The sequence below is a fragment of the Seminibacterium arietis genome (genome assembly GCF_042675725.1).
Classification (GTDB): domain Bacteria; phylum Pseudomonadota; class Gammaproteobacteria; order Enterobacterales; family Pasteurellaceae; genus Seminibacterium; species Seminibacterium arietis.
This window is the reverse complement of sequence record NZ_JBHTJN010000001.1, coordinates 1-114,263: the sequence shown is the minus strand read 5'-3', so window position 1 is coordinate 114,263 and position 114,263 is coordinate 1. Positions and strand designations below refer to the sequence as shown.

127 protein-coding genes and 4 pseudogenes (1 of these 131 running past the window's edge) are annotated in these 114,263 nt (G+C 36.0%); 86 read left to right on the top strand and 45 right to left on the bottom strand.

Annotated elements, in window-relative coordinates:
• From ACFQ02_RS00655 to folK, 11 genes are all read left to right on the top strand, one after another.
• Positions 1–1,836: the 3' end of a YadA-like family protein gene (locus ACFQ02_RS00655; protein WP_380817979.1), read on the top strand. Its footprint begins 3,702 nt before the window's first position; 1,836 of the gene's 5,538 nt are visible here — the last part of the coding sequence; the start codon falls outside the window, past its left edge; its stop codon occupies positions 1,834–1,836.
• A 208-nt stretch (positions 1,837–2,044) separates the two neighbouring features.
• Positions 2,045–3,766 (top strand): protein-disulfide reductase DsbD, encoded by a 1,722-nt coding sequence (locus tag ACFQ02_RS00650; RefSeq protein ID WP_380817976.1) that lies wholly within the window; start codon positions 2,045–2,047, stop codon positions 3,764–3,766.
• 129 nt (positions 3,767–3,895) lie between these two features.
• Complete coding sequence (purH, locus tag ACFQ02_RS00645; RefSeq protein WP_380817973.1) at positions 3,896–5,497, top strand: bifunctional phosphoribosylaminoimidazolecarboxamide formyltransferase/IMP cyclohydrolase; 1,602 nt, start codon at positions 3,896–3,898, stop codon at positions 5,495–5,497.
• 18 nt (positions 5,498–5,515) lie between these two features.
• Positions 5,516–6,802: a phosphoribosylamine--glycine ligase gene (purD, locus tag ACFQ02_RS00640; protein WP_380817970.1), complete on the top strand. Its 1,287-nt coding sequence runs from the start codon at positions 5,516–5,518 to the stop codon at positions 6,800–6,802.
• 142 nt (positions 6,803–6,944) lie between these two features.
• Entirely contained in the window at positions 6,945–8,207 is a 1,263-nt protein-coding gene (gene glyA / locus ACFQ02_RS00635) for a serine hydroxymethyltransferase (protein ID WP_380817967.1), read from the top strand.
• 163 nt (positions 8,208–8,370) lie between these two features.
• Positions 8,371–10,407 (top strand): oligopeptidase A, encoded by a 2,037-nt coding sequence (gene prlC, locus ACFQ02_RS00630; RefSeq protein WP_380817964.1) that lies wholly within the window; start codon positions 8,371–8,373, stop codon positions 10,405–10,407.
• Positions 10,408–10,710: 303 nt separating this feature from the next.
• Positions 10,711–13,350 (top strand): phosphoenolpyruvate carboxylase, encoded by a 2,640-nt coding sequence (gene ppc, locus ACFQ02_RS00625; protein WP_380817961.1) that lies wholly within the window; start codon positions 10,711–10,713, stop codon positions 13,348–13,350.
• Between the two features lie 92 nt (positions 13,351–13,442).
• Entirely contained in the window at positions 13,443–13,769 is a 327-nt protein-coding gene (locus ACFQ02_RS00620) for an HI1450 family dsDNA-mimic protein (protein ID WP_380818194.1), read from the top strand.
• Positions 13,770–13,955: 186 nt separating this feature from the next.
• Entirely contained in the window at positions 13,956–14,393 is a 438-nt protein-coding gene (gene dksA, locus ACFQ02_RS00615) for an RNA polymerase-binding protein DksA (RefSeq protein WP_380817958.1), read from the top strand.
• A 200-nt stretch (positions 14,394–14,593) separates the two neighbouring features.
• Complete coding sequence (gene pcnB / locus ACFQ02_RS00610) at positions 14,594–15,964, top strand: polynucleotide adenylyltransferase PcnB (RefSeq protein ID WP_380818191.1); 1,371 nt, start codon at positions 14,594–14,596, stop codon at positions 15,962–15,964.
• Positions 15,961–16,437, top strand: a complete 477-nt coding sequence (folK, locus tag ACFQ02_RS00605) for a 2-amino-4-hydroxy-6-hydroxymethyldihydropteridine diphosphokinase (RefSeq protein WP_380817955.1) — start codon at positions 15,961–15,963, stop codon at positions 16,435–16,437. The genes pcnB and folK overlap by 4 nt, the downstream gene beginning before the upstream one ends.
• Here the strand turns inward: folK and metX are convergent.
• A complete protein-coding gene (gene metX, locus ACFQ02_RS00600) occupies positions 16,434–17,525 on the bottom strand; it encodes a homoserine O-acetyltransferase MetX (RefSeq protein WP_380818188.1) in 1,092 nt (363 codons plus the stop codon). The two genes, folK and metX, sit on opposite strands and share 4 nt — an antisense overlap.
• A gap of 151 nt (positions 17,526–17,676) precedes the next feature.
• On the opposite strand from metX, the gene ACFQ02_RS00595 reads away from it, so the two are divergent.
• Positions 17,677–18,402 carry a SanA/YdcF family protein gene (locus ACFQ02_RS00595; protein ID WP_380817952.1) on the top strand — a complete coding sequence of 242 codons (726 nt, stop codon included), beginning with the start codon at positions 17,677–17,679 and terminating at the stop codon, positions 18,400–18,402.
• A 45-nt stretch (positions 18,403–18,447) separates the two neighbouring features.
• On the opposite strand, the gene rsmC is transcribed toward ACFQ02_RS00595, so the two are convergent.
• Positions 18,448–19,440, bottom strand: coding sequence for a 16S rRNA (guanine(1207)-N(2))-methyltransferase RsmC (gene rsmC / locus ACFQ02_RS00590; RefSeq protein ID WP_380817949.1), 993 nt, complete (start codon positions 19,438–19,440; stop codon positions 18,448–18,450).
• 129 nt (positions 19,441–19,569) lie between these two features.
• Between rsmC and ACFQ02_RS00585 the strand changes: the two genes are divergently transcribed.
• The 5 genes from ACFQ02_RS00585 to ACFQ02_RS00565 all read left to right on the top strand — a co-directional run bounded on the left by ACFQ02_RS00585 (position 19,570) and on the right by ACFQ02_RS00565 (position 23,281).
• Complete coding sequence (locus ACFQ02_RS00585) at positions 19,570–19,992, top strand: DNA polymerase III subunit psi (protein ID WP_380817946.1); 423 nt, start codon at positions 19,570–19,572, stop codon at positions 19,990–19,992.
• Between the two features lie 2 nt (positions 19,993–19,994).
• On the top strand, positions 19,995–20,441 hold the full coding sequence (gene rimI, locus ACFQ02_RS00580) for a ribosomal protein S18-alanine N-acetyltransferase (RefSeq protein WP_380817943.1): 447 nt from the start codon (positions 19,995–19,997) through the stop codon (positions 20,439–20,441).
• 207 nt (positions 20,442–20,648) lie between these two features.
• Positions 20,649–21,146, top strand: coding sequence for a CvpA family protein (locus tag ACFQ02_RS00575; RefSeq protein ID WP_380817940.1), 498 nt, complete (start codon positions 20,649–20,651; stop codon positions 21,144–21,146).
• Between the two features lie 16 nt (positions 21,147–21,162).
• On the top strand, positions 21,163–22,677 hold the full coding sequence (purF, locus tag ACFQ02_RS00570) for an amidophosphoribosyltransferase (protein ID WP_380817937.1): 1,515 nt from the start codon (positions 21,163–21,165) through the stop codon (positions 22,675–22,677).
• Complete coding sequence (locus ACFQ02_RS00565) at positions 22,667–23,281, top strand: UbiX family flavin prenyltransferase (protein ID WP_380817934.1); 615 nt, start codon at positions 22,667–22,669, stop codon at positions 23,279–23,281. Before purF ends, ACFQ02_RS00565 begins: the two co-directional genes overlap by 11 nt.
• Positions 23,282–23,458: 177 nt before the next feature.
• On the opposite strand, the gene ACFQ02_RS00560 is transcribed toward ACFQ02_RS00565, so the two are convergent.
• The 6 genes from ACFQ02_RS00560 to gyrA all read right to left on the bottom strand — a co-directional run bounded on the left by ACFQ02_RS00560 (position 23,459) and on the right by gyrA (position 31,647).
• Complete coding sequence (locus ACFQ02_RS00560; protein ID WP_380818186.1) at positions 23,459–24,184, bottom strand: GmrSD restriction endonuclease domain-containing protein; 726 nt, start codon at positions 24,182–24,184, stop codon at positions 23,459–23,461.
• A gap of 11 nt (positions 24,185–24,195) precedes the next feature.
• The gene (locus ACFQ02_RS00555) at positions 24,196–25,545 is read right to left on the bottom strand and encodes a DUF262 domain-containing protein (protein WP_380817931.1); all 1,350 of its coding nucleotides are present in this window, start codon (positions 25,543–25,545) and stop codon (positions 24,196–24,198) included.
• A gap of 41 nt (positions 25,546–25,586) precedes the next feature.
• Positions 25,587–26,897 carry a tRNA lysidine(34) synthetase TilS gene (gene tilS, locus ACFQ02_RS00550; RefSeq protein ID WP_380817928.1) on the bottom strand — a complete coding sequence of 437 codons (1,311 nt, stop codon included), beginning with the start codon at positions 26,895–26,897 and terminating at the stop codon, positions 25,587–25,589.
• A gap of 32 nt (positions 26,898–26,929) precedes the next feature.
• Entirely contained in the window at positions 26,930–27,790 is an 861-nt protein-coding gene (pdxY, locus tag ACFQ02_RS00545) for a pyridoxal kinase PdxY (protein ID WP_380817925.1), read from the bottom strand.
• Positions 27,791–27,873: 83 nt separating this feature from the next.
• On the bottom strand, positions 27,874–28,827 hold the full coding sequence (gene accA, locus ACFQ02_RS00540; protein WP_380817922.1) for an acetyl-CoA carboxylase carboxyl transferase subunit alpha: 954 nt from the start codon (positions 28,825–28,827) through the stop codon (positions 27,874–27,876).
• 189 nt (positions 28,828–29,016) lie between these two features.
• Positions 29,017–31,647 carry a DNA topoisomerase (ATP-hydrolyzing) subunit A gene (gene gyrA / locus ACFQ02_RS00535; protein WP_380817919.1) on the bottom strand — a complete coding sequence of 877 codons (2,631 nt, stop codon included), beginning with the start codon at positions 31,645–31,647 and terminating at the stop codon, positions 29,017–29,019.
• A 152-nt stretch (positions 31,648–31,799) separates the two neighbouring features.
• Between gyrA and ubiG the strand changes: the two genes are divergently transcribed.
• Positions 31,800–32,522: a bifunctional 2-polyprenyl-6-hydroxyphenol methylase/3-demethylubiquinol 3-O-methyltransferase UbiG gene (ubiG, locus tag ACFQ02_RS00530; protein ID WP_380818185.1), complete on the top strand. Its 723-nt coding sequence runs from the start codon at positions 31,800–31,802 to the stop codon at positions 32,520–32,522.
• 50 nt (positions 32,523–32,572) lie between these two features.
• Here ubiG and fur read toward each other — a convergent pair whose 3' ends face one another.
• From fur to ACFQ02_RS00510, 4 genes are all read right to left on the bottom strand, one after another.
• Positions 32,573–33,019, bottom strand: coding sequence for a ferric iron uptake transcriptional regulator (gene fur, locus ACFQ02_RS00525; RefSeq protein WP_380817916.1), 447 nt, complete (start codon positions 33,017–33,019; stop codon positions 32,573–32,575).
• Between the two features lie 28 nt (positions 33,020–33,047).
• A complete protein-coding gene (fldA, locus tag ACFQ02_RS00520; RefSeq protein WP_380817913.1) occupies positions 33,048–33,575 on the bottom strand; it encodes a flavodoxin FldA in 528 nt (175 codons plus the stop codon).
• Between the two features lie 9 nt (positions 33,576–33,584).
• Complete coding sequence (gene ybfE / locus ACFQ02_RS00515; protein ID WP_380817910.1) at positions 33,585–33,866, bottom strand: LexA regulated protein; 282 nt, start codon at positions 33,864–33,866, stop codon at positions 33,585–33,587.
• 110 nt (positions 33,867–33,976) lie between these two features.
• Positions 33,977–34,768 carry an alpha/beta fold hydrolase gene (locus ACFQ02_RS00510; RefSeq protein WP_380817907.1) on the bottom strand — a complete coding sequence of 264 codons (792 nt, stop codon included), beginning with the start codon at positions 34,766–34,768 and terminating at the stop codon, positions 33,977–33,979.
• Positions 34,769–34,862: 94 nt separating this feature from the next.
• Between ACFQ02_RS00510 and ACFQ02_RS00505 the strand changes: the two are divergent.
• The 12 genes and pseudogenes from ACFQ02_RS00505 to ACFQ02_RS00450 all read left to right on the top strand — a co-directional run.
• A pseudogene (locus ACFQ02_RS00505) lies at positions 34,863–34,919 on the top strand (hypothetical protein); the annotation flags it as partial.
• Positions 34,920–34,922: 3 nt separating this feature from the next.
• Positions 34,923–35,480, top strand: a complete 558-nt coding sequence (seqA, locus tag ACFQ02_RS00500) for a replication initiation negative regulator SeqA (protein ID WP_380818182.1) — start codon at positions 34,923–34,925, stop codon at positions 35,478–35,480.
• Positions 35,481–35,492: 12 nt separating this feature from the next.
• Entirely contained in the window at positions 35,493–36,893 is a 1,401-nt protein-coding gene (menE, locus tag ACFQ02_RS00495) for an o-succinylbenzoate--CoA ligase (RefSeq protein WP_380817905.1), read from the top strand.
• A 1-nt stretch (position 36,894) separates the two neighbouring features.
• Complete coding sequence (mscK, locus tag ACFQ02_RS00490) at positions 36,895–40,182, top strand: mechanosensitive channel MscK (protein ID WP_380817903.1); 3,288 nt, start codon at positions 36,895–36,897, stop codon at positions 40,180–40,182.
• 58 nt (positions 40,183–40,240) lie between these two features.
• Entirely contained in the window at positions 40,241–41,323 is a 1,083-nt protein-coding gene (gene aroC, locus ACFQ02_RS00485) for a chorismate synthase (protein ID WP_380817901.1), read from the top strand.
• An 11-nt stretch (positions 41,324–41,334) separates the two neighbouring features.
• A complete protein-coding gene (mepA, locus tag ACFQ02_RS00480) occupies positions 41,335–42,192 on the top strand; it encodes a penicillin-insensitive murein endopeptidase (RefSeq protein WP_380817900.1) in 858 nt (285 codons plus the stop codon).
• Positions 42,192–42,956, top strand: coding sequence for a TSUP family transporter (locus ACFQ02_RS00475; protein ID WP_380817897.1), 765 nt, complete (start codon positions 42,192–42,194; stop codon positions 42,954–42,956). Before mepA ends, ACFQ02_RS00475 begins: the two co-directional genes overlap by 1 nt.
• Positions 42,956–43,906, top strand: coding sequence for a lauroyl-Kdo(2)-lipid IV(A) myristoyltransferase (gene lpxM / locus ACFQ02_RS00470; RefSeq protein WP_380817894.1), 951 nt, complete (start codon positions 42,956–42,958; stop codon positions 43,904–43,906). Before ACFQ02_RS00475 ends, lpxM begins: the two co-directional genes overlap by 1 nt.
• Positions 43,907–43,991: 85 nt before the next feature.
• A complete protein-coding gene (gene apt, locus ACFQ02_RS00465) occupies positions 43,992–44,531 on the top strand; it encodes an adenine phosphoribosyltransferase (protein ID WP_380817891.1) in 540 nt (179 codons plus the stop codon).
• Positions 44,532–44,556: 25 nt separating this feature from the next.
• The gene (dnaX, locus tag ACFQ02_RS00460) at positions 44,557–46,620 is read left to right on the top strand and encodes a DNA polymerase III subunit gamma/tau (RefSeq protein WP_380817888.1); all 2,064 of its coding nucleotides are present in this window, start codon (positions 44,557–44,559) and stop codon (positions 46,618–46,620) included.
• A gap of 75 nt (positions 46,621–46,695) precedes the next feature.
• Complete coding sequence (locus ACFQ02_RS00455) at positions 46,696–47,388, top strand: aspartate/glutamate racemase family protein (protein ID WP_380817886.1); 693 nt, start codon at positions 46,696–46,698, stop codon at positions 47,386–47,388.
• Between the two features lie 35 nt (positions 47,389–47,423).
• Complete coding sequence (locus tag ACFQ02_RS00450; protein ID WP_380817884.1) at positions 47,424–48,704, top strand: dicarboxylate/amino acid:cation symporter; 1,281 nt, start codon at positions 47,424–47,426, stop codon at positions 48,702–48,704.
• 83 nt (positions 48,705–48,787) lie between these two features.
• Here ACFQ02_RS00450 and cmoA read toward each other — a convergent pair whose 3' ends face one another.
• Complete coding sequence (gene cmoA, locus ACFQ02_RS00445; RefSeq protein ID WP_380817882.1) at positions 48,788–49,513, bottom strand: carboxy-S-adenosyl-L-methionine synthase CmoA; 726 nt, start codon at positions 49,511–49,513, stop codon at positions 48,788–48,790.
• Between the two features lie 265 nt (positions 49,514–49,778).
• Between cmoA and aspS the strand changes: the two genes are divergently transcribed.
• Positions 49,779–51,551: an aspartate--tRNA ligase gene (gene aspS, locus ACFQ02_RS00440; protein WP_380817880.1), complete on the top strand. Its 1,773-nt coding sequence runs from the start codon at positions 49,779–49,781 to the stop codon at positions 51,549–51,551.
• Between the two features lie 241 nt (positions 51,552–51,792).
• Here the strand turns inward: aspS and ACFQ02_RS00435 are convergent.
• A pseudogene (locus ACFQ02_RS00435) lies at positions 51,793–52,005 on the bottom strand (type II toxin-antitoxin system RelB/DinJ family antitoxin); the annotation flags it as partial.
• A gap of 157 nt (positions 52,006–52,162) precedes the next feature.
• Between ACFQ02_RS00435 and ACFQ02_RS00430 the strand changes: the two are divergent.
• Positions 52,163–52,300 carry a hypothetical protein gene (locus ACFQ02_RS00430; RefSeq protein WP_380817878.1) on the top strand — a complete coding sequence of 46 codons (138 nt, stop codon included), beginning with the start codon at positions 52,163–52,165 and terminating at the stop codon, positions 52,298–52,300.
• Positions 52,301–52,304: 4 nt separating this feature from the next.
• On the opposite strand, the gene dxs is transcribed toward ACFQ02_RS00430, so the two are convergent.
• The 3 genes from dxs to xseB all read right to left on the bottom strand — a co-directional run bounded on the left by dxs (position 52,305) and on the right by xseB (position 55,391).
• Entirely contained in the window at positions 52,305–54,167 is a 1,863-nt protein-coding gene (dxs, locus tag ACFQ02_RS00425) for a 1-deoxy-D-xylulose-5-phosphate synthase (RefSeq protein WP_380817876.1), read from the bottom strand.
• A gap of 75 nt (positions 54,168–54,242) precedes the next feature.
• Positions 54,243–55,133 (bottom strand): (2E,6E)-farnesyl diphosphate synthase, encoded by an 891-nt coding sequence (ispA, locus tag ACFQ02_RS00420; protein WP_380817874.1) that lies wholly within the window; start codon positions 55,131–55,133, stop codon positions 54,243–54,245.
• A 12-nt stretch (positions 55,134–55,145) separates the two neighbouring features.
• Positions 55,146–55,391 carry an exodeoxyribonuclease VII small subunit gene (gene xseB / locus ACFQ02_RS00415; protein ID WP_380817872.1) on the bottom strand — a complete coding sequence of 82 codons (246 nt, stop codon included), beginning with the start codon at positions 55,389–55,391 and terminating at the stop codon, positions 55,146–55,148.
• Between the two features lie 235 nt (positions 55,392–55,626).
• Between xseB and thiI the strand changes: the two genes are divergently transcribed.
• Positions 55,627–57,093 (top strand): tRNA uracil 4-sulfurtransferase ThiI, encoded by a 1,467-nt coding sequence (thiI, locus tag ACFQ02_RS00410; protein WP_380817870.1) that lies wholly within the window; start codon positions 55,627–55,629, stop codon positions 57,091–57,093.
• Between the two features lie 81 nt (positions 57,094–57,174).
• On the opposite strand, the gene ACFQ02_RS00405 is transcribed toward thiI, so the two are convergent.
• Complete coding sequence (locus ACFQ02_RS00405) at positions 57,175–58,569, bottom strand: MATE family efflux transporter (RefSeq protein ID WP_380817868.1); 1,395 nt, start codon at positions 58,567–58,569, stop codon at positions 57,175–57,177.
• 45 nt (positions 58,570–58,614) lie between these two features.
• Between ACFQ02_RS00405 and ACFQ02_RS00400 the strand changes: the two genes are divergently transcribed.
• From ACFQ02_RS00400 to ACFQ02_RS00390, 3 genes are read left to right on the top strand one after another with little or no spacing between them, the layout of a single operon-like run.
• Entirely contained in the window at positions 58,615–59,226 is a 612-nt protein-coding gene (locus ACFQ02_RS00400; RefSeq protein ID WP_380817866.1) for a riboflavin synthase subunit alpha, read from the top strand.
• Between the two features lie 32 nt (positions 59,227–59,258).
• Positions 59,259–60,218 carry an AEC family transporter gene (locus ACFQ02_RS00395; RefSeq protein ID WP_380817864.1) on the top strand — a complete coding sequence of 320 codons (960 nt, stop codon included), beginning with the start codon at positions 59,259–59,261 and terminating at the stop codon, positions 60,216–60,218.
• A 6-nt stretch (positions 60,219–60,224) separates the two neighbouring features.
• Positions 60,225–62,147: an ATP-dependent DNA helicase gene (locus ACFQ02_RS00390; protein ID WP_380817862.1), complete on the top strand. Its 1,923-nt coding sequence runs from the start codon at positions 60,225–60,227 to the stop codon at positions 62,145–62,147.
• A gap of 51 nt (positions 62,148–62,198) precedes the next feature.
• On the opposite strand, the gene hemH is transcribed toward ACFQ02_RS00390, so the two are convergent.
• From hemH to ydiJ, 3 genes are read right to left on the bottom strand one after another with little or no spacing between them, the layout of a single operon-like run.
• Positions 62,199–63,167, bottom strand: coding sequence for a ferrochelatase (gene hemH, locus ACFQ02_RS00385; RefSeq protein ID WP_380817860.1), 969 nt, complete (start codon positions 63,165–63,167; stop codon positions 62,199–62,201).
• A gap of 18 nt (positions 63,168–63,185) precedes the next feature.
• Positions 63,186–63,605, bottom strand: coding sequence for a hotdog fold thioesterase (locus tag ACFQ02_RS00380; RefSeq protein WP_380817858.1), 420 nt, complete (start codon positions 63,603–63,605; stop codon positions 63,186–63,188).
• Between the two features lie 13 nt (positions 63,606–63,618).
• On the bottom strand, positions 63,619–66,726 hold the full coding sequence (ydiJ, locus tag ACFQ02_RS00375) for a D-2-hydroxyglutarate dehydrogenase YdiJ (protein ID WP_380817857.1): 3,108 nt from the start codon (positions 66,724–66,726) through the stop codon (positions 63,619–63,621).
• A gap of 428 nt (positions 66,727–67,154) precedes the next feature.
• On the opposite strand from ydiJ, the gene ompA reads away from it, so the two are divergent.
• Positions 67,155–68,177, top strand: coding sequence for a porin OmpA (gene ompA / locus ACFQ02_RS00370; protein WP_380817855.1), 1,023 nt, complete (start codon positions 67,155–67,157; stop codon positions 68,175–68,177).
• Positions 68,178–68,443: 266 nt separating this feature from the next.
• Here the strand turns inward: ompA and ACFQ02_RS00365 are convergent, their stop codons facing one another.
• From ACFQ02_RS00365 to ACFQ02_RS00340, 6 genes are all read right to left on the bottom strand, one after another.
• The gene (locus ACFQ02_RS00365; protein ID WP_380817854.1) at positions 68,444–69,478 is read right to left on the bottom strand and encodes a tyrosine-type recombinase/integrase; all 1,035 of its coding nucleotides are present in this window, start codon (positions 69,476–69,478) and stop codon (positions 68,444–68,446) included.
• Positions 69,479–69,489: 11 nt separating this feature from the next.
• Entirely contained in the window at positions 69,490–69,714 is a 225-nt protein-coding gene (locus ACFQ02_RS00360) for a DUF4224 domain-containing protein (RefSeq protein WP_380817852.1), read from the bottom strand.
• Between the two features lie 75 nt (positions 69,715–69,789).
• Positions 69,790–70,560, bottom strand: a complete 771-nt coding sequence (locus ACFQ02_RS00355) for a ribonuclease H-like domain-containing protein (RefSeq protein ID WP_380817850.1) — start codon at positions 70,558–70,560, stop codon at positions 69,790–69,792.
• Between the two features lie 41 nt (positions 70,561–70,601).
• Entirely contained in the window at positions 70,602–71,201 is a 600-nt protein-coding gene (locus ACFQ02_RS00350) for a hypothetical protein (RefSeq protein ID WP_380817848.1), read from the bottom strand.
• Positions 71,201–71,452, bottom strand: a complete 252-nt coding sequence (locus ACFQ02_RS00345) for a hypothetical protein (RefSeq protein ID WP_380817846.1) — start codon at positions 71,450–71,452, stop codon at positions 71,201–71,203. The genes ACFQ02_RS00350 and ACFQ02_RS00345 overlap by 1 nt, the downstream gene beginning before the upstream one ends.
• A gap of 75 nt (positions 71,453–71,527) precedes the next feature.
• A complete protein-coding gene (locus ACFQ02_RS00340) occupies positions 71,528–72,424 on the bottom strand; it encodes a phage antirepressor N-terminal domain-containing protein (protein ID WP_380817844.1) in 897 nt (298 codons plus the stop codon).
• 556 nt (positions 72,425–72,980) lie between these two features.
• On the opposite strand from ACFQ02_RS00340, the gene ACFQ02_RS00335 reads away from it, so the two are divergent.
• Complete coding sequence (locus ACFQ02_RS00335; protein WP_041605051.1) at positions 72,981–73,169, top strand: hypothetical protein; 189 nt, start codon at positions 72,981–72,983, stop codon at positions 73,167–73,169.
• Positions 73,170–73,238: 69 nt separating this feature from the next.
• On the opposite strand, the gene ACFQ02_RS00330 is transcribed toward ACFQ02_RS00335, so the two are convergent.
• The 6 genes from ACFQ02_RS00330 to ACFQ02_RS00305 all read right to left on the bottom strand — a co-directional run bounded on the left by ACFQ02_RS00330 (position 73,239) and on the right by ACFQ02_RS00305 (position 75,754).
• Complete coding sequence (locus tag ACFQ02_RS00330; protein WP_380817843.1) at positions 73,239–74,036, bottom strand: hypothetical protein; 798 nt, start codon at positions 74,034–74,036, stop codon at positions 73,239–73,241.
• Between the two features lie 123 nt (positions 74,037–74,159).
• Complete coding sequence (locus ACFQ02_RS00325) at positions 74,160–74,630, bottom strand: DUF2335 domain-containing protein (RefSeq protein WP_380817841.1); 471 nt, start codon at positions 74,628–74,630, stop codon at positions 74,160–74,162.
• A complete protein-coding gene (locus ACFQ02_RS00320; protein WP_380817839.1) occupies positions 74,599–74,811 on the bottom strand; it encodes a hypothetical protein in 213 nt (70 codons plus the stop codon). Before ACFQ02_RS00320 ends, ACFQ02_RS00325 begins: the two co-directional genes overlap by 32 nt.
• A 13-nt stretch (positions 74,812–74,824) precedes the next feature.
• Positions 74,825–75,010, bottom strand: a complete 186-nt coding sequence (locus tag ACFQ02_RS00315; RefSeq protein ID WP_380817837.1) for a hypothetical protein — start codon at positions 75,008–75,010, stop codon at positions 74,825–74,827.
• 224 nt (positions 75,011–75,234) lie between these two features.
• On the bottom strand, positions 75,235–75,450 hold the full coding sequence (locus tag ACFQ02_RS00310) for a hypothetical protein (RefSeq protein ID WP_380817833.1): 216 nt from the start codon (positions 75,448–75,450) through the stop codon (positions 75,235–75,237).
• Entirely contained in the window at positions 75,425–75,754 is a 330-nt protein-coding gene (locus ACFQ02_RS00305; protein WP_380817831.1) for a KilA-N domain-containing protein, read from the bottom strand. Before ACFQ02_RS00305 ends, ACFQ02_RS00310 begins: the two co-directional genes overlap by 26 nt.
• Before the next feature lie 410 nt (positions 75,755–76,164).
• Between ACFQ02_RS00305 and ACFQ02_RS00300 the strand changes: the two genes are divergently transcribed.
• Positions 76,165–76,350 (top strand): ribbon-helix-helix protein, CopG family, encoded by a 186-nt coding sequence (locus ACFQ02_RS00300; RefSeq protein WP_380817829.1) that lies wholly within the window; start codon positions 76,165–76,167, stop codon positions 76,348–76,350.
• Between the two features lie 178 nt (positions 76,351–76,528).
• Positions 76,529–76,894 (top strand): hypothetical protein, encoded by a 366-nt coding sequence (locus ACFQ02_RS00295; protein ID WP_380817827.1) that lies wholly within the window; start codon positions 76,529–76,531, stop codon positions 76,892–76,894.
• Between the two features lie 101 nt (positions 76,895–76,995).
• Here the strand turns inward: ACFQ02_RS00295 and ACFQ02_RS00290 are convergent, their stop codons facing one another.
• From ACFQ02_RS00290 to ACFQ02_RS00250, 9 genes and pseudogenes are all read right to left on the bottom strand, one after another.
• Positions 76,996–77,625 carry a hypothetical protein gene (locus ACFQ02_RS00290; protein WP_380817824.1) on the bottom strand — a complete coding sequence of 210 codons (630 nt, stop codon included), beginning with the start codon at positions 77,623–77,625 and terminating at the stop codon, positions 76,996–76,998.
• Positions 77,622–78,284, bottom strand: a complete 663-nt coding sequence (locus tag ACFQ02_RS00285; protein ID WP_380817823.1) for an ATP-binding protein — start codon at positions 78,282–78,284, stop codon at positions 77,622–77,624. Before ACFQ02_RS00285 ends, ACFQ02_RS00290 begins: the two co-directional genes overlap by 4 nt.
• A 285-nt stretch (positions 78,285–78,569) precedes the next feature.
• Complete coding sequence (locus tag ACFQ02_RS00280) at positions 78,570–78,932, bottom strand: type II toxin-antitoxin system death-on-curing family toxin (RefSeq protein WP_380817821.1); 363 nt, start codon at positions 78,930–78,932, stop codon at positions 78,570–78,572.
• Complete coding sequence (locus ACFQ02_RS00275) at positions 78,929–79,057, bottom strand: hypothetical protein (RefSeq protein WP_380817819.1); 129 nt, start codon at positions 79,055–79,057, stop codon at positions 78,929–78,931. Before ACFQ02_RS00275 ends, ACFQ02_RS00280 begins: the two co-directional genes overlap by 4 nt.
• Before the next feature lies 1 nt (position 79,058).
• Positions 79,059–79,253 carry a hypothetical protein gene (locus tag ACFQ02_RS00270; RefSeq protein WP_380817817.1) on the bottom strand — a complete coding sequence of 65 codons (195 nt, stop codon included), beginning with the start codon at positions 79,251–79,253 and terminating at the stop codon, positions 79,059–79,061.
• 75 nt (positions 79,254–79,328) lie between these two features.
• A pseudogene (locus tag ACFQ02_RS00265) lies at positions 79,329–79,982 on the bottom strand (KilA-N domain-containing protein); the annotation flags it as partial.
• 282 nt (positions 79,983–80,264) lie between these two features.
• Positions 80,265–80,630: pseudogene (locus ACFQ02_RS00260) on the bottom strand (BRO-N domain-containing protein); the annotation flags it as partial.
• Positions 80,631–80,983: 353 nt separating this feature from the next.
• Entirely contained in the window at positions 80,984–81,586 is a 603-nt protein-coding gene (locus ACFQ02_RS00255; RefSeq protein ID WP_380817815.1) for a hypothetical protein, read from the bottom strand.
• Between the two features lie 81 nt (positions 81,587–81,667).
• On the bottom strand, positions 81,668–81,868 hold the full coding sequence (locus ACFQ02_RS00250) for a hypothetical protein (RefSeq protein WP_380817813.1): 201 nt from the start codon (positions 81,866–81,868) through the stop codon (positions 81,668–81,670).
• A gap of 470 nt (positions 81,869–82,338) precedes the next feature.
• On the opposite strand from ACFQ02_RS00250, the gene ACFQ02_RS00245 reads away from it, so the two are divergent.
• Both ACFQ02_RS00245 and ACFQ02_RS00240 read left to right on the top strand, forming a co-directional pair.
• Complete coding sequence (locus ACFQ02_RS00245; protein ID WP_380817811.1) at positions 82,339–82,644, top strand: type II toxin-antitoxin system RelE/ParE family toxin; 306 nt, start codon at positions 82,339–82,341, stop codon at positions 82,642–82,644.
• A 4-nt stretch (positions 82,645–82,648) separates the two neighbouring features.
• Positions 82,649–82,939 carry an addiction module antidote protein gene (locus ACFQ02_RS00240; protein WP_380817809.1) on the top strand — a complete coding sequence of 97 codons (291 nt, stop codon included), beginning with the start codon at positions 82,649–82,651 and terminating at the stop codon, positions 82,937–82,939.
• A gap of 26 nt (positions 82,940–82,965) precedes the next feature.
• On the opposite strand, the gene ACFQ02_RS00235 is transcribed toward ACFQ02_RS00240, so the two are convergent.
• Both ACFQ02_RS00235 and ACFQ02_RS00230 read right to left on the bottom strand, forming a co-directional pair.
• Complete coding sequence (locus ACFQ02_RS00235) at positions 82,966–83,805, bottom strand: BRO family protein (protein ID WP_380817807.1); 840 nt, start codon at positions 83,803–83,805, stop codon at positions 82,966–82,968.
• Between the two features lie 113 nt (positions 83,806–83,918).
• Positions 83,919–84,554 (bottom strand): LexA family transcriptional regulator, encoded by a 636-nt coding sequence (locus ACFQ02_RS00230; RefSeq protein ID WP_380817805.1) that lies wholly within the window; start codon positions 84,552–84,554, stop codon positions 83,919–83,921.
• A 138-nt stretch (positions 84,555–84,692) separates the two neighbouring features.
• Between ACFQ02_RS00230 and ACFQ02_RS00225 the strand changes: the two genes are divergently transcribed.
• From ACFQ02_RS00225 to ACFQ02_RS00215, 3 genes are read left to right on the top strand one after another with little or no spacing between them, the layout of a single operon-like run.
• Positions 84,693–84,899, top strand: coding sequence for a helix-turn-helix transcriptional regulator (locus ACFQ02_RS00225; RefSeq protein WP_011609559.1), 207 nt, complete (start codon positions 84,693–84,695; stop codon positions 84,897–84,899).
• A gap of 44 nt (positions 84,900–84,943) precedes the next feature.
• Positions 84,944–85,396, top strand: coding sequence for a phage regulatory CII family protein (locus ACFQ02_RS00220; RefSeq protein ID WP_380817802.1), 453 nt, complete (start codon positions 84,944–84,946; stop codon positions 85,394–85,396).
• Positions 85,397–85,438: 42 nt separating this feature from the next.
• Positions 85,439–85,717, top strand: a complete 279-nt coding sequence (locus ACFQ02_RS00215; protein WP_380817800.1) for a helix-turn-helix domain-containing protein — start codon at positions 85,439–85,441, stop codon at positions 85,715–85,717.
• Between the two features lie 23 nt (positions 85,718–85,740).
• On the opposite strand, the gene ACFQ02_RS00210 is transcribed toward ACFQ02_RS00215, so the two are convergent.
• Positions 85,741–86,148: a hypothetical protein gene (locus ACFQ02_RS00210; protein WP_078218118.1), complete on the bottom strand. Its 408-nt coding sequence runs from the start codon at positions 86,146–86,148 to the stop codon at positions 85,741–85,743.
• Here ACFQ02_RS00210 and ACFQ02_RS00205 point away from each other — a divergent pair.
• From ACFQ02_RS00205 to ACFQ02_RS00005, 41 genes are all read left to right on the top strand, one after another.
• On the top strand, positions 86,132–86,476 hold the full coding sequence (locus ACFQ02_RS00205; RefSeq protein WP_380817797.1) for a helix-turn-helix domain-containing protein: 345 nt from the start codon (positions 86,132–86,134) through the stop codon (positions 86,474–86,476). The genes ACFQ02_RS00210 and ACFQ02_RS00205 overlap by 17 nt on opposite strands.
• Positions 86,466–87,428, top strand: a complete 963-nt coding sequence (locus tag ACFQ02_RS00200) for a DNA replication protein (protein WP_380817795.1) — start codon at positions 86,466–86,468, stop codon at positions 87,426–87,428. The genes ACFQ02_RS00205 and ACFQ02_RS00200 overlap by 11 nt, the downstream gene beginning before the upstream one ends.
• A complete protein-coding gene (locus ACFQ02_RS00195; RefSeq protein ID WP_380817793.1) occupies positions 87,428–88,816 on the top strand; it encodes a replicative DNA helicase in 1,389 nt (462 codons plus the stop codon). Before ACFQ02_RS00200 ends, ACFQ02_RS00195 begins: the two co-directional genes overlap by 1 nt.
• A complete protein-coding gene (locus ACFQ02_RS00190) occupies positions 88,816–89,379 on the top strand; it encodes a DNA N-6-adenine-methyltransferase (RefSeq protein ID WP_380817791.1) in 564 nt (187 codons plus the stop codon). The genes ACFQ02_RS00195 and ACFQ02_RS00190 overlap by 1 nt, the downstream gene beginning before the upstream one ends.
• Positions 89,367–89,831 (top strand): DUF1367 family protein, encoded by a 465-nt coding sequence (locus ACFQ02_RS00185; RefSeq protein WP_380817789.1) that lies wholly within the window; start codon positions 89,367–89,369, stop codon positions 89,829–89,831. The genes ACFQ02_RS00190 and ACFQ02_RS00185 overlap by 13 nt, the downstream gene beginning before the upstream one ends.
• Positions 89,832–89,836: 5 nt before the next feature.
• Positions 89,837–90,451, top strand: coding sequence for a recombination protein NinG (locus tag ACFQ02_RS00180; protein WP_380818180.1), 615 nt, complete (start codon positions 89,837–89,839; stop codon positions 90,449–90,451).
• Positions 90,441–90,800 carry an antiterminator Q family protein gene (locus ACFQ02_RS00175; RefSeq protein ID WP_380817786.1) on the top strand — a complete coding sequence of 120 codons (360 nt, stop codon included), beginning with the start codon at positions 90,441–90,443 and terminating at the stop codon, positions 90,798–90,800. The genes ACFQ02_RS00180 and ACFQ02_RS00175 overlap by 11 nt, the downstream gene beginning before the upstream one ends.
• Before the next feature lie 156 nt (positions 90,801–90,956).
• The gene (locus ACFQ02_RS00170; RefSeq protein ID WP_380817785.1) at positions 90,957–91,136 is read left to right on the top strand and encodes a hypothetical protein; all 180 of its coding nucleotides are present in this window, start codon (positions 90,957–90,959) and stop codon (positions 91,134–91,136) included.
• Between the two features lie 57 nt (positions 91,137–91,193).
• Entirely contained in the window at positions 91,194–91,463 is a 270-nt protein-coding gene (locus tag ACFQ02_RS00165; RefSeq protein WP_380817784.1) for a phage holin, read from the top strand.
• Positions 91,450–91,971, top strand: coding sequence for a lysozyme (locus ACFQ02_RS00160; protein ID WP_380817783.1), 522 nt, complete (start codon positions 91,450–91,452; stop codon positions 91,969–91,971). Before ACFQ02_RS00165 ends, ACFQ02_RS00160 begins: the two co-directional genes overlap by 14 nt.
• Entirely contained in the window at positions 91,956–92,279 is a 324-nt protein-coding gene (locus tag ACFQ02_RS00155; RefSeq protein WP_380817781.1) for a DUF2570 family protein, read from the top strand. Before ACFQ02_RS00160 ends, ACFQ02_RS00155 begins: the two co-directional genes overlap by 16 nt.
• Positions 92,257–92,469, top strand: a complete 213-nt coding sequence (gene lysC, locus ACFQ02_RS00150; protein ID WP_380817780.1) for an Rz1-like lysis system protein LysC — start codon at positions 92,257–92,259, stop codon at positions 92,467–92,469. The genes ACFQ02_RS00155 and lysC overlap by 23 nt, the downstream gene beginning before the upstream one ends.
• Before the next feature lie 231 nt (positions 92,470–92,700).
• Positions 92,701–92,838, top strand: a complete 138-nt coding sequence (locus tag ACFQ02_RS00145; protein WP_380817779.1) for a hypothetical protein — start codon at positions 92,701–92,703, stop codon at positions 92,836–92,838.
• Positions 92,822–93,229 (top strand): helix-turn-helix domain-containing protein, encoded by a 408-nt coding sequence (locus tag ACFQ02_RS00140; RefSeq protein WP_380817777.1) that lies wholly within the window; start codon positions 92,822–92,824, stop codon positions 93,227–93,229. The genes ACFQ02_RS00145 and ACFQ02_RS00140 overlap by 17 nt, the downstream gene beginning before the upstream one ends.
• A complete protein-coding gene (terL, locus tag ACFQ02_RS00135) occupies positions 93,183–94,640 on the top strand; it encodes a phage terminase large subunit (RefSeq protein ID WP_380817776.1) in 1,458 nt (485 codons plus the stop codon). Before ACFQ02_RS00140 ends, terL begins: the two co-directional genes overlap by 47 nt.
• A gap of 5 nt (positions 94,641–94,645) precedes the next feature.
• The gene (locus ACFQ02_RS00130; protein ID WP_380818178.1) at positions 94,646–95,926 is read left to right on the top strand and encodes an anti-CBASS protein Acb1 family protein; all 1,281 of its coding nucleotides are present in this window, start codon (positions 94,646–94,648) and stop codon (positions 95,924–95,926) included.
• Complete coding sequence (locus ACFQ02_RS00125; RefSeq protein WP_380817774.1) at positions 95,883–97,115, top strand: phage head morphogenesis protein; 1,233 nt, start codon at positions 95,883–95,885, stop codon at positions 97,113–97,115. Before ACFQ02_RS00130 ends, ACFQ02_RS00125 begins: the two co-directional genes overlap by 44 nt.
• Positions 97,115–97,375, top strand: a complete 261-nt coding sequence (locus tag ACFQ02_RS00120; protein ID WP_249961097.1) for a colicin immunity domain-containing protein — start codon at positions 97,115–97,117, stop codon at positions 97,373–97,375. The genes ACFQ02_RS00125 and ACFQ02_RS00120 overlap by 1 nt, the downstream gene beginning before the upstream one ends.
• 291 nt (positions 97,376–97,666) lie before the next feature.
• Entirely contained in the window at positions 97,667–97,951 is a 285-nt protein-coding gene (locus ACFQ02_RS00115; protein WP_380817771.1) for a hypothetical protein, read from the top strand.
• Between the two features lie 150 nt (positions 97,952–98,101).
• Positions 98,102–98,347, top strand: a complete 246-nt coding sequence (locus ACFQ02_RS00110) for a hypothetical protein (RefSeq protein ID WP_380817768.1) — start codon at positions 98,102–98,104, stop codon at positions 98,345–98,347.
• Positions 98,329–98,679, top strand: a complete 351-nt coding sequence (locus ACFQ02_RS00105; RefSeq protein WP_380817765.1) for a hypothetical protein — start codon at positions 98,329–98,331, stop codon at positions 98,677–98,679. The genes ACFQ02_RS00110 and ACFQ02_RS00105 overlap by 19 nt, the downstream gene beginning before the upstream one ends.
• 179 nt (positions 98,680–98,858) lie before the next feature.
• Positions 98,859–99,089, top strand: a complete 231-nt coding sequence (locus ACFQ02_RS00100) for a hypothetical protein (protein ID WP_380817763.1) — start codon at positions 98,859–98,861, stop codon at positions 99,087–99,089.
• A 528-nt stretch (positions 99,090–99,617) separates the two neighbouring features.
• Positions 99,618–100,706, top strand: coding sequence for a DUF2213 domain-containing protein (locus tag ACFQ02_RS00095; protein WP_380817761.1), 1,089 nt, complete (start codon positions 99,618–99,620; stop codon positions 100,704–100,706).
• A complete protein-coding gene (locus tag ACFQ02_RS00090; protein WP_380817760.1) occupies positions 100,706–101,158 on the top strand; it encodes a structural cement protein Gp24 in 453 nt (150 codons plus the stop codon). Before ACFQ02_RS00095 ends, ACFQ02_RS00090 begins: the two co-directional genes overlap by 1 nt.
• A gap of 20 nt (positions 101,159–101,178) precedes the next feature.
• The gene (locus tag ACFQ02_RS00085) at positions 101,179–102,084 is read left to right on the top strand and encodes a major capsid family protein (protein ID WP_380817758.1); all 906 of its coding nucleotides are present in this window, start codon (positions 101,179–101,181) and stop codon (positions 102,082–102,084) included.
• Between the two features lie 16 nt (positions 102,085–102,100).
• Positions 102,101–102,457 (top strand): DUF4054 domain-containing protein, encoded by a 357-nt coding sequence (locus ACFQ02_RS00080; protein WP_380817757.1) that lies wholly within the window; start codon positions 102,101–102,103, stop codon positions 102,455–102,457.
• Positions 102,454–102,900 carry a hypothetical protein gene (locus ACFQ02_RS00075; protein ID WP_380817755.1) on the top strand — a complete coding sequence of 149 codons (447 nt, stop codon included), beginning with the start codon at positions 102,454–102,456 and terminating at the stop codon, positions 102,898–102,900. Before ACFQ02_RS00080 ends, ACFQ02_RS00075 begins: the two co-directional genes overlap by 4 nt.
• Complete coding sequence (locus tag ACFQ02_RS00070; RefSeq protein ID WP_380817753.1) at positions 102,897–103,271, top strand: hypothetical protein; 375 nt, start codon at positions 102,897–102,899, stop codon at positions 103,269–103,271. Before ACFQ02_RS00075 ends, ACFQ02_RS00070 begins: the two co-directional genes overlap by 4 nt.
• Positions 103,252–103,707: a phage neck terminator protein gene (locus ACFQ02_RS00065; RefSeq protein WP_380817751.1), complete on the top strand. Its 456-nt coding sequence runs from the start codon at positions 103,252–103,254 to the stop codon at positions 103,705–103,707. Before ACFQ02_RS00070 ends, ACFQ02_RS00065 begins: the two co-directional genes overlap by 20 nt.
• Positions 103,707–105,215, top strand: coding sequence for a DUF3383 domain-containing protein (locus tag ACFQ02_RS00060; protein ID WP_380817750.1), 1,509 nt, complete (start codon positions 103,707–103,709; stop codon positions 105,213–105,215). Before ACFQ02_RS00065 ends, ACFQ02_RS00060 begins: the two co-directional genes overlap by 1 nt.
• Positions 105,216–105,225: 10 nt before the next feature.
• On the top strand, positions 105,226–105,654 hold the full coding sequence (locus ACFQ02_RS00055; RefSeq protein ID WP_380817748.1) for a phage structural protein: 429 nt from the start codon (positions 105,226–105,228) through the stop codon (positions 105,652–105,654).
• A 3-nt stretch (positions 105,655–105,657) separates the two neighbouring features.
• Complete coding sequence (locus tag ACFQ02_RS00050; protein WP_380817746.1) at positions 105,658–106,074, top strand: phage tail assembly chaperone; 417 nt, start codon at positions 105,658–105,660, stop codon at positions 106,072–106,074.
• Positions 106,075–106,218: 144 nt separating this feature from the next.
• Positions 106,219–107,844 (top strand): tail length tape measure protein, encoded by a 1,626-nt coding sequence (locus tag ACFQ02_RS00045; RefSeq protein ID WP_380817744.1) that lies wholly within the window; start codon positions 106,219–106,221, stop codon positions 107,842–107,844.
• Positions 107,845–107,853: 9 nt separating this feature from the next.
• Entirely contained in the window at positions 107,854–108,621 is a 768-nt protein-coding gene (locus ACFQ02_RS00040; protein ID WP_380817742.1) for a phage baseplate protein, read from the top strand.
• 14 nt (positions 108,622–108,635) lie between these two features.
• Positions 108,636–108,968: a phage baseplate plug family protein gene (locus tag ACFQ02_RS00035; protein ID WP_380817740.1), complete on the top strand. Its 333-nt coding sequence runs from the start codon at positions 108,636–108,638 to the stop codon at positions 108,966–108,968.
• Positions 108,937–109,776 carry a phage protein gene (locus ACFQ02_RS00030; protein WP_380817738.1) on the top strand — a complete coding sequence of 280 codons (840 nt, stop codon included), beginning with the start codon at positions 108,937–108,939 and terminating at the stop codon, positions 109,774–109,776. The genes ACFQ02_RS00035 and ACFQ02_RS00030 overlap by 32 nt, the downstream gene beginning before the upstream one ends.
• 86 nt (positions 109,777–109,862) lie before the next feature.
• Positions 109,863–110,516, top strand: coding sequence for a Gp138 family membrane-puncturing spike protein (locus ACFQ02_RS00025; protein WP_380817736.1), 654 nt, complete (start codon positions 109,863–109,865; stop codon positions 110,514–110,516).
• Positions 110,513–110,866, top strand: a complete 354-nt coding sequence (locus ACFQ02_RS00020) for a hypothetical protein (protein WP_380817734.1) — start codon at positions 110,513–110,515, stop codon at positions 110,864–110,866. The genes ACFQ02_RS00025 and ACFQ02_RS00020 overlap by 4 nt, the downstream gene beginning before the upstream one ends.
• Before the next feature lie 10 nt (positions 110,867–110,876).
• The gene (locus ACFQ02_RS00015; protein WP_380817732.1) at positions 110,877–112,016 is read left to right on the top strand and encodes a baseplate J/gp47 family protein; all 1,140 of its coding nucleotides are present in this window, start codon (positions 110,877–110,879) and stop codon (positions 112,014–112,016) included.
• Positions 112,016–112,594 carry a DUF2612 domain-containing protein gene (locus tag ACFQ02_RS00010; RefSeq protein ID WP_380817731.1) on the top strand — a complete coding sequence of 193 codons (579 nt, stop codon included), beginning with the start codon at positions 112,016–112,018 and terminating at the stop codon, positions 112,592–112,594. Before ACFQ02_RS00015 ends, ACFQ02_RS00010 begins: the two co-directional genes overlap by 1 nt.
• Positions 112,595–112,606: 12 nt before the next feature.
• Positions 112,607–114,263, top strand: a 1,657-nt coding sequence (locus ACFQ02_RS00005) for a tail fiber protein (protein ID WP_380817729.1), incomplete at its 3' end; no start/stop codon positions are given.

Below are 114,263 nucleotides of genomic sequence, written 5' to 3'. Positions count from 1 at the left end.
GGTAAATTCTATAAAGAAGAAAACGGTCAAAAACGAGAACTAACAGTAGAAGAAACAGCAAAAGTTGTTATTAAAGCCGAACCGACAACCACACCAATGGTTGTGACCAATATTAAAGATGGCAATTTGTCTCCAACGTCAAAAGATGCAGTTAATGGCTCTCAACTTCATCATGCGACAGGGGCAATGGAGAGAGACGGCAAAATGACGTTTGCGGATGGACGTGATAGAAAACCAGGCAGTGATACCGATGCAGCCGCTAACAAAGGTTTAACCGCACAAGATGGCTTAAATGGTAAAAATGCTAACGATAAAGCCAACGCATTACGCAATGGTGAAGCTGGAACAGTAGTTTATACGGACGATATTGGTAACCGTTTAGTGAAAGCCAATGACGGTAAATACTATAAAACAGAAGATGTTGACGAAAACGGTTTCGCAAAAGCAGATAAAAGTGCGGTCGAAAATCCACAACTTTCTTTTGTCAATGCTAAAGGTGAAACCAATGCTCCAACGGTAGTTGGTAACGCAGCAAGCGGATTAGGTATTGAGACGCCAACAGATGAACAAAAAACTAAGTTGGGTGAACTTGCCAAAGCTGTGGACGATAAAGTAGTAGATGTCGCTAAAAAAGCAAAAACGCTTTCTGCACAAGCGAGAGCATTTTCTGATTTAACGTTAGCTGTAAGTAGTCTAGAACAAGTCATTGATGCAATGCCTGAGGGAGAAGAAAAAGCCCAAGCATTGGCTACTTTAAAAGAGAATAAAGAAGAATTAGCTCGAGTTGAAGCTGGTTTGAAAACTGCTAGAGATGCATTGCAAACTGCAAAAACAGAATTAACAGAAGCAAATAAAGCCTATGATGAAAATTATAATAATATCACTAAAGCAACGGATAAAATCGCTGATTTAGTGAAAGCTGATAGCAAAGCAAAAGTGACTAACGTAGCAACGGTTGGTGATTTACAAGCAGTAGCAAAAGCGGGCTTGAACTTTACTGGTAATGATGATGTGAAAGTGCATAAAAATATCGGTGAAAACTTATCGATTAAAGGTGAGGGCAAGTTTAATAGTGAAACAACCGCAGAAGGTAATATCAAAGTGGAAATTTCACAAGATGGACAAGGTTTAGAGGTCAAATTGTCTGATCGCTTGCAAAATATGACGTCCTTTGAAACTCGTGAAATCAACGGTAAAAAATCTGCTTTAGATGCGAATGGCTTAAAAATTGTTGGTCCAAATGGCGAAACGACAGTTTCACAATTAGGAACTCATATTATTGGCAAGGGAGATAATGCTGGTAAATCAGCTAGTTACATGCTTGATGGCGTAAAAATGCAAGATAAAGATGGCAATACGGCTGAATTTTCAGCAGAAAAAGGATTGAAATTAGCTGGTAAAACAGGTAAACCATCATTTGCTGTAGATAAAAATGGGTTAACACTGAAAGGTCGTAACGGTGATACTATTATAATGAATGGTGATCGTGGAGAAATTACGCTACCCGATGTAAAACCTGATGCGAGTGGAAATGTTGCGGTGAATAAAAATTATGTAGATCGTCGTACCGATGAACTCACAAATCGTTTTAACTCTGCTAATAAAGAAATGCGAGCTGGGGTTGCTGGATCTAATGCTGCCGCATCACTACCGCAAGTTTATATGGCTGGAAAATCGTTAGTTGCTGTGTCAGCAGGAACATTTAAAGGTGAAAGTGCATTTGCAGTGGGCTACTCTCGAGTTAGCGACAGTGGAAAAGTACTATTAAAACTACAAGGTAATAGTAATTCTGCTGGAGATCTTGGCGGTGGAGTTGGTGTAGGCTACTTGTGGTAACTATAATTTTAAATTTATTTTTAGTGCCAGTATGTAGGTTATTTTTCCTTAATTCGCTCTAGTTTAAAAGCTCCTAGCAATTCAATGTTTAGGGGCTTTTTAATTATGCAGTGAATTTGTTTTTTTAAACTTAGTTTGATTAGTGGAAATATTGCATTTGTGACTATTTAATTTAGAATAGAAAATAAAATTATCATGTTATACATTTATGAAAAAAATTATTTTAATTCTATTGTTATTTTTTACCGCACTTTCAAGTTATGCGGGATTTTTTGATAAAAAGCCACATTTTTTAAGTGCTGATGAGGCATTTCAATTTTCAATAGATCAGCAAGATAATAAACTTGTATTACAATGGGATATTGCAGAAAATTACTATTTATATAAAAAAGAAATTTCCCTCACTAATAGTAAAGGGGAATATTTAATATTGGATTATCCTCCTGCAGAAAAATATCAAGACGAATTTTTTGGTGAAACTGAAATTTATCGCAACAAATTGTCATTGTTACTTCCTTTTGAACAACTTAAAGAAAATAAATTGTTGTTAACTTATCAAGGTTGCACGAAAGGATTTTGTTATCCACCAGAAAAACGAGATATTAGTTTAGAAGGTCTCGAATTTTTACAGCCAGAGTCAGAAAATATCGTTACATCAGAAAATGATACACCACTTATAACAAATAATCAGAGTGAACTAGTGCAAAGTTTGTTGAGTAGCAAATGGGCAGTTTTTAGTTTCTTTTTATTAGGTCTAGGATTAGCTTTTACACCTTGCGTATTACCAATGTTTCCTCTTCTATCTGCTATTGTGATAGGGACGCAACAACGTTCTAATACAATTCGATCACTTGCGTTAAGTGTTACTTACGTACAAGGAATGGCATTGACTTATACATTATTGGGCTTAGCTGTTGTTTCTATCGGTCATTCTCTTCAAACTATTTTACAAAGTCCTAGTGTACTTATTGGGTTGTCAGTTCTTTTTGTTTTACTTGCGTTGTCTATGTTTGGTTTATATAGTTTACAGCTACCTTCGTCTTTACAAACGAAATTAACCTTGTTAAGTCAAAAACAAAAGAGCGGTGCATTTGGTGGCGTTTTTGTGATGGGCGTTATCGCGGGTTTGGTCGCCTCACCTTGTACATCAGCACCATTATCAGGGGCATTATTATATGTTGCACAAACAGGAGATTTGTTTTTTGGGGCAATTACATTATATTTATTAGCATTAGGAATGGGACTCCCTTTAATTTTGATCACTGTTTTTGGTAACAGTATTTTGCCCAAATCTGGAATTTGGCTTGATAAAGTCAAAACGAGTTTTGGTTTTGTAATGCTTACGTTACCTATTTTTCTACTTTCTCGTATATTGCCCGAAATTTGGGAAAATTTATTATGGGCCACATTAGGAGCGAGTTTTTTCCTGTGGCTAAGTTTTCAAATGAACAAAAAAGGTTTTAGTTTACTATTGCGTATATTGTTTATTATTGTAGCTATAATTATAGTAAAACCGTTACAAGATTGGGCTTGGCAAACTCAAGGTGAAATGAAAGAATTATCTCAGTTTAATCAATTTCAGCGAGTTAATAGCTACGCTGAACTACAGGAATTGTTACAAAAAGAAAAGAGAATAGTAATGTTAGATTTATATGCAGACTGGTGTGTTGCATGTAAAGAATTTGAAAAATACACTTTCACTGATCCTCAAGTGCGGTTGAAATTCAAAGATATTCTTTTATTACAAATGGATATGACGAGAAATACTCCAGAAAATATAGAATTGATAGAAAAATTACAAATTATTGGGTTACCAACAATCTTGTTTTTTGATGCGAAAGGAAAAGAAATTCCTCATTCTCGTATTAGTGGGTTTATGCCCGCAAGTGAATTTTCCGATTGGTTAACAAAAAAAATCGTTAATAAATAATACTAAATTTCCCCTTTGTTATTAAGTTAAATTGATTTTTTGCATAAAAAATCAATTTAGACTATATAAAAGCAAACGTTTTCGTTATAATGCTGACGATACATTTTTTTATCATAAAAGGAACATTTAATGCAATCTTATCGCCCTATTCATCGAGCTTTATTGAGTGTGTCAGATAAATCTGGCATTGTGGATTTTGCACAAGGTTTAGTTAAACGTGGTGTACAGTTAATTTCTACAGGAGGTACAGCAAAATTACTCGCAGAGAATGGATTACCTGTAACTGAAATCTCTGATTATACAGGGTTTCCTGAAATGATGGACGGTCGAGTGAAAACGTTACATCCAAAAGTTCATGGCGGTATTTTAGGTCGTCGAGATATGGATTCTGCAGTAATGGCGGAACACAGTATTGAACCTATTGATATGGTAGTAGTAAATTTATATCCATTTGCCCAAACGATTGCTAAAAAAAATTGTACGTTAGAAGATGCTGTAGAAAATATTGATATTGGCGGTCCTACTATGGTGCGTTCTGCAGCAAAAAATCACAAAGACGTTGCAGTTGTAGTTAATAATGCCGATTTTGATGCTACTCTTGCAGAAATGGATAATTTACAAAATTCGTTAAGTTTTGAAACACGATTTGATCTTGCAATCAAAGCTTTTGAACATACCGCACAGTATGATGCAATGATCGCTAACTATTTTGGTAAAATGGTGCAACCGTATTTTGCCTCCGATGAGGAAGAAAAAAATAGTAAGTGCGGTGATTTTCCGCGAACATTACATTTGAATTTTATCCGCAAACAGATTATGCGTTATGGTGAAAATTCTCATCAAAAAGCAGCTTTTTATATCGAAAACGATATTAAAGAAGCAAGTGTTGCAACGGCAGTACAGTTACAAGGCAAATCTCTTTCTTATAATAATATTGCGGATACTGATGCTGCTTTGGAATGTGTAAAATCATTTACAGAACCAGCTTGTGTGATTGTAAAACATGCAAATCCTTGTGGCGTTGCATTAGGTGAAAATATTTTGCAAGCTTATCAACGAGCTTATCAAACTGATCCTACTTCAGCATTTGGTGGAATTATTGCTTTTAATCGTACTTTAGATGAAAAAACAGCAAGTGCAATTATTGAACAACAATTTGTCGAGGTTATTATTGCACCTAAAGTGGAAGATCAAGCAAGAGAACGCTTGAAATCGAAAAAAAATGTTCGAGTATTAGAATGTGGTGAATGGGATAAATCACAACAACACCTTGATTTTAAACGAGTAAATGGCGGTTTGTTAGTTCAAGAAGCTGATTTAGGTATGGTAGAGTTAGAAGACTTAGAGGTTGTTAGTAAGCGTAAACCGACAGAAAAAGAGCTAGAAGATTTGTTGTTTTGTTGGAAAGTGGCAAAATTTGTTAAGTCTAACGCTATCGTATATGCAAAAAATGCTCAAACAATTGGTATTGGAGCTGGGCAAATGAGTCGAGTTTATTCAGCTAAAATTGCAGGGATTAAAGCTCAGGATGAAGGATTACAGGTGGCTGGCTGTGTGATGGCTTCAGACGCATTTTTTCCATTTCGTGATGGTATTGATGCTGCTGCAAAAGTTGGTATTGAATGTGTTATTCATCCAGGTGGGTCAATGAGGGATCAAGAAGTGATTGATGCTGCTGATGAACATAATATGGTGATGGTTTTAACTAAAATGCGTCATTTTCGTCATTGATTTTAAAGGATTTTTAAAATGAATATTTTGATTATTGGTAGCGGTGGGCGTGAACACGCATTAGCTTGGAAAGTCGCTCAATCTTCCCTAGCTGATAAAATTTTTGTTGCTCCTGGTAATGCAGGAACCGCACAAGAAAGTGCGGTGCAAAATGTACCAATTTCTGCAACTGATGTGCCAGCTTTAGTTAAATTTGCTCAGCAGAATGATATTGGACTGACAATAGTGGGACCAGAGGCTCCACTTGTACTTGGCGTAGTAGATGCATTTGAACAAGCAGGGTTAAAAATTTTTGGACCTCGTCAATCTGCAGCTCAATTAGAGGGGTCAAAAGCGTTTACTAAAGATTTTTTAACTCGTCATAAAATTCCTACAGCGGAATATCGGGCTTTCACTGAAATTGAACCAGCGTTGAACTATCTTCGTGAAAAAAATGCTCCTATTGTCATCAAGGCTGATGGTTTAGCTGCTGGCAAAGGAGTTATTGTGGCGATGACCTTGCAAGAAGCAGAAAATGCAGTAAAAGATATGCTTGCAGGTAATGCTTTTGGTGATGCAGGACATCGGGTAGTAATTGAAGAGTTTTTAGAAGGGGAAGAAGCAAGCTTTATTGTGATGGTTGACGGAAAAAATGTGGAGCCTATGGCAACAAGTCAGGATCACAAACGTGTTGGCGAAATGGATCAAGGTTTAAATACGGGAGGCATGGGAGCGTATAGCCCTGCACCAGTAGTTACCCCAGAGATTCACCAAAGAATAATGGAGCAAATTATTTATCCTACAGTGCATGGCATGGCATCAGAAAACAATGTTTATAAAGGATTTTTATACGCAGGCCTAATGATCGATAAACAAGGACAGCCTAAAGTGATTGAATTTAATTGCCGTTTTGGTGATCCTGAAACTCAGCCTATTATGATGAGAATGGAATCTGATTTAGTTGAACTGTGTTTGAAAGCCTGTGATGGCGAGCTGGATCAAATTAAGTCTTTGTGGTCAGAACAAGTAGCATTAGGAATAGTATTAGCAGCGGAAGGTTATCCAAACGATTATCGAAAAGGCGATGAAATTAATGGGTTACCGACAGAAACAAAAATGGATGAAAAAGTGTTTTTAGCGGGTGTTAATGAACAAAATGGAAAGTTATTCACAGCTGGTGGAAGAGTGCTTTGTGTAACTAGTTTAAGTAATAGTGTTTTTGAAGCCCAACAAAAAGCACTAAAATTAGCAGAAAAAATACAATGGCAGGGGCGTTTCTATCGCCGAGATATTGGCTATAGGGCAGTGGCAAGAGAAAAACGTTAGAAAAAGACCGCACTTTTTAGAGTGCGGTTAATTATGAAAAATTTTCATCATAGAAATGAAAAATTAACAATAAGATTTTCGTTAAATTTTTACAAATTACAGGTTAAACTAACATTATAAATTGAACAACGAGGATAAGTGCATGTTAAGAAAAAGTATGAATATTGCTGATTACGATCCAGTATTATGGCAAGCTATTCAAGATGAAAACCGCCGTCAAGAAGAACACATTGAATTGATTGCATCAGAGAACTATGCTAGCCCACGTGTGATGGAAGCACAGGGTTCCCAGTTTACTAATAAATATGCTGAAGGTTATCCAGCTAAACGTTATTACGGTGGTTGTGAATATGCAGATATTGTCGAGCAACTAGCTATTGATCGTGCTAAAGAATTATTTGCAGCAGATTATGTCAATGTACAACCTCATTCTGGTTCGCAAGCTAATGCAGCGGTGTATATGGCATTATTACAGCCAGGTGACACTATTTTAGGAATGAGTTTAGCCCATGGCGGACATTTAACTCATGGGGCTTCGGTCAGTTTTTCTGGAAAAATTTATCATGCAGAACAATATGGTATTACAGATGAGGGTGTAATTGATTATGAGGCTCTTCGCCAGCAAGCGATAGCAGTAAAACCAAAAGTGCTAGTAGGCGGTTTTTCGGCTTATTCACAGGTCGTAGATTGGGCAAAAATGCGAGAAATTGCAGATGAAGTAGGAGCATATTTATTTGTAGATATGGCTCATGTAGCTGGCTTGATTGCAGCTGGAGTTTATCCAAGTCCATTGCCACATGCTAATGTAGTGACCACCACAACGCATAAAACCCTTGGAGGACCACGAGGTGGCTTGATCTTGTCAAATGCTAGAGACGAAAATTTATATAAAAGATTGCAAAGTGCGGTATTCCCTGCTGGGCAAGGTGGACCTCTAGTTCATGTGATTGCAGCAAAAGCGGTATGCTTCAAAGAAGCTTTAGAACCTGAGTATAAAATTTATCAGCAACAAGTAGTGAAAAATGCTAAGGCGATGGTAGAAGTTTTCAAACAACGTGGTTATAACGTAGTGTCGAATGGCACTGAAAATCATTTATTCCTTGTTAATTTGGTTAGTCATGGTTTGACTGGTAAGGCTGCAGATGCTGCTTTGGGTAAAGCGAATATTACTGTCAATAAAAATGCAGTTCCAAATGATCCGCAGAAACCGTTTGTTACGTCGGGTATTCGTGTAGGAACACCATCAGTCACTCGTCGTGGTTTTAAAGAAACTGAAGTTACTGAATTAGCTGGTTGGATGTGTGATGTTTTAGATAGCATTGGAAAAGAAAATGAAGCACATGTGATCGAAACAACTAAGCAAAAAGTATTAGAAATTTGCAAACGCTTGCCAGTTTATCCTTAGAATAAAAGATTTAGCTGTTTTAAGTGCGGTGATTTTTTTAAAAGTTTTGAAAAAATTACCGCACTTTTTAATAATAATAAATCTTCAGCCTTGATATTGCAAAATTTTCCCCCATCATCTATCTTGCGAATATAAATTATTTAATGATCTATAAGGAACTATTATGTCTAATCCTTTATTGCAATCTAGTGGGTTGCCACAATTTTCCAAAATTAAACCTGAACATATTCAACCTGCAGTTGAACAATTAATTAAAGAATGTCGAGAGACAGTTGAAGATGTGTTAAAACAACCGCACTTTACATGGCAAAATTTTATTCGACCACTTACAGAAAGTGATGAACGTTTAAGTCGTGCATGGTCTCCAGTAAGTCATTTAAATTCAGTAAAAAATAGTGCAGAATTGCGAGAAACCTATCAAGCCTGCTTACCAATGTTGTCTGAGTATAGTACTTGGGTTGGGCAGCATAAAGGCTTGTATGAAGCTTATTTGCGGTTAAAAAACAGTGCAGAATTTGCTAGTTACAGTCAAGCACAGAAAAAAACAATTGAAAATGCATTGCAACGTTTTGAGTTATCAGGCATTTCTCTTAGTCCAGAAAAACAAAAACGTTATGCAGAAATTGTTGCTCGCTTATCACAACTTACTTCCGATTTTAGTAATAATGTACTTGATGCAACTATGGGGTGGGATAAAGTAGTTGAAGATGAAAATGAACTAAAAGGATTACCTGAAAGTGCATTGCAGGCTGCAAGAGCTTCAGCAGAAGCGAAAGGACAAAAAGGTTATCGCTTTACTCTTGAAATTCCAAGTTATTTACCCGTGATGATGTACTGTGAAAATCGAGCTTTGCGTGAAGAGATGTATCGTGCCTTTGTAACGCGTGCATCAGATCAAGGACCGAATGCGGGTAAATGGGACAATAGTGCAATTATGGAAGAAATTCTCCGTTTGCGAGTAGAAATTGCGAATTTACTTGGATTTAACACTTATACAGAGCGTTCTCTCGCTACTAAAATGGCAGAAACACCAAAGCAAGTATTTGATTTTCTTGAAGATCTTGCTAAACGCTCAAAACCGCAAGGGGAGCGAGAACTGGCTGAATTAAAGTTATTTTGTGAAAAAGAATTTAACTTTACTGAGCTTGAATCTTGGGATATTAGCTTTTATAGCGAAAAACAAAAGCAAAAATTGTATGCTATTAGTGATGAAGAGCTTAGACCTTATTTCCCTGAGAATAGAGTAATTAAGGGCTTGTTTGAAGTATTAAAACGCGTATTTAATATCCAAACAGTAGAACGTTTTGACGTGGATACATGGCATAAAGATGTACGATTTTTTGATCTAATTGATGCTAATGGGAAATTAAGAGGGAGCTTCTACTTAGATTTGTATGCTCGTGAGCATAAACGTGGTGGAGCATGGATGGACGATTGTATTGGACGTGATTGTAAAACCGATGGTTCAATTCAAACCCCAGTAGCATATTTAACTTGTAATTTTAATGCACCAGTAGGAGGAAAACCTGCATTATTTACTCATGATGAAGTAACAACACTATTCCACGAATTTGGGCATGGTATTCATCATATGCTTACTCTTGTTGATATACCCGAAGTGGCGGGAATTAATGGCGTTCCTTGGGATGCGGTTGAATTACCAAGTCAATTTCTAGAAAATTGGTGCTGGGAAGAAGAGGCTTTAGCTTTCATTTCAGGACACTATGAAACAGGTGAACCATTGCCAAAAGAAAAATTAGATCGTTTATTAAAAGCCAAAAATTATCAAGCTGCAATGTTTGTGTTACGACAATTAGAATTTGGGTTGTTTGATTTCCGTTTACATCATGAATTTGATCCGAATAGAAATAATCAAATTTTAGATATATTAAATCAAGTAAAATCTGAAGTCGCAGTGCTAAAAGGTGTTGAATGGGCGAGAACGCCACATAGTTTTAGCCATATTTTTGCTGGTGGTTATGCTGCTGGATATTACAGCTATTTATGGGCAGAAGTACTGTCTGCAGATGCTTTTTCTCGTTTTGAAGAAGAGGGTATTTTTAATCAAAATACTGGTCAATCTTTCTTAGACGAAATTTTAACTCGAGGGGGTTCAGAAGAACCAATGGAATTGTTTAAACGCTTCCGTGGACGTGAACCAAAACTTGATGCTTTGCTAAGACATAAAGGCATTGAATAATTTAGGCTCTCTAAATAGATAAGTAAATACTTATCTGTTTTCGCTGATTGAATAAAAAGGGTATGCTAGAAATCATACCCTTTTTACATGTCAAAATTACTACTTTTACAATTAATTTAAAAATTTATTCGTTAACAAAATTGCAATTATTATTAAATAATATCTAACAAAAAAATATAAATTTTATATTTTTTATTGATTTATATGAAAAGATAATGATATTTTGTTTGTTTTTATGACTATTTTGGGTTATATCTATAGTAGCAACACAACAATTATTATTTTTTATTGATAGAGGTTATTATGATTCAACCGTATGCAAATATGCGTAGTAATATCAGCATGTTAGGTCATTTTCTTGGAGAGACACTAACTGATGCACAGGGAAAAGATATTTATGATCTAGTTGAGAATATTCGAGTATTGTCTCGCAATTCAAGAGCTGGAGATGAAGACGCTCGCAATAAATTATTAGAGACTTTATCAACAATTTCTAATGATAATATTATTCCTGTAGCACGTGCATTCAGTCATTTTTTGAATTTAACAAACATTGCAGAACAATATCAGACAATTTCTCGTCGGCATGTAGATCAAGTATCTTCTGATCGTTCTTTAGAGGCTTTATTTCGTCGTTTAAAATCACAAAATCTACCTAAAGAAAAAGTTATTGATACGGTTGAAAAATTAGTAATTGAATTAGTACTCACAGCTCATCCAACAGAAGTTACTCGTCGTTCATTAGTGAATAAGCATGCAGAAATTAATCGTTGCTTAAGTTTGTTAGAACATAATGATTTAACAGAGTCTGAAATTCATAAATTAAAACGCCGTTTAATGCAATTAATTTCATTAGCTTGGCATACTAATGAAATTCGTACACAACGCCCAACTCCTGTTGACGAAGCAAAAGCTGGTATTGCAGTTATTGAAAATAGTTTATGGAAAGCAGTGCCTGAATTTTGTCGTCGAATTAATTTACATTTAGAACAAAGTTTTGGTATTCAACATGATGTAGAGTTATCTCCTATTCGTTTTTCGTCTTGGATTGGCGGAGATCGTGATGGTAATCCATTTGTTACTGCTCAAACAACTAAGCAAGTTTTAGTTCTACATCGATGGAAAGCTGCTGAATTATTTTTAGAGGATATAAAAAATTTAACTGATGAACTCTCGGTTGTTCATTGTACGGCGGAATTTAGAGCAAAATATGGAGACCATTTAGAACCTTATCGCTTTGTTATCAAAGAGCTAAGAGAAAAATTAAAGAAAACGGTTAGTTACTATGGCGAAATTCTTGCTGATAAAATAGTTACTATCAGTACAAATGAAATTTTAACGGAAGATAAGCAATTATGGGAGCCTCTTTATGATTGCTATCGTTCTTTACATCAATGTGGTATGCGTATCATCGCCAATGGTGCCTTATTAGATTGCTTACGTCGTGTGCGTTGTTTTGGCTTAACGTTAGCTCGTTTAGATATTCGTCAAGAAAGTACTCGTCACTGTAAAGCGATAGCAGAGATTACTCGTTATATCGGTTTAGGTGACTATTCACAGTGGAGTGAAGATGATAAACAGGCTTTTTTGATTCGTGAACTAAGCTCACGCCGTCCATTGTTGCCGAAAAATTGGGAGCCTTCATTAGAAACTCAAGAGGTCTTAGATACGTGTAAAATTATTGCTGAACAATCTGAAGGGAGTATTTCTTGCTATATTATCTCGATGGCTCGAACAGCCTCTGATGTACTAGCCGTACATTTATTATTAAAAGAAGCTGGTGTTACTTATCATTTACCTGTCGTACCACTTTTTGAAACCCTCGATGATTTAGATGCTTGTGAACAGGTTATGAATCAATTATTTAATATTGGTTGGTATCGTGGCGTAATTAACAATAAACAGATGGTGATGATTGGTTATTCTGACAGTGCTAAAGATGCAGGTATGATGGCGGCATCTTGGGCACAATATCGGGCTCAGGAGAAACTTGTTAATTTAAGTGAAAAACTTGGTATTGAATTAACATTATTTCATGGCAGAGGAGGAACCATTGGACGTGGTGGTGCACCTGCTCATGCTGCATTGTTATCACAACCTCCTCGTTCATTAAAAAATGGCTTGCGAGTCACAGAACAAGGGGAGATGATTCGGTTTAAGCTAGGTTTACCAGAAGTTGCGGTAGCGAGTTTTGATCTTTATGCAAGTGCGGTATTAGAAGCCAATTTATTACCACCACCTGAGCCAAAAAATAGTTGGCGTGCAGTAATGGATGAGTTATCTGATTTATCTTGTGATATTTATCGTAATATTGTAAGAGGCGACAAGGATTTTGTTCCTTATTTTCGTTCTGCTACACCTGAACAAGAATTAGCTAAATTACCTTTGGGATCGAGACCATCAAAGCGAAATCCAAATGGGGGAGTAGAAAGTTTACGTGCAATACCTTGGATATTTGCATGGATGCAAAATCGCTTAATGCTTCCTGCGTGGCTTGGTGCTGGTGCTTCAATTCGTCAAGTTATTGAGCAAGGGAAGTTACAAATTATAGAGGAAATGTGTAAAACTTGGCCTTTCTTTTCGACTCGAATTGGCATGCTAGAAATGGTGTTTAGCAAGGCAGATTGCTGGTTATCAGAACACTATGATCGTCATTTAGTTAAATCTGAACTTTGGTATTTAGGACAGTCTTTACGTGAGCAATTACAGCAAGATATTAAAACTGTATTATCGCTTTCTCACGAAGATCAACTGATGTCAGATTTACCTTGGGTTGCGGAATCTATCGCACTACGCAATGTTTATACAGATCCTCTCAATTTGTTACAAGTTGAATTACTACGCCGTTTCCGTCAAAATCAGGAAAGTCCGAATCCTGATGTTGAGCAAGCACTGATGATTACTATAACTGGGATTGCTGCAGGAATGCGAAATACTGGTTAAATTATAAACTACAGATAAAATTAAAGTGCGGTGTTTTTAACCGCACTTTATGTTAATATGCACAGATTTTAATGAGGTATAGGTAGAAAATGATGGCAGATCACCAAGTAACTAAACTTGATCCTGATACAGCAATTGATATTGCTTATGATATTTTTCTAGAGATGGCTGGAGAGAATTTAGAACCAGCAGATATTGTGTTGTTTAATTTAGAATTTGAGCAACGAGGAGCTGTAGAATTTGTTGAAACAGCAGAAGATTGGGAACAAGAAATTGGTGTATTAGTTGATCCAAATGAATACGCAGAAGTATGGATTGGATTAGTTAACGAGCAAGATGAAATGGATACAATATTTGCGAAATTTTTAATTTCACATCAAGAAAGTGACCGAGAATATCATGTGGTTTGGGCAAAATAGCAAATCTGTATGTTTTTTGTGCAAACTAACTTGTGATTAGCTCTTTTTATGAGAAACTGTTTGCTAATTCATTTAAGTTTTGCTATTTATACCGCTTTTAAAAAAACAACCGCTGCTTAAAAAATTTGCTGGTTAATAGTCAAAAACAGCTAAATAAACGGATAAATTACTAACGAGGAGAACCAAATGAGCAACGCTTCTTTAAGTCTATTGACATCAGCGGGTGTCGAGCCTTACCAAGCCAAAGAAGACGAAGAGTACATGAATGAAGATCAACTTCTTCATTTTAAAAAGATTTTACAAGCATGGTATGAGCAAATTCGTGAGGAAACCTCGCGTACAGTAGCTCACATGCAAGATGAGGCTGCAAATTTTCCTGATCCAGCAGATCGAGCGACTCAAGAAGAGGAGTTCAGCTTAGAATTACGTACTCGTGATCGTGAGCGTAAATTAATGAAAAAAATTGAACATACCTTAAAAAAATTAGATACGGGTGATTTTGGTTATTGTGAGTCTTGTGGCGTCGAAATTGGTATTCGTCGTTTGGAAGCTCGTCCTACAGCTGATCTTTGTATTGATTGTAAAACCTTAGCAGAAATTCGAGAAAAACAAATGATCGGCTAATTGCGTTTAGCATTGAAAAGTGCGGTAATTTTTACCGCACTTTTAACTTATACACTTTATCTTCTAAGGGGTTAATTATTTTAACACTAATTAAAAACCTGTTTAAAAGGCATAAATCTCAGCTTATTGCTGAGCCAGAATCACAACAGGCGGTGGACAGGAAGAAAAAAACACCGAAAAAGACTGTTCAGCAAAATGAAATTTCCGTTACGTCTAGTGCACTTAGCAAATCTAAAAATGGTGATTATCGTTATGGTAAAAATCATATAAAGGCTTCTCAATACGGTATTCATCCACGTATGATTAGCCGAAATGCCCTTATCGTTATAGAAAAATTACAGCGTCAAGGTTATCAAGCTTATGTTGTTGGTGGCTGTATTCGAGATTTGTTATTGGGTAAGCAACCGAAAGATTTTGATGTGGCAACTAATGCTCGTCCTGAGCAAGTACAACAAATTTTTCAACGTCAATGTCGCTTAGTTGGACGACGTTTTCGCTTAGCTCATATTATGTTTGGACGAGAAATTATTGAAGTGGCGACTTTTCGAGGTAATCACCAACAGCACCATAATGAGCGTCAATCAAAGCAAAGTGATGAAGGCATGATTTTGCGTGATAACGTGTATGGTACGTTAGAACAAGATGCAGAAAGACGAGATTTTACTGTTAATGCACTATATTATAATCCACAAAATAATACGATTATTGACTATTTTAATGGCTTACAAGATCTAAAAGATGGTAAGTTAAAGATTATTGGTGAAGCAAAAGTACGCTATCAAGAAGATCCTGTACGTATGTTACGTTCTATTCGTTTTATGGCGAAGTTGGACATGTTTTTGCAAAAAGCTAGTGATTTACCTATTTTTCAGCTCGCTCCTTTATTGAAAAATATTCCGCCTGCACGTTTATTTGATGAAAGTTTGAAATTATTACAAAATGGCTATGGAGTAAAAACTTACCAATTGTTGCGTCAATATCATTTGTTTGAACAACTCTTTCCATCTCTTATCCCTTATTTTACTGAAAAAAGCGATAGTTTTGCCGAGCGTTTGATCTTAGCTTCACTGACATCTACTGATGAACGTATTGCGGATAATTTACGTATTAACCCTGCTTTTCTATTTGCGGCATTTTATTGGTATCCACTAAGAGAAAAAGTCGAAATTTTAAAGAATGAAGGAGGATTGCATAATCACGATGCTTATGCGTTAGCTGCTAATGATATTTTAGATAGCGTTTGTCGTACTTTGGCGATACCACGTCGCTATACGGCAGTAATTCGAGAGATTTGGTCTTTACAGCTACAATTATTAAAACGCAATTCAAGATCTGCTGAAAGAGTAATGTCTTCCCCAAAATTTAGAGCAGCTTTTGATTTACTAGTAATGCGTTCACAAATTGAAGGTGGAGATATTGTAGAGTTAGCTGCTTGGTGGCATGAGTATCAATTTAGCAATGAAGAACAACGACAAAAGCTATTGCAAGAACAACATCGTAAAAATCCACCAATAAAGAAAAAGCACTACCGTTATCGTCATAATAAAAAGACAAAGGTGCGAACATCATGAGTGTTGTTTATATCGCACTAGGAAGTAATTTGAATTGTCCCGCTGAGCAACTTCGTATGGCGATTTCAGCATTGCGACAGTTGCCTTTGTCAAAAGTAGTTGCAGTAAGTTCTTTTTATGGTAGTAAACCACTTGGACCACAAGATCAGCCTGATTATGTGAATGCAGTGTTGTGCTTACAGACTGAATTAGCACCTCTCGCTTTACTTGACGAATTACAACGCATTGAAAATCAGCAAAAGCGTGTAAGATTACGTCGCTGGGGAGAACGTACGTTGGATTTAGATATTTTACTGTATGATAATTTGATACAACAAACTGAGCGTCTTAAATTGCCCCATTACGATATGCAAAATCGAGAATTTGTGATTATCCCTTTATTGGAGATAGCACCCAGCTTGGTATTGCCTTGTGGTACAAACCTAGTTGAATTAGCAAGAAAATTTTCTGACCATAAAATGGAAAAATTTTAGTCTTCTTCTAATCCCGCTCTAATTCTCGGTTCAAAAAAATCGTAGTCCACTAAGAATGCATCATGTCCATAGTCAGAGTGAAATTCGTGGTAATGAAGATCTACACCATTTTCGATTAAAAGTTGCTTGCTTTTGTGTAGATCAGCTAATTTAAATAACTGATCACTAGTAACAGCTACTAGAGTATAACGGGCTTTTATTCGAGAAAGTGCGGTATCAATATTTGCATAATTTATAGCGGGATCATACAAATCTAAAGCACGTAATAGGTGTAAATAGCTATTGGCATCAAAGCGTTCTAAAAATTTTCTTCCTTGATAACTCAAATAAGATTCTACTTGAAAATAGTCTCCTAAAAAGTGGTTATCTGTTTTTATTGCTCTACCAAAAGCTTTTGTTAGTTGTTTATCTGTACGATAAGTTAGCATTCCTAGCATGCGAGCAATAGCTAATCCTTGTAGCGGAGGAGTTTTATCGTAGTAATCTCCGCCGTGGAAATTTGGATCTGAAATAATTGCTTGTCGCATAACATGATTGAATCCTATAGCTTCTGCACTAAATTGTAGTGATGAACACAAATTTACTACTCTATTGACAAAGTCAGGGTAGTCGATTGCCCATTGAGTTGCTTGCATACCACCAAATGAGCCTCCGATTACAGCGTATAAATGGGGAATTTGTAGATAATCTAGTAGTGCTTTTTGCACTTTGATCATATCTTGTATGATTACATTAGGAAATTGACTGCCATAAACACGGGAAGTATTGGGGTTGATTGAAGCAGGGCCTGTAGTTCCTTTACAACCTCCAAGTACATTAGAACAAATAAAAAAATAGCGAGAAGTATCTAGTGCTAGACCAGTCCCCATAAAATTTTGCCACCAGCCTGATTGTTCAGAAGCGATAAAATAAGGTTCAGCATCTCCAGTTAAAGCATGGCAAATTAAGATAGCATTTGTTTTTTCAGCATTTAATTTCCCATATGTTTGATATGCGACTTCAATTGATGATAATTGTCCGCCTAAAATAAGTTCTAATGGTTTTTCCGTAAATAATGTGACTTTTTTTACAGCCATTTTTTCTTCCATCAATGTATTTTCCAAAATTAATTCATATAAACTACCTTTAGCCTTTATTGTTGTCAAGAAATTTTAGACATCTAAACATCTAGACGTTTTTACGGTTCTAAAAATCGATAAATTTATTGAGATTAGTATAAACTTTGTCTAAACTTAAGTAATGAAAAAAAGATTAGAATTAATTTTTGTCAGTAGAGAGAAAAATAACAAGTTGAAATGGCGTAGTAAGTTAGTAAAAAAAATTGCTAAATATTTGACCGCACTTTTAGCTTTTTTTGTTTTTATATTGATTTTAACGGATCTAGCAATTGGATTTTATGTGCGACAAGGGATTTATTCAGAATTAGATAAGATTCCTCACCGACCTTATGGCTTATTATTAGGTACAGCAAAATATTTTTCTCGCAATACACCAAATTTATTTTATCAACGTCGTTTATTAGCAGCTGAGGAGCTGTTTAAAGCTCAAAAAGTAGATTATTTATTACTCAGTGGTGATAACCGTACTGAATCTTATAATGAACCTCGTACGATGTATAAAGATTTACGTAAAATGGGTATACCTGAAATTTTCATGTACATGGATTTTGCAGGGTTTCGTACTTTAGATTCAATAATTCGAGCAGATCAAGTATTTAAAGCCCATTCTATTACGATTATTACGCAAAAATTCCACTGTGAGCGAGCATTATTTATTGCTAAATACCATAATATTGATGCAATTTGTTATGCTGCAGGTTATCCAGAAGGGTATCATTTCGTGCGATTTCGTGAATTTTTTGCTCGTATCCAAGCTTTGTGGGATTTATTAATTGAAAAACAGCCCCATTTTCTTGGTGATCCTGAGCCACTACCACCACCTATCGCAGTACCCACTAACTACTAGAGCAAATTAACTGATTTAAAATGCGGCTTTAATAACCGCACTTTTTTAATAATGCACAGAATAGACTTTAAATTTAGTTGTGTTATCTAAAATACGATAAGAGCCAAAATGTTGCGTTAACATTTCACCATATGGAAGAAAACTGTTAGCGACTATTCGTAATTCTCCACCAGGATTTAAATGCCATTTTGCTTGAGAAATTAATTCATAAGTCGCACGGTAGGCAGTATCTGTTCCGCTATGAAAAGGAGGATTGGAAACGATTAAATCAAATTTGTCTTGAATATGAGAAAAGACATCACTTGCAATAACTTTTCCAGTTAGTTGGTTTTCTTTGAGAGTTCGTTCAGCGGATGCTAAAGCAACAGCATGAATATCTGTTAAAGTCACTTCAGCTTGTGGATTACATTTTTTAATATAACAGCCAATAGCTCCAGTTCCACACCCCATATCTAAAACTTTACCACTGATAGGTTGATTTAAAGTAGAAAGTAATAGCGTTGTACCAGCATCAATTTCTCCGTCATTAAATACACTAGGTAAGCTGAAAAGAGAAAGAGATTCTGCTTGTGGTAGTTGCTTGATTTTCCAAAACTTATTTAAGTTAAAGTGCGGTGGATTTTGTAACGAAAAGTGATATAAACCACAACGTCTAGCACTGTCAATTTTAGCAATATTACCATGAGGTGAAAGCAATTTTTCTACTGAACGTACACCACAGCGATTCTCACCAACAATCAAAAATTCTTGACCTAACTTTACCTGAGACAAAAGTTGCATTAATTGAAAGTTTGCTTCTTGTTTGTTTTTTATCCAGTAATAAATAATCAATTCTTGCTGTGGTTTATATTCCAGATTGAAATTCACTGCATCTTTATCTTTAGCATAATCGAAATACCAAGACCAAATTTTAATTTCTTTAGCAATATTTTGAATTTGTTGTGGAAAATTATCACGTATACCGCCACAAAAAAGGATAGTTTTGTGACTAAATAAATTTAAATGACGCTCTAAAACTTGACTTTCAAGGGAAATCACTATTTTTATCCTATAATTAAACTGTATTTTTAAACAGCTGAACAAAATCGCATTCTACTTAGATTAACTGCAAAAAGCAAACTGAAATTTGCTCCTTTAGCTGTTAGCAGGTAGAATGAGGCGAGATTTTTGCAGGTAGATAAAATGGATAGACGAGATTTACTTTTACAACAAATGGGGATTACTCAGTGGCAATTATACCGCCCAAATGTATTTAAGGGAGCTATTAATATCCCTGTGAAAGATCATATTCGTTTGATTATTATTTCAGAACAAGTAATTGACAAAAATAACGGATTATTAAGGGATATTTTACAAGCCGCAAATGTTTCCCTTAAAGATTGCTTATGTATTGATTTTAATTCTGTGGTGTATTTAAACATTCAGCACAAAGTTGGTTATTGGTTATTAACAGAAAATGAAGAAAAATATGATCGCACTTTACCTTATTGCGTACATAAAACTACTTTTTGGCATTCAGAAGATTGGGAAAAATTAAGAGTAAATCCTAAAATCAAATGTCAATTATGGCAACAAATACAGGAATGTTAACAATGGCAATTGTGTCTTTGATTACAGAACAAGATTTTGAAGTTTTATATCAAATTGAGCAACTAGCTCATCAAGTGCCTTGGTCAAAAGGAATACTGAAGAATAATCAAGGGAAAAACTACTGTAATCTCAAGCTTGAAGTTAGTGAAAAGAAAATTATTGGTTTTGCAATTTGTCATTGTGTCTTAGATGAAGCGACACTATTTAATATTGCAATTGCCCCTAATTTCCAAGGACAAGGATTTGGAAAATTCTTGCTAAATGCATTGATTGAAAAATTACGTCAGCAAAATATTGTTACACTTTGGCTTGAAGTCCGTCAGTCTAATCATACAGCATTGAAACTCTATCAACAATTTGGATTTAATCAAGTAGATATACGAAAAAATTATTATCCTACTTCTGATGGAAAACGAGAAAATGCAATTATAATGGCGTTATCACTTTAAAAATATTTGTGTGATGTGATTATAAGTATAACAAGTTAACTATCAACATTAATTTATTTTTTCTATAGTTAATTAATGGAATAGTATGCTTTTTAGTGTTTTTAGAGAGATTGATGAAAAAACTTTAATTAATCTACGCAAACGTTTTCATTTTTTTGTTAGAATAGTGCGGTTGTTAATCGCTTTATTTTTTAGAGAGTATTCATCGTGAGCAATTATATAGATTTACTTATTATTGGAATTATTGTTTTTTCCGTAATTGTTAGCCTGTTACGAGGTTTTGTTCGTGAAGTGATGTCTCTTGCTACATGGATTGTTGCCTTTTTAGTAGCAAGTAAATTTTATCCTTATCTTACCCCTTACTTAACTCAAATTGATCCTCTTTATTTACGAAATGGTACTGCAATTGGTGTTTTATTTATTCTAACATTGATTGTTGGTGCAACCATTAACTATATTTTAGGTCAGTTAGTAGATAAAACAGGATTGTCTGGTACAGATCGAATTTTAGGCGCCTGTTTTGGATTGTTACGTGGAGTGCTAGTTGTAGCAGCATTGTTATTTTTTGTAGATACTTTTACTAATTTTAATCAAAATGAATGGTGGAAATCATCAAAGCTAATACCGCACTTTGGTTTTATTGTGGAGTGGTTTTTTCAACAGTTACAAGCTAATTCGACTTTTTTAAATCAAAAATTATCTTAATTGAGGTGAATATTTTATGTGTGGAATTGTGGGTATAGTCAGTCAAAGTGCGGTAAATCAACCTATTTACAATGCACTGACATTGTTGCAACATCGAGGGCAAGATGCTGCAGGGATTATTACTATTGATGATGAAAACCGATTTCGTTTACGCAAATCAAATGGATTAGTTAATGATGTTTTTAGACAAGAACATATGTTGAGATTGCAAGGCAATGCAGGGGTTGGTCATGTGCGGTATCCTACCGCGGGTAGTTCTAGTGTTTCTGAAGCTCAGCCGTTCTACGTTAATTCACCTTATGGGCTAACTTTAGTGCATAATGGAAATTTAACTAATTCAGAAGAGTTAAAAGAAAAACTATTTAATCTTGCACGTCGTCATGTGAATACTAATTCTGATTCCGAGATTCTACTTAATATTTTAGCTTATCATTTAGATAAAACAGAGCACCCGCATCTATCCGCAAAAGATATTTTTGATGCAATTAAAGCCACACATAGAGATATTGAGGGGGGATATGCTTGTATTGCAATGATTATTGGACAAGGTATGGTTGCATTTCGAGATCCTCATGGTATTCGACCTCTAGTTCTAGGTAAACGTGTTGATGAAAATGGCTTTACGGAATATATGTTTGCTTCAGAGAGTGTTGCTTTAGATATTGTTGGGTTTGAGATGGTGAGAGATGTTTTGCCAGGTGAAGCTATTTATGTAACTTTTGATGGTCAGTTATTTGCACAGCAATGTGCAAATAATCCTATACTTTCACCTTGCATTTTCGAATATGTCTATTTTGCTCGACCAGATTCTTACATTGATGGTGTATCTGTTTATGCTGCTCGTGTTCACATGGGAGAACGATTGGGTGAGAAGATTGCTCGTGAATGGCAAGATTTAGACATTGATGTCGTTATTCCTATCCCTGAGACTTCTAATGATATTGCTTTGCGAATTGCTCATTGTTTAAATAAACCTTATCGTCAAGGTTTTGTCAAAAACCGTTATGTAGGTCGAACCTTTATTATGCCAGGACAAACACAACGCGTTAGTGCAGTACGTCATAAATTAAACACTATTTCATCAGAATTTAAAGATAAAAATGTATTATTAGTAGATGACTCTATTGTGCGAGGTACAACATCTAAACAAATTGTTGATATGGCAAGAGCAGCGGGGGCGAAGAAAATTTATTTTGCTTCAGCGGCCCCTGAGATTCGTTATCCAAATGTCTATGGGATTGATATGCCAACAAAGAATGAACTGATTGCTCATGGACGTACAGTAGAAGAAATTGCAGAGCTTATTGGTGTTGATAAGCTAATTTTCCAAGATCTTGAAGCATTGACTAGTGCGATACAACAGGAAAATCAGGCAATTAAATTTTTTGACTGTTCAGTGTTTACTGGCGAATATGTGACAGGTACAGTGTCTGAATCCTATCTAAATAATATAGCGTTACAACGCAGCGATGCAGCCAAACGAAAACGCGAGAAAGACGCTACTAATCTTGAGATTCATAATGAACGCTAATTTTAATCATCTAAATTCGAAAAAGTTAATTATAGCTCTAACGGGTGCTTCGGGGGCAATTTATGGTATTCGTTTATTAGAAGTATTACAATCAATTAAACAAATTGAAACACATTTAATTATTAGTAATGCAGCGAAGCAAACTATTGTCGCTGAAACGGACTATAACATACAGCAAGTGCGGTCATTAGCAGATGTCGTTTATGATAATCGAGATATTGGTGCAGCAATTTCATCGGGATCTTACCGCACTTTAGGAATGATTATTTTACCTTGTTCAATTAAAACACTATCGGCAATTACACATAGTTACAGCGATGATTTAATTACTCGAGCCGCTGATGTATGTTTAAAAGAAGGTAATCCTTTAATTTTATGTGTAAGAGAAACACCATTGCATTTAGGTCATTTGCGTTTAATGACTCAAGTAACAGAAATTGGAGCAAGAATTGTCCCATTAGTTCCTGCTTTTTATCATAGACCGCAAAGTATTGATGATATTATCAATCAAAGTATTAATCGGTTGTGTGATCAATTTGGAATTCAACTAGAAAAAGAATTGTTTCAACGTTGGAATGGAATTAAAAAAGACGAGATAATTTAGTTATTTTTTCGTAATAAAAAACCAAATAAATGACCGCACTTTTTAGTCAAAGTGCGGTCTTTTTTTGATTTGAATTTATAAATAGAATAACAAGAAGATATTATAAAATTAATTTATGATCTTCATACTTTTATGTATAAATAGTATTATCAATATTACTTATACTTATTGCTTCTATCAAGTAAAATTATTTTGACTTAACTTTAAAGGTATGTGTGTTAGATAAATATTGAAGTCACTTATTTCAAATTTCATACTTACAATAAGTTCTTTAATAAACGAAACTATATTGTTAGCCGATAAATTAACTTCATAAAAAATACCTGTTTTTTCAATCTCTTTAGCATTTCTTAATTTTTCTTTATCATTAGTCAAGTATATTTTTTTGGCTTTTCCTGGAGTATAATTTTTATTGGCTAAATTTATTAAAAGAGAATCATTTAAACCATACATTAATAACATAAACTTACTTAATAAATCTGCCCAACTATTTACTCTTATAAATTCACTATCAAAATCAAATCCGCTAGGTTTATTTCCTGTAAAATTATGATATTCAGTAATACTAAAACAAACTTCATTATTTTTTTGTTTAGATAGCATTTCATTCTTATAAGCAAATTTATTAATAAGAATATTTGCTAGATTTGTTGCTCTATTTAAAATAGAATTTTCGTCCCATTTTTTAGCACTTAAAACATCTTTATTTAAAATATTTGCTTTAGAATTTTCTTTAATAATTTTTTTCTTTTGTTTAAATGGTCTTGTTCCCAATTCGCTATTGTATCCTGTAAATGTTAAATTACCCAGTGTGTGAAGATAATTATCATATATTTTTTTATATTCTTCTTCATTACTAATTTCTTGCTTCCATATTGTAGCATTTTCTTTTTGAGGGAATATATGTTCAATAGTTAAATAGTTAAATTACTAGTATCTATTTTCTCTTTTGATGAGTTTTCTATTGATGATAAAATAAATCGACAGATTGTTTTTTTATAAAGCGGTTTATATAATAAAGCTTCTTTAAATTCTTTATCGCTAGGCATTCTATCATTTGCTTTTAGATTATTTAAGAATGCAATGAAACGAATAGAGTAATTATTAAATTCACTATTTATTGCTCTAATATAGAGAGATTTCATAAACTTAGCTAAATTATTTGATCTTTCACAAGATATTATACGAATAAGATAGGTTAATAAATATTCTAAAACATTACAAAGATCATTTTTTGATATATGTTTATTTTCAAAATCATTAAATATTCTAAATATAAACGGTAACACGGTTGTTTGTTTGATTGTAGCAAATGCTTTAAGATATTTTGCAATTTCATTTTCATAAGGATTTATCGTTCCTATGAATGCACCATAATATTTTGATATTTGCTTTAATATGCTTAAAATTTCTTTATGATTAGATTCTTTTTCTTCACAATATTCTTGAAATAGTCTATATGCATTCTTAACGTTTACTGTTTTATTAATTTGTGAATTTAAAAAATTTATAAAGAAGTTCTCTAAGTTTTCATATTCAACATTTTTTTCTATTTCTAACCAGTATTCATTATATAATTCATCTTGATTTTCATCATCCATTAATAGATAATTCCTAATAAGATCTGCCAAACTTAATTCTAATCCTGTTGAATTAATAGATTCAAATATCTTCTGTGGTTTATCTTTTTGGGATTTGTCTAAAATAATTTCCACTATTTCTAACTGTTTTATTCCTTCTAAAATATCTTCAAATTTATTTCCTTCTTTCAATGTATCATCTATTAATTTTTTAAACGTAATATAATTTTTATATACATTTGAATTTCTATCCATATCATCAATTTTACCACTAATTAAAAGTAGTAGTTGTTGGTTATCAGATTTTACTGGTTTAAGCTTAACTTTATATTCCTCTTTACAATTCCTATTAAACATCACATCATGAATTTCGTTCCTAATTCTAGCCGAAATATTTTTTGTCGCATCATATAATGCTTGTAGCAAAATATATACAGTTGTTATTCTTTGTTGCCCATCAATTATGAGTACTTCATTTAATCTACTTCCTACAGTATCCTCTATATAAACAACAGTTCCAGTAAAATGTTGAATATCAAGCTCACTTGCTTTCATTATATCTTTATATAATTTTTGACACTGTATACTAGTCCAGTTGTAATTTCTCTGATATACAGGAACTTTAAAAACCCTTCTATTTTTTTCTAATAGATCAGAAAACAACCATACCTTATTAGCTTTCATTTATATTTTTACCATTTTATATTAATTTAAGTGATTATGATTTAAATTGTAATATATTGTTCAAATAAACCCAATGCTGCGATGAAAGTATTTCCATAGAAAACTAGGGGAGTTCGTTGACGTTGCCATGGGGGAATTTTATGTTGTTGCCAACATTTTTTTATATCTTGATTTATTCCTGTTTTTGAGCGAACTTTTCCTGCATAAGTAAAACGAATTTCAATAGGCTGATTAGTAATAGGTAACTTATGTTCTATTTGCTGATGATTTACTTGAGTCCAAGAAGCAATAAAGTGCGGTTCGCTTTTTCGCAATTTTATATAACCGAGTTGATCGGGTAGCGTGATCCTTTGGTCTAGTTTTATTTCTAATCGTATTTGGCGTAAATCAGCGAATGGTTTAGTAAGATATAAAGTTTGTTGATAACGTCGAATTGTATAAGGTGCTAAGTAATAAGTTGGGTTTCGATCTGAGTCTGCAAAAATCACATCACGATTGATATGTTCTAATTGAATAACAGAAGGCATAGTGAGATTAAATTGAGCAATCCATTGACGCAATAAGAAATTTTGTTTCGTTTTTGCTTGCGGAGTAAATCCGTTTACATCAAAAGTGCGGTCATTTTTATTGAAACGTTGTTGAAATTCAGTTGCTAGTAATTCGTTGATCAATTGTTGTTGTTCAATGCAATGTTGTGCTGAACGCTGTACTGATTGATCAAAATGCGACCATCGCTGACGTAGAAGAGGTAGTATTTCGTTACGTAAAAAATTACGATCATAATAGTTATTTTGATTACTTTCGTCTTCAATCCAAGTTAAGTTGCATTTATTTGCGTATTCTAACAGTTGTTGGCGACTGAAAGGCAATAGCGGACGAAAAACAGGTACGTTAAAAACAGTACTTTGTGGTTGCATTGCTCCTAAACCCTGTAGACCACTCCCTCGTTTGAGCGCAAGAAAAAAAGTTTCTGTTTGGTCTTGTAAATGATGAGCAGTCACAAAAATTGCTGTTGGCGGTAAATGTTCTTTTATTGCTTGATAACGGGCTTCTCTTGCTCCTGCTTCAAGTCCTGCTTTACTATTTACTTGCACTCGTTGTACTTCAAAAGGTAAGCCTAAGTTGTGACAAACTTGTTGACAATGAAAAGCCCAATTGTCAGCATTGGGGCTTAATCCATGATGAATGTGTATCACTTTAATTTGGATGTGTGGTCGAATTTTTTGTAACTCAGAAAACAGAGATACTAATACGGTAGAATCTAGCCCACCACTAAATCCAATAAAAAAACGGATTTGTTTTGAGTAATATAAATCAACTTGTTGTACAAAGTGATTAAAAAGTGTCATCATAAATACTTTATAAGCCCCACATAACTTTTAAATCAGCCTATTTTCACTGCATTAAATGAACTTTTAGGATTAACGATAAGTTCTCTTGCGGCGATGATCTGTAATTCGTAGCTGTTTGCTTGTTGAGTGATATTCATTACATCATTAACTGCATTAGCAGTATGTTCAAAGGCTTCTAGATCAGATTTACCATTTAATAAATTGGCAATAAATAATCCCGCTGTTAGATCGCCCACGCCAACAGGTTCTTTAGCAAAATGGTGTAGTGGGCGAGTGATATGCCAAATACCGTGTTGATTTGCTAGTAACATTTCAAATTGATCTGCATTTTTACCTACTTTACTTAGGTGTTTAACAAGCACTTTTTTAGGACCTTTAGTTAATATTGTCTTGACTGCATTAATCGCCTGATCGAAGTTTTCTACAGCTAGCCCGCTAAGTTCACGTAATTCAACTAAGTTTGGGGTCATAATATCTGCATGGGGCATTGCAATTTCAATTAATCCCTCTTTAACACCATCAGCAACAATACAGCCTTTATCAGGATGTCCCATCACAGGATCACATAAATAAATAGCATTAGGATTACATTGTTTAATATAACGAACAGCATTCACAATTTCATCTACTTGGTCTGCTGCACCAATATAGCCAGAAACAATAGCATTGCAATTTTTTAGTTGTCCGATATTGTCAATTCCTCGCACGATTTTGCCAATTTGTTCTTTAGGGATAACCATGCCTGTCCATTTAGTATATTGAGTATGATTAGAAAATTGTACTGTATTTAATGCCCACACATCTATGCCGAGTAATTGCATTGGAAAAGTAGCTGATTTATTTCCTGCATAGCCATAAACTACATGTGATTGAATAGAAAGAATATTTTTCATTTAATTGCCTCTAATAAATTTTAATTAATATAGGGATGCTACATAAAAAAAAGCGATTATAAACCGCTCTTTTTTTATATGGTTTAACAATAACCATAATTCATTAATCGTTTATAACGTCGATCTAATAAATGCTCTTGATCTAACAGAGATAATTCAGCTAAATCTTCCAAGAGTCTGTGTTTTAAATTATTTGCCATTTCTCTGTAGTTGCGATGAGCACCACCTAAAGGCTCAGGAACAATATTATCGATCAGTTTTAATTTTTTTAAGCGATCTGCTGTTAAGCCCATGACTTCAGCAGCAGTAGATGCTTTTTCTGCACTTTTCCATAAAATTGAAGCACAACCTTCGGGAGAAATGACAGAATAAGTACTATATTGCAACATATTAACTTTGTCTCCGACACCAATAGCTAATGCACCACCTGAACCGCCTTCACCAATGACAGTACAAATCACAGGCACAGTTAAAGTTGACATTTCACGTAAATTACGAGCAATAGCTTCTGATTGTCCTCTTTCTTCTGCTCCAACACCAGGGTAGGCTCCAGGCGTATCAATAAAAGTAATAATCGGTAGATTAAATCGTTGAGCCATTTCCATTAGACGTAGAGCTTTGCGATAACCTTCAGGGGCAGGCATGCCAAAATTTCGCATAACTTTTTCTTTTACATTACGTCCCTTTTGATGACCAATAACCATTACTGGCTTACCATCTAAACGAGCTAAACCGCCAATGATTGCTTTGTCATCAGCAAAACTACGATCACCACAAAGTTCCTGAAATTCAGTGAAAATATATTCAATGTAATCCAGTGTATAAGGGCGATTTGGGTGACGAGCCATACGTGCAACTTGCCACGCATCTAAATTAGCAAAAGTCTTTTGAGTTAATTCAGCTGCTTTTTTCTGCAATCGAGTAATTTCATCATCAAGATTGATTTTTTCATCTTGTTCAGCTACAGAACGTAAGGATTCAATTTTTGCTTCAAGTTCCGCAATTGGTAATTCGAAATCTAAGTATTCTTGGTTCATCTGTTTTTCCTTAACATTGGACTCAAAATCAGACCGCACTTTAGCAAGATTTTGTCAGACTGTAAACACACTTATTGTATGCTGTTTTAAGCCAACATACTGAGTGGTCGTAGTAACCCGTACTTACATCATTGCGGATCTAATTTTTTATTTTTAGATTAGTAGATTATCTAATAATCCACTGAATCATTATTCAGTATCAGTTTGCGTTCCTTCATCAGCATCACAGATTCGCTCAATGCTGACTACTTGCTCATTTTCGGCTGTTCGAATCAAACGTACACCTTGAGTATTACGTCCTACAACGCTAATTTCATTCACTCGTGTTCTTACCAAAGTGCCAGCATCAGTAATCAGCATGATTTGATCTGCCTCTGTTACTTGAACAGCCGCAACAACTTTACCGTTTCGTTCACTAACTTTAATCGAAATAACGCCCTTAGTGTTACGAGATTTGGTAGGATACTCAGTGAGTTGCGTACACTTGCCATAACCATTTTGAGTCACTGTTAATATTGTGCCTTGTTCTTTTGGTATAACTAGTGAAACAATCTTATCAATAGTTAAATCAACAGTAGAGTGTTCATTTTCATCAGATATATCTTCTATCTCGGTTTCATCATCAGATACTTCAGAAGTTAAGGCAAGTTTCATACCTCGTACTCCAGTAGCATTACGTCCCATTGCTCTTACTGCAGTTTCATTGAAGCGAACAACTCTACCTTGAGAGGAGAATAGCATTATTTCATCATCACCATTAGTAATATCGACACCGATGAGTTCATCCTCATCTCGTAAATTTACTGCGATGATACCATTTGCACGAGGGCGACTAAATTCCGTAAGTGCAGTTTTCTTCACAATACCACCAGCAGTCGCCATAAGGATATATTTATTTTCTTCATAAGCAGTAACAGGTAGAATCGCCGTGATACGTTCATTTTCTTCTAGTGGTAAAATATTGACAATAGGTCGTCCCCTTGCATTGCGACTAGCTTGCGGTAACTGATAGACTTTTAACCAATATAATCTACCTCGGCTAGAAAAACACAGAATAGTATCGTGAGTATTAGCAACTAATAGACGTTCGATAAAATCTTCTTCTTTCATTTTAGTTGCTGATTTACCTTTTCCACCACGACGTTGAGCTTCATAATCAGTAAGCGGTTGATATTTTACATACCCTTCATGAGACAGCGTCACAACAACGTCTTCTTGTGCGATGAGATCTTCTAAATTAATATCACTGGAATCAATAGTAATCTCAGTACGACGAGCATCATTAAATTCTGTTTTAACTCGCTCTAGCTCTTCTCGCATAACCTCTCTTAGACGTTCACTATTATTTAAAATGTTTAAAAGTGCGGAGATTTCTACTAAAATTTCTTGATATTCATTTACAATCTTCTCATGCTCTAAACCAGTCAGACGTTGTAAGCGTAAATCTAAAATAGCATTTGCTTGTTGTTCAGAAAGATAATATTGTTCTTCTTGTAATCCAAGATGGTCTGGTAAATCATCAGGACGAGAACTCTCTATACCTGAAGCTTCTAACATAGCTTGAACATTACCTAATTTCCAACCACGAGAGAGCAATTCTTGTCTTGCTTCATCAGCAGTTTTAGAGGTTCTAATTAATTCTATTACAGGATCAATATTGGCTAGAGCAATAGCTAAACCTTCTAAAATGTGGGCTCTTTCGCGAGCTTTACGTAATTCAAAAATAGTGCGACGAGTTACTACTTCACGGCGATGCTTGATAAAAGCTTCGATAATTTGTTTAAGTGTAAACAGTCTTGGTTGACCTTTATCTAAGGCAACCATGTTAATCCCAAAAGTGATTTGCATTTGAGTTAAAGCATATAAATTATTTAATACTACTTCACCTACAGCATCTCGTTTTATTTCGATTTCAATCCGAAGTCCTTCTTTACTAGATACATCAAGTACGCTACTGATTCCTTCAATTTTTTTCTCACGAGCTAGCTCACCAATTTTTTCTACTAATTTAGCCTTATTTACTTGGTAGGGAATTTCTGTGACAACGATAGTTTCACGACCTTTGTCATTAGTCTCAACCTCTGCTTTAGCTCGTAAATAAATTTTACCTCGTCCTGTACGATAAGCATCTTCAATACCTTTACGACCATTAATTAATGCGGCAGTTGGAAAATCAGGACCTGGAATATATTGCATTAATTCTTCGATAGTGATCTGTTCATTATCAATATATGCTAAACAGCCATTTAATACTTCACCTAAATTATGAGGAGGAATGTTAGTTGCCATACCTACGGCAATTCCTGATGAACCGTTTACTAAAAGAGCAGGAATTTTTGTTGGTAGAACATCAGGAATCATCTCTTTACCATCATAGTTTGGAGAATAATCCACAGTTTCTTTATCAAGGTCAGTTAATAATTCTTGTGTGATTTTTTCCATGCGTACTTCAGTATAACGCATTGCAGCAGCAGAATCGCCATCAATAGAACCAAAGTTACCTTGTCCATCTACTAAAGTATAACGCATTGAAAAAGGCTGTGCCATGCGGACGATAGTTTCATATACTGCACTATCACCATGAGGATGATATTTACCAATAACATCGCCTACTACACGGGCTGATTTTACATGAGATTTATTATAAACAATATTGCTGCGATCCATGGAAAAAAGAACTCGACGGTGTACAGGTTTTAAGCCGTCTCGTACGTCTGGCAAAGCACGACCAACAATTACGGACATTGCATAATCAAGGTAAGAGGATTTTAATTCTTCTTCAATACTGACAGGGGTAACATTTGAGACTAAATTAGTCATTTATAATTTCCTAAGTACATACAAAAACTGCACAGATTATAGCATAATTTCCTATATAGCTCTAATTTTATAGTGAATTTTTGCTGTAATTAGGGAATAATAGGAGTTAATTTATGTTAGGTTTAACAACTTGTTGTAGGGTAGAAATAAAAATGCAAAATTTTGATCAAAATGAATTAAATAAGTTTGAAAAAATGGCAATAACTTGGTGGGATCCTAACGGTGATTTTAAGCCTATTCATCAACTTAATCCCTTGAGATTACAATATATTCTTGATCAGTCTAATGGATTATTCGCTAAAAATGTACTTGATGTCGGCTGTGGTGGCGGTATTTTATCTGAAAGCATGGCAAAACAAGGAGCAAAAGTAACGGGAATTGATATGTCAATTGCTCCTCTTGAAGTAGCCAAAATGCATGCTAAAGAAAGTAGTTTAGCTATTGATTATCAACAGAGTACAATTGAAGATTTTTTGCAAAAACATACCGCACTTGTAGAAGCGAAGAAAGCAGAAAAATTTGATGTAATCACTTGTATGGAAATGCTTGAGCATGTACCTGATCCAGTTTCAATTATAACAAGCTGTCAAGCTTTGTTAAAAACTGATGGCGTGTTGTTTTTTTCTACAATAAATCGCACTTTTAAAGCATGGGCATTAGTAGTATTAGGAGCTGAATATATTTTAAAACTATTGCCAAAGGGGACGCACGATTATGATAAATTCATCAGACCTTCAGAATTATTACGGTGGAGCGATGAAGCGGGATTACATTGTCAGGACATGTGCGGTTATCATTATAATCCTTTTTTAGGTCGCTTTTGGTTTAATGATGATGTAAGTGCTAACTATATTGCAACTTTTAAGAAAAGCTAAGTCTATTAAAAATAAAAAACACCACATAAAAAGTGCGGTGTTTTTTAATATTATTTCTTATTATTTGAATTTTCATCACAGTCATGAATGTTACTACATTTTCCGTATAAATATAAGCTGTGAGTTTTTAATTGAATACCATGTTCCTCACTAATTTCTCGTTGTCGTTTTTCGATAATTTTGTCATTAAATTCGAAAACTTTACCGCAATCAACACAAATAATATGATCATGATGTTCAGCAGGGGCTAATTCAAATACAGATTTATTTCCTTCAAAATTATGACGAATCAATATATTAGCTTCATCAAATTGATTTAGTACACGATAAACTGTAGCTAATCCAATATCAGAACCACGCTCAAGTAACAACTTATACACATCCTCGGCAGAAAAGTGAGAGATCTTGTTTTCTTGCATTAACGCTAAAATTGTCAAGCGAGGTTCAGTAATTTTCAGCCCAGCTTTTTTTAGTATTTTGATGTTTTCTTCAGACATATGGATTCCCCATTTGGATATTTGACTGTTATTCAATTACTTGTGCTAGGCACATTTCATCGTAAACTTGTTTAAGCCATTTTTCTATACGCATTGCGGTTAATTCAGGTTGGCGATCTTCATCAATACAAAGACCAACAAAAGTATTATCGTCAACTAACGCTTGCGAAGACTCAAAATGATAACCCTCAGTTGACCAATGCCCAACAATAATCGCCCCTTTTGGTTCAACAATATCACGAATATTACCCATAGCGTCACAAAAATATTCAGCATAATCTTCTTGGTCTCCGCAACCAAAAATAGCAACCAATTTATCAGTAAAATCGATTTCTTCTAACGTTGGAAAAAAATCATCCCAATCGCATTGTGCTTCGCCATAATACCAAGTAGGAATACCAAATATTAGAAAATCATAAGATTCAATATCTTCTTTTGTACTTTTTGCAATGTCGCGTATATCTACAATATCCGCACCTAATTGTTTTTGAATAATTTTGGCAACGTTTTCTGTATTGCCTGTATCACTACCATAAAATAAACCGACAACAGCCATTTTATTCCCTTATATTTCCTTTATATTAAAATAATCTTGTAAAATCGTTTCAATTAACTCTGAACGTCTGACACATCGAATTGCCGCTAAATGTTCTATTTGTTGAACTAAATCCGTATGTAATTTTAACTCTATCCGTTTTAAACCACTAGATTTATCTCGCTTGAGTTGATTGCGTTTATTTATCCGAATTTGCTGATCTCGGGGCAACGGATTCGTTTTGGGACGTCCCACTTTTTTTGTGTCAGCGAACAGATCCAACGTTATACAGTCAGCATCTTGTTTCGCCATGTTTTATATCACTGATATCTGTCTTATAATACTCTAATTGAGAATGATAAGCTACAACTAAAATCTGAAGCACTATATCATAATTTAATACTGAATAAAACTTATCTTTCTTAAAATAAAAACCGTTCTATAGCTCGAGTGACTAAGGAACATTTTTCTGCATGTACCCAATGACCGCTTCCATTTATAGTAAAAGATTGAGCTTGAGGAAATTGAGTTAGGATAGTGTCGGTATATTCTGGCAAAATATAATTAGATAACCCACCTTTAATAAATAAAGTAGGATTAGCAAAAAAACAATCTTGCCAATTCATCAAATTTCCATAATTATCATAAAGAGCAGATAAATTAAAACAAAAACGTTCTGGCGATTGAGGATTGAAAGACTTTAACATAAATTGGATTATGCTCTCTTCGAGAATATATTGTTCTAAAATCTGTTTTGCATCTTGGCGGGAAGTGACCGCACTTTGTTTAACTGCAAATAATCCAGCAAAAACATCATCATGAGTGCAATGATTATATTTTACAGGAGCAATATCAATTACTACTATTTTTTGTACAATTTCTGGGTAAAGTGAAGCGGTTTTCATTGCAATTTTTCCTCCCATAGAATGTCCAATTAAAATGACTGATTTTAGCCCTAAATAATTAATTAAATTGATTAAATCATGTGCTAGTAAATCGTAGTTCATTTCTTTTGAGTGAAAGCTATGTCCATGATTCCGTACATCTAGTTGTAGCGTGCGGTAGTTGTTAGAAAAAGTTTTTGCAATAGTACGAAGATTATTCATATCGCCAAATAAACCATGAATAAAAATTAATACAGGCTTATTTTTAATTTTTTGTTGTTCTGCTTCAATTGAAATATTAAATTGGAAGTTGAGTAAATTATTTTCCATTGTCATTTTTGCATAGAGTATTTGCGAATAAACCGTTATAATGTTGTAAAATTTTACAGAGATCAAGCTGTTGCAATAAAAATGGAGATAAAAAATGAAAATCATAGAAGTAGATGAAGAATTATACCAATACATCGCCTCGCAAACACAATCCATAGGCGAAAGTGCATCTGAGATTTTACGCCGTTTATTGCATTTTCAAACATCCAAAACTGTAACAAATAATGAACTAACACTGATTAGAACAGAAAATTCAGTCGTAGCTGAAAATATACCTAATCAACAGCGTGGTATAAAATTAGAACAAGAACGGATTAAAACTCCAACAAGAAAACAGTCAAATCTTAATATTCAACAAATAGTAAACAAAGTGCGGTCATTATTAGCGTCAGAATCTTTCCAGCAAGAAACCAAAGCGGTTGTGAGATTTTTAGCTATTCTGAGAGTGTTGTATCGCACTGATCCTGAAAGCTTTGCATTAGCAACAGAATCGCTACAAGGACGTACAAGAGTATATTTTGCTCGCGATGAAGGCACGTTGCTCATTGCAGGGAATCACACCAAGCCAAAACAAATTCCTGACACACCTTATTGGGTGATAACTAACACTAATAGTGCTCGTAAAATGCTCATGTTAGAGGGAGCAATGGAATCGATGCATTTACCACAGTCTTTGATTGATGAAGTAAGAGTTTATTTTATTGCTAATTAAAAAGGATTTTTAATGTTTCTTTGGCAGAAATATGCATCTTCTATTGAAATGCAATCGCAAATTGCGATTCAGATCAGTCATGATAAAAGTTTAACTTGGCAAGCTGTGGGACAGCGTATTAATGAATATGCTTTTGAGCTTTTTCAACAAGGAGTTGAACAGGACACAGGGGTTGCGTTGATTAGTAAAAATAGCCTTGAATTATTGCTACTTTATTTAGCCGTGATTCAACTTGGTGGGCGGGTACTGCTAATCAATCCAAATACACCACTAGAAAAAATAGATGATCTTTGTTTAGATAATCAGATCGAATTTTACTATTCGCCCGTTGAAAAAAAATTAATTAATGCTACCGCACTTTATTTTGTTGAACGATCAGAAAAAACATTACAAAGTGCGGTAACAATTGAATGTGATTTGTTACGCCCAGCTACTATGACCTTGACATCAGGTTCAACAGGCAAACCAAAAGCTGTAGTACATAATTTGAAGGCTCATTTAGATAATGCCAAAGGAGTGTGTACTCTAATGCATTTTTCTAAACAAAATAGCTGGTTACTTTCTTTGCCGATGTTTCATGTATCGGGACAAGGAATAATTTGGCGATGGCTCTATAAAGCAGCTCAATTACATTTACCTACAGAAGATTTTTATTTTTCTGTTATGCAATCTTCTCATGTTTCTCTTGTCCCAACACAATTACAACGATTATTAAGTTATCTACAACAGCATCGCAATAATACTTTTAATACTAAAGGCGTTTTATTAGGAGGAATGCAAATTTCTGTAGAACTCACTGAGGCTGCTCGAAAATTAAATATCGAAACTTATTCAGGCTATGGTATGACAGAAATGGCATCAACAATTTTTGCTAAAAAAAGTGATGATAAGTGTGGTGTTGGACAGCCTTTATTAGGGCGTGAGTTTCGTCTTGAGGGAAATGAAATTTGGGTGCGTGGAGCGGGGCTTGCTATGGGGTATTGGCAAAATAGTGAAATAGTCCCTTTGACCAATCAACAAGGTTGGTTACAAACTAAAGACTTGGGTATTTGGCAAAATAATGAATTGATTGTACAGGGTCGACTGGATAATATGTTTATTTCGGGAGGCGAAAATATTCAACCAGAACAAATTGAAAAAGTCTTAAAGCAGTCTGATGATGTAGTTGACGCATTTGTATTACCTATTGATGATAAAGAATTTGGTCAGCGACCTGTTGCTATGGTGAAATTCAAAGATAACTTTAGTCAAAGTGCGGTTGAAAATTTACAAGATTTTTTGCAAAATCGTATAGAGCGATTTAAACAACCTGTAGCTTATTTTCCATTAGATACAGAAAAATGTCAGCAAGATAATGTGAAAATTTCAAGAGCCTTTTTAAAGAAAGAGTTAAAGTTTTTATTGGGGAAATAATATGAAAAAGAACAGAGTTTTTTCTGATTTATTGCTAGTTTTTTGTTTGTTGATTGCGTTTATGCCATCTGCAATAGCACAATTGCCAACACAAGAAGATGTACAAGCTAGTTTAACTGTAGCGAAAGAAAGTAAAACGAATGTTGCTAATCAAATATTAGTGCAGAATTTAGAGGATACTTTAGATTTATTGCAAAAAATTGAACAACAAAAAGAAAATAATAAAAATTTAACAGAAACTTTAAAAAATACTTCAAAAACAGCAGAGTCAGTACAAAGTGCGGTTGAAAATTTAAAAAATTTATCTCAGCCAGTACTAAAATTTGATAATTTATCTATTGATGAATTGCAAACTAAATTAATTGAAACAGAAGAAAAACTAAATCAGATTCAAATGGATTTGGCTGTAATTAATGACAAATTAGCGAGTCAACGAAGTGCATCTGATAAAGCCCAGAATGTATTAAAATCTAATATTGAACGAGCTAAACAGATTGAAAAATTACTAGCTCAATCGGAACAAGTTGAAGAAAAAAATAAACTTAAGGCAGAATTAGTATTACTTAATCTACAAAATGTATATAACCAAACTTTACTTAAAGGTAATAATAGTTTGATTTCTTTATATGCATTGCAATCCGAAGAAAAATCTCTAATATCCGAACAATTAGAAAAAGTGCAAATTGCTTTACAAACGGCAATTAATGAGAAAAATTTACAAGGAAGTTACGAACAAGAGGGACAAATTCGCTTATCTCAAAATAAAGGAAATCCAATTATTGCAGAGCAACGAAAGCTGAATTTAAAAGCTAGCCAAGCCTTAGTTAAATATACTGCTCATTTAAATAAATTGACTCAGGACAACACTCGCATTAAAAATGTATTAGATAATTTACAACGTACTGACCGTAACATTAGTGATCAAATCAGTAATTTGCAGGGAACGTTAGTATTATCACGTATTATCACTAAGCAAAAGCAATCTTTACCACAGAATCAAATGGTGCGTGGATTGGCAAAGCAAATCGCAGATTTGAGAGTAAAAATTTTCGATCTTACAGAACGTCGTGATCGCTTGTATGATATTAAAGCCGTTATAGCAGAATGTGAAAGAAAAAGTAATCAAACGTTAACAGCAGAAAAACGTTCTGAATTGACGACAGTTCTGCAAGAACGCCGTAAATTACTGTCTGACGGCATTGCAATTTTAAACAATCAACTTAATTTAGCAATTAATATTGAATTAAATCAACAACAAGTTGCTGCAATTAGTGATACGTTACAGCAAAAATTACAGCAACAAAGTTTTTGGGTGAGAAGTAATCCACCCATTGACTTAGATTGGTTTTCTGAATTTTTACCGAACATGGATACTCAGTTAACTAATATTAAAAATGAAATTAATTTTTCCAATTGGAAGGATAACATTGTTTCAGCAACATCAGTATTAGCCGCCTTGCTAGTTATTATTTTACTTGTGCTATGGCAGAAAGAGAAAATTAAACGCCGATTAAGTATTATTAATAGTCGTATTTATACTGTACAAGATCGGCACCTTTATACCCCAGAAGCAGTGTTTTGGACAATTATTTTATGCTTACCAAGTACACTTTTGTTCCTATCTGTATTGATTTTAGTTACTTTTGTTTGTTTTCAGTCTCCAACACAGTTTTGGTGGTGGTCAATTAGTATGGCAGGATATTGGTGGTTTTTTGCTTTTATTTTAGCGATGCTTCGACCTAATGGATTAGCGTATCGACATTTCAAAATGTCTCAAGAGAGTGTAAAGATGTTCCAATCGGTATTTAAACGCTCTGTATGGATATGCGCTTTATGGTTAAATGCCTCAATATTTACTCATCTTGATAGTGGAATTAGTAATGATGTCGTAGGAGAAATATTAACTACATTTATTTTAATTATTTCATTATTTATTATTGCTCCTAGAATTAGAAGTGCGGTGCAAATTTATAAAAAATCACAACTTCAATCCGCAGTGAAAATTCGTTTACTTAATATTACTCGAGTCTTATTAATATTGATTCCGATACTACTAATTGTGTTGATTATAATGGGATATTATTATACAACATTGAATTTGATGGCTCACTTAATGTCATCTTATTTTGTGATAACCTCTTGGATGATCGTAAAAGAGATTATTTATCGAAGTTCTGCTGTATCTTCTCGTCATTTATCAGAAAATCGTATTCAAGCTTGCCAACAAGAATCGCAAACGATTGAAGGTGTAGAAGATGATATTGTAGAACTAGTACCAGAAGAGCATATTGAATTATCTAAAGCAAAAAACCAAGTGAAACGTGTAGTTGATTCTATTTTATGGTTTGCTTTGGCAGCTTTGCTTTACTGGGTATGGTCAGATTTAGTAGGGGTTGTTTATTATTTGCAGAGTGTAACATTATGGACACAAAGTACTATTACTGATTCAGGTGTCATTACAGAGTCTATCACTTTACTTAATTTACTATTAGCTATAGCAATTTTAGTTGTAACTTATTTTGTTGTTCGTAATATAGCAGGGGTATTGGAAGTCTTGCTTTTCTCTCGAATTACTCTTTCACAAGGAACACCTTATACAATTACAACATTAGTTACTTATATTATTATTGCCATAGGTGCAGGTATTGCTTTTTCAACATTGGGAATGTCGTGGTCGAAATTACAATGGTTATTTGCAGCACTTTCCGTTGGTCTAGGATTTGGTTTACAAGAAATTTTTGCAAACTTTATTTCAGGTATTATTATTCTATTTGAGCGTCCAATTCGAGTAGGAGATGTAGTAACTATTGATAATTATACAGGTACAGTGACTAAGATCCGTATTCGTTCTACAACCATTATTGATGGCGATAAAAAAGAAATTATTATTCCAAATAAGGCTTTTGTTACAGGACGTATTATTAACTGGGTATTAACAGATCAAATGACTAGAATTGTGATTAAAATTGGTGTTGCTTATGGCTCTAATTTAGAATTAGTTCGTCAATTATTACTTCAAGCGGCTACAGATTGTGAACTAGTAATGAGAGATCCCGCACCTTCAACTTATTTTTTAGGTTTTGGAGCAAGTACATTGGATCATGATTTGCGTGTGTTTGTACCAAAATTAGGGGATCGTATGAAAGCAACAGATTTCTTAAATAGACGTATTAATCAATTATTTGCAGAAAATAATATTGAGATTGCGTTTAATCAGCTAGATGTATTTATTAAGAATCAAGTAACTAGCGAAGAAGTAAAATTAACTTCAGAAAAAAGTTGTGCATAATCTAAATTTATGTTGGTAGGAAAGGGCAATACAATAATAAACTGGACAAGGAATAAAAATGGCAGGAAATAGCATAGGTCAAATTTTTCGAGTTACTACTTTTGGTGAGTCACATGGTATTGCATTAGGATGTATTGTGGATGGTATTCCACCTGGTATGAGTCTTTGTGAACAGGATATTCAGTCTGAGCTAGATCGTCGTAAACCTGGAACTTCACGTTATACCACGCCTCGCCAAGAAGAAGATAAAATACAAATTTTATCAGGTGTATTTGAGGGAAAAACAACGGGGACTAGCATTGGTATGCTAATCAAAAATTCTGATCAACGTTCTCAAGACTATAGCGATATAAAAGATAAATTTCGTCCTGGTCATGCAGATTATACTTACCAGCAGAAATATGGACTACGTGACTATCGAGGAGGAGGGCGTTCTTCTGCTCGTGAAACAGCAATGCGAGTGGCTGCTGGAGCAATAGCTAAAAAATATTTGCGTGAGCAATTTGGTATTGAAGTGAGAGGATTTTTATTGCAAATTGGAGCCGTTAAAATAAATCCGCAAACTATTGCCGATGTTGCTCAAATCAATTGGCATCAAGTTAACACGAATCCATTTTTTTGCCCAGATCAAAGTGCGGTAGAAAAATTTGATGAATTAGTTCGTGAATTGAAAAAGACGGGTAATTCGGTAGGAGCAAAGCTTACTGTAATTGCTGAAAATGTACCAGTAGGATTAGGGGAGCCTGTATTTGATCGACTAGATGCTGATCTTGCTCATGCTTTAATGAGTATCAATGCAGTAAAAGCAGTAGAAATTGGAGATGGATTTGCTGTCGTAGAGCAATTAGGTACAGAGCATCGCGATGAAATGACTCCTCATGGATTTTGTTCTAATCATGCAGGAGGTATTTTAGGAGGGATTAGCTCAAGTCAACCAATTATAGCAACTATTGCTCTAAAACCGACTTCTAGCATTACAATTTCAGGTCGTTCAGTCGATTTAAATAATCACCCTGTAAACGTAGTAACTAAAGGGCGTCATGATCCTTGTGTTGGTATTCGAGCTGTCCCTATTGCTGAGGCAATGGTTGCTATTGTGTTATTAGACCATTTATTGCGTTTTAAAGCACAATGTCGATGAAGGGAACGGTGATGAAAAAGAAAATATTAGCGGTAAGTGCGGTAGTTTTCATTACACAATTATGGACACAGTCTACTTTAGCTATACCTCAAGACTGGCAAAAAATTAAACGTCCAATTAGTGGTGAGCCTATGCCCATTGGAACATATAATAATGGCTGTATTATTGGTGCAGTGCCATTACCTTTTAATGGGGAAGGGTATCAAGTTATTCGTACTAGTAAAAATCGCTATTATGGACATCCTGATATGATCGCTTATTTGCAACGATTAGGTAAAAAAGTGAAAAAAGAAGGGATGAGAGATATGCTGGTCGGCGATATTGCAATGCCAGGAGGTGGACGTTTTCTGACGGGACATGCTAGTCATCAAATGGGATTAGATGCGGATATTTGGCTGAGGATGGGGCGATTGTCAACAAGAGATGCGGAAGATCCAGCAGGAATGGGGTTGTTAGTTGTAGATCGTAAAACTCAAAAAGTCGATGATAGAATATGGAAAGATGAACATACAAAATTAATTCATCTTGCGGCTCAAGATAAACAAGTAAGCCGTATTTTTGTCAATCCAGCAATTAAAGTAAAATTATGTGAAACTGTAACAGGAGATCGCAGTTGGTTACGGAAGATTAGACCTTGGTTTGGTCATGACTCTCATTTTCACGTACGGTTAAGTTGTCCTCATGGAGCAAATTATTGTCAAAATCAAGATCCGACACCTGCTGGAGATGGTTGTGGTGAAGAACTTTATTCATGGTTTAAACCTACTAAACCAAAAATAAAGTCAAGCAAACTTAATGTATTGCCTCCAGAGCCTTTTTTGTGTCAACAAGTAATCAACGCCCCTAATCGTAAAGAGTGGTTAGAATAATGGAATTAAGTATTGAAATTATATTATTATTGTTTGCTGTAGCTTGTTTAGCTGGGTTTATTGATGCTATCGCTGGTGGCGGAGGATTGATTATTATCCCTGCTTTATTAATGACAGGCATGTCTCCAACAATGGCATTTGGTACTAATAAACTGCAAGGCTGTGGTGGTTCGTTTTCTGCTAGTTTGTATTTCTGGCGAAAGAAAGCGGTAAATCTAAAAGAAATTTGGTTGCTAATTGTCCTGACTTTTTTAGGTGCGACGGTTGGTTCAGTGTTAATTCAATTTATTGATACTTCCGTCATTAAGAAAGCATTACCATTTTTAGTTGGGATTATTGGTTTGTACTTTTTGTTTACTCCCAAACTAGGCGATGAAGATCGTTTGAAACGTATCTCGTATTTTGCTTTTGCTTTGACTGCGGCATGCTTTATTGGTTTTTACGATGGTTTTTTTGGACCAGGTACGGGATCCATGTTTAGCTTGGCATTTGTATTATTGCTTGGATTTAATTTTGTCAAAGCTACCGCTCATGCCAAAGTATTAAATTTTACTTCAAATGTTGCCGCACTTTTAGTATTCATACTTGGTGGAAAAGTAGTTTGGTCGATTGGTTTAGTTATGCTAGTTGGGCAATTTTTAGGTGCTAATTTAGGAGCAAAAATGGTATTAACAAAAGGAAAAGCCCTGATTCGTCCGATGGTTGTAATCGTTTCATTTGCAATGACTATAAAAATGGCATTTGAACAAGGATGGTTCGGTTAATGACAAAGCAAAATTTACGGGAAACAGCTCGCATAGGATATCAACCTCATTGGTCTTGGCGTTATTTATTACCGCAGTTTTGGATGATATGGTTAAGTATGCTAGGTTTGTTAGTTCTAGCATTTATTCCTTTTCGTTGGCGTGATAAATTAGCAGAAAAAATTGGTAAGCTTGTTGCTTATAAAGCCAAAAAACAACGGCATCGAGCAAGAGTTAATCTACAACGTTGTTTTCCTCAATGGTCTAATGCAAAGCGAGAAGAAATTATTGATAAAATGTTTGTCACTGTTGCTCAAGTTATGCTCGGTATAGGTGAGATAGCTGTAAGATCGAAACAACATCTACAAAAGCGTAGTGAATTTATTGGTATTGAATATATTCAGCAAGCTAAGCAAAAAGGGAAAAATGTCATCTTACTTGTACCGCATGCTTGGGCAATTGATGCTTCAGGTATTATTTTACACACTAGAGGGATACCGATGACATCGATGTTTAATCCACATCGTAATCCACTAGTGGATTGGTTATGGACTATTACACGGCAACGGTTTGGTGGCAAGATGCATGCTCGACAAAACGGCATAAAACCTTTTTTAAATGCTGTACGAAGTGGGGAAATGGGGTATTATTTGCCCGATGAAGATTATGGCTCAGAGCTTAGCGAGTATGTGGATTTTTTTGCAACTTATAAAGCAACATTACCTAGCTTAAATAAATTAGCAAAGTTGGCAAAAGCAGTCATTATTCCAATGTTTCCGCGTTATAACGCGGAAAAAGGCAAGTATGAAATAGAAATTTTACCTGAAATACAATTGAATGATAATCCAAAACAATCAGCACGAGCTATGAATCAAATTATTGAATATTTTGTTACGCCAACTCCTGAGCAATATGTATGGATTTTACGTTTATTAAAAACGAGAAAAGACAACGAAGATATTTATCGTTAACATAAATTTGTGTTAATATCTGAACTCAGTTTTGAATGAAAAAGGTCGATAATTTGACCGCACTTTTATTTATTTAGGTATAACAATGAATCTGTTAGAGTTGATTAAATCATCTATTAAATCTATTCCTGATTATCCGAAGAAAGGTATCATTTTTCGTGATATTACTTCTTTAACTGAAGTGCCAGAGGCATTTCAAGCCTGTATTAATTTAATTATTGCAGAATATAAAAATAAAGGTATTACTAAAGTGATTGGCACAGAAAGTCGAGGTTTTATTTTTGGTGCACCAGTTGCGTTAGGTTTAAATGTTCCTTTTGTTTTAGTGCGTAAACCAAATAAATTACCTCGTGAAACTATTGCACAATCTTACCAACTAGAATATGGTGAAGATGTTCTCGAAATGCATGTAGACTCTATTAAAGAAGGAGATAATGTCTTAATAATTGATGATTTATTAGCCACGGGCGGTACAGTAGAAGCTACAGCGAAATTAGTAGAGCGTTTAAAAGGTCAAGTCAAACATGCGGCTTTTGTAATTAATTTACCCGATTTAGGAGGAGAAAGACGTTTGTGCAAACTAGGTATTGAACCTTTCTGTTTAGTGGATTTTGAAGGGCATTAATTGTCAAAAATAAAAAGGATAGGTGATGAGTTATCAAGTTTTAGCAAGAAAATGGCGACCGAGAAATTTTACAGAAGTTGTCGGACAAACGCATATTTTGACCGCACTTTCTAATGGATTAAAAGGAAATCGCCTTCACCATGCCTATCTTTTTTCGGGTACTAGAGGGGTGGGAAAAACTTCGATTGCTCGACTATTTGCAAAGGGACTAAACTGTATTAATGGTATTACAGCAGAACCCTGTGGACTATGCGAGCATTGCAAAGCTATTGAGCAAGGACATTTTGTTGATCTCATTGAAATTGATGCCGCCTCTCGCACTAAAGTAGAAGACACTCGAGAGTTACTTGATAATGTACAATATAAGCCAACACAAGGTCGTTACAAAGTTTATTTAATTGATGAAGTACACATGCTTTCTCGTCATTCTTTTAATGCTTTGCTAAAAACGTTAGAAGAACCGCCCGAGTACGTAAAATTTTTACTAGCAACCACAGATCCCCAAAAGTTACCGATCACTATTTTATCTCGCTGTTTACAATTTCACCTAAAAGCTTTAGAAACACCACAGATTGCACAGCATTTAGAACGAATTTTGAATGCAGAAAAAATTCCTTTCGAAAGCACTGCACTTGATTGCATTGCGAAAGTTGCACAAGGTAGCATTAGAGATAGTTTAAGTTTGACAGATCAAGCCATAGCAATGGGGAATGGTGTAGTCAATCTTGATATAGTTAATACTATGCTTGGATTGCTTGATGAAGATCATTCTGTAAAAATTTTATATGCATTACAGCAGGGCAACGGTGAAGCTTTAATTAAGGCAGTTGAAGCAGTAGCTGAGCAAGGAGGAGATTGGGATCAATTACTTAATTCAATTGCTGAGTTATTGCATAAAATTGCTTTACAACAATTATTGTCACAGGGGGAGATTGATGATAGAATCCCCTTAAGCTTTTTAGCAAAGCATATTGCACCTGAGGATGTGCAGTTTTTTTATCAAATCGTTGTTAGTGGTCGTAAGGAGCTAGAACGATCACCAAACCGTAGAATTGGTGTAGAAATGGTGTTATTGCGAGCGTTAGCATTTCATCCTAAATTGATTGCACAACCACAAATAGTAGAACGTATTAAAACGGTGGGGGATGAAAGTGCGGAGCAAGAACAACTGAACTCAATAGAGTTACCTACCCTGTCACAGAACAGTCAAGTAAGATTAACAAGATCTCAAACTCAGCAACTCAAATCTGATCAACAACCAATATCAATAAGTAATATAACAGCAGATGCTTTAGATGCTTTAGAACAGCTATCTAGACCAATCACTGCTGTGAAAGAAAGTGCGGTAGAAAAAAAAAATATTTACCTAAGTCCAATTGAATCTTCTGAAAATATAGTTTTACCTGTAGCAGACAAAAAAAGTAAGTTTTCTTCTAAGCATAAGCAGGTTATTGTAGAGCCTTCACCTAAGCAGTTAAATACGATTGCTACAGATAATGATTTTATTTCTTCATCTGATGACAATTCAGATGAAGAACAATTGCAAATAAACGGAAATGAAGCGAATCTAGCAGAAAGTTACCGTTGGACATGGAGTGATCCTAATAAAGCAAAAGAACCAAAAACTATTCGGCCATCAGATATTAAACAAGCGATTTTACAGAATACGACAAAAGAGCTAGAAAATCGTATTTTGACTGTTGCTCGTCAACGAGATCAGTGGACAGATCTCATTGAAAAAACAAGTATTTCAGGTTTGATTAAAGAAATGGCAATAAATTCTGTTTTATTGGAATTACAAGATCAAAAACTTACTTTGGGATTGCGTTCTCCTAGCTTGCACTTGAAAGATGAAAAATCAGTTAATTTGTTAGCTCAAGCTATTACTCAAGTGTATGGTAAATCCATTAATTTACAAATAGACGAGTATAATGAACTTGATCGTTTAACTCCAGCAGAACTTCGCAAACAAATTTATCAAGAGTTCACAGAACAGGCAAAACGAGATTTACAGCAAGATTCTAAAATTAAATTATTACAAAAAAACTTTGGAGCCACTTTAGATTTAGAGAGTATCCGCCCAGTTTAGCGGTAAAAAATAGATGTATAAAAATTTTAATAACCATAATTAATAGTAACTTTATATTAAGTAAAGGAGCAAAAAGTGAAACATATAATTGGTATTTTAGGGGGAATGGGACCAGCTGCAACAGCAGATATGTTCCAAAAATTTATTCAGTTAATCCCCGCAAGCTGTGATCAAAATCATATTCCTCTGTTGATTTCCTCTATTCCAGATATTCCTGATAGGTCGGCGTGTATATTAAATCATCAACAAGATCCTGAACAACATTTATTGACTTACTTACATAATTTAGAAAAAGCAGGAGCAACTTGTATTGTGATCGCATGCAATACTGCTCATTTTTGGTTTGATCGTTTGCAAGCTAAATCGAATGTAAAAATGCTTAGTATGATTGATAGTACTGTGAATTGTGCAGTAAAAATGGGGGTAAAAAAAATAGGTTTATTGGCAACTAATGCAACGGTAGCTACGAAGTTGTATCAAAATGCGTTAGAAAAACAAGGTATTGATGTTGTTTTGCCTACGACAGAAGGGCAAGATCAAGTAATGGAAAGTATCTATTTATATAAAGCAGGGAAGATCGAACAATCTGTTAGTTTGATGGAAATTGAACAACAGGCTCTTTTGGAACAAGGAGCAGAATGTATCATATTAGGATGTACGGAAGTGCCACTTATTTTATCAGAAGCAATGAAAAAACAACCGCACTTTTATATTGATTCAACATTAGAGTTGGTAAAAACAGCTATTGACTGGTATTATCAACAGTAATTAACTTTAATTAAACCTATGTTTTAGGAGGATATATGCCAAATATTTTTTCTTTTTATTTTAAATCTAATTTATTGTGGCGAATTTTAATTGGTCTAATTGCGGGTGCGATATTAGGTATAATTTTTCAGAATGTGACAGGAATGATTAATTTTTTGTCACCTTTTGGTGATTTGTTTATTCGCTTATTGAAAATGATAGTTGTACCTGTGATTGCTTCAACCTTAATTGTTGGTGCAAGTAGTATTCCGCCAACGGATTTAGGACGAGTTGGTATTAAAACATTCATTTACTATATTTTGACAGCTATTTTTGCGATTGGAATTGGTCTTGGTGTAGCTTCATTGATCCAACCAGGCTTGGGGATTGAATTATCTACAGAAAAAGTCATAGCGGGGAAAGAAGCAGTATCACCTACAATTGTACAAATTTTATTAGGACTTGTGCCTACTAATCCATTTGGTGCAATTGCAGAAGGTAAAATTTTACCAATGATCGTTTTCTGTCTTTTCTTTGGTATTGCACTTTCTTTTGGTCGTGATAGTAAAGATGAGACGATTAAAAAGCATTCTGATTTAGTTTTTGGCTTTATTGATGGTGTAAGCCAAGCAATGTTTAAAATTGTTGGCTGGGTGATGCAATACGCTCCAATAGGAGTTTTTGCATTGATTTTTACTGTGTTTTCAAAAAATGGTGCAGAAGCATTAGGTCCATTAGCAAGTGTAACACTTAGTGTTTATGCTGGATTAATTTTACAAGTTGTAATTGTGTACTGCGGATTATTCCTAATGATGAGACTAAATCCATTGATTTTCTTGAAAAAAGTACAGCCGCCGATGGTTACTGCTTTTGTGACTCGTTCTTCAGGAGCAACATTACCAGTTTCTATTGAAGCAGCAGTTAATATGGGCGTACCGAAAAATATCTATAGTTTCGCTTTGCCAGTAGGTTCAACAGTCAATATGAATGGAACTACTGTTTATCTTGGTGTATGTGCGATTTTCATTGCTAATGCTGTTGGTATGCCACTTACTTTTTCACAAATGATTACTGTGATGCTTACTGCAAGCTTAGGTGCAGTGGGTACTGCAGGCGTACCTGGTGCAGGTGCTATTATGCTTTTGATGGTACTTGAGTCAATAGGCTTAAGAGTAGAAGGTGGTTCAGCTGTGGCTATTGCGTACGGTATGATTCTAGGTATTGATGCGATCTTAGATATGGGACGTACATCTATGAACGTTGTTGGTGATGTTGCTGGTGCAGTAGCTGTTGCCAAACATGAAAAAACTTTAGATGAAGAACAGTGGCGACGTTAATTTTATCTAGATAGAAGTTAAAACTATTGACTTTGAGTGAATAATTTAAGGACTGCATTAAAGCAGTCCTTTCTAATTTAAATTTACTTTATTGCTACTAAAGAACCAAAATTAAAACATTGAAACCACAACTCTATATGAGAAAATCCAATTGAGTTTAATCGATTTTTATGAGTTTGTAGAGAGTCAGTTCTCATCACGTTTTCAAGTGCAGTACGTTTTTGGCTCACTTCGAGTTCACTATAACCATTTGCTCGTTTAAATTGATGGTGTAAATCAATTAAAAGTTGATTGATTTTTTGATCGTCAAAAGAGAATTTTTCTGAAAGGAGAAGGAGCCCATTAGGTCTTAATCCTTGGTAAATTTTTTCTAAAAGACTTGTACGATCTTCTGGTGGCAAAAATTGTAAAGTGAAATTTAAAATAACCATTGATGCGTTTTCTATCTTAACATTACGAATATCATCACAAATCACTTCTACAGGAATGTTACTTTGGTAAGCATTAATATGATGACGGTAACGAGTTATCATTGGCTCAGAATTGTCTACGCCAATTATTTTAACATTTTTGTGTTGAATATTACGACGAGCAGATAAAGTAGCAGCTCCTCGAGAACAGCCAAGATCATAAACGTGGGAACTTTCAGTAACAAACTGTTTTGCTAGCATACCTATAGCAGTGATGATATTTGAATAGCCAGGTACTGATCGTTGAATCATGTCAGGAAAAACTTCAGCGACGTTTTCATCGAAAGTAAAATCCCCTAATTTCTCAATTGGAGTAGCAAAAAGAGTATCTTTATTCATAAGTTGCGTTAGAGATTGTGAAAAGTGCGGTAAAAAATTTCATTATTGTGTTGAGAGCTAAATACTATCAATTTATTTATATGATTGTAAAGTGAGATTTTTATATCGATAAAGAAGTAATGTACATTAAGAATGGATGTGAGTTGTTATTTCGTTGTTCATAGTAATTAAAATATAGTGTAACTATAAATAAATTATTTTAACCCAAAGGGATTTTAGCTATAATCACCAAATTATACTAATTATTTGGCAAGGAAATTTTAATATGATGCGAACTCATTATTGTGGCGACTTAAATAGCAACAATGTCGGTGAAAAAGTGGTGTTAAGTGGCTGGGTGCATAAACGTCGTGATTTAGGCGGTTTGATTTTTATCGATATGCGAGATCGTGAGGGAATTGTACAAGTGTGTTTTGATCCAAAATTTCAAACTGCACTTGATAATGCCTCATGTTTACGAAATGAGTTTTGTATTCAAATTAAAGGTCAAGTAGTCCCTCGTCCTGATAAACAAGTTAATAAAAATATGGCAACTGGTGAAATTGAAGTGTTAGCAGAAGAAGTGCAGATTTATAATACTTCTGAGCCTCTGCCATTAGATTTCAATCAAAATAATACAGAAGAACAACGATTAAAATACCGTTATTTAGATTTACGCCGTCCTGAAATGGCTCAACGCTTAAAAACCCGTGCAAAAATTACAGCATTTGTTCGACGTTTTATGGACGATAACGGCTTTTTGGATATTGAAACACCAATGCTAACTAAAGCAACTCCAGAAGGGGCTAGAGATTATCTTGTACCAAGTCGAGTGCATAAAGGAAAATTTTATGCTTTACCACAATCTCCACAGTTATTTAAACAACTGCTGATGATGTCAGGATTTGATCGTTATTATCAGATAGTGAAATGTTTTCGTGATGAAGATCTACGAGCTGATCGTCAACCCGAATTTACACAAATTGATGTGGAAACTTCATTTCTGACAGCCTCTGAAGTTCGTGAAATTATGGAAAAAATGGTTCGTGGATTGTGGCAAAATATTTTAAAAGTTAACTTAGGTCAGTTTCCAACTATGACTTGGCATGAGGCTATGCAACGCTTTGGTTCAGATAAACCTGATTTACGTAATCCTTTAGAAATAATTGATATATCTGATTTGATGAAAGAGGTGGAGTTTAAAGTTTTTCACCAACCAGCAAATGATCCAAAAGGACGTGTCGCAGTAATTCGTGTTCCAAATGGTTCAGCTATAACTCGTAAACAAATTGATGAATATACTCAATTTGTAAGTATTTACGGAGCAAAAGGTTTGCTATGGTTAAAAGTTAATGATATTAACGGTGGTTTGGATGGAGTACAAAGTCCAATAACTAAGTTCTTATCTGATACTGTGTTAAAAGCCTTATTACAACGAGTGAAAGCAGAAAATGGTGATATTTTATTTTTTGGTGCAGATAAATGGCAAGTTGTAACTGATGCTCTGGGGGCTTTACGCCTGAAATTAGGACGTGATCTAGATTTAACACGTTTAGATGAATGGAAACCTCTATGGGTGATTGATTTCCCAATGTTTGAACGAGATGATGAAGGTCATTTGGCTGCAATGCATCATCCATTTACATCGCCTCGTGATTTCACTCCACAGCAGTTAATATCAGATCCAACGAGTGCGGTTGCAAATGCTTATGATATGGTGATCAATGGTTATGAAGTTGGCGGTGGTTCTGTGAGAATTTTTGAACCCCAAATGCAACAAACAGTTTTTCACATTCTTGGTATTAATGAAGAAGAGCAAGCAGAAAAATTTGGTTTCTTGCTTGATGCATTGAAGTTTGGAACTCCTCCACATGCGGGTCTAGCCTTTGGATTGGATCGTTTAGTCATGTTGTTGACTGGTACAGATAATATTCGTGATGTGATCGCATTTCCAAAAACGACGGCAGCAGCTTGCCTAATGACCGATGCTCCAAGCTTAGCTAACCCAGAAGCACTTTCTGAGCTTGCTATACAAGTAGCAAAAATAGAAAACTCCTAACTTTGATAGGCAAAACAAGAGTTGACACTATCCTCTACGCGGTAAAGTTGGGGATAGTGTTGACGAGTAAAAATAATTAAAATTTTAACCGCACTTTGAAACTAATATATAATCAATATTGTTATATTTATTTAACGCAAACTGTAATATAACGCTTTGTCATTGCTTGAGTCGTACTAAATTTAACGCTCATCTTTTATTAACTGTTTTGAATAACTCATTTTTAATGGCTTTGCTGACATTATTGACCACTATTAAGAATGCGTTTTGTAAATTCTTCAGCTGAGTAATTTTCACTAGCTTCAATAAAAAAGCTCTCTGCGTTACCACTATCTAATTCATCAATAGCTGCTAGAGTTTCTTTATTTGGGCGAAGATAATTCAAATCAACAGGGATAGTGCGAGTCTTTATAATTTGAACCAAAAACATATTGAATACTTGTGATAGCGTAAGTGCCATAATTTTTCTCTATAGTATTACATTAAAACGCTATTATAATGAAAATGAAGTACAAAACCTATAATTTCTCATTTTTAAAATGTTAAAACTATCTGATGATAGTTAGCAAGAGAAAACAGTGGACCTCCTACTTAAAATCTAGGGGAAGTCAATGAAACCAAAAGAAAAAACCGCCAAACAATACCGAATGGCGGCGGAGGTCTTAAATAAGAAATTTTTGAAAAAGACAACTGCATTTTGCATTGCACTAGCATTATCTAAGACTAAAAAAATAGAAAATAGTTCGTGAAAGACTAAAAAATTTTATTTTTTTGTAAGAATCCCTTGATTTGAGATTCTATTCCTGTTGAATCAAGTCCTAAATCTGCCAGTATTTCTTGTTGTGAGCCTTGAGGAATAAAATAATCGGGAAGCCCTAATTGTAATAATTTAGTAGTACTTCCTGCAAAATTAAGCACTTCTGCTACCGCACTTCCTGCACCACCTAGCACTGCATTTTCTTCTAGGCTAACTAATAAGTCATGATTTTTTGATACTGTCAAAATGCGTTCCTGGTCCAATGGTTTGACAAAACGCATATCTATTACGGTGGCATTTAGATTTTCGGCTGCTTTTAGTGCGGCAGGTAGAAGAGTACCGAAATTTAAAATAGCGATTTTTTCACCTTGTCTAACTAAATTAGATTGACCAAGTGGAATTTCTTTTAATGGTTTAAGTTCAACGCCGATAGCATTACCTCGTGGATAACGAACGGCAGCAGGTTGATTGCACTTATAACCAGTATAGAGCATTTGTCGGCATTCATTTTCATCACTAGGTGTCATAATAATTAAGTTTGGGATACAACGCATAAAACTAATATCAAATGCACCTTGATGTGTTTGCCCATCTTGTCCTACAACTCCAGCACGATCAATTGCAAATAACACAGGTAAATTTTGAATAGCTACATCATGAATTACTTGATCATACGCTCGTTGTAAAAATGAAGAATAAATGGCTACTACGGGTTTATAACCTGCAATAGCTAAACCAGCAGCAAATGTGACAGCATGCTGTTCTGCAATAGCAACATCAAAGAATTGTTGGGGAAAGCGAGTTGAAAATTCAACCATACCCGAACCTTCTCGCATTGCGGGTGTGATTCCAATAATTTTTTCGTCTTGTTGTGCCATCTCACATAGCCAGTTCCCAAAAATTTGGGAATAAGTTTGAGTTGCATTTGATTTAGGTAATTTTCCACTAAGATGATCAAATTTTGGCACACCATGAAAACCAATAGGATCTTCTTCGGCTGGTGGGTAACCTTTTCCTTTTTTTGTTTTTATGTGCAGAAATTGAGGACCACTAAGTGATCGCATATTTTTTAACGTGGTTAGTAACTCTTCGATATTATGACCGTCAATTGGACCTATGTAGTTGAAACCCAATTCTTCAAACATTGTTCCCATTTCAGATACAAAACCTTTCATGTGTTCTTCTGTTTTTTTCACAAATTCTTTAATCGGAGGAATCCCCGAGAGAATTTTCTTGCCACTTTCTCGAATAGTGGAATAGAAAGAACCAGAAAGTAGGCGAGCAAGATGGTTATTTAATGCTCCAACATTCTCTGAAATTGACATTTCATTGTCGTTTAAAATAACTAACATATCAGTATGGAGTGAACCTGCATGATTTAATGCTTCAAATGCCATACCAGCAGTAATTGCCCCATCGCCAATAACACAAATGACTTTGCGTCCTGCATCTTCATGTTGGGCAGCAATTGCAATACCTAATCCTGCACTAATAGAGGTTGAAGAATGACCAACACTCAATACATCAAACTCACTTTCTTCTCGCCAAGGAAAAGGGTGTAGTCCATTTTTTTGACGTATTGTCGGCATTTGATCTCGGCGTCCCGTTAAAATTTTGTGAGGATAGGCTTGATGTCCAACATCCCAAATCAATTGATCAAAAGGTGTTTTAAAAACATAGTGTAAAGCAACGGTTAATTCTACCGTTCCTAATCCAGATGCCAAATGCCCACTACTTTGGCTAACGCTTTCTAACAAATAACTACGTAATTCAGTACATAATTGGGGAAGCTGATCTTTACTTAACAGACGAAGATCATCTGGTGAATTAATTTGTGATAAAAGAGGATAATTTTGCATCGTCCCAATTCCAAAATTTATTGTAATTTTACCCGCACTTTTAGTTTGATTTTATCATCATATTTCAGTACGGTACTAACTTCTTCTATTTATAATGAATGCTGCCAATTCTTGCAGTGGTGTTGTATCGAAAGGTAAACTTTCTAATTCTCTGATAGCCTGTAAGTAAAGTTTTTTTGCTTTCTGTTTTGCACCTTGTAATCCCAATAATTTAGGATATGTGCTTTTATCCGTTGCTAGATCAGAGCCAACAGGTTTACCAATAACACTACTATCTCCTTCAATATCTAAAATATCATCTTGGATCTGAAACGCTAATCCAATAGCAGCACAGTAGTTTTCTAGAGATTTTGCTAATAACTGATCTTCAAAGTGAGGCGAACATAAGAAACCTAATTTTAATGCAGCACACAGCAAAGCACCCGTTTTATTGCGGTGAATAGTTTCTAACGCTAACAAACTGATTTGTTTTTGTTCCGAAATTAAATCTAAACTCTGTCCTAAACACATACCTTTGACACCTGCAGCTATTGCAAGCGTTTTAATTAAAGATATTTTTTGTTGATTTGATAATTCAGGGATTTCTGTTAAAAGTTCAAAAGCAAAAGACTGCAAGGCATCACCTGCTAAAATTGCGGTTGATTCATCGAAAGCAATATGACAAGTAGGTTTGCCACGCCGTAAATTATCATTATCCATAGCGGGTAAGTCATCGTGAATCAGAGAATAGGCATGAATGCTTTCTATCGCCGCCGCTGCATAATCTAATTGCTCCATACTCGCTCCTAACATACGTCCAGTCACATAAACTAAAAAAGGACGAATACGTTTTCCTCCCAATAACACACCATATTTCATCGCCTCATTAAGAGGGGAAGGATCAGTATTGATTGCAACAAAACGATTTTCTAGAAACAAGTTAATTCGCTGCTGAAGTTGGTGTAAATCTTGATTAAATTGATACATAACAATAACTCGTTAGCAAGCTTGATAATCGTCTAATTGAGCCGTATCGTTCTTTTCTAGCAAGATTTTTATTCGCTGTTCTGCTTCTTGTAAAGCGTTTTGTCCTACTTGTGCTAGCTTTATACCTTGTTCGAAATCTTTTAAAGCTTGTTCAAGAGATAATTCACCGCCTTCTAAACGAGTAACAACCGTTTCCAACTGACTTAGTGCCGTTTCAAAATCTATTGGCGTAGTATTTTTCAACGCTTGTTTATCCATTCCATGCAATCCTTATAAAAATTTTTATTATCGTATTGTACTTTATTTTTAGTATCTTGTTAAAAGATACTATGGAATTATTATGATAAAGTGATTAATTTTATTTAAAAGTTAAAAAGAGCGGTCAGTTTTTATCGTGTTTTATTGGTATCTAACTAAAAAATAAAACAAAGATTATTGTAGAGAGATATTGTACAATAAGGCAGTTTTTGTTTTAACCCAGTGATTTTTATTTATGAAATTTGTAATTAAACTTTTTCCTGAAATTATGATTAAGAGCGAAAGTGTACGTAAACGTTTCGTGAAAATTTTGACAGGTAATATTCGAAATGTATTGAATAAATACGATGATAGTGTGGCAGTAGTGCGATATTGGGATTATATTGAAGTGCGGTCAAAAAATGAAAAAAATCGACCGCTCTTGATTGAAGTTCTACAACGTATTCCTGGCATTCATCATTTTTTAGAAGTTGAGGAAACGGCTTTTACTGACTTACATCATATTTTTGAACAAACGTTACAAGCAGTATCGAATCAACTAGATAATAAAACTTTTTGTGTCCGAGTGAAACGCAAAGGTAAGCATAATTTTAGTTCTCTTGATGTTGAACGTTATGTCGGTGGTGGGCTAAATCAACAAATCGCTACTGCAAAAGTACAACTTTCTAAGCCTGATGTTACGGTAAGAATTGATATTGAAAATGATAAAATGATGCTAATTAAAGCAAGACATGCAGGAATTGGTGGTTATCCAATTGGTACTCAAGAAGATGTGTTATCGTTAATTTCTGGTGGTTTTGATTCGGGAGTATCAAGCTACATGCTGATTAGGCGTGGTTGTCGTGTGCATTACTGTTTTTTCAATCTTGGCGGTGCAGCACATGAAATTGGAGTAAAACAAATGGCATATCATATTTGGAATCGTTTTAGTGGTTCACACAAAGTGCGATTTGTTGCAATTAACTTTGAGAAAGTCGTGGCGGAGATTTTAGAGAAAATTGATAATGGTCAAATGGGCGTAATTTTAAAACGGATGATGGTACGAGCCGCTAGTAAAATTGCTCAACGATTTGATATTCAAGCAATTGTAACTGGCGAAGCATTAGGGCAAGTTTCGAGTCAGACATTAACTAATTTACGTTTAATCGATGAGGCTGCAGAAACTTTAGTATTACGACCACTTATTACTCACGACAAAGAGCAAATCATCGCAATAGCGAAACGCATTGGTACAGAAGATATTGCGAAATCAATGCCTGAGTTTTGTGGTGTAATTTCAAAAAATCCAACAGTAAAAGCGGTCAAAACCAAAATTGAGAATGAAGAAGCTCATTTTGATTTCTCAGTACTAGAAAGTGCGGTACAAAATGCAGAATATTTAGATATTCGCCAAATTGCTGAGCAAACAGAGAAAGAAGTTATTGCAATGGAAACGGTATCTCAATTACAAAGTAACGACATTATTTTAGATATTCGTAGCCCTGAAGAAACAGATGAAAATCCGCTAAAATGGGAGAATCAGACAATTATCACTATGCCTTTTTATAAATTATCTAGTCAATTTTCTGAATTAGATCAAAGTAAACGTTATGTGCTTTATTGTGAGCGAGGTGTCATGAGTAAATTGCAAGCGTTATATTTAAAAGAAAAAGGTTTTCAAAATGTTTCAGTGTTTTTAAAAGATAAAGGTAAAACTAAATAGTAAATTATATCCACGTTCCAAAAGACGTGGTTTTAACTCTTTATAGCCCCTAGAAACAGGGGCTTTTATTGTGTGTATAACTTATTTTAATTTATCTAGTCTTGCGAGTAATATGTGATCAGGTAAATTTTGAATTTTACGGATTCTAAAAATGAGTAAAATGGCAGCACTTGTTAAGCTGATCACAAATCCCCACCAAAATCCCGCAGCTCCAATGCTTGGCATTAAAATATCAGTGAGAGCGAGCATATAACCTATTGGCATACCAATAATCCAATAACATAGTAAGGTAACTAATAAAATTGCTTTAGTATCTTTATAGCCACGTAATGCTCCGCCAGTAATTACCTGAATAGTGTCAGAAAATTGGTAGAGTGCAGCGATAAGAAGTAGTGTGCCAGCCATACTGATAACAGTTGGATCCGTAACGAAAATAGAGCCAATAGCCGAACGGAATAACACGGTGATTAGTGCTGTTATGATAGTAATAGATAAACTTACCGCAAGAGCAGAATAATAAACTTTTTTCGCATTTTTTGGAGAACCTTCACCTAAACGTTGTCCTACTAAAATAGTTGTTGCCATACTTAACGACATTGGTAGCATAAAGATAAATGAGCTAGTATTTAAAGCAATTTGGTGACTAGCGATCATATTTGCTCCAAGAGGTGAAAGTAAAAGAGACGTAATCGCAAATAACGCGACTTCACAGCAAAGAGCTATTGCAATAGGAAAACCTAAACGAAGCAATTTACTTAACGTAGTAAAATTAGGTTTTTCAATAATTTTTTCAAACACGTTAAGATCTTTTTGGTTACGTGCATTGCGACAATATAGAATCATTAAAATGCACATTGCCCAGTTGACGATAGCTGTAGCAATTCCACAACCCACTGCACCAAAGGCGGGTAAGCCTAGTTTACCGTAAATAAAAATATAATTTAGAGGAATATTTAACATTAAACCTATAAAAGTGATTACCATTGCAGGTTTAGTTTTTGCAATACCGTCATTTAAACAACGGAAGTTAATCATTAATAAATAGGCAGGCAAACCAAAAATCATTGCGTGTAAGTAGCCTATTGTTATTTCAGCTAACTTTTTTTCCATATTCATGTATTGAATGATGATTTCACTTTGATAGATTAAAAATCCTAAAGGAATGCAAGCAAAAATAACAATCCAAAGTCCTTGACGAACTTGATGTGCAATAGATTGGCGTTGACCAGAACCATTTAAATAGGAAATGGTGGGTGATAATGCTAATAGTAAACCGTGACCAAACAAGACAAGAGGAAACCAAATTGACGCACCAACTGAAATTGCCGCCATATCTGCCGCACTTACTCGTCCAGCCATAATAGTATCGACTAATCCCATTGAATTTTGAGCAATTTGAGCCAATAAAATAGGTATTGCAATAGAGATTAACTTTTTTATTTCTAAATGGTATTCTTTAACAAATTTATTTTTCATAAAATATCCGAGTATTGTATTTATTATTTTCAGAATGAGGGATCTATGTTTACGGGGATTGTACAAGCGACAGCACAAATTCACGCAATTAAAGAAAGTGATAATTTTAGAACACAGACCATAAAAATGCCACATAAATTACTGCAAGATTTAGAAATAGGAGCTTCAGTTGCTAATAATGGCGTGTGTTTGACTGTAACAAAAATTGAAGGTGATTTAGTCAGTTTTGATTTAATGCAAGAAACGCTTAAGCTCACTAATTTAGGATTATTGCAAGTGGGCGATTTTGTTAATATTGAACGAGCAATGAAAATGGGTGCCGAAATAGGCGGTCATATTTTGTCAGGACATGTGTATTGTACTGCTTCAGTTGCTAATCGATTTCCATCAGAAAATAATTTGCAAATTTGGTTTGAGATGCCTGTAAATTTGATGAAATATGTGCTGACTAAAGGTTTTATTGCTGTTGATGGCATCAGTTTAACTATTGGAGAAGTAAAGAGTAATCAATTCTGTGTCAATCTAATTCCTGAAACTTTAAACCGCACTTTAATGGGAAAAAGAGAAATTGGCGATTTAGTTAATATTGAAATAGATCCTCAAACTCAAGCAATTGTAGATACAGTAGAACGTTACCTTGTCACATATAAGCGATAATAAATTTATTCTTCCTATAAAAAGGAAATTGTATGCAACATGTATTTTTTTCATCGCTGTCTTTTTCGATCAGTGTAATGCTACCAATTTTATTGATGTTGGCTTTAGGGCTGTTTTTTCGTAAAAGTCTATTAATTGATGATAAATTTTGTGAGAAAGCAACAAATTTAGTTTTTAAGATTACGTTACCAACATTGTTATTTTTAAATATTTTCAAAAATCCGATTGAAAATATCGCTAAACAATGGACAAGTGTTGCTGTTTGCCTAGTAGGAACATTAACTTTATTTATTTTAGCCCAATTATTTGCTGTAAAATTTATCCCAGAAAAACGAGAATGGGGAACATTCGTTCAAGGCGTTTATCGCAGTAATAATGGTATTTTAGGTTTAGCTTTGTGTTTAAATGCTTATGGTTCAATCGCTTTCATGCCTGCTGCAATTTACACCTCTGTTTCAGTTTTACTTTATAATCTATTAGGGGTAATAACTCTTACTTATTCTTTGTCAGACGGTAAAATTAATCTATACCAAATGGTGAAAAATGTACTGAAGAATCCTTTAATTATTGGCATTATATTGGGAATTATTACAAGCGTTTTAGATCTAGAATTACCAAAACTTGTTTTAACTACAGCAAATTATCTAGCGAATATAACGTTACCTTTAGCGTTAATTTGCACTGGTGCGAGTATTGACTTGAGAAATTTAGTTAAAACATCTCATGTTTCTCTACTAGCAAGTATTGGAAGAGTTGTGATAGCCCCTATTTTTATGGTGTTTCTTGGTAAAGCCTTTGGTCTAAGTAAAGTAGATTTAGGTATAGTTTTCCTAATGACAGCAACACCTTTAGCAGCTGCAACTTATGCTATGGTCAGAGCAATGGGAGGAAATGAAGTAACCGTTGCTAATATTATTGGCTTAACTACTTTTGGTTCAATGTTTGGATCTGCGATAGGAATTATAACGTTAAGAACTGTAGGTTGGATCTAATTATTGATGATAAAAAAGTATAAACTGAATGAAATTTTTTCCCAAACAGGGATATTGAGTCAGCATATTAAAAACTTTTCTCCTCGTAACGCTCAACTTGATATGGCAAGTGCGGTAGAAAATACAATTAAAACTAAAAATGTTTTAGTTGTTGAAGCTGGGACAGGTACAGGGAAAACTTTTGCATATTTAATTCCTTCCTTACTTGCGGGGAAGAAAGTAATTATTTCGACAGGATCGAAAAATCTACAAGATCAACTTTTTAACCGTGATTTACCTACTATTGTCAAAGCACTAAATTACACAGGTAAAACCGCCTTATTAAAGGGACGATCTAATTATTTGTGTTTACAGCGTTTAGATCAACTAATTGTACAAGGTGTAAGAGGAGACTGTTCAGTATTGGCAGATTTATCTAAAGTTCGTCTTTGGGTTGCTTACACTAAAACTGGCGATTTAGCTGAATGTATTAGCATTGCTGAAGACAGTTCCGTTTTACCTCAATTAACCAGTACGATAGAAAGTTGTTTGGGTAGCAAATGTCCAAATTTTACTGATTGTTACGTATTGTTAGCTCGCCAAAAAGCGATTAATGCAGACTTAGTCGTTGTCAACCATCATTTATTTTTTGCAGACATGGCAGTTAAAGAGAATGGATTTGGCGAATTAATTCCTCAAGCAGAAGTGATCATTTTTGATGAAGCTCATCAGCTACCTGATATTGCGACACAATATTTTGGAGAATCCCTAACTGCACGACAATTATTTGAATTATCTACAGATATTAATGGCGTCTATCGTACAGAATTGAAAGATACCAAGCAATTAGGGGTTGTTGCTGATATGTTTACTAAAGTAGTACAAGATTTTCGTTTAGCACTTGGCGTTGGAAATTCAAGAAATAATTGGAGAGAAGTATATAAACAAAGTGCGGTAAAAAAATCATTTAAATTGTTACAAGACAAATTAGACTTTTTGCAAAGCGTTGTAAAAACAGCATTAGGACGTTCTAAAGCGTTAGACGTCATTTTTGATCGTATTAACAATTTTAAAGTGATTTTACAAGCTTTAGATAACACTGAGCGGGCAGGTTATTGCTATTGGTTTGAATGTATGGGGAGATATTTTTCGTTGCATATTACACCATTAGATGTGGCAGATCGTTTTAGTGAGAAATTAAATGCTAAAAAAGCAGCTTGGATTTTCACCTCTGCTACTCTCGAAGTGAATGGTAATTTTGATCACTTTTGTCAACGTTTAGGACTTCAACAAGCAGAACAAAAAATTCTACAAAGTCCATTTGATTATCAAAAACAGGCAATGTTATGTGTACCTCGTTATTTACCCGCTAGTAATAAACAGGAAACTGTTAATCGCTTAGGAGAAATATTATTACCCGTAATTGAAAGTAATCATGGGAGATGCTTTGTTCTTTGTACTTCTTATTCTGTTATGCGGGGTTTAGCGGATTATTTTCGTGAACACAGTGAGTTGAATATCTTAATGCAAGGTGAAACTGCTAAACGTCAGTTATTGGAACAATTTAGTACAGAAAAAAATACTGTGCTTGTGGCGACTTCGAGCTTTTGGGAAGGTGTTGACGTGAGAGGGGAAAAGTTATCTTTAGTGATCATTGATAAATTGCCGTTCACTGCACCTGATGATCCTTTGTTAAATGCACGAATTGAGGATTGTCGTTTACAAGGAGGTGATCCTTTTAATTCGATTCAAATTCCCGAAGCTGTGATTAGCCTAAAACAAGGTGTTGGGCGACTTATTCGTGATGTAACAGACCAAGGTGCGGTCATCATTTGCGATAGTCGCCTAGTGATGCGAAGCTACGGAAAAACGTTTTTAAAGAGCTTACCTAATGCAAAACGCACACGAGATCTCAACAATGTCATAAAATTTTTAACGTTACAGCGTTAATTTTAGTTTAAGTGCGGTCGTTTTTTGTCTAAAACACATCATTATTGTATTTTAACTATTTGCTTTAGCTAAGATTAACTCTGCCATCATTTCTATATGTTCTGGGCGTGCATTTAACGCTGGAATATATTGAAATGATAATCCATTGTTTTCTAAAAATATTTCTTTATTTTCTTGTTCAATTTCTTCTAATGTTTCTAAACAATCAGCAGAAAAACCAGGACACACTACAGCAATTTTTTGTACATTTTGATCTGTCGCAATCTGCTTTAATAAATGATCAGTATAAGGTTGCAACCATTCTTCGCGTCCAAAGCGAGATTGAAAGCTTAGACCCCATTGATTCTCTGTCAATCCAAGATGCTCTACAATTTCAAGTGCAGTTTGTTTGCAATGCTGACGATAAAAATCACCCTCATTTTCATAACGAATAGGAATACCATGAAAAGAAAAAAGTAAAAATTCATCAGATTTAAACCGCTCTTTAATAGAATTGACTATCGCCGAAATGTATTTGTTATGTAAATGATAAGAATGAATAAATTCAATAGGAGGTAAATTTCGCAGTTTTTTAATGCTACGAGCAAAGCAATCGAATACCGCAAGGGTAGTCGAGCTACTATATTGTGGATATAAAGGTAGAACGATGATTTTTTCCACTTGTTTTTTTAATAAGTTTTGAACCGCACTTTCCATTGAGGGGTTACCATAAGTCATCGCAAGTTCGACTACAGCATCAATATTGCGTTGATCAAAATACTGCTGTAACGCCGTTTGTTGAGCTTGACTAATTGCCAATAGTGGAGAACCTTTTTTTGTCCAAATTTGTGTATAAGTTTTAGCGATACGCTTAGAACGGCGAGGTAAAATAATGTATTTTAATAAGGGATACCATTTCCAACGAGGTAAATCTACTACTCGTGGATCAGTTAAAAATTGCCATAAGTAACGAGTTACAGCTTTTGCTGAGGGGGAATCTGGTGTGCCTAAATTTGCAAGAATAATACCAATTTTTTTCATAAAATTTATTTTAAATCATTATTTGTTTACAACAGAAAGAGTTAAACGAGCAGATGTACATAATCTTTTGACTTGATCTAAAACGTCAATTTGCCAAAACTGTACAGTTTTACCAATTCGAATTGGAGTTGCTCGAGCAGTTACTTTACCTCGTTTAACAGGACGTAAATGAGCTGCTGTAATTTCTATTCCGACGACGGCTTTATTCTCATCGACACAACAAAATCCAGCCATTGAACCAACGGTTTCTGCTAACGCTGCAGAAATACCGCCGTGTAAAAATCCCATAAGTTGTTTTGTCTTAGCATTGATGGGCATTGTTGCCTCTAACCAATTATCTCCAATTGCAGTAAATGTGATTTCTAAAAATTCGACTGCACAACCAGCATTGAGTTGATTAAGTTGTTCTAAATTGAGATTTTTTTTCCAAATTTTCATTAAATTACCTAAATTACTTGAATAATCCGAGCAAAGCTTGTACAGGGTGTTTAGCTTGCCAATGAGCTATGCGTTTTACTTGGCTACGACAAGAATACCCTGTAGCAAGACAAAATTCAGGATTTTTACTCGCAATTTTCACAGCCCAAGAGGCATTATATATTTCTTTCGACATCGCTAAATGAACGGTTTCATGTCCAAATGTCCCAGCCATACCGCAACAACCAACGTTTTCTACTTGCAATTTTTGACCAAAGGCAGCAAAAATTTGTTGCCATTCTTTAGGACTATTTGGCATTGATGTTGATTCTGTACAGTGAGGGAACAAATACCAAATATTTGATGCAAAATTTTTGTCATTTTGTACCGCACTTTCAATTAATTTTTCTAATGTCGTTTTTAAAATTGTACAATTCAGTTGAGATTTTAACCATTCATGAGCAGTAATAACATGGAAATCCCCTCGCTCTTCACCTAGAATTTCTCGATACTCTTCACGATAAGAAAGTACAATCGCTGGATCCACTCCAACTAAAGGTAAATCTAATTTCGCTAAGCTATTAAGATAATCAGCTTGATTTTTCGCAGTTTTCGCAAAACGTTGTAAAAATCCTTTTATGTGCTGAGCTTTACCGTTGGGCTTAAACGGTATAACAATAGGTTGATAACCAAGTTTTTGAGTGAGTTCAACAAAATCTGCAACGACTTTTGCATCATAATATGAAGTAAACGGATCTTGTACAATTAGCAATGTTTTAGCTTTTTCTTGCTCCGTTAAATGAGCTAATTGTGCTAAAGTGCGGTCAGTTTTATAGCCAATTTGTACCAATTGTTGATGTAAATTAGGTACTGTCAGAGCTGGTAAATCAACCATACCCAATACTTTTCTTGCAACGGGTTGAGTCACTTTTGCGGTAGTAAAAAAGTTGAAAAATTGAGGTGCTTTTGCCATGAGTGGAGCAACAAATTCTACATTAGATACAACATGATCTTTAATTGGTCGAATGTAACGTTGGTGATAAAAATGGAAAAATTTAGCACGAAAACTAGGTACGTCAATCTTAATTGGACATTGACTAGCACAGGCTTTGCATGCTAGACAAGTATCCATTGCGGCTTTTACTTCGTGAGAGAAATCGTATTCACCCCGCATTTTTTGCACAGAATGACGAATTTTACTAATTAGATCAACTAACTTTATTTTCGACTGACGAAAATCTAATTGTTCATGACTAACATTTTCATTTGCTAGTAGTCGCAACCATTCTCTTACCATTGCCGCTCTGCCTTTTGGTGAAAATACACGGTTACGACTGACTTTTAAGGAGGGACACATAATGCTATGCACATCAAAATTAAAGCATAAACCATTACCGTTACAAGTCATTGCTCCATTAAATTCATCTCGTATCTGTACTGGAATTTGGCGATCATTGTCAGCTCTCATTGGCGATAGAATAGAATAAAGTTGATCTTCACTGTCTAATGGCGTACAGATTTTGCCTGCATTAAGGCGATTTTCAGGATCAAATAAAAATTTGATATAGCGTAACTCACGCCATAATTCGGCAGTGAAGAATTTTTCACCATAATGAGAACGCATACCTTTTCCATGTTCTCCCCATAATAATCCACCATATTTATGCGTTAATTCAGCGACTTGATCGGAAATTTGTTTAAATAATTTTACTTGATTTCTGTCACATAAGTCGAGAGCAGGACGAACGTGCAAAACTCCCGCGTCAACATGCCCAAACATGCCATATTGCAAATTATGCCGATCTAACAATGCACGAAATTCAGCGATATAATCGGCTAAAAACTCTGGCGGAACACAGGTATCTTCAACAAAAGGAATTGGTTTTGCAGCTCCCTTAGCATTACCTAACAAACCGACGGATTTTTTTCTCATCGCATAAATGCGTTCAATTGAAGGTAAATCTGAACAAACTTGATAACCAATAATATCATCTTCACCAAGTGCGGTCTTTTTATCTAATTGTTGGCATAGCCATTTTACTTGCTTCTCAATTAACTGCTGATTATTGCCAGTATATTCCACAATATTTAAACCTAAAATGGGATTAGCATGATCTTCAGTGAGTAATTCTTTTACTGAATGCCAAACGATGTCTTGTTTAGCAAGATTTAAAACTTTGCTGTCTATTGTTTCTACTGAAAGTGCATTAGCGTTGACCAAAAAAGAGGCATTACGTAAAGCCGCATCAAAAGAACGATATTTTATATTAATTAATGTGCGATATTGAGGAATTGGCGTTAGGTTCAATTTAGCCTCACAAACAAATGCGAGGGACCCCTCTGAACCTGTCAAAATACGCGTTAAATTAAATTCGCTCTCATCTTGATTAAACACATTTTTTAAATCATATCCCGTTAAAAATCGATTTAATTGAGGTAAATTTTGTAAAATTTGAGGGCGTTTTTCTCGGCAACGCTGAAAAATTTCATTATGCAAATGCTTACTTAATGCAGAGTGCGGTTGATTTTTCAGATTTTCAGAAAAGTTGTCAGTTTTTATTGAATCAGTATCTAAAACTTCACCATTTATTAAAACTGAACGTAGTGCTAATACATGATCGGACGTTTTGCCATATTTTAATGAACCTTGACCAGAAGCGTCCGTATTAATCATGCCACCTATTGTAGCTCGGTTACTAGTAGAAAGCTCAGGCGAAAAAAATAGACCATAAGGCTTTAAAAATTGATTGAGTTGATCTTTAACTACTCCCGCTTGCACTTTTACCCAGCATTCTTGCACATTTAATTCTAATATGTGAGTCATATGACGAGACAAATCGACAATAATATTATTGTTCAATGATTGTCCATTTGTACCCGTGCCACCACCTCTTGGAGTGAACGTTAACGTGCGGTATTGTTCTAATTGTGCTAATTTAGTTAAACGTACTACATCAGCCGTATTTTTAGGAAATAAAATTGCCTGAGGCAATTGTTGATATACGCTATTATCTGTGGCTAAGCTTAAACGATCAGCGTAATGATCAGCTATATCACCGTCAAAATGTTGTTTTTTTAACGCTTGTAAATAATCTGCAACAAGTGGTGAAAGTTGCGGGATCTTATCTAAATGGGGGAGCATAGCAATCTCTAATCTCTTTAAAAATCAGTAAAATTCGTTAGCATTGATTGATTTTATCACATTTGTTCATTTTGATTTAAATTTTTATCTTTTCGCTAGTGGTGATATATACTTTAGTTATGTTTAAAAAATAAACAGATATAACAAGGCGTGCTTGTTTTTTGTGCTAAAAAAGCAAAATAGTTTGATTTTTCTTAGGTTAAGCACAATAATAGAAACGATTCCGTTGATTTGCTAATAAACAGGATTAATTATCCTAATGAACGGATTTTAAACGCCAACTATCTAAAAATATTACTTTTTGTTGTTACAACGAGTTGTTTTTTTTTAGAAGAGGGGTTAAGATCAAAAAGGACACTGAATTGTGTTTTAGTTTCAACTTTTTGAAACACAAATTTATTGATAACTACTAATAGAGGATTAGACAAATGAAAAAAACAGCAATCGCATTAGCTATCGCTGGTTTAGCAGCAGCTTCAGTAGCACAAGCAGCACCACTAGCAGATACATTTTACGTTGGTGCAAAAGCAGGGCGTGCAACTTTCCACGATGGTGTAAAAATTTCAGAACCTAACGGAGGAGTTATTCGTAGCTCTGTTACTTACGGTGTGTATGGTGGTTACCAAATTACCGATAACTTCGCAGTAGAGCTAGGTTATGATTACTTTGGTCGAGCAAAAGATCGTGAATATGGTAAAACTGTGGGTAAACATACTAACCACGGTGTTCACTTAGGCTTGAAAGCAAGCTATCCTGTATTAGACGGTTTAGATGTGTACGCCCGTGCAGCAGCAGCATTAATTCGTACAGATTTAAAAGAATATAGTGAAGACGGTGAAAGAACTCATAGCTTGAAAGTGTCTCCAGTTTTTGCTGGCGGTATTGAATATAACTTACCTTCATTACCAGAATTGGCATTACGTGTAGAGTACCAATGGGTAGAAAATGTAGGTAAATTAAAAGATAAAGACGGTAGCGTGGTTGACCTCAGACCAGATATCGGTTCTATCAACGCTGGTTTATCTTACCGTTTCGGTCAAACTCGTGCAGTTGAGCCAATGGTTGTTGACAAAACTTTCGCCTTAAGCTCTGACATTCTTTTCAAATTCAACAAAGCGTCTTTGAAAGAAGGTGGTAAAGGTCAAGAAATCTTAGATGGCATTTATGGTGAAATCGCTCAACTTAAAGCGGCACAAGTAAATGTTGCAGGCTATGCAGACCGTATTGGTAGCGATGCATATAACCAAAAACTTTCTCAAAAACGTGCAGAAACTGTAGCAAACTACTTAGTTGCTAAAGGTGTTGCTCAAAACGTAATTTCTGCAGCAGGTTACGGTGAAGCTAATCCAGTAACTGGCAACAAATGTGATGCAGTGAAAGGACGTAAAGCACTTATCGCTTGCTTAGCAGATGATCGCCGTGTAGAAGTTTCCGTAAAAGGAACTAAATAATTTTAGTTACTTTTAAAAATTAATTTTAAGCCCAAACATCTGTTTGGGCTTTTGTTTTGTTAATTGATACTCATTTAGTTGAGTAATAGATTAAAACCCCCTATTCCTTTAATTTTAAGGGTTTGGGATGTGTTTTCGTTCCGTTATTATGCGGTTTTGCATAAATTTATTTTTAATAAATTCAATATGTTAAAAAATGGTTTCGGAACGAAAATGTGATATTATTTTTTAAAAATAGGGCGGTGGAATTTTTGCGATTTGTGACGTTAGAGGAGTTCATCTGTTGGTTTTAATACTTTTTCTTTTCTGATGTAATGTTGAGTCATTTTTTGTGAAGTATGTCCTAGATTTTTTTGTGCTTGTTCGCTATTTGCGAATAATGAAATATCAGTTGCTGCTTTGGCTCTCATATCTCTTATTTGGATTTTAGCGATTTCATTAGCGAGTTCAGGGAATTGTTTCATTGCTTTTTTTCTCAATTCCTTGAAATAATTTGATAGAGTGGCAGCGGTTAGTTTTCTGTTGTAGTGATTGAGGAAAAGCCAGTCGCTGTTGGTTAGTCGTCTTTCTACGATTTCTTTGAATTTTCCTACAATTTCAAATCGCACTTTTTTCCCTGTTTTTTGTTGTGTGATGTGCAGAATGTTGTTGTGTATATGAGATTTGTGGATATTGCATAGGTCAACGGGGCGTTGACCTAGTAAATATGCGGTGTCGATGATGTCTTTCATAAGTTGATTAGCACATTGGTAGATTTTTTCTAACACAAAATCTTCGGCATAAACGTCTCTGAATTTTATGGAGTATTTTTTTATGCCTTGTGATGGTGATGTTTTGTTGGTGTAGCCACATTCTCTTGCGTAATTCCAGATGGTGTTAAATACGCTAATATCGATATTTGCTGCTGCAGGTGTTTTTTTACGCCACTCAAGGTATTGTTTGATGTGGCGTGGTTCGATTTTGTCTAATGGAGCGGGCGGATCGCCAAAAAATTGGCATAGTAATTTGATTGCTCGTTGATTAGCCTTTATAGTGTTGTTGGCTTTTGATGGTAACACTAACTCTTGATAACGTTTAGCAACATCGATGAAAAAGACGTTTTCGGGGATTTTAACCCATTGGTAGTTAAGTTTTGCCGCTTCAAGGATTGCACTATATCGATCTGTTCCAAGTGATTTTTCTTTCTTGTCGCTGGTGACATAGAAGAAGTAATCTATAAAAGTGCCGTTTTTTCTTTTCCGTCTTCGACATAAGAGATTTTGTGGTAAGTCTTGATTCTCTTTTTTTCTAGGTCTGCCCATGATGATTCTCCTTATCGCTTGATGATATTTGGCTCCCAACTGTCATGAATTGTTTTTGGCGGTTGAGAGCGTGTTTTAACACTGTCGTAATCTCGTCTAACAATAGGGTAGCCACTGGCTGTTTGGATAAACTTGATCCCCTGTTTGATAAGTTGTTCTTTTATTTTGCTTTTGTTTTTTCTCCCTGTGATGTAGGCTAACTCTTCAGGAGAAAGATAATCTCTGTGAATGTCCATCGTTAATCCCTATAAAATTAATGAAGTGTTGGATAGAATGAGGCTAGAATAGTCGCATAGAGAGTGTTTTTTTCATTATTCCACAAACGTCATTCTTTTGTAGATTTCTCTTACTCGTTCAACATCTTTTGCACAATATTGAGCTACTTCGTTGATTTTGCCGTCTTGGATGTATTGCCATACTTTTGATCCGTCAATATCGCCTTTTTGTTCAATATCAAGTACTTTGCATAATTTGTCGAGAGAGACAGTGTTTCCATAACCTGCCCATTCGGTCATGGTGTCATAGATATTGTGACGAAGTGGGGTGTAGCAAGGTTTGATACGGTTGATCACAGAGCGTTGAAAGATAAAGCGATCATCAAATTTAGTAATGTTATGTCCGATCATAAGTGGTGTAGCTTTAGTGATATGTTTGCGTAACCAGTCGTTAAATTGAGTTAAAATGCGAGTTTCCCGATCTGGTAATTGCCAATCTTCGCAATAGAACAAAACAGGTGAAGTGTCATCAACTGCTGCACCGATAACTACAATTTCACCAAATGCACCATCAAGAGCGGTCTTGTTGACGACTTCGGGTTTATTTTCTGCTAACCATTTTTCAATTGTTTCAGGATTTTTGTAGTTAGCAGGGGCTTTGAGATTTTCACAAACATAGTTTTTGATTTCGTTGTTTTGTGTTGGGATTGTTTCAATGTCTAAATTGTTCAAAGCTTCACGCTCGAGCCGTGAGGCTTGTTCGGTGGCGGCTTTAAATTGTTTGGCTTTTTTTAACCGCTGTTTCTTTTCTTGAATTACCTCTAAATAGGTTCTTTGTTGTGGTTTTATTTCATAATGTCGGCTCATGCTGCGTTACTCCATTGTTATTCTTGTTGCATTGTGGTTTTTTATTCCACTCTGATTTGTAGGCGTGCGATTTTGATTAAATCTTCAAGCGGTTGTCTGACTTCAGCTCGAGTGATGTTACTGATGTATTGCTCAAATTCGTTTATGGTTCCGCAAAAGACTTGTTTTGGTAGTTCTTCTACGTTGTTGCAGCAGCTTGCATTGACTAAGATGTCGCTTTTGCCTAAGTAGAATGTAATGTTGTAGCCGTGGTCGGTGATGTTGCTGACGGTGAAATAATTTGAACGAGTGAACATGTCGCCGTTTTGTTTGATGTGGGCAACATCGCCGATTGTGGCGTAACCGTATATTTTGGCGTCTTTGCCTATTCTGGCATTTTTAAAAATAATGGCTTGCCCGCAGATTTCGGCGTTTTCTTCTACTATGGCGTTGTTGAATATGCTGGCGTTGGCGAATACTTTCGCGTTGTCGTAGATCCAGCAGTCGCCCAGCTGTGAGAGATTGCCCATGTGTTCAATATAACCGCCTTTGTCGCCTTTGCTGACATCGGCAAAACTTTTTAAGGCTTTTATACGATAGAGTGTTCTGCCTTTGTATTGTATGGTTTCATCTGCGATGATGTCGTATTTGATACCGTTCATTAGTGTGTTCCTTTTGCGAGTTCGGTTTGTGGTTGTTGCTCTTCGTGCCAGCGTTGCTCCGCTTGTGCTTTTAATTCGGCTAATTGTTCTAGGCTGTAGCCTTGGGATTGGTACCAGTCTTCAAGGCTATCTGTATTTGTGATTTCCGCTTGTTGGGCGGTTTTAACTGGGTCTGTTCCGCAACTGACGGCTAATGTTGCTCCTAAGATAATAGCTGCACAGCAATAGTAAAATTCTGATTTCATGTTCATTTTGGTGTTCCTTGGCTAAATTTAGGTTGAGTGAAACCGCCACACTGGAAAAGTGCGGTCGGTTTCTCGGGAGTCTTAACGTAAGTAGTGAACTAATTTATTTTCTGTATGATTTTGTAGATGTGGGTTAGAAAAAATAAAGTCTTCAATCTCTTTTTTCCATACCTTGTTTTTCATCTGCACTAGATTTTTCATAATGATTTTCTCTGAACTTTGTGCGAGATTGTAACTGGCAACACCGAGATTAAATGCTGTTTTATAGTTTCTGTGGCTTTCAAGTTCTGAAAACAAATCCATCATTTTTTCCCACTCAAATGTAGATTCATTTAATTTAGCTATTGCTTTTGCGACAACATAAAATGCTTCTTCATCGAGTAAAATTCCACGTGTCTTCGGCGATGTGTCTGTTATGAGTTCGCCCTCTAAAACGATCTTATGAATATACTCAACCGCCATTTGAATTTGTTCTGCTGTCAGTTCATCAATATGTTGCACATTAAAGCGTTGGTGAATAAATGAGTAAGCATCTGAATAGATTAAGCCTTTTTTGCTAACGAGCATATTGACGGCATTGCGTAATCCTGTGCGGTCATCAACAGTCGTTTTGCGTTCGGCTTTGCCAAAGTGCCAGTAGTTGTAGAGTGCTTCAAAACACTCTTCTTGGTAGCAGATCACTTTTTCTTTTAAATCTGCCCGCACTTTTTCAGAGTTAATGCTAAATAGCCAGCCGTTGAGTTTTTTGATTGGCATACAGAGCATTTCACGGATTTTGCCGTCTGCCCCAACCGTTTCGATATCGAAACAGTTGAATTTTTCTTTGTTTTTATTCAATTTAATTGATTGAGATCCCCAAGATAAACCAAGAGCCTCTACAATCGGGCGAACTGCCGTATAGATAACATCTTCAACTTTTAAAGTGATTAGATCTGAACCGTAGAAAGAGATTGTTTGAGTAGTGATTTGATTAGTCATAATTGACCCCCGTTAATTTTCGAAATTTAAGAATGACCCTAAATAGGGTTGCCAAGAGGTTCGAAAGCCTAACGGTAGGCTGGACGTATTCCCATTACTGGTATTTTATTAGTCGCCCTCTCGGCATTGAGATTAACAAACACTTTCTAATGGCAGGAAAGCATTTGCAAATTTGGGGCATAAAAATACCGCTTGCTATCGGGTGCGGTTCTAACCGCCGTTAAGGTTTCGACACCTATGGGGAATAGTAGGTTAAATTTCTTCGTTTGTCAATAGATAAAAATGTAATATTTATTACAAAAAGTACTTGCGTCAAAATGTAAGTAGTACTACAATAAACACATCTAAGGCAAGGTGCTTTAGATACAAGAAAACCCCGACTTGTTGGGTTCGGGGCATTCAAAATGGAGTTTAGGATATGTTGTTCAAAGCGTTAATCCTAATTATCCTCTTAATGGTGGCAATGCCAGCGTTCTAGGATAATCCATCGGGGGAGGGCATTCCCCCGATGACTCCAATCTTAAGCTAGCTTAACCCAAAATGCAAGGAGTTTTCTATGGCAATGACAAGAGCTGAAATCAATGCAAAAAGCGATAAAAAGCGTGGTGTACGGTTGCAATCCTACAAACTTCACGAAGATGTGATTGCATTGCTTGCCGAGCTTTCCAGTCAAACAGGACTTTCTAAAACCCAAATTGTAACACAAGGAATTAAACTGTTTGCCGAAACAAAAAAGGTCGCATAACGTGCGACCAATCCCGACTTTCTGTTGAAAGTGGGTATATCCTAAATCAAAGAGCGGTGGTTTGTCAATTTAGATTTTGTTCATTGAATTGTTTAATTTTAATATTTTGTAGATGACTGGCTCCTCATCAATATATTCAACTAAAACATCAACTAAGAAAATTTTATGGTACGGGTATTCTTCATTTAATATCATTTTTTCTTTGAGTGTCTTGTCTTCAAATTTTACTCGTACAGGCTTTTGTGATACTGCAGGAATAATAGCTCTATCGTGTGCTTTGCTTTGAGCATCTGCGGTGGATGACCAGTATAGTGTCGTGTTTTGTAAAGTGTTTTCTTCTCGCTCTTTGAGTAGTTTTAATTCTCGGTTAATATTGTTTTGTGCCAATCCTGCAAGTGCATTGTCTGCGTGTAGATGTATATGTACATCGCCTTGATTATTAGAAACTTGTAAATTGAATTGTGCTTTAGGATCGATTGCGATAGGCTCTAAAATGTTATTGGCATTTTTCAACATATTCGCAGTAAGGCGTTCAGGCTTTTCGCCTCTATTCATTGCCCAATCTAAAATATTTTTCAAGTGTCCTCCAAATTCAAAAATCGCATTTGCTTGCTCAATAAGTGGATATGTGCTTGATACTAGTGCTGCAAGCTCAATAAGGAAGCAGCCTTGTGTGATTTTTTCTACATAGATATGCTGTTCACAGGGTTCAATATCAATTTTGTTGTCTTGTATAAATTGGCGATATTCTGCAGCAATACCTTCCATACTTTGACAAAAAACTGATAGCTGCAATGGCTCGCTATTATCAATTTCGATTAGTAGTTTCATATTTTTATCTATTGTGTAATGTGTTTCAGTCACCATATTCCACCTCAAATTTTAGACACAAAAAAAGCCGTTATTGAACGGCTTGTAGTGCGGTTATCTTAATCCGAATTTGGGGCGGTTGTCAAATAAAAATCCCGCCTTGTAAAGTGGGATTTGATGCTATTCTTCTGTCTTGTCTGTTTTAGGAAGCATTACTTTGCCAACAGCAAACACACCAGCAAGGGCAACTAAAACACTAATCATCACTGTAACCGATAGCCCATATTGCTCTTTATTAATCAATTCAAAACAGAACCAAACAACTAACGATACGCTGATCATTGCAAACACTAACCCTAATCCTTTTAGGAAAAGTGACCATTTAGGTATGCTATAACGATTTTCTTGCTCTTTTTCAGCTAATTTCATAATTCTATCAGCACCATTAGGAATAACACTGTTGTATTTTTCCATTTCTGTTGCCATTGGTAGCGGACCTGAATGAGAGAGCTGCTGCTGAACAAGCATAGAAATAACACCAGAAGCTTGCGGCGTTCTCAATACCTTTTCAAGCAATTCTGGTGTTTCTGCAACTTTATCAACAATCGCATTATCTTCGTTATTTGTTTCGATGAGTGCTGCTTGTTCCATTATTTAACCTTTCCATAGCTTTATACATATCCGCTCCGATCGCTTGCCAATCTTTTTGCAGATTTTCCAAATCATCTTTCGGTGAGCCTAGCTCAGTCGTTGCAAACACTGGAGCGATATTGAGTATCGAACCAAAACCAATAAGAAAATTGGCGATACATTGATGTTTTTTCATTTTCATATTGAGCACCGTATTAACAAAGCTGTGGTGTTTTATAAGTGATTTGGAATGAACCATAACCACTTGAACCGATTTTCGGTGGAACAAAAGTGACAGATTGGATATTCTTATTCACACTCGCTTTTTTCGCTTCATTCAAGTACTGCTTGGCTGAAACATTGCGAGTTTTTCTTGGAACAAGCAATCGAGTTTTAGTCATAATAAATACCTTTGTTTATGCGAAAATCCCTTGTGAAATAGGGTTTCTGTGAAAAAAAAACACTGAATTGTGGCTTGCTAACTTCCTGTTGAAAGTGAGTGGATAGTAAACGAAAAGTCCCACCTTGTAAAGTGGGATTTTGAATTATTTTACAAATTTTTGTACTGCTACCGCAATGCCGAACATCATTAGGGCAAAGACGGCTAAACCGAAAGTCATTCCTGTCATTGTGTTTCTCCTTGTTTGTGTTTGCTTTTGCGTAAATGTCTGCTGATGAGTAATGCACTGTAAGCGGAAAAACTTAATAATAGAGCGTTGATGATTTTAATCGCAAGCGTTTCATTTCCATAAAGCATTACAGGAATCGCCAGCATTGCGACTTTGGCTATATCATCGGCTATTTTAGACCACGCATCAATTGTGAGCGTAAGTTCCACCATAACGTCCTGCTTTGGCTTGTAAACCGATAGCATTAGTTTGAGCAACAAACTCTTTAACGCTAATTTTAAATCGATTTAAACCAGATTGATTTTTAATTAGGGCGAATTCGCCATAATTAAAATTAGGATTGTTTAGCTCTTCCCAAATACCGATATATTCAAGCGTATTACGGTTTCTGAGCCAATCGCTAATAAAAAATTCCCCATCTTTTGCTTTGAGCATATCCGTTAGGTTGATGTAATCTTCACCATTTTGTTCCATTACGCGAATTTCAGCATCTTTTACAATGATTACATTAGTCATTTTTACCTCTCAGATACAAAAAAAAGCCACTAAATTGTGGCTGCTGACTTTCTGTTGAAAGTGGGAGTAGTTTAATACTGAATAGGGGCGGTGTAAAGTAAAATTATTTTGAGATAGTGTACTATTTTTCTTGTGTTATAGTGTACTATCTTTTATAATAGGCGACATCAGCACGGGGCTGATAACAGGACAAAGCCCCACCTGTTGAGATGGGGCTGATAACTTGGAGTTAAGACAAGATGAAAACCTTACAAATCATCTTAATCTTGATTGTGCTGTTGTTAGTAAGTTCACCAGCTTACTAAGCACTTAAAACCGATGGGGGAGTTCGCACCTCCCCCTGAGGTCTCCAACATTTTACCAAAGATAGATCCTGAAATTCAACCTAAAATTTACTTGGGGCTAAACCTATGACTATGACTAACGCTGAAAAAGTTGCCCGTTCCGATGCCAAGCGTGGCATTATGGCTAAAACCTATAAACTGCCTCAGTCGGTTGTCGCTGAAATTGAGCAGTTGAGTGAGCAATATGGTATTCCACAAAATCAATTATTGATACAGGCAATCGAAGCGTTTAAACAGACAAAAGGGGCGTAAGCCCTTTTTTGCTAGTCGCCGTTCCAACGCTTCTAATCTGCATACTGTTTTGTTGAACTTTTAGTCAAAATTGTTTCCAACATTAACACATTGACTTTTATGTTTAAATTTAGTATAGTTTAAATGCTGTATATATGTACAGTGTTTTTTTAATGTTATTTTTAAAAGGAGAACGCATATGTCTGGATTTGTTGATTTAACTTTAGAGTCTGGTGCAAGTATTACTGTTAGTAAAACGGCAGTTTTTTATCTTCAAGAAAGTAAAAATTCCCCTCAAACTACGTTATTACACTGCGGTGGAAGCGTAACACATCAAGTGAAAGGAGGTTATGAAGAAATTAGCGTTAAATTCCCTAATTTTATTCAAACTGAGCTTTCTGATGGGGTGAAAGTTGGCATTCATGATTACAATGTATCTTACTTGGAAGAAAAGCAAAACGGTATTCAAGTACATGGTGTAGCAGTTTATTTTACTAGCGGTCCTATTGGATTGGATGTAAAAGAAAATTACTCAGACTTTAAGAAGAAATTTCATCAAATTTAATTCATATTTAACCGCCTGTTTGGGCGGTTTTTTGTTGGTTTTGTGCCGCACTTTTGGTTAAAGTGCGGTCAATTTTAGCTAAATTTAGATATATACGTATCTCAAAAAGGAATTTCATCATCAAGGTTATCTGCTAATGGGGGCGGATAAGATGATGAGGTTGATTGCCCATAAAGTTGTTGGTGGGCTTGATAATTTTGTTGTTGATCTTGTTTTCTGCGGTCGTCTTTATCTTTAATGTGTTCAATAAGCCATTTAATCCGTTCAGCTGGTTTATTTTCAAGATGCTCTGCCAAGGTTTTTTGGGTGTTGTGGAAGAATGGGCAAAGAATCTGAAAGCCGTAAGTGTCTGAACCGTCTTGTTTGGTGCGAAGGACTTTTTGCAGCATTAATCCAAGATATTTTCCCTCTAATTGTGGTGCGTACGCTTTGTTGTCTTTAAATTGTCGTGTAAGTTCAGCCACTCTTGTGCCCCCCATAATTGCTTGTATCATGTTGTGTCCGCTTTGTAGTGGGCTACCGTCTTTACCTTGATAATAGATTGAGAGGTAATTTCCTCTCAATCCCTCTTTTGTTTCAACAGTTAGTTCAAGGGATAATGCACCACTTTGAGACTGAACATATTCTGCACTGATAATTCTGCAAATATATGCTCCTGTTTCAGCGATAAAACTGGAATTACCAGCTTTTATCGCTTGTTCTTGATTGTAAGTGAATATTGTTTGTGTCATTTTTCGTTTCCTTGTGTTGGTTTGATGTCGTAGTAATTGCAAATCATTTCATCAACGGCGTTGAGGTCGTTTTCAATGAATTGAGTTTCAAATAATCCCATAGGGCTTTTTACTGTGTCGTTACCGTTGTTTTGCGTAGAGAATTGAAATTGCCCGTCATTTACTTGTGTGCGTAAACAGATAGTAACCATGCCTTCTAGCGTAATTTTTTCATCAAGCATTTTGCCAATGGTTTTGATTTTGGTTTTGCCAAATGGATCGGTTTCGACGTGCGATAAAATATAGATCCGCTTGTTCATTGGTAGCTTTAATGCGGTATTAAATACCGTCCATGCTTTTTCGCCAATGTCAGTAAATTTGTCATAGCCTTTTTCTTTCGCACGTCGCATAAATTCATTTGCCATAATGTATTGATAATCATCAATGATAATGATTTCACGCGGTGTTCTAGTCATAGCCTTGCAAATAGTTTCAGTATCATCACAGATAAAAATAGATCCGCTAGGGTTATCTCTTGTAATGGGTTGCCATTCTTTCGCCCTAAATGGAAGTGGTTTGCTAATTGACTGGATAAGAAGTGTTTTTTGTGGGTCTAGGTGGCGTAGGCTAGTTGATTTGCCCGAACCGCTTTCCCCTAAAATTAAGGTTGTTATACTCATAATATTTCCCTAAAGAAAAACCGCACTTTAAGTGCGGTGGATTTTGATGAAGTTTGGCTGTTGATTGAAATTACAATTGGTGTTGTATTCGTTTTTGGTTAGAATGTGGCGTTTTGTGTTGCACGTCTAATAGTTTGTCGATTAATGGAACTGTGTCTTTAATTGTAATTTGAATTCCATTCTACAGAGTTGAATTAATGAATTTGCGATTGTGCCGTTGTACAAGGTGAACGGCGATCTTTCGATCCCCTGCCCAGCTCATCACCCCGTTGATTGCAACGGGGGTTAGCATAATTTTTGTAAATGTTGAGCTAGCTGCTTGAAATCCATTGTTCCTGCTGCGACTTCAACCATTGTATCATCAAGTCCGTGATCGGGTTCAATTTCTATACCTTGTAGATCTAAATAGGTAAGCATTGTGACCATTGCCGTTCGTTTGTTGCCATCAGGAAAGGCGTGGGCTTTGGCAATAGCAACCGCATAAAGGGAGGCTATATCAAAGATATTATCGGTATTTTCGTAGTGCATCCAGTTGTCAATGCGTGATAATGCGCTGTCTAATTTCCCTAAATCTACCGCCCCTTTTAAGCCAGGCTCGGTTTCTAAAATGGCTTGATGAATGGCAATCACTAATTCAAGTGTAATCATTTGTATGCAAGTGCTTTGATTTCTTTGTTGTGTGTTTTAATCACACGCTTGGCTGCTGCTAATGCAACACGTTTTCCTGCTTCGCCTTTGAGTTCGATTTTTACCGGTTGAGCATTGGGTTTCATTTTATTCTCCTACAAAAAAAAGCCGTTTGGGACGGCTTGAAAGTGCGGTTATCTTAATCCGTGTTGGCGGTGGTGTCAAATTATTTTTTCTGCACAATAAAAAAGCCTGTTTGAAACAGGCTTTGCAACTGACGGCTAATGTTGCTCCTAAGATAATAGCTGCACAGCAATAGTAAAATTCTGATTTCATGTTCATTTTGGTGTTCCTTGGCTAAATTTAGGTTGAGTGAAACCGCCACACTGGAAAAGTGCGGTCGGTTTCTCGGGAGTCTTAACGTAAGTAGTGAACTAGTTTATTTTCTGTATGATTTTGTAGATGTGGGTTAGAAAAAATAAAGTCTTCAATCTCTTTTTTCCATACCTTGTTTTTCATCTGCACTAGATTTTTCATAATGATTTTCTCTGAACTTTGTGCAAGATTGTAACTGGCAACACCGAGATTAAATGCTGTTTTATAGTTTCTGTGGCTTTCAAGTTCTGAAAACAAATCCATCATTTTTTCCCACTCAAATGTAGATTCATTTAATTTAGCTATTGCTTTTGCGACAACATAAAATGCTTCTTCATCGAGTAAAATTCCACGTGGTTTTGGTTCAGGTGAGGTCAGTTGTTGTGGTTTGTTTTTATTTATTAAGATTTTTTCAATCTGTTCATCACACCAAATTGCAAATTCGACATTTAACCAACGAGCAAAGGCAACTGCTAATCTGCGGTGTAGCCAAGTTCCACCATTTGCTCCACGAGTTGTCTTTATGAAGTGGGATTTTCCCACTTCTTGATTATTTTTTGAATTACCAGATTTTCTGGTATTTGTCTGAAGGGCTTCAATATATTCTTTGGTCGCTGGTAAGGATAACCAGTCATTAGGGCGTTTACCAAAATGTGCTGCAATTGCAGTTGCGTTAAGATATGCGTCATCTTGGAAAAAAACTTGAGTACCGTTGTAGTGTGCGGTGATAATATTAGTCATAGCTAATTCCTTGTAGTTTGAGAGATTAGCCACGTTGGGTTGAGGGTGGCGGGACTCACTCTCAGGCACTACAAGTTGCCTGCTGCTAGGTATTCCCTTTACGGTATTGTATTTCCCAGCTATCGACCCGCCGTTGAATTGGCATAAAAAAACCGCTAAATCTGACGGGTGCGGAAGCCGCTTGTAGTTATTTTTTGAGAGGACTTCAGTGTATTGCGGTTTATTTCGATTGTCAATGTATTTCTTTTCAGGCAGTGCAAGCGGGGCGATTTGTTGATTATTTTGCGAAACTTCTTTGTCTAAAATATCCAGCACCCATTTGCGAAACTCTTTGGCGACTTTGGTGTGGCTAAGCATTCCGATTAGGTGGCAACCACGCAAGCTGAAAATTCTGACTTTTTGAATGCCCCCTGCGGTCTGCATATCCACAAGTGCGGTCATACAAGGAGTAAATTCGTCTTGGTGGGCGTTGTAGAGTTTAGTTACTCCAACAATACCTTGAGAATAACCTAATGCTTTACCAATATCTGAAGCTGTAAGCCAAGTTTGGTTGCTTTGATTAATAACCGAAAGAGTTTTGTTTTGGAAAGTTAAAGTTGTCATTTTTCTGCTCTCTAATCTAAGTTTTAAAAACTCATCACTACGAGGCTAAACGTTGGTGATGAACTAGATTGGATTAGCCTTACCGTTGAGCAGTGCAAACGGCGATCCGAAGATCTCCAACCTAGCTCATCATTGACAACTTTTAAAAAGGGGTAGTCAATTTGACTAGACCTTTGAAGTTTTGAAGGGGTTACCGTTTTGGTAATACCTTTTGATTTGCTAGTTTTCGGTTATAAAAAAAGTCGCATTGTGCGACTATCTTTTTCACCGCACCACTCATTCAGGAGGCTAATCCCGACTTTCTTTTGAAAGTAGGTGTAGTCTAAATGAATTTTGGGGCGATGTAAAGTAAATTAATAATCAATGTGACCTGTAACAAAAAATAAACATTGTTCTTGTGTATAGTCAATTATTGGTAATGACGGGATATTATTCAGCTTAACTATTTTTTCATTCCATTCTCCCATTCCTGACAGGTGGATCTTTTCAATAAATCCCGTATTTCTTAGACGTTCAATTTCTCTCAAAGCCCATACAATAGTTCGTTCTGTATATTGTAGGTTTTTACAAAAAAACTTAGGATCAAACTTGAAATGCTCAACATCTTGAAAGCAATCAATAAGCTCTTTTGAATATTTTGCTCTGGTATTTAAGTTTAATTCCTTTTTTTCTTGTAAGGATAGAACCTCTCCTTGATTGTAAGAGTCATCTAAAATTCGTTTAGCCAGAAATTCGATTTTGTCTTTTTTTACAAAATCATATCTATGTAAAGCATCTTTTATTCGAAGAAGAAATGCTTTTTTGAATAAAATTTCTTCCGCCGTAGTCGGCGGTTCATCTTCTCTATTTCTAGCTGTAACAAGCTCAATATCAATTTGGGGTTTTAATGCAAGATTTGGAGCAATATCTTTTTGTTTATTTTTATTGAAAAATTTCAAGAAAATAGATTTAAACATAACATCAGCCAGTAATTTAGGTATTAAAAAAGCCATTAATAAATTGTGGCTCGCTGACTTTCTGTTGAAAGTACGGTTATCTTAATCCGAAGTTTGGCGGTTGTCAATTATATATAATTTTCGCCTATCCATAATTTCTTTTACATCATCAGCATATTTTTTCATTATCTGATTTTGTTCAAAAAAGAATTTATCAAACCATTCCGTTACTTGTGTAATAGTAAACCAATGCACAAGTAATGATATTACTAATGCTATTAAAGCAGATGTTAATATTTCCATTATGTTATTCCTCAAAAGATTTATCTGTCAGAGATAAATTCAGTTACTCTCTTGTGTCTCATTGTACACGCCCAGATTTCACCTAAACCGTTATAAGGGCTATGTCTGTTCCTTGTATTCAAGGCATAACGCTGTTGATAAACAGGGGTTTTAGGGGCTTCCTGTTTGGTCTCACCATCAGGCAAATAACGGTTTTAACTTAATTGTTAAAGAGCATTGAGCCGTAGCTCGTTTTGATGCATATAATACAATATGTATTTTTATTGTCAATACAAGTTGTATTTTATTTCTTATTAAAAAATACAAAATGTATTTATTTATTTGATTTCCAAAGAAAAATATTTTTGAAATTTTTTGATTGATTGCTGAATTTGTGAGCTATGTCACATAAAGAAGTAGTAATTTAAAAAAAATTATTGTTCTTTTGTATCCAATGGGATACGATTCATTTAAATAAAAAAGGGATTGCTATGCTCGATGTAATTGAAACAACAGTATTTAATAAATGGCTTAAAGAGCTAAAAGATTTGTCGGCTAAGGCAGCTATTCTTGCTCGTATTAATAGAGCTAAAAATGGTAATTTTGGCGATTATAAATCAGTTGGTGATGGTTTATATGAAATGCGAATAATGAAAGGAGCTGGTTATAGGGTTTATTATGCACAATACAAAGATGTAACCTATTTGCTAATTTGTGGCGGTGATAAATCTACTCAGAAAGCAGATATTGCTAAAGCAAAAGCGTTATGGGAAGAAATTAAGCAGAAAGAGGGGTAAATGTATGAGTAAAAAAGTAGAATTAAAACCATTTGATATTGCTGAATATCTAGATAGTGAAGAAATGATTGCGGCATATTTAAGTGAGGTTTTAGAAACAGGTGATACTAATGAATTTATTTCTGCGCTAGGTGATGTTGCAAGAGCGAGAGGAATGACGGAATTAGCAGAAAAAACGGGGTTGGGAAGAGAAAGCCTCTATAAAACATTATCATACGGTAGTAAGCCACGTTTTGATACTATAATGAAAATTACGCAAGCACTAGGTATTAAACTTGTCCCAACGCATATCTAAAAAAACCGCCAGTGTGGCGGTTTGAATTATTTTTTATCGTGTTTTGTTAGTGCTTTATGTGTTTTCTTAATGTTACTTTGTATCTTATTGATCTTATCTTGGGATAACTTTAAATCCTCAGGTGCAGTACCTGTGTTTTGTATCATTACATTTCTAACAGCTCGCCCGACAGTCTCAGCTGCATTCTCTAAAGCGGCTTGACCTCGTATATTTTGATTTCGAATTTTAGCTTCTGTTTGCGTAACTCGGAATATATTAGCAGCAAGCTCTTCATTATTCATGTAATCAAGCAAAGATGCCTTATCATCAAATAACCCTTTTTTGTTTTTTAATGCTTTTATATTCATATTGTACATACCACGATAGCCAGCATTTTGGAAAAAAGCATAATTATCAACACCGTGCCTATATGCAATATGGCTCAAACTTTTTTCTCTATCTGAAATATCACCTCGCAAATAGACGCGATCAACCTCTTCTGCGCTTTGACAAACAGCATGGATTTCTGCTGCAAGCCCTGCAAAATAGGCTTGTGCAGCTGCGACTTTAGGATTACTTATATTACCATTCATCACAGTTAGGTAACAAGCAAAGCGAGTCATTTTTAGATCATTTGGAGTATTTGGCGACGATGTTTGAATAAAATTATCAACAATAGGAATATTTAGATTATTACATACAGCATACGCTTTATTTATAGCTTTGCTTATAGCTTGCATATCATTATAACCTAGCATCATTGCCAAATCAGACGCATACCAATATACAATGCCATTTTGATTAGCAAAGTCATCAAATGTTAGTTCATTTCCTTCTTCAAAAACTAAAGCTAGTTGCGTCATACTTTTATCAAATTTTGGTTTCATAAATAATCCTTATTATTCTATCATGAATGACAAACTCAACCAATAAAATTCATCACTTCAACTAATCACAAAGCACAGACCACCAGAAGACTTTGCTATCAACCATCAAGATGTTATGGTTCAAGATCAACAAATCTAGATTTTTTTAAAATACCCGCAACATAATACACTAGCTCAACCTCATCTATAGCTAGATTAAATGGTTTATGATCGTTGTTAATACTTGAGAATCTATATTCACCATCTTTCTGGTAATCAAGGATCTTAATCATATTTTTACCATCTTTTGTACGAATGAAAACATCATCACCATTACTAAAAGGGGATTGAGGTTCAACTAGAACAAATTCGCCACTATGTATTCTCGGCTCCATGCTTGAGCCTTTTACGCGTAAACAAAATGCTTTTGGATCAGTGGTGAAAATATTTATATAGCCAACGTGAATTTCTTCAATGTCAACACTTCCGTCTGTTCCCATCGTTGCTTCTCCAATGACCTTAACTAATCCTTTTTTTGGTATTCCTATAAACTCTATGTCTTCTATCGTTCCATCTGAATTGAGAATAACCTGATCAGCCCCAGTAGCGTTAAGCATTTTTGCTACTTCCATAAAGTTAGGAGATCTTCGTCCTGTTAACCAATGCCCAACTGCACCCTGTGTTCTTTCTATTGCCTCAGCAATATCTTCTTGCTTGAGATTTTTCTCGGACATTCGATCTCTAACGAATTCATTCCACTGTTTTTTCATAGAGCCAATACCTCTCTTTATAAATTTAACAAATTATTACACTTCGTATTAATTATTCAAAATACAAAGAGTATTTTTACCTTGAATAATTAAAATACATAATGTATTATTTAGATCGATATTTATAAGGAGTTTTTTATGAACAAAATTTATGAGTATAGAAAAGCAACAAATTTAACTCAGGGAGAATTTGCTCAACAAATAAACCTTACACAAGGTGCGTTAGGGCATTACGAGTCAGGAAGAAGAACACCAGATTTAAAAACTGCGAGAAAAATTGTTATGGCATTGAATAGAAATGGTGTTGCTTGTTCTCTAGATGATGTTTTCCCTGTTCAAAACTAATTTACCAACTAACAAACAATCTTCAAGAAAAGGAATTATTTTTCATGAATAGCAAAGAGATACAGAAATTGTTGCACCGAGATTGTAAGAACAGTTCAGGCGGTATTACTTCTCTTGCTTACACGTTAGAGAAGTCGCCAAACATTCTCAGTAATAAGCTCAACGTGGACTGCGAGCAGAACCAGCTGAGCTTTATCGAAGCGATCGAACTTATCGCCACCGTTCAAAGCAAGGAAACACTCTCCGCTATTGCAGCACAAATCGATCACATCGTTGTGCCTATGCTGAAATGTGCTGATTGTGGCCAAGATGTGCTTTCTCGATTTCTAGACATCGCGGAATCAAGCGGACGAATTGGCAAAGAGATTAAAAGTGCGGTCAGTTCTAACTCAGAACTTGGGCGTGATTTATCTCAGAACGAGAAAGAGAAAATCTTAGCAGAAGTGAAGCAGTTAATTGAGCAAGCTATCTGTTTGAAGATGGAATTAGGGCAATAAAAAGCCACAGCTAAGCCGTGGCGAATTATAAATGGGGGTCTTATGAGTAAAACCGTTTTTAATGTTAATCCAAATGAGAAACAAAGTCAAAGTCAAAATGCACGCATTTTGGCGTATATGCAAAAGGGCGGGCGGATTACTTCGTTAGAAGCGTTAGCACGTTTTAATTGTTTGCGTTTATCTGCTCGAATTAAGGATTTGAGAGATAAGGGATACCGAGTTTGTTCTCAGATGATCAAGTTGAAAAATGGTAAGCGAGTAAAGCAGTATTTTATGGAGATGGACCATGAAATCACTTTACAAGAAATAAAAAACCACTGAACAAACGGAGAAATTAAATGCGGTTAGGGCAGCGAATTAAAAATACGTTCAAATTCACCCATTTTAAACATGCTAGACCATTTACAGCTTCCACATTGGAAAGGGAAACGAACAAAACTCGCACTAGCAACTTTGAAACAGTTGGGGCAATACACCGCTTTGATGTAGCCAGTGGAGGTTTTTTTAAATGCCGCACCATGTTCAAAGATAAATTGTTCCGCTGTGCGATAACTCGCTATTTCATTCTCCAGTGCGGTGCATTTTGCTTTAGTTTCGGTCAGTTCTTTTTGAGTAGATTCGTAGGTATATCGGAGTATTTCAATCTGATCCTTGAGGAGAGCAACACGCTCAGCCAAGACGCTGTTAGTTTCCATTCCAGAGAGGATATCAAGAGTAGTTTTAGCGGAGGAGAAAATGGTCGCAATATCCATAAAAAACCTCATCAATAGTCAGTTTACGGTAAGCAATTTATATAAAAAGCCACTGTTGGAGCAGTGGCAAGGATTAGGAAAAATCGCTATGAATATTAATCTTAACGAAAAACAAAGTCAATCGCAGAATGCGAGGATTTTAGCTCATTTAAAAAATGGTGGGCGAATAACTTCGCTTGAAGCGTTAAATCAATTTGGCTGTTTGCGTCTTTCTGCTCGCATTAAAGATTTACGTGATCGCGGTCATGAAATTCATGCGGAATTTATTGAAGTGTCAAATGGTAAGCGAGTAAAGCAGTATTTTATGGAGGTTGAGCATGAAATTTAGTGATGCTTTGTACGGGATAGGTAAGCCAATAGCTTACTACAATGGATTAGCTAAGCCTTTAGGCGGTGCTAAGGTTGCCATTTTCTTTAGTCAGTTGTTTTATTGGATGGATAAAACGGATAATCCGCTGGGCGTTTATAAAACGCAAGAGGAGTGGGAACAGGAGACGGGATTATCTCGTAAAGAACAGGAAACGGCTCGTAAGAAGTTACGAGATTTAGGTATTTTAATTGAGACACATAAGCGGTTAGAGCATCGTCTTTATTATCGAATTGATTGTGAAAAATTGAATGAATTTATGGAAGAGTTGATAGCAAAAAATAAGGAGGTTGGTCAATGTATGAAGGAAGCCTCCCGCAATGTTCAAAACGTTTCGCCCGAAATGTACGAAAGTGACATTCCGACCGCACCTTTTGCACATTCGTTTTTCTCAAGAGATTACATACATAGATTACATACAAGAAATAACCCCCCTAACCCCCTAAAGGGGGAATCGGCTGACGCCGAGATGTCGGCAGAGGAATTTTATTCAGTTGAAAATTTATCACAGGATGTCAATCAAGCTGTTGATGAAAATTCAAGTGATGAGAAACCATCTGACGGTGAAGCACCAAGTGCGGTTAAAAAATCGCAATCCAGTTTGAAAATTAATTATTCAGCCGTGGCTAAGTTATTCAACGCCAGTATTGATAAATCTGAGCGTAAGTTGGCTAAGGTGGCTTTTCCTGACAAGCTTAGTGAGAAACGTAAGCGGAAAATTAAAAAAATGGCGGAGATGTTCTACAAGCGTGTTTGCGAGGATTGGATGCAGGTGTTTGAAGATTATTTCAATGATTTTTTCAGCAATGCACGTGATTTTTATTTTGGTGAGAATAATCGGGGTTGGCGGGCAGATTTTGATTTTCTGTTGCGTGAGGATGTGTTTGATAAGGCACTTGAAGGGAATTTGTAATGGATAAAATATATCACTTGGAATATGCGTTAATTGGTGCTTTGTTGAAAGCGGGGTTGACGCCTAAAGCACGAGAGATCATGACGTGGCTTGAGCCTAAAATGTTTTTGACTTTTCGCTTTGGTCAGTTATACGAGAATATTCGCCGTCAAGCACGCAAGGACAATGTGATTGATTTTGTGTTGTTATCTGAAGAGTTTGGGGAAAGTTTTGCGGATTTGGCAGAGATTATTCATCGCACGACGACATCTGCCAATCTTGAAGGTTATGCAAGACGGGTGCGTGAGAGTTGGATTAATCGTGTTGCACAGGATAAGTTATTGACAGTTGCAAAAGAATTATCGACAGCTCGTGATGGTGAGTTAGAGCGAATTACGGCAAGAGCATTAACGGAGTTAGAGCAGTTGTTGGCAGACAGGGTAGATATTAAGCCTATTTTGCTGGGGGATTTGTTGGATAGCTATGTTGAGGTATTGGACAATCGTACGAAGTCTGATTTTAATCAGCGATTGCTGTTTACGGGGGTTGAGGCGTTAGATCGAATTTTAGGCGGTATTAATGCGACGGATGTCACGGTGATTGCTGGTCGTCCAGGAACGGGGAAGACGGAATTTGGTTTGACGATAACGAAAAACATTGTTCAACGCAGTGGCTCGGTGCTGTTTTTTAGTCTTGAGATGGATAATTTTCAGTTGGTTGATCGGTTGTTGAGTGCTGGGGCAAATGTGTCTGTGTGTAAACTACGTAATCCAATGCAATTAGACCAAAGTGACTATGCTCGGATTGCAAGTTATTTAGGAGAAGCGAAGAAACAAGCCTGTTATTTTGTGGATAGAGGCGGTTTGAATGCACAAGAGATTCGTTCAATTACGGAAAATCATTTAACTCAAACAGGCGAGTTATCCGCAGTGGTGGTGGATTATTTGGGATTGGTTCGACATCCAAACCAATCTTTGAATAAACATTATCAAATTACGGAGACGATGGCAGATTTGAAGCTGTTGGCAAAAGATTTAAAAGTGCCTGTGATTTTGTTGTGTCAGTTAAATCGTGATGTGGACGGGAGAGGGGATAAGCGACCGATGAATAGCGATTTACGAGAATCAGGTTCAATTGAGCAAGATGCTAGTCAGATTATTATGCTTTATCGTGAGAAGAGTTATCGCACTGATTGTGAGCATAACTATGCGGAGTTAAATGTGACGAAAAACCGTTTTGGTGCGTTGGGTAAGGTGTATATGGAGTTTATCAATGGGCATTTTGTTGCCTGCGATCAGGCTGTTGCATTTGAGGCGATAGAGTCTATTAAAAATGATGGTGCATTTAAATCACGACATAGTAAGCAGAAGGCATCATTGGATAAATATTATCAAGGGAGAGTATTTTAATGCATTCAGTTAAGAATCAGTGGCGGACACCTCGTTGTCTTTTTAATTACTTAAATAATTTACATTTTTTTAGTATTGATGGTTGTTCTAATGGCGTTGATAGCCAATGTCATTTTTTTATTGGCGATTATCAAGGTGATGATGAAGAGATAAAGAGCGGTCAGATGTTTGGGGATTTTTTAGGTGACTTTGAACTGTTGTCTGAGGCACTTGATCGTTTTATTGATGAGCATTTTGATTTGCCTCACTTTTTTGTTAATCCGCCTTATAGTAATCCGTTGCCATTTGTTGAGCGAGCTATTGAGCTGAAAAAGGCAGGCTATTTAGTGGTGATGGTATTACCACAAGATTTATCGACTAAATGGGGTGCGTTGGTGGCCAAGCATGCGAGTGAAATTTTATTTATTACTGGAAGCCGAGTTGCGTTTATTCACCCTAAAACAGGTGAGGCTGGAGGAAGTCCGAGTAAGGGGACGATGGTGGCATTTTTCGATCCTCGTAAGCAATCTGTTGGCAATGTGGGATTTGTTGAATGGCAACACATTGAAAAATGGGGGCAGTAGTTTTGAACGTGCAGATGGTGAAAATAGCAGGGGGAACGCTTATTCCTGTTGATGATGAAAGTGCAGAGCAGATGAGTCGTTTTAAAACGGGAGATGTGATTAATGTTAAGGTTAAATTATTACGTAATCCCACTTTTCACCGCAAGGTATTTGCTTTTTTTAATTTTTGTTTTGAGTATTGGACTGCAGATAAAACGGATTGGCAATTTTTAGATAAGACGGTGCAGTTTGATACTTTTCGTAAACATTTAACTGTGTTAGCGGGCTATAGAGTGGAAACTTATACGATTGATGGGCGTGTGAGGGTGGAGGCGATGTCACTTTCTTACGAGAACATGACTCAAGAGGAATTTGAGCGATGTTATCACGCCTTGATCAATGCCGCACTTCATTATTTATTTAATAAAACAACTGATCAGAATGTTATTGAACGCCTTTACAGCTTTTTTTAAGGACGATTAATGCGAGCGAAAAAATTAAAGAATATAAATGTAAATGTTGTGGCAATTTGTTTGTAAAGACGATCAGCACAACTCAGCAGGTGTGTTCATTGGCATGTGCGATCAAATTAGGAAAGCAACAAACTCGTCAGAAGCGGGAGAAGATGAGTAAGGCAAAGCGGTTAGAAACTAAAAAAAGAATGACCGCACTTAAGGAGATGAACAAGACACATCATCAGTTGATAAGCGAAGCACAAAGTGCGGTAAATAAATATGTTCGGGTACGCGATAAGCTTAAATCATGTATTTCTTGTGGTATGCCGTTGGTGGACGAAAAATTAGGCGGTGGATTTGATGCGGGGCATTATCGAAGTCGGGGAGCAGCTCCACATTTGCGGTTTTATACGCTGAACATTCACGGACAATGTAAACGCTGTAACCGTTGGCTTGGTGGTAATTATCATGAATATAGAGCAGGGCTGGTGGAACGGTTAGGGCTTGAGAAAGTTAAGTTAATTGAGTCAGATAATCGGTCAAGGCATTATTCTGATGATGATTTAAGACGGATTAAGAAAATCTTTAACCAGAAAGCGAGAAGACTTGGAAGACGTAGGGGGTATGATGAATATTGATAGAGTGTTAATTGCTTGGGGACGATTTGCTAATAGTCGTATTGGTACGGAATATCCTTGTATTGCTGCTGGTATGAAACTCGCGGTAATGCCATTAAGTCGGTATAGTATGTTTAATTTAACAGATGAGGCTTGTTTTCTAATTGGGGAGCAGATCTTAAAATTGAAAGAGAAGCAGGATTTGCGTTATGAGATTTTGATGGCGAGATATGCCTTAAGAATTGAGGATGTAGATATTTGTAAGATATTAAATATTAGTCGTGCGACTTATTTCAATGAGCTGGCAAAAGCAAAGAGTTATATTGAGGGAGCGATTGATAGTGCGAAGATAGATATTCATTTTTTATGAAAATTTTTTGGTAAAAATGCAAAAAAAGTCTTGCTTAGTCTAGACTGAAAGTGTATGATTTAGTATATCATTGCAATAGTTGCAAAAAGAATATATTGACGCCCCTAGCTGAACCAGCTGGGGGTTTTTTATTGCTTCTAAAGCAAAGGGGAGTCGATGGGGAAAATTTCTAAACTTGAAATTCTATCATTAAAAGGTGGTGGCTTTAATGTCTTAATCCACGAAAAAGGTATAACAGTGGCACATTATTCTGCAGATGGCAAGTTAATCAGGGCGGCTGGTAATATCGATCTTCTTCCAAGTGAAATTAAAGTGACGCAAAAGAGTGATTTTTAACCAAGCTCAGTTTGACGACTGGGCTTTTTTATTGCCCCAAAAGCAAGGGGTGGAGATATGAAAATGAAAGACGCTGGGACGCAATCATATATCTGGTCAGGTTTTGGAGCTTTCTTCGCACTTCTCTCTCTTCAAGAGTGGCTAGCGGTTATCAGTTTAACAATTGGCGTTATCACAATGCTTGTGAATTCTTATTATAAAAAGAAAGATAATGAGAGAAAGAACGCAGAAAGAGCAAGACTTGAAGAACTTCATAAATTAAGAGTTGAGAGAATGAAGCTTAAACTTGAAAGAGAAAAAATGGGGGCGAAAGGTGAAGCACTCTAAAAAACTCGCCGTGTGTGCTGTTGCTTCGGTTATTGCGATTGTTCTTTCTAAGAATGACGGACGAATCCGCACGGGACAGAGAGGGCTAGAGATTATCGGCAACGCTGAAGGTTGTATGCTTGAGCCGTATCAGTGCCCTGCGGATGTGTTGACGGTTGGGATCGGTAGTACAGAAGCAAGCGGATTGAAGATAACTCGCAATAAACGATATACGCTGCAAGAGATTGCAGATCGCTGGATTCACGATCTCAAAAAAGCCGAACAGTGTGTAAATATGTTCGCCAGTGGGTACAGGCTGCCGCAAGGTGCGTTTGAATCGGCAGTGTCGATAACGTTTAACGTTGGATGTGGCGCTATGAGAAAATCAACGATGTTTAAGCACGCACGTAATGGCAATATTAAAGCAATGTGCGATCAGTTCCCGCACTGGGTATATGCTGGCGGTAAAGTATTGCGTGGGCTAGTTATTAGGCGAGAGAAGGAGAAAGAACTATGTTTAGCCGATTAACTCAGATTCTAATCGCCATCATTTTGGGCTTGTGCGTAGCGTTGTGGGTCCAGTTTCAGATTATTTCTAGCAAAAAAGCCGAGAATGCCGCACAAGCTCAAATTATTAATGAACAAGCTAAGAGTATTGAATCGCTCGAGAAGTACGAAAGAATCAATCGACTTCTCACGCTAGAAATTAGTCAGCTTGAGAGCGAAATTAGGGGAAAATCAGATGAAGCAATTAATTCTATTTCAGACAGTGAAAAGAGTGCTGACGCTCACAATGCTAGCACTCCTCGTTCTATTGTTGACTTCTTGCGCAAGTAAGCCAGTAGCACAAGTATGTCCGCAGATTCCAGCGGCACTTCTTGCTCACTTAGACAAAACAGGATTCAACGGCAAGACTTATGGTGATGTGTCTAAATATGCAGTAATACTCAAACGTGAGCGTGATATTTGTCTTCATCGTGTTGAGCAGATAAGACGTTGGCATGATGAGATGGATATGAGTAAATGATATTAATGGTGTGACTGATGAGTTCTAAATTAGAAAATGGTGCAGAAATAGGAAGTTATGGAGATGTTAAGGTCAGTAATTTCGAAAGATAATTAACCCGATAATGAGAAGAGGAAAACCAAGAAATACGGCAACCAGAGCAAGCAGTTTAGAGAGGTCGTTGTATTAAATGCGGTTATCTTTAGAAACACACACATACACAAAGAAAATATTCAAAAAGGATTGACCACTATGTCAAAAAAAGGCGAGATTAAATCCACGTCTAAAGGGCGTGGTAGACCTACAAAATATAAGGCTGAATATGCTATTCAAGTAGAAAAGTTATGTTTATTAGGGGCGATAGATAAAGATATTGCTGATTTTTTTTAGCGTTGATGAAGCAACAATAAACAGATGGAAGTTAGAACATTCTGATTTTTACGAGTCCATAAAGAAAGGAAAAATGCTAGCGGACGCAAATGTAGCTGAGAGGCTTTACAAAAGGGCGTTGGGATATGAGGCTCCTGATGTTGATATACGAGTTATTAACAATCAGATTGTGGAAACTTCGTTGATTAAGCACTATCCGCCCGATCCAACATCGGCAATTTTTTGGCTCAAGAATAGGCAACCAGAGAAATGGCGGGATAAGCAAGTTCAAGAGATTTCGGGAGTTGATGGCGGTGCGGTGCAGGTTGCAGTGAAAAAGGAAATCGATCTTTCGGTATATTCAGATGATGAACTTAGACTTCTTAGAGAGCTTAAGCGAAAGCAAGCTTAGTAATGAGTTAGCTCGCAGAAATTTGATTGATTTCACTACGCACACTAAGCCCGATTTCATTACAGGTTGGTTTAATGAAATTATTGCTCGTGAATTACAGCAATTTTACCAAGATGTTATTGATGGCAAGCAGCCTCGCTTAATGATTTTTGCTCCTCCTCGAAGTGGTAAGAGTGAATTATTTAGTCGTCGCTTTCCAGCTTGGGCTTTTGGTAAAAAGCCTGATTTACAAGTCATTGCTTGTTCTTATTCTGCTGATTTGGCTAGTCGAATGAACCGAGATGTGCAACGAATTATGGATGCTGAAAATTATCATGATATTTTCCCACAATCTTGGTTAAGCAATAAACGAATGACAACCATTTCAGGACAGGCACTTAGAAACAGTGAAATTTTTGAAATTATGGGACATAAAGGTGCATATCGTTCTGCTGGTGTGGGCGGTGGTATAACAGGTATGGGTGCTGATATTGCGATCATTGATGACCCTGTAAAAGATGCCAAAGAAGCTAATTCACAAACGGTTAGGAATAGTGTTTGGGATTGGTACACGACAACACTTTATACTCGTTTGTCACCTAATAGCGGCGTTTTATTGGGAATGACTCGATGGCACGAAGACGATTTAGCAGGGCGATTGTTGCAAGAAATGGAGAATGGTGGCGATCAATGGCGTGTTATTTCATTTCCTGCAATAGCAGAGCAGGATGAAATATATCGAAAAGAAGGCGAGCCATTACACCCTGAGCGTTTTGATTTAGATCGGTTAATTAAAATTAAAAATGCAGTGGGAACTCATACTTGGAATGCACTTTATCAACAAAGACCATCTAGCAAGGGTGGTGGAATTATTAAAGGTGAATGGTTTGGTCGATATAAAATTGCTCCACTAATTAAGCTTAAAGCTATTTATGTAGATACGGCTCAAAAAACAAAAGAACATAACGATTATTCTGTCTTTTTTGTCGCTGGTAAAGGAGTGGATGGGAAACTGTATATCTTGGATTTAGTTCGTGGTAAATGGGAAGCACCAGAACTTGAGCAAAAATTAAAAGATATATGGCAAAAACATAAGTCAGACACAAGTACGGGATTGATTACAAAAGCTCATATTGAAGATAAAGCAAGTGGGACAAGCCTAATTCAGAAGATTAAACGAGAGAGCCAAATTCCAATTAATCCTGTTCAGGTCGATAAAGATAAATATACAAGAGTGTTAGGTGTTCAAGGGTATATTGAAAGTGGGTATGTAATGCTTCCTGAGTATGCCTTTTGGGTTAATGATTTTATCGCTGAATGTGAGGCATTTACGGCGACAGATAGCCATAAACATGACGATCAAGTTGATACTCTGGTTATGGCAATTAACGATCAACTTTCTAGACCTCCGCAATTATGGGATGTTTTATGACACAAATTCAAATTAATGATGGATTAACATCACTTGCGACAAATCTTGGCAAGCGACAAGAGCAACTAAAATATACTAGTGGTTTTTGTTTGACTGATGACAAGGCACAATTAGATGCACTTTGGAAACAAAATTGGATTGTTCAAAAAATCTGTAATAAAAAAGCAAGAGATATGACACGAAAATGGCGTAATATTTTTTCGAATGATTTAGATGCAGAACATTTGGAGAAAATTGAAAGTATTGAACGCAAGATTAAATTAAAAGAGACGTTAGAAAAGGGTTGTGCATGGGCTAGTCTCTACGGTGGTGTTGCTATTCTTGTGTTAACTGAAAGAAGCACAACATTTCCTCTTAAGCCTGGTCAGCACATTGAGAAACTTATTATTCTTGAACAAAGCAAAGTGCAACCTAAGGGTGAGAGAAACGAAAATGTTTTTGATGACAATTTTGGCAAGTACGATATTTATACGGTAAATGGCAAAATTGATGTTCATTATTCAAGATTATTATTCATTAATGCAGTTGATAGGCCTTTAGAAGAGCAACATAACCAATTTTGGGGGCTTTCTGATATTGAGCAAGCATATGAAGTGCTTAAGCGATATGATGCACTAAGTACAAATACAGGTGATTTAGTCCAAGAAAGTAAAGTTGATGTTTTTAAAATGGACGGTTTAACTAATAAGCTTGCTGCTGGGTTTGAAAGTGATATTGCAAAAGCAATGACATCTATTCAACTCATTAAATCATCAACAAATATACTTCTTATTGACAAAGATAATGAGTATGACCAAAAAGAGCTGACATTTACAGGCTTGAGAGATTTGTTAATTGAGTTTCGTAATGCAGTAGCAGGGGCAGCAGAAATGCCTGTTACTATCTTGTTTGGTCAGTCTGTGTCTGGGCTTGCTAGTGGCGATGAAGATATTCAAAACTATCATGAATCTATTCATGGATTACAGGAAAATAGGCTAAGACCTGTATTTGAGAAACTAGATCCAGTTATCTCAACAATGGCTGTAGGATTTTACCCACAGGATTGGTGGTTTGAGTTTGTTCCACTAACCGAAATAAAACAAGAACAGAAAGTGAATATGCTTAATACATTCTCTGCTGCTACAAATGTTCTGATGCAAAATGGTGTATTAAGTGAGATTCAAGTAGCTAATGAATTGAAAGAAAGTGGTTTATTCGCTTCAATTTCTGCAGAAGAGATTGCCAAATTAGAGGAGCAAATGGATGTTAATGAATTTACCCGAGATTTGGAAGAACCAGAAGAATAAGCCGAAAATACGCAAGTTCAAACTGAATAAGACGAGTAAACAAACGGAATTTTGGTATAGTCGTCAGTTACTTGGTTTGGTTGGTGTATTAAGAAAACAAGTAGAAGGGGCATTGCAACAACCGCAATCCCCTTTTTTAATGGATAGCGATAATGATTTTAAAGCCTTTGATACTCAACGCTTTTTAGACATTGTCAAAAAATTATCAGGAAATGATCGCTCTTTAACCGTTGAAAATATAGCACAAGAGTTTGTAAAGCGTGGTAATCAACAAAACGTGCGAGAGGTAACAGCGAATTTACAACGTCAAACTGGTATAGATTTACAAGGTTTTCTCGGTAATAGTCCAGCCTTGCTTGAAAAGGTTAATTTGCTCACTACTGCTAATATACAACTGATTAAATCGATTAGTAGTCAGTATTTAGACAAAGTACAAACTGCAGTAACACAATCAGTTATGACAGGTAAGCTCAATGCTGATTTAGCCAAAGAGATTAGAGAGATTGGCAATGTAACAGAAAGCAGAGCAAGATTAATTGCACGTGACCAGTCATCAAAACTTAATGCCACATTAACCCAAGTTCGTCATCAAGATTTAGGTATTAAGAAATATCGTTGGAGTACATCAGGTGATGAGAGAGTAAGAAGTAGTCACGCTGAGAATGATGGCAAGATTTTTAGTTATGACGATCCACCTGAAACAGGACACCCTGGACACGAGATTAACTGTCGGTGTGTGCAGATACCAGTGTTGGATGAAAAGTCAGTGCAAGAGAAAATCACTCGCATTGAACGGATAGAAAAAGCGTTTAATACGCCAATTCCAGTCGATCCTACAGATAAAGTCGTACTACCCAAAGTAGAAACAAAGAGATTTGGTACGTTAGAATTTGGGGAGAAACAAGTTCGAGACAAGATTAAACATTATAGAAAGTATTTTAACCCGTTTGAGAAGAGATCTAATCCATCTGTGTGGCGTACATACCAAAAAGAGCTTATACGACAACTTAATCATAAAGACACCATTGCTTTTGGGCATTATAGAGATGTAAAAGACTCCAAAGTTTTCTATAATAGGAAAACTGGCTGGGTAATGATTTTTGTTAATGGAGTGTATTTATCGTCAATGAAAATGATCAGGCACTCAAGCCAATGGAAAAATTACCTTAAAAATGGGAGATTGGGATAATGACTGAGCTATTAAAATTAGCCATAGATTTCCATAATAAGAAAATATCTGTAAATGAATTCCAAGAATTGTATTTAGATAAATGGAACGGTGGAACCAAGGGAGTGACGCAAGATGAGCAGAATAAAGAAATTAGTATTTATTATGCCACTGAGTGTTACAACCCTAACGGAATTTATCTGCATAATGGTGAAATTGATGAAGTCCAGTTAAGAAAAGAGATTGCTGAGCATCTAAGAGAATTAAAACTGGTTGATTAAGTTCAAAGCACATAAATCTCACAATTAGAAAATATATCGAAAAACAAGAATGCCCTGATTAGAGCGTTAGTGCTTACATCTCCACCTAAATCAAAGATTATAGGTGGAGAATTACGCACAATAAGTTAAATATGGTTCTTATGGCTTTCTTGTCGGTTCGGTAGTATATTATAACAGAGACACTGGCGGTGTTGCGGTATTTGATGAAGACGGTAATTTTGTTACTTTCATCAAAATGGATAAGAAATCCGCTCAGTGGAGAAATTTCCTTAAAAACGGATTATTGAGATAATGAAAAGTAAAATACTGGATACAGCTATTGATTTTTATCAGGGGCATATCTCAGCCATACAATTTTCAGAACTTTTTGTTGATTTGTTTTATAGTAATAAACAATCGGCAGATGAATTAGAAGCGGAAGCCGAAGCAAGCATTTTTTTAGCGGCAGATGCTTATTCAGTAGATGTACCGGAGCAACAAGAAGAAGTTACTAATTTAGGCAGGATAAGTGCTTGTCGGTTAAAGTTGGAAGTAGGAAAAGTATTGAGTAAGGCTAAGTTAATGCAAAACTCATAGAATGGGAAGCAAGATTTGCGAGAAAGTAAAAAAGATGCTTATCATCGTATGATGGCGATGAATTAATTTAAAAAGAAGAGTAGCCCACATAAACCTTGGAGTGATGAATTTAAAGAAAAAGCTGAAAAAACATACAATAACTTTGCTATTTTGGGTATAATTGTAGATGTACACGGTTTGGTTCGCTATTTACAACGCTTTAATGATATTGATGTTTCTCAAATGGCAGAAATTATTAAGCAAACAGAGCCTGATTTTTATGATGAAGAAACAGAGCATTTAGTTCGTTTTTTACCTAAGAAAAAATTAGCAATTATTCAATCTAAAAAAGATAAGCAAATTGTTTCTTTTGTGAAACGTTCAAGAGAAAGTAAAAAATGGAAAAAAATAAAATAATGGCATACTTAAAAGTAGTTGGTGACTTTGTTTCACTTGAGCGAAATGGGGAAAATGCTAAAAAACTATTGGCTTTGGTGCCTGATGATATTATTCAAAATGCTGAAGGCTACCAAATACAAGGTGACAATTGGCACGCTTTAACATTTTTGCTTGAAGATTGGGCATTTGATTTACAAGGAAACATTGAAAATGACGATCTTGATATTCTTATTGATGAAATAGGAATGCATTTTAATCAGTCGAAAGATGGCGTTATGATGAAAGGAAATAAGGCTCTATCAATACTGCATCAGAAGGCTTTAAATAAAGCCGTGGAATGTTATTTTTAATAACTAAATTTATTACAAACCTAGCCAAGAGCTAGGTTTTTTATTACCAATCAACCCGATCCGTAAAGGTCGGGTTTTTTATTGCCTGCAAGATAGAGATGTACACTCGACAAGCGGTGTGTTTTCTCTCGCTCACTGCTTCTTGTAGGCTTCTTTTGCGAGAGAGAAGAGAGAGTAAAATGAAACTGATCGATATTAAAGATTTTAACCAATTTGTTCAGATTAAAAATAACCAAGTTATTACAGATTCTTTAACCGTAGCTACCGTATTTGGCAAGCACCATAGAGATGTATTAGAAAAGGTTAGAAGCCTTGATATTCCTAGCGAATACCGTCAGCGGAATTTTACGCAGACGGTCATTGAACGTCAAAGCCCAAACGCTTACCATATAACAACTTTTAATTTGTAAAAAACTCACCAAATCAGACCGCTTGCAACCCACGTTGCAAGTGGTGTTTGGCATAGCTGGAATTTATAGAAAATGCAAAAAACAAAACCCCGAACACGGCAATGCTCGGGGTTTTTCTTTACCTATTTCAACGCAATTAAAACAGGAGTATTAAAATCGTGGGTATTTTAACCTTAATTTTTCCAACATTCAAGGAGCTAACAATGCAATATGGTTTATTAGAAAGTGTATTAGGTTTAGCCTTTTTAATTCTCGTTTGGCGATTACCCAATATCTTATCAGTACTCAAAGATTGGAGAAATTAGAATGGCTAAAAAGCGTAAATATCATTCCAGCATTGAGATCAACATTGATTTTGGCGTGGTTGCTTTTTGGTGCTTTATAGGGTTTGTCATCTGCCACTTTTTTAAATAGGAGTTTAGGGCAATGACTGAACGTTTATCTACACTCAGATTTTGGGGCATTTGGTTGCTAGGCTTTCTTATTGCGTCATCAACCTTTATCAATGCAATTAAATGGTGGTAACAAATGAAATTCACAGACAAAGGCTCAAGTCAAAGAGCGGTAACAAAAGACGGCTATTTAGTTGTACCAGCAACGATTTCTAAAGTAGGCGTATTTGACTACCACGCAAGCGAATTAGGCTTGCAAGAAATGGCAGTGAAAAAAGTGGCTCGTACGGAAAACTCTTTATTTTCAGACCGCACTTTAGCCAGTTTTGAAGGGGTACCTTTAACTATTGGACACCCAGCACAAGGGGTCAATGCGAAAAACTGGAAAGAATTATCTGTAGGTGTGGTGAGAAATGTTAAGCGTGTAAATGATACCTTAGTGGCTGAAGCTTGGGTTTATGACGAAGATGCCATTAAGTTAATTCAAGATGAGGGTATTGAAGAGCTTTCTTGTGGATACGACTGCGATATTGTCACCACAGCAGTTCAGGATGCTGATTTTGAGATGTCGCCGATGATCGGCAACCATGTCGCTATTGTGGCGAAAGGGCGATGTGGACCAACTGTTAAATTCGCCGATGAGGATAGAACCATTATGAGTAAAAGTGTGAAATTCCTTGATGCCTTGCTTGGTGCGTTTGGTATTAAGTTATCAGATGAGCAAAAACAAAAGGTGGAAGAGGAAGAAAAGAAAGAAGAGGGCGAAAAACAGCCATCATCTAAATCTGAAACTAAGCCTGAAAAAACGGTTGAAAAAGATAAGGAAGAACCAAAGGAGAAAACAAAAGTGAATAATGCAGCATTAGTGCAAGAAAACGAACGACTCAAAGCACAAATTAAAGAGTTGCAAGATGCTCAAAAATCTACAGCAGAAGAAAGTAAACGCACTGCTTTATTAGCCGATGCGAAAGTACATTTCGCTGATGTCACCTTTACCGACAAAGCAACAGTGCGTGAAATTCAACAAGGTGCAGTAGTATCTACAGGTATTTTTACTGAAGATGAAGCAAAAAAACTTTCAGATGCGGAGATGGCTGGTGCTTATGTCGCAGCAAAAGCCACTGCGAAGAAGCTTGCTGACCAAAACTTAGGACGTGTGTTAATTGGTGATGCAACACCAACACAACGATTTGATTTTAACTCTTACAACGAAGGAGCAAAATAATGGCATTTGCAATTAATACTGCAGTTGCGACTGCTGGCAACATTGGCAAAGGTGGATTAGCTAACTCAAAAGCTATTGCCTATATGAACGAAGGCGAAACCGCATTAGTAGCAGGACGTTTTGTCGCGTTATCTGAAAAAGGTGTAAAAGCCTTATCTGCTAAAACTGACACCGTTGCTGGTGTGGTAGTGCGTAACGTGATTAAAGACGAAACCCCACAAGGTCAGCTTTGTGATGTAATGCATATTGGTACAGCAGACAGCATTTGGGTTGAGATTGCTAAAGGGGTGGATGACCTCAAGCGTGGCGATAAAGTGCATGTTGTTGCTGTGGCGAATGCTTCTAAGCTTGTCGGCACTATTCAAAAAGACAAAGATGATGAGAACTGCATTAAAACCGACTACACCGTGATTAAAGTAGCAGGCAATATTGCAGAAATTACCCGTTTATAACTAGAAGGAATGAAATAACTATGCCACATATTAATATTTTACGCTCGGCATTAACTGAGGTGCAAACAGGCATCAATCGTACAAAATACCCTGATATTGTGTTCCCACATTTTGTGCATATCAATTCACAAGGGAGCGAGCTTGCTGATGAAATCCTAAGTTTTAGCTCTGATATTACTGGAGACTTAGACAGTGGCTTGATTTCAATGAATACTAGTGTATTCGATCAGGTTGGTGTAACTTTTAACCACAAAAAAGTACCATTAGTCACTTGGATGAAATTAGTTGAATGGCACGAGTTTGAGATTAAAAAAGCGGCTGCATTGGGTGTTCAGGTAAACACTGAAAAACTCTATGCACTTAACCAAAACGCACACCAAACTTTGCAAAAAGTGGCGTTTTTAGGACACGCATTAGATACTCGCTTAAAAGGCTTGTTAAATGCAGAAGGTGTTGAAGTGTTTGAACCAAAAGGCAAAAAAGCGATTAATGCAATGAATTATGCTGAGGCGGTCAAATTTTTTGAAGAAATTTTTCTGCGTTCAGTAGAAAAAACCTATCGCATTGCTGTGCCTGATACTTTTGCTATTGATAGTGCAGATAAAGCTCATTTGGCATTATTAGAACGTCCAAATTCGGATAAATCTGCCCTTGAGTGGCTAGAAGAAAAACTTAAAGGTGCAGCTGGCAAGTATATTAAAATTGAAGCTTTGCCATCTAACTTTGCGAAATTAGCCAAAGAAAGCAAAACGCGAGCGTTAGTTTACACTAATGACAAAAATTATGTGGAAATGAACGTACCAAAATCACCTACAGTAATTGGAGCAGGCAAGAAAGATCTTGTTACTTATCAATCAGGTTTAACTATGGTGTTTGGTGGCGTAAACTTCAAAGAGCCACAATCGGCTTTATACGTTGATTATTAATATTAAGGAGTAGTGAATGTCATTACAAAACAGTTTTATAAAGCGTTATCCTGAATTTAAAGATGCCGACCTTGAACAAGTCGGCATTTTTATTGAAGATGCAAAAGCCGAAATTAGCGAAAAGCAGTGGGGGCAACTGTATGGACGTGGCGTAATGGCATTAGCTGCTCACTTGCTCAGAATAAGTTTTAACTTAAAAGAAAGTCAGGGCGGAGCAATTCGCCCTATTGTTTCTGAAACAGCGGGTGAACTTTCAGTAAGTTATACTCAATCGATTTCAAACCCTAGTGATGATTTCTATCAAACAAGTGCTTATGGCCAAGAATATTTACGACTTCGTAAATTGATTGGCATTGGGATAATTGTAGTATGAGTATCTCGATTTCTGGTAATTTTAATGCACTTAAGAATTTAGCTAAAACACTGGATGAGCTTGTTAAGAGAGATGTTTTCGTGGGTATTCCAGAAGAAGCTAATAAATCATTAAAAGATCAACCTAGTTTCAATATGGCTAGTCTTGCAGCAGTGCTTGAATTTGGCAACGACCGTATTCCAGAACGCCCTTTTTTAAGACGGACACTAAATGACAATCAGGAAAAGTATAGTTTAATGTTCGTTAATCTGTTTAAGAAAGGTGTTGAGCCAGAAAAAATCTATAAACAACTTGCGTTAATTGCTCAAGGTGATGTTCAAGAAAATATTGTGCATGGGAATTGGGTGCCGAATAACCCGAAGACGATTAAACGTAAAGGTTCGAGCAAGCCACTTATTGATACAGGTAAATTGCGACAGTCAATAAAAGGAATAGTGAGATGAGCTTAATTAATCAACGTGGACGATTGAATAATAGTTTGTTTAGGCAAACCCTAATGCTAAAAAGGCTAAAAGGTGAACATTCTGCAGAGGGGTTTAACGCAATTTACTCTGAACCTGAAAAGATAGTTGCCATTGCAATTCCAACGACACAAAACGATATGCAATCAATGCCAGAGATGGAGCGTTTTTTACCATCAATGAAGTTTTTTACTGGTGTTCAGTTGTCAATTGGCGATCTAGTTCATTTTAGAAACCACGACTATAGAATCATAAAAGCAGGAGAGTGGGGGGATTATGGATACTACAACAATATCGGAGTTCGACATAGTGCGACTGCGAAAGTTGATTCAAATGGCTTTGAAATTACCTGATGGTTCTGTATTAGGTGGCTGGCTACCAGATAATAAACTTTCAAAATTTATTACTGTCGATTTAATTTCAAGCAAAGAAATAGGACTAAGTAAGCGTAGATTTGATGGGCAAAAAGAAAGAATTATAACTAGTTGCTTGAGTATGGTTAGTGTTTCTTGTTACGGCTCTAATGCAGTAAGAGTAGCAATGAAGCTGAGAACAATCTTACAAAGTTCAGAAATAATTGATGCATTTAAGACGATGAATGCAGGTATTGTTAGCTTCTCTGATGTGCGAAACCTTACTGCAACTATTTTAGCTAATTTTGAGGAGAGAGGGCAATTTGATTGTGAAATTTCACATCATCATGTTGTTGAAACTACACTTAATTCAATCGAGCAAGTTGATATTACAACAAACAATCATTTAGTTAAACAAATAAGAGGAAATTCATAATGGCTTTATCTATTTCGAATATTGTCAATGTGCAGCTCAATACCGTACCAAAATCGGCACCACGTAAGGATTTTGGTGTAGTTGCATTATTTACACCAGAGGCAGGAATCGCTTTTAACGATGCGGTAACTCGTTATGTTTATGTGCAAAGCCAACAAGAAGTAGAGCAACTTTTTGGCTCTAATTCAGAAACATCAAAGGCAAGTTTTCCATTTTTTAGTCAAAGTCCACGTGCAAAACAGTTGATTATTTGTCGCTGGCAGAAATCTGGAACAACAATTCCACAAACTTCGAATAAATTATCAGGCGCAGTTTTAAATAATGATCTAGATGATTTTAAAAATATCTCGAATGGTTATTTTAAATTCATTGTTGGTGATAAAACATTAGAGATTAAAGGTGTTAATTTAACAAAAAGCACTGGATTGCATAATGTTGCTACCAAAATCCAAGAAAAGCTAACCACGCTAACTGCAGGTGTGACAATTACGTATGATGATGTAGGTAATCGTTTCATAGTGACTAGTTCAACCGCTGGAGTTCATTCAGACACAGTGATGAAATATGCATTCGATGATGGTCAAGATGGTCAGTACATTGGAGCAATGCTTAAGCTTGAAAATGGTCAGGCATTGTCTGAAAAAGGTGTTGCACAAATTGTTTTAAAAGCGGAAAAAGTAAATCAAGCGTTATTTAATGTCGCTGAAGTGAATAATAGTTGGTATGGTTTTACTTTTGCAGCACAACTGACAGATCCACAAATTGAAAGCTGTGCTAAATATGCACAGAGTAATACAAAGTTATTCGGAGTAAATGTTATTCGTGCAGAAAATCTCGAATGGAAAGCAACGAATATCTTCAAGAAACTTTATGATGCACAATTAGATCACACATTGGCAATTTTTGACAAGGACGATTTATACGCCGCATCTTCAGCATTGGCACGTCTTTTATCGGTCAACTTTGCAGCGAATAACTCAACAATGACGTTGAAGTTTAAAACACAGCCTGGAATCACTGCTGATGATGTGACTGCAACTGAACATAATAAAGCTAAACGCTTAGGTATCAATACTTATACCTATTATGACGATGTAGCAATGATCTCAGAGGGTACAGTTATTGGTGGTAAGTTTGCAGACGAGATTGTAATTCTTGATTGGTTCACTGATGCAGTTCAGAAAGAAGTGTTTGCACGTCTTTATAAATCACCGACTAAGATCCCACTTACTGATAAAGGTCAAGCTGTACTTATTTCAGCAGTAGAGAAAGTGTGTCTTGAGGGGATTAATAACGGTGCATTCGCTTCTGGTCAATGGACGGGAGATGGTTTCGGATCGCTTAAAACAGGTGATTATCTTGAGAAAGGTTACTATGTCTGGGCTGCACCAATGGATACACTTTCAGACAGTGACAAAGAACAACGCACAGCAACACCAATTCAAGTGGCTGTTAAACTAGCTGGTGCAATTCATTTCGTTGATATTATCGTTAATTACAATCGATAAGGAGTAAAAAATGGCAGTATTTGATCCAAAAGAAGTCAGTGTTTTATTGGATGGTAGAGAGATTAGTGACTGGGCAGATGGTGCTGATGTCATTAGCGTGAATTATTCTGTTGATGATGGTGAATATATTATCGGTGCAGATGGTCGAGGTATCTTTATTGCAAACACTGACAAGTCAGGCACGCTGAAACTCAAGGTTAAACAACATTCTGAAGATAACGCTTATTTAATCAAACTGCGTAATCAACAAAAAAATAGTATTAAAACGTTCGCACCTCTGACGTTATCTATTCGTGACTTAATGAATGGTGATGTTGTGACGGCGACAAAAGGTTATTTCACTACACCGCCAAACTTTGTACGTGGGCAAGGACACAATGCACAAACTTGGACAATTAAATTTGAAAATGTTGTGATGAATCTTGAAAAAGGAGTGTAATTTATGGAGATGCAACACGAGTTTGAATTAAATGGTGTACGCTATGTAATGACACCAGCAAATGCAATGGGGGCGTGGTGTGCGATTAAAAACGCATTAAAACTTGTTCAAGGTGTGGATTTGTCTAGTGTAAAAGCGGGTGAGAAAGAACAGGTTGGTTATGCTGTTTTAACGCATTTATTGTCTTGTCTTGGCGATCCAAGTGTAAAAGCATTGGAAGATATTGTACTCAAGCATACAACTTGTTGTGTTGATGGTTCACAGTATCGACTGTCAGATAATCCAGACAAACACTTTAACCAATATCGCAGTCATTTAATCCAAGTATTGGCAGAGGGGGTGAAATATCAATTTGCGGATTTTTTCAGCGGTGGGGCTACATTGCTAACCTCTATTCTTCCAAACACCAAAAACAAGTAAGCCAGTCTAAAATTGACTGGTTTATTTTTACACCGATAGTCAAAAAATACTGCACACTTTACGAGCTAAGGTCAGTTTATTCATTAGCCGACCTTTTATCATTTCACGAAGTTATTGCAGAAATAGCACAACAGGAACAAGCAAATGTTACTCAATGAGTTACTGATAAAAATTGGGATAAAAACCGATGAGAAAGATTTAGATAAGTTAAAAGAAACAAATAGCTTGCTTGGAAAACTTCCTATTACTGCAGGGATTATTGGTACTGCATTTGCAGGTGCGGTTGCTGGGTTAACCGCATTTGCAGATGTACAACTTACAGCTCTTGATGATATTCATCAGTTATCTAAAGTAACGGGTGATGCAGTTGATAAAATCTATCAGTTAGGTAAGGTCGCTGAAGTAAATGGATCTTCATCAGAGGCAGCACAATCATCGATTAAAGGGTTGTCAAGAGCAATTGGTGAAGCTGCAGTTGGTATGGGGCGTGGTGCAAAAGCATTCGAACATTACGGTCTCAGAGCAAAAGATGCGGATGGTAATGTAAAAGACTCAATCACAATGATGGGTGAATTGAGTGATAAAATGCAGTCAATGAGCGAGCAAGAGCAGATAGCAATGCTGTCTAAGCTTGGCATTGATGAAACAATGATTCAGACATTAAGGCTAGGCAAGCAAGAACTTACTGAGTTAATGGCTGAACGCGATAAGATGACGCTTGGAGTTGGGACAAAAGAAAATGCTCAAATAGCAGCTGACTTTAAGGACTCTTTGACTGATTTAAGTCAGATGATTAAAGCTGTAGGTGAATATCTTTCACTGAAATTTGCTCCTGCAGTTCAGCGAATGATTGAACGGTTTAAAAATTGGTTTGTGGTCAATAATGATCTGATTAAAAAAGGATTGTCTGTACTGAGTGATTCTATCGCATGGATGATTGATTTTTTTAGCCGCTTTATTAGCACAATCGATTTACTCATAACGAACACTATTGGTTGGGAATATGCAATTTATCTTGTTGGTGCAGCATTAATTTGGTTGAGTCGCAAAATGCTCATTGCATTTGCTACAAATCCAATAATGTGGGTGATTGCAGCAATAACAGGGCTATTCTTGTTGATTGATGATTTTTTAGGTTTTTTACGTGGTGAGGAATCTTTATTTGATGAATTCTGGGGGAAGTGTGTTGCAGGTATTAAGTGGGCTAATGATAAATGGAAGGAACTTTTAGAATGGTTTGATTCTTCTACATTAGGAGAAAAATTTAAAGCTTATCCTAATGTGATCGCTATTCCTTTTGCGCTCGGATTTACCATAATTAAATCGCTGTGGGATCTCCTTACAGGAAAGGAGATCACGATGGATAGTATAGAAAATACATTTAAGAGTGCAACAGAGCTTATTAAGACACCGTTTAAAGTTGCGTTTGATTGGATCAAAGAGCAGTACAATACATACATACAGCCTATCATTGACGGAGCGAAAGCTATAGGTGATTTCTTTACTGGTGGAGATAGTAAGAATAATAACGTTATGTCAAATACAGGTTATTACGATATGTTAAGCGTAGATCCAAGTGGTCAATTCTTATCATTGCCTAAAAATGCTATTTCAAATACAAGAGCGGACAATCGTATGACAAACAGCAATAACAAAATCACACAACACTTCACAATTAATGGTTCTAGTGATTTAGTTAAAGATGTCAGTAAGGTTACACTTGATGCTACTAATGCAGTCTTAAACACGAAAACAAGTGTAGTGATGTAAGGAGAGTTAATGTTTAATTTTGCACAAATATCAAACAGACATATTGGTAAAATTACACTTGATGTTGTGACGACAGAGGAGCATACATCAGAACTTTCTATTACTGACAATCCAATTGAGAGTGGTGCTGAAATTGCCGATCATGCTGTGGCTAAGCCAAAACAAGTAACTATTGTCGGTGTTGTGGTCGATCACGATCATGATAATGCAGGACTAAATATTCCCAATGTGGGCAATATTAGAGGAGCGAGCGATTTCTTAAACGGATTACCTCTTCCAGCTAAAGTGATTTCGCAGACACAGCAAACTATTTCTAAAGCAACACGTATAGCTAGTCAAGTGCAAGGCGTTATTGATACTGCTAAACAGACTATTAATAAAGTGCGGTCGATTGCTCCGTTTTTGCCTGATTTTGGTTTAGGCGGATTATTAGATAGTTCTGAAGCAAGTGGACGAGTGCGAAAGTGTTATGCGGATTTAGTGTCAATTCAGAAAGCAGGTGAAACTATTGAAATTCAAACAGGATTATTGCTTTACAAAAATATGATGATTGAATCTATTTCGATTAGGCAAACAAAGGATAGTAGTGCTGAATTTACGATAACAGCAAGAGAGGTTTTTATCGTGGATACTGCAACAGTTTCTATGAGTAAATCCTCTGTGGCAGGGAGGAAAAAGAGTGGGCGTGCGGGCATTCAATCGGCAACTAAAATTCAGCAAGGTACAACACAACCAAGTAAGCCGAAAAGAAAAACATTGCTTAAACGTCTCTTTTGATAATGAGGTTTGATATGTTACAAATTCCAGTCACACAAGATCCATTCCAAGAGCAAACATTTGAATTCAATAGTGTAAAGATACGTTTAACATTGCGGTTCAATAGTATAGGTAATTTTTGGGCGATGGATGTTTTTGAGCCAGTTTCACAAAAGCAAATTTGCAATGGAGCATCGTTAGTTTGCGGTATTCCATTATTGTATAGAACGACACAAAGCTATTTCTTTTGGGTAGAAGATGAGAGTGGTGCATATTTAGATCCTATGACAATTGAAGATTTAGGCACAAGGTGTTTTCTGTATATTGGAGTGAAAGATGAAGCAATTCGGACGGCAATGGAAAGTTGAGTTGAGTAACGATAATGAGACGTTAATTATTGAACAATTAAGGGTCTCTTTTGAAATTAACAAAACAATCAATGAAAAACCTAATCCAGCAAAAATCAGTATATGGAATCTCAACAGAACGCATATAAACCAAGCCTTAAGCCAATCTTTTAAAAAACTGACTTTGTTTGTTGGGTATCACGAATTAAGAACAATTTATCTTGGCGATATTAATAAGATCAAAGTTAGATGTGATGGATTGGATTTTATTTTAGATATTGAATGCTCAGATGGGTTCAAGGCTTATGCAGAATCTATGGTGTCATCTACCTTAAAGCAAGGTGCAACAGATGAGCAAATTATCAAAGAAATTCAAAAGACAATGCCAAAAATTAATGAAAGTGCGGTCGATATTCCTAATAAAAGACAGCTCCCACGTGGGCGAGTAATGAATGGTGATAGTCGAGAGCTACTTAATCGCATAGCAAAAAATAACAATGCAGACTGGTCCATTCAAGATGGTAATCTTGTTTTTCTACCGAAAGACAAAGTGATTAATGATGACGTTATTCTACTGTCACAAGAAACAGGAATGCTTGGTATGCCAGAGCAAACAGACGACGGTTTAGAGCTATATTGCTTGCTTAATCCAGCACTTCAAATTGGTAATCTTGTCAAAGTTCAATCAATCCTAGAGTATTTTAACGGTGAATATAAAGTCATTAAATTATCACATCATGGCGATGGTTTGGGTGGTGATTGGGTAAGTAGATTAACTGTTATCGGTGGAAAATTTAAAAAAGTCGAAAAGGAAAAGAAATTTTCATAAAAGGTGCAGTGAGTGCAATCAAGAGTAGATAACCGTTTGTCTGAAAAGATGAGCGGTTTTTTTGTTTTTAAAAAGATGAGGTGATAATGTCAAACTATAATACACATTTAGCAACGTCTGAGACAGCGACTGATGAGCAAATCAGATATTCTCAACTGAATTTGCATACCTCACTACCAGCAAAAGTAGTTAATTTTGATCCAACAAACCAAACAGTAACACTCGCAATACAGATTAAACAGATCTTAAAAGGTGGCAAGTCCGTACAGATTCCACCTCTTGTTTATGTACCAGTCTCTTTCCCACGAGGTGGAGGCTTTGCCTTTACTTTCCCACTAATAGCAGGAGACGAGGGCATTGCCTTATTTAGCGAGAGATGTATAGATGGCTGGTGGCAATCATCAAAAGTGTCTGAACCGTTAGATTATCGTTTTCACGATCTTTCAGATGCAATGTTTATCCCTGGTATTTGTTCTATACCAAATGCAGTTAAAGGCTTTTTCATGAACGGTCTTTCAATGCAAACGATGGATGGTAGCACGTTTATTAGAGTGACAGATGGAACGATACTAATTAAAGGTAATATTCAGCATACGGGCAATACCACACAGACAGGGGAATTCTTAGCGACTGGAACTATATCAAGCAATACGGATGTGGTATCCGCTGGTATTTCTGGTAAATCGCACGTACATACTGGAGTGGCTAATGGTCCAAGTAAAACAGGAGAGCCTAAATGAGAGTAAGACGACTTGATAAAAAACATGATTGGACATTTGGTAATGGTTTTAATAGCTACGCGAATCAAAGTGAGTCCATCGCACAGTGTGTAACAACACGTCTTTGGTCTTTCACAAATGATTGGTTCTTAGATTTAGATCATGGCTTGCCTTGGTTAGATAAAATGGGAAAAGCTATAAACCTTAGTGAGCTTGAATTGAAGATAAAAAGGCAGGTATTAGAAACGCAAGGTGTGAAACAACTCACGCATTATGAATCAAACTTTAATGCTGACGAACGAACACTGACAATTATAGTTGATTATTTAGATATATACGGCACTTCACATAGTGCCGTTTATCGTTCTTGAGGAGTAAAAAATGGCTAAACTTGTAGAAAGGGGCATTGTGATTGAAAGGCTTGATTCTATTCTAGAGAGATTCGAGCAAGGATTTAAGCGGATATACGGACAGAGTATTAATATCGATCCTGATACACCTGACGGACAGATGATTGGTATTTTAGGTCAGATTAAAGTTGATTTAGAAGAGTTGTCAGAAGATGTTTACAAGCAATTAGATCCTGATTTAGCAACAGGTGCTTGGTTAGAACAAAGAGTAGCCTATGCGGGACTAATTAGACGAAAAGCAAGTTATAGTTACTTACGTTCAGTCATTTTAACAGGCGATCCACATGCTGAAATAAACAGTCTAATCGTATCAGATAACAATAAAGTGCGGTGGATTTTAGACCAAAAAGTGACATTAAATGAATCAGGGGCTGCGAGAGCAGATTTTAGAAGCGAGGAGCTTGGAGCCTTTAGTTTAAATGCTCATACACAACTCACTATTGAAACAATTACGCTTGGCTTAAACAGTGTCACAACTTCGGTAGATGCAGAAATTGGTATTGAAGAAGAAACTGATAGTCAATTAAGGCAGCGTTTTTTCAAATCACGAGCAAGAGGTGCAATTAATTCAGCAGAGGCAATTGAAGGTGAGATTAGTGACTTGCTTGATGTGAAACAAGTCATTGTCTTGGAAAATAACACATCACAAGTAGATTCGGCTCAAGTGCAACCACACTCTATTAATGTGATTGTTGAAGGTGGCAATGAAGCTGATATTGCAAAAGTGATCTACAAAAACAAAGGTGCTGGCATTGGTTTGCAAGGAAACTCCTCTGTTAATTTAATGATAAACGGCAAGCAAAGAATAATAAAGTTCGACAAAGCAACACCAACAGACATTCATGTCAGTATGATACTTGTTCGATATGAAGATTTCACAGAGATAGATAAAGATGAAGTTAAAAGAATGCTATCGAATGTGAAATTCAAAATAGGTGAGGATGTTTCTCTCTCAAGACTTTATAGCCCAATAAATACTGTCGGTGGTTTTTGGGTTAAAAGTTTGAAAATAGGCAAAAACGCTGATGTGTTGAATGCTGAAAATATTGTGATTAAGCCGAGAGAACTTGCACGAATTCAGCGAGCAAATATTCAAATTGAGGTAGAGTGATGTCTTATTCTAACTTATTGATTTGGCAATATCGGCATAAGCCTAGAGCAGTTGCAACAATTAAGCTTTTTGAAAATATTTTTGGATCAAGTTTTGTCGATCTAAACAATCTTAAAAATGTTTTAAATATTGAAGAATCAACAGGTCATCAGCTAGATTTGGTTGGTAAACATGTTGGCCAACTCAGAATTATTAATGGCTATCAGCTTAGAAAATTCTTTGGTTTTCATACATCACAATACGCCCTCAGTTTTGGACGACTAAATCAGAACGTAGGTGGCCAATGGTATAGAAGACGAGATCCGCTAGCAGACAGTGTGCGGCTATCTGATGAAGATTATAGATTTTTGATCAAATGCCAAATATTGAAAAACTATCAAACAGGCACGCTACCAAACATTATCGAAGCGTGCTTGTTTGTTTTTGGCGAGGGTTGTGATGTGACAGATAACTACGATATGACAGTCTCTATATCTATCCCAAGATCAAAAATGACAGATTTTAAGAAATTTGCAGTCGAACACTTAGATATTTTGCCACGCCAAGTTGGTGTTAAATTCAATTATTCAATTCAATAGAAGAGGTTAAAAATGACAATCCAAAATAAACCCGATGAAAAAATTTTTGCAAGCAAAGCTAAACATCAAGAAGTCAGTGAATTTCCTGATGTTGAAAGAGGGTGGGGGTTCACGTTTGAACAAACTGGAGGAATTCCAACAATGGAGCATTTTAATGCTTTGTTTAAGCGGATTGATGAACATTTTAATTATATGTTACAGCATGGTTTGCCTGAATGGTCCGCGACATTGGACTATCCTATAGGTGCATACGTTCAATATGATAATAAAACCTACCGAGCAAAAAAAGCGAGCAAAAACCAACGTCCAGATATTGTTGATTCTACTTATTGGGTAAGATGGTCGATTGATTATAAAGAAATCAGTAATTTCATTGATGAAGCTGGGAAAAAAGGCGTCCCCCTCGGCTCTATTGTGGCATTCCCAACACAGGTGAGAAGCCCACAAGGCTTTTTGCTGTGCGACGGCTCAACCTTTGAGCAAGACACCTACCCAGATTTATACCGCACTTTAGGCAATAGCAACAAACTCCCAGACCTTACAAAAAGCGATGTCGGCATGCTCGCTTATTTTCCATTCGACCAAATCCCAGAGGGCTGGCTCCCTTGTAACGGCGACGGCATTACCAAAGCCGACCACCCAGAACTATTTGACCGCCTCAAAGAAAAATACGGCACCTACCAAAGCGGCAACACCGAATACGCACGCCTACCCAACGCAGAAGATAGATTTATCCGCAACGCCGACAACGGCTTAACGGTAGGGCAAAAGCAAGAAGATGCAATAAGAAATATTACAGGTACGTTCACTTCATACCGAAGAACAGACCGAAAATATTTACCACTTCCTAGCGGAACATTTAGTCAAGTTAAAACGCTTAATGGTTGCATGGGAAATGGGGGGAGCGATGATTGGGCAGCGGAAATTAAATTAGATGTAAGTAAGGCGGACGGCGTAAACGTAGCAGACGAAAACCGCCCAAAATCAATCGCCTTTAAACTCTGCATTAAAGTCAAAAGCAATTTTGACCAAATCCGCTTTTTTATCAAAGCCTATGGAGCAGTCACCAATATCGGCAATTTAAACGCAGGGAACTTATCCAATGAAATTCAAAGCTTAAAAAGAAAATTATCAAACCTTGAATTATCCTTTGTAAAAAAAGTGGAATACAGAAAAACGAAGAAAAAAATATTACGCATTAGCAAAGGCATTCAAGGCGAAACCATATGGCGAGGCAAAACAAGCGATCCAGTAGTGTGCAAAACAAAAAATAAAGGCGGTGTGATTTACGTTTTATTCAATATCAAAAGCAAGGAAGTAATAACCAAACGTCACGGCTTTCATAGCATCACAAGAAAGGAAACAATAACCAAAGGTTACGGCATTCACGAGGACCGCTGGCTATCTTTCCCCCTCCTTTATGCAGACGGCACCGTAATAGGCGACACCGACACAGGGGGCGACGCTGGAGATTATAACTACAATACTGTAATAGGCATTCAAACAAAAGCGGTTAAAACTGAATATGGTATATACACAGGCGAAACCGAAATCACTATCACCCCATTAATAGATAAAGATATAGGCAGTTGGAAAGACAGTTGGCGAGATAGAACCGCTGTAATCAAAGAAGTAATTGCCTTAGGCGGTGAAGAATTTAACCAAGAAC

Excerpts from the sequence above, each read along its gene's own strand:
- ACFQ02_RS00650 (WP_380817976.1), top strand. The coding sequence starts at position 2,045 with ATGAAAAAAATTATTTTAATTCTATTGTTATTTTTTACCGCACTTTCA.
- purH (WP_380817973.1), top strand. The coding sequence starts at position 3,896 with ATGCAATCTTATCGCCCTATTCATCGAGCTTTATTGAGTGTGTCAGAT.
- purD (WP_380817970.1), top strand. The coding sequence starts at position 5,516 with ATGAATATTTTGATTATTGGTAGCGGTGGGCGTGAACACGCATTAGCT.
- glyA (WP_380817967.1), top strand. The coding sequence starts at position 6,945 with ATGTTAAGAAAAAGTATGAATATTGCTGATTACGATCCAGTATTATGG.
- prlC (WP_380817964.1), top strand. The coding sequence starts at position 8,371 with ATGTCTAATCCTTTATTGCAATCTAGTGGGTTGCCACAATTTTCCAAA.
- ppc (WP_380817961.1), top strand. The coding sequence starts at position 10,711 with ATGATTCAACCGTATGCAAATATGCGTAGTAATATCAGCATGTTAGGT.
- ACFQ02_RS00620 (WP_380818194.1), top strand. The coding sequence starts at position 13,443 with ATGGCAGATCACCAAGTAACTAAACTTGATCCTGATACAGCAATTGAT.
- dksA (WP_380817958.1), top strand. The coding sequence starts at position 13,956 with ATGAGCAACGCTTCTTTAAGTCTATTGACATCAGCGGGTGTCGAGCCT.
- folK (WP_380817955.1), top strand. The coding sequence starts at position 15,961 with ATGAGTGTTGTTTATATCGCACTAGGAAGTAATTTGAATTGTCCCGCT.
- metX (WP_380818188.1), bottom strand. The coding sequence starts at position 17,525 with ATGGAAGAAAAAATGGCTGTAAAAAAAGTCACATTATTTACGGAAAAA.
- ACFQ02_RS00595 (WP_380817952.1), top strand. The coding sequence starts at position 17,677 with ATGAAAAAAAGATTAGAATTAATTTTTGTCAGTAGAGAGAAAAATAAC.
- rimI (WP_380817943.1), top strand. The coding sequence starts at position 19,995 with ATGGCAATTGTGTCTTTGATTACAGAACAAGATTTTGAAGTTTTATAT.
- purF (WP_380817937.1), top strand. The coding sequence starts at position 21,163 with ATGTGTGGAATTGTGGGTATAGTCAGTCAAAGTGCGGTAAATCAACCT.
- ACFQ02_RS00565 (WP_380817934.1), top strand. The coding sequence starts at position 22,667 with ATGAACGCTAATTTTAATCATCTAAATTCGAAAAAGTTAATTATAGCT.
- ACFQ02_RS00555 (WP_380817931.1), bottom strand. The coding sequence starts at position 25,545 with ATGAAAGCTAATAAGGTATGGTTGTTTTCTGATCTATTAGAAAAAAAT.
- tilS (WP_380817928.1), bottom strand. The coding sequence starts at position 26,897 with ATGATGACACTTTTTAATCACTTTGTACAACAAGTTGATTTATATTAC.
- pdxY (WP_380817925.1), bottom strand. The coding sequence starts at position 27,790 with ATGAAAAATATTCTTTCTATTCAATCACATGTAGTTTATGGCTATGCA.
- accA (WP_380817922.1), bottom strand. The coding sequence starts at position 28,827 with ATGAACCAAGAATACTTAGATTTCGAATTACCAATTGCGGAACTTGAA.
- gyrA (WP_380817919.1), bottom strand. The coding sequence starts at position 31,647 with ATGACTAATTTAGTCTCAAATGTTACCCCTGTCAGTATTGAAGAAGAA.
- ubiG (WP_380818185.1), top strand. The coding sequence starts at position 31,800 with ATGCAAAATTTTGATCAAAATGAATTAAATAAGTTTGAAAAAATGGCA.
- fur (WP_380817916.1), bottom strand. The coding sequence starts at position 33,019 with ATGTCTGAAGAAAACATCAAAATACTAAAAAAAGCTGGGCTGAAAATT.
- fldA (WP_380817913.1), bottom strand. The coding sequence starts at position 33,575 with ATGGCTGTTGTCGGTTTATTTTATGGTAGTGATACAGGCAATACAGAA.
- ybfE (WP_380817910.1), bottom strand. The coding sequence starts at position 33,866 with ATGGCGAAACAAGATGCTGACTGTATAACGTTGGATCTGTTCGCTGAC.
- ACFQ02_RS00510 (WP_380817907.1), bottom strand. The coding sequence starts at position 34,768 with ATGGAAAATAATTTACTCAACTTCCAATTTAATATTTCAATTGAAGCA.
- menE (WP_380817905.1), top strand. The coding sequence starts at position 35,493 with ATGTTTCTTTGGCAGAAATATGCATCTTCTATTGAAATGCAATCGCAA.
- mscK (WP_380817903.1), top strand. The coding sequence starts at position 36,895 with ATGAAAAAGAACAGAGTTTTTTCTGATTTATTGCTAGTTTTTTGTTTG.
- aroC (WP_380817901.1), top strand. The coding sequence starts at position 40,241 with ATGGCAGGAAATAGCATAGGTCAAATTTTTCGAGTTACTACTTTTGGT.
- mepA (WP_380817900.1), top strand. The coding sequence starts at position 41,335 with ATGAAAAAGAAAATATTAGCGGTAAGTGCGGTAGTTTTCATTACACAA.
- ACFQ02_RS00475 (WP_380817897.1), top strand. The coding sequence starts at position 42,192 with ATGGAATTAAGTATTGAAATTATATTATTATTGTTTGCTGTAGCTTGT.
- lpxM (WP_380817894.1), top strand. The coding sequence starts at position 42,956 with ATGACAAAGCAAAATTTACGGGAAACAGCTCGCATAGGATATCAACCT.
- apt (WP_380817891.1), top strand. The coding sequence starts at position 43,992 with ATGAATCTGTTAGAGTTGATTAAATCATCTATTAAATCTATTCCTGAT.
- dnaX (WP_380817888.1), top strand. The coding sequence starts at position 44,557 with ATGAGTTATCAAGTTTTAGCAAGAAAATGGCGACCGAGAAATTTTACA.
- ACFQ02_RS00450 (WP_380817884.1), top strand. The coding sequence starts at position 47,424 with ATGCCAAATATTTTTTCTTTTTATTTTAAATCTAATTTATTGTGGCGA.
- cmoA (WP_380817882.1), bottom strand. The coding sequence starts at position 49,513 with ATGAATAAAGATACTCTTTTTGCTACTCCAATTGAGAAATTAGGGGAT.
- aspS (WP_380817880.1), top strand. The coding sequence starts at position 49,779 with ATGATGCGAACTCATTATTGTGGCGACTTAAATAGCAACAATGTCGGT.
- ACFQ02_RS00430 (WP_380817878.1), top strand. The coding sequence starts at position 52,163 with ATGAAACCAAAAGAAAAAACCGCCAAACAATACCGAATGGCGGCGGAG.
- dxs (WP_380817876.1), bottom strand. The coding sequence starts at position 54,167 with ATGCAAAATTATCCTCTTTTATCACAAATTAATTCACCAGATGATCTT.
- ispA (WP_380817874.1), bottom strand. The coding sequence starts at position 55,133 with ATGTATCAATTTAATCAAGATTTACACCAACTTCAGCAGCGAATTAAC.
- xseB (WP_380817872.1), bottom strand. The coding sequence starts at position 55,391 with ATGGATAAACAAGCGTTGAAAAATACTACGCCAATAGATTTTGAAACG.
- thiI (WP_380817870.1), top strand. The coding sequence starts at position 55,627 with ATGAAATTTGTAATTAAACTTTTTCCTGAAATTATGATTAAGAGCGAA.
- ACFQ02_RS00405 (WP_380817868.1), bottom strand. The coding sequence starts at position 58,569 with ATGAAAAATAAATTTGTTAAAGAATACCATTTAGAAATAAAAAAGTTA.
- ACFQ02_RS00400 (WP_380817866.1), top strand. The coding sequence starts at position 58,615 with ATGTTTACGGGGATTGTACAAGCGACAGCACAAATTCACGCAATTAAA.
- ACFQ02_RS00395 (WP_380817864.1), top strand. The coding sequence starts at position 59,259 with ATGCAACATGTATTTTTTTCATCGCTGTCTTTTTCGATCAGTGTAATG.
- ACFQ02_RS00390 (WP_380817862.1), top strand. The coding sequence starts at position 60,225 with ATGATAAAAAAGTATAAACTGAATGAAATTTTTTCCCAAACAGGGATA.
- hemH (WP_380817860.1), bottom strand. The coding sequence starts at position 63,167 with ATGAAAAAAATTGGTATTATTCTTGCAAATTTAGGCACACCAGATTCC.
- ACFQ02_RS00380 (WP_380817858.1), bottom strand. The coding sequence starts at position 63,605 with ATGAAAATTTGGAAAAAAAATCTCAATTTAGAACAACTTAATCAACTC.
- ydiJ (WP_380817857.1), bottom strand. The coding sequence starts at position 66,726 with ATGCTCCCCCATTTAGATAAGATCCCGCAACTTTCACCACTTGTTGCA.
- ompA (WP_380817855.1), top strand. The coding sequence starts at position 67,155 with ATGAAAAAAACAGCAATCGCATTAGCTATCGCTGGTTTAGCAGCAGCT.
- ACFQ02_RS00365 (WP_380817854.1), bottom strand. The coding sequence starts at position 69,478 with ATGGGCAGACCTAGAAAAAAAGAGAATCAAGACTTACCACAAAATCTC.
- ACFQ02_RS00360 (WP_380817852.1), bottom strand. The coding sequence starts at position 69,714 with ATGGACATTCACAGAGATTATCTTTCTCCTGAAGAGTTAGCCTACATC.
- ACFQ02_RS00355 (WP_380817850.1), bottom strand. The coding sequence starts at position 70,560 with ATGAGCCGACATTATGAAATAAAACCACAACAAAGAACCTATTTAGAG.
- ACFQ02_RS00350 (WP_380817848.1), bottom strand. The coding sequence starts at position 71,201 with ATGAACGGTATCAAATACGACATCATCGCAGATGAAACCATACAATAC.
- ACFQ02_RS00345 (WP_380817846.1), bottom strand. The coding sequence starts at position 71,452 with ATGAACATGAAATCAGAATTTTACTATTGCTGTGCAGCTATTATCTTA.
- ACFQ02_RS00340 (WP_380817844.1), bottom strand. The coding sequence starts at position 72,424 with ATGACTAATCAAATCACTACTCAAACAATCTCTTTCTACGGTTCAGAT.
- ACFQ02_RS00335 (WP_041605051.1), top strand. The coding sequence starts at position 72,981 with ATGGCAATGACAAGAGCTGAAATCAATGCAAAAAGCGATAAAAAGCGT.
- ACFQ02_RS00330 (WP_380817843.1), bottom strand. The coding sequence starts at position 74,036 with ATGGTGACTGAAACACATTACACAATAGATAAAAATATGAAACTACTA.
- ACFQ02_RS00325 (WP_380817841.1), bottom strand. The coding sequence starts at position 74,630 with ATGGAACAAGCAGCACTCATCGAAACAAATAACGAAGATAATGCGATT.
- ACFQ02_RS00320 (WP_380817839.1), bottom strand. The coding sequence starts at position 74,811 with ATGAAAATGAAAAAACATCAATGTATCGCCAATTTTCTTATTGGTTTT.
- ACFQ02_RS00315 (WP_380817837.1), bottom strand. The coding sequence starts at position 75,010 with ATGACTAAAACTCGATTGCTTGTTCCAAGAAAAACTCGCAATGTTTCA.
- ACFQ02_RS00310 (WP_380817833.1), bottom strand. The coding sequence starts at position 75,450 with ATGGTGGAACTTACGCTCACAATTGATGCGTGGTCTAAAATAGCCGAT.
- ACFQ02_RS00305 (WP_380817831.1), bottom strand. The coding sequence starts at position 75,754 with ATGACTAATGTAATCATTGTAAAAGATGCTGAAATTCGCGTAATGGAA.
- ACFQ02_RS00300 (WP_380817829.1), top strand. The coding sequence starts at position 76,165 with ATGACTATGACTAACGCTGAAAAAGTTGCCCGTTCCGATGCCAAGCGT.
- ACFQ02_RS00295 (WP_380817827.1), top strand. The coding sequence starts at position 76,529 with ATGTCTGGATTTGTTGATTTAACTTTAGAGTCTGGTGCAAGTATTACT.
- ACFQ02_RS00290 (WP_380817824.1), bottom strand. The coding sequence starts at position 77,625 with ATGACACAAACAATATTCACTTACAATCAAGAACAAGCGATAAAAGCT.
- ACFQ02_RS00285 (WP_380817823.1), bottom strand. The coding sequence starts at position 78,284 with ATGAGTATAACAACCTTAATTTTAGGGGAAAGCGGTTCGGGCAAATCA.
- ACFQ02_RS00280 (WP_380817821.1), bottom strand. The coding sequence starts at position 78,932 with ATGATTACACTTGAATTAGTGATTGCCATTCATCAAGCCATTTTAGAA.
- ACFQ02_RS00275 (WP_380817819.1), bottom strand. The coding sequence starts at position 79,057 with ATGAAACCCAATGCTCAACCGGTAAAAATCGAACTCAAAGGCGAAGCA.
- ACFQ02_RS00270 (WP_380817817.1), bottom strand. The coding sequence starts at position 79,253 with ATGAACATGAAATCAGAATTTTACTATTGCTGTGCAGCTATTATCTTA.
- ACFQ02_RS00255 (WP_380817815.1), bottom strand. The coding sequence starts at position 81,586 with ATGTTTAAATCTATTTTCTTGAAATTTTTCAATAAAAATAAACAAAAA.
- ACFQ02_RS00250 (WP_380817813.1), bottom strand. The coding sequence starts at position 81,868 with ATGGAAATATTAACATCTGCTTTAATAGCATTAGTAATATCATTACTT.
- ACFQ02_RS00245 (WP_380817811.1), top strand. The coding sequence starts at position 82,339 with ATGCTCGATGTAATTGAAACAACAGTATTTAATAAATGGCTTAAAGAG.
- ACFQ02_RS00240 (WP_380817809.1), top strand. The coding sequence starts at position 82,649 with ATGAGTAAAAAAGTAGAATTAAAACCATTTGATATTGCTGAATATCTA.
- ACFQ02_RS00235 (WP_380817807.1), bottom strand. The coding sequence starts at position 83,805 with ATGAAACCAAAATTTGATAAAAGTATGACGCAACTAGCTTTAGTTTTT.
- ACFQ02_RS00230 (WP_380817805.1), bottom strand. The coding sequence starts at position 84,554 with ATGAAAAAACAGTGGAATGAATTCGTTAGAGATCGAATGTCCGAGAAA.
- ACFQ02_RS00225 (WP_011609559.1), top strand. The coding sequence starts at position 84,693 with ATGAACAAAATTTATGAGTATAGAAAAGCAACAAATTTAACTCAGGGA.
- ACFQ02_RS00220 (WP_380817802.1), top strand. The coding sequence starts at position 84,944 with ATGAATAGCAAAGAGATACAGAAATTGTTGCACCGAGATTGTAAGAAC.
- ACFQ02_RS00215 (WP_380817800.1), top strand. The coding sequence starts at position 85,439 with ATGAGTAAAACCGTTTTTAATGTTAATCCAAATGAGAAACAAAGTCAA.
- ACFQ02_RS00205 (WP_380817797.1), top strand. The coding sequence starts at position 86,132 with ATGGTCGCAATATCCATAAAAAACCTCATCAATAGTCAGTTTACGGTA.
- ACFQ02_RS00210 (WP_078218118.1), bottom strand. The coding sequence starts at position 86,148 with ATGGATATTGCGACCATTTTCTCCTCCGCTAAAACTACTCTTGATATC.
- ACFQ02_RS00200 (WP_380817795.1), top strand. The coding sequence starts at position 86,466 with ATGAAATTTAGTGATGCTTTGTACGGGATAGGTAAGCCAATAGCTTAC.
- ACFQ02_RS00195 (WP_380817793.1), top strand. The coding sequence starts at position 87,428 with ATGGATAAAATATATCACTTGGAATATGCGTTAATTGGTGCTTTGTTG.
- ACFQ02_RS00190 (WP_380817791.1), top strand. The coding sequence starts at position 88,816 with ATGCATTCAGTTAAGAATCAGTGGCGGACACCTCGTTGTCTTTTTAAT.
- ACFQ02_RS00185 (WP_380817789.1), top strand. The coding sequence starts at position 89,367 with ATGGGGGCAGTAGTTTTGAACGTGCAGATGGTGAAAATAGCAGGGGGA.
- ACFQ02_RS00175 (WP_380817786.1), top strand. The coding sequence starts at position 90,441 with ATGAATATTGATAGAGTGTTAATTGCTTGGGGACGATTTGCTAATAGT.
- ACFQ02_RS00170 (WP_380817785.1), top strand. The coding sequence starts at position 90,957 with ATGGGGAAAATTTCTAAACTTGAAATTCTATCATTAAAAGGTGGTGGC.
- ACFQ02_RS00165 (WP_380817784.1), top strand. The coding sequence starts at position 91,194 with ATGAAAATGAAAGACGCTGGGACGCAATCATATATCTGGTCAGGTTTT.
- ACFQ02_RS00155 (WP_380817781.1), top strand. The coding sequence starts at position 91,956 with ATGTTTAGCCGATTAACTCAGATTCTAATCGCCATCATTTTGGGCTTG.
- ACFQ02_RS00145 (WP_380817779.1), top strand. The coding sequence starts at position 92,701 with ATGTCAAAAAAAGGCGAGATTAAATCCACGTCTAAAGGGCGTGGTAGA.
- terL (WP_380817776.1), top strand. The coding sequence starts at position 93,183 with ATGATGAACTTAGACTTCTTAGAGAGCTTAAGCGAAAGCAAGCTTAGT.
- ACFQ02_RS00125 (WP_380817774.1), top strand. The coding sequence starts at position 95,883 with ATGTTAATGAATTTACCCGAGATTTGGAAGAACCAGAAGAATAAGCCG.
- ACFQ02_RS00120 (WP_249961097.1), top strand. The coding sequence starts at position 97,115 with ATGACTGAGCTATTAAAATTAGCCATAGATTTCCATAATAAGAAAATA.
- ACFQ02_RS00115 (WP_380817771.1), top strand. The coding sequence starts at position 97,667 with ATGAAAAGTAAAATACTGGATACAGCTATTGATTTTTATCAGGGGCAT.
- ACFQ02_RS00105 (WP_380817765.1), top strand. The coding sequence starts at position 98,329 with ATGGAAAAAAATAAAATAATGGCATACTTAAAAGTAGTTGGTGACTTT.
- ACFQ02_RS00100 (WP_380817763.1), top strand. The coding sequence starts at position 98,859 with ATGAAACTGATCGATATTAAAGATTTTAACCAATTTGTTCAGATTAAA.
- ACFQ02_RS00095 (WP_380817761.1), top strand. The coding sequence starts at position 99,618 with ATGAAATTCACAGACAAAGGCTCAAGTCAAAGAGCGGTAACAAAAGAC.
- ACFQ02_RS00090 (WP_380817760.1), top strand. The coding sequence starts at position 100,706 with ATGGCATTTGCAATTAATACTGCAGTTGCGACTGCTGGCAACATTGGC.
- ACFQ02_RS00085 (WP_380817758.1), top strand. The coding sequence starts at position 101,179 with ATGCCACATATTAATATTTTACGCTCGGCATTAACTGAGGTGCAAACA.
- ACFQ02_RS00080 (WP_380817757.1), top strand. The coding sequence starts at position 102,101 with ATGTCATTACAAAACAGTTTTATAAAGCGTTATCCTGAATTTAAAGAT.
- ACFQ02_RS00075 (WP_380817755.1), top strand. The coding sequence starts at position 102,454 with ATGAGTATCTCGATTTCTGGTAATTTTAATGCACTTAAGAATTTAGCT.
- ACFQ02_RS00070 (WP_380817753.1), top strand. The coding sequence starts at position 102,897 with ATGAGCTTAATTAATCAACGTGGACGATTGAATAATAGTTTGTTTAGG.
- ACFQ02_RS00065 (WP_380817751.1), top strand. The coding sequence starts at position 103,252 with ATGGCTTTGAAATTACCTGATGGTTCTGTATTAGGTGGCTGGCTACCA.
- ACFQ02_RS00060 (WP_380817750.1), top strand. The coding sequence starts at position 103,707 with ATGGCTTTATCTATTTCGAATATTGTCAATGTGCAGCTCAATACCGTA.
- ACFQ02_RS00055 (WP_380817748.1), top strand. The coding sequence starts at position 105,226 with ATGGCAGTATTTGATCCAAAAGAAGTCAGTGTTTTATTGGATGGTAGA.
- ACFQ02_RS00050 (WP_380817746.1), top strand. The coding sequence starts at position 105,658 with ATGGAGATGCAACACGAGTTTGAATTAAATGGTGTACGCTATGTAATG.
- ACFQ02_RS00045 (WP_380817744.1), top strand. The coding sequence starts at position 106,219 with ATGTTACTCAATGAGTTACTGATAAAAATTGGGATAAAAACCGATGAG.
- ACFQ02_RS00040 (WP_380817742.1), top strand. The coding sequence starts at position 107,854 with ATGTTTAATTTTGCACAAATATCAAACAGACATATTGGTAAAATTACA.
- ACFQ02_RS00035 (WP_380817740.1), top strand. The coding sequence starts at position 108,636 with ATGTTACAAATTCCAGTCACACAAGATCCATTCCAAGAGCAAACATTT.
- ACFQ02_RS00030 (WP_380817738.1), top strand. The coding sequence starts at position 108,937 with ATGAAGCAATTCGGACGGCAATGGAAAGTTGAGTTGAGTAACGATAAT.
- ACFQ02_RS00025 (WP_380817736.1), top strand. The coding sequence starts at position 109,863 with ATGTCAAACTATAATACACATTTAGCAACGTCTGAGACAGCGACTGAT.
- ACFQ02_RS00020 (WP_380817734.1), top strand. The coding sequence starts at position 110,513 with ATGAGAGTAAGACGACTTGATAAAAAACATGATTGGACATTTGGTAAT.
- ACFQ02_RS00015 (WP_380817732.1), top strand. The coding sequence starts at position 110,877 with ATGGCTAAACTTGTAGAAAGGGGCATTGTGATTGAAAGGCTTGATTCT.
- ACFQ02_RS00010 (WP_380817731.1), top strand. The coding sequence starts at position 112,016 with ATGTCTTATTCTAACTTATTGATTTGGCAATATCGGCATAAGCCTAGA.